Origin of the sequence: Exiguobacterium sp. UBA6309 (assembly GCF_002439205.1) — a bacterium.
GTDB lineage: Bacteria > Bacillota > Bacilli > Exiguobacteriales > Exiguobacteriaceae > Exiguobacterium_A.
The window spans coordinates 1-115,343 of the sequence record NZ_DJTL01000036.1; the positions used below are offsets into that span (position 1 = coordinate 1).

Genomic DNA, 115,343 nt, shown 5'->3' on the forward strand with positions numbered 1-115,343 from the left:
ACTGGTAAAATGGCTGACGCAATCCTCGAAGTTAAACAAGGCGAAGATAACGTAGCACCTGAAACTACTGAAGAAGTAGTAGCAGACGCTGAGTAATTCGTGATGCCAGGTGATAAAGGGAATCGACCTTTTATCACCTTTTTTTTGAAACTAAGGATGTTATAAGGAGGAATATCGAATGGCTATTACAGCAGCAATGGTTAAAGAACTTCGTGAAAAAACAGGTGCAGGTATGCTCGACTGCAAAAAAGCACTCGTTGAAACTGACGGTGACATGAACGCAGCAGTAGATTTCTTGCGTGAAAAAGGGATCGCTAAAGCAGCAGCAAAAGGCGATCGTATTGCAGCTGAAGGGTTGACTGCAGTTGCAGTTGATGGCAACAAAGCGGCACTCGTCGAAATCAACTCAGAAACAGACTTCGTTGCGAAAAACGAACGTTTCCAAACGCTCGTTCAAAACATCGCAAACGCTGTTCTCCGTAACGGTTCAGAAACAGCTGAAGCGGCTCTTGCTTCTGAATATGAAGCAGGTAAAACAATCGACACATACATCTCAGAAGAAGCTTCAACAATCGGAGAGAAAATCTCACTCCGTCGCGTAGCGCTCTTCACAAAAGCAGATGATGCAGTCTTCGGTTCTTACCTCCACATGGGGGGACGCATCGGTTCAGTCGTCGTCATCGAAGGTACGACAGACGAAACAGTTGCAAAAGACGTTGCAATGCACATTGCAGCAGCACGTCCACTTTACGTTGACCGTACTTCTGTCACAGAAGAAGAAAAAGCACGTGAAGAAAAAGTCCTCACTGAGCAAGCATTGAACGAAGGAAAACCAGCTAACATCGTTGAAAAAATGATCGTTGGTCGTATGAACAAGTTCTTCGAGGAAATCTGCCTTGTCGATCAAACGTTCGTCAAAGATCCAGACTTCAAAGTTGGTAAATATGTAGAATCTAAAGGCGGTAAAGTCGTGTCATTCGTACGCTTCGAAGTTGGAGAAGGTATGGAAAAACGCGAAGAGAACTTCGCTGAAGAAGTTATGAACCAACTTAAAAAATAAGAATCGGGATCATCCTGATGACAAGAGAAGGAACACGTATGCTTCAATCCACTTTCGTGTGGAAGTGGTTCGTGTTCCTTTTTTACGGAATTTAGCAAGGGGGACATAGTCATGCAACCGAAATATAACCGGATTGTGTTAAAATTGAGCGGAGAAGCGCTCGCAGGAGATCAAGGGTTTGGAATCAATCCTGTCATCGTCAAATCTATCTCGGAACAGATTCGCGAATTAGTTGAACTGAACGTTGAAGTAGCGGTCGTCGTCGGAGCTGGAAACATTTGGCGTGGCAAAACAGGTGCAGAACTTGGGATGGACCGGGCCAACGCCGATTATATGGGGATGTTAGCGACAGTCATGAACTCGCTTGCGCTTCAAGACAGCTTGGAAGATGTAGGTGTCGAGACACGCGTCCAAACATCTATCGAGATGCGCCAAGTAGCAGAACCGTACATCCGCCGCCGTGCGATGCGTCACCTTGAAAAAGGACGCGTCGTCATCTTTGCAGCAGGTACAGGGAACCCGTACTTCTCGACAGATACGACAGCTGCTCTTCGTGCAGCTGAAATCGAAGCAGAGGTCATCTTAATGGCGAAAAACAACGTCGATGGTGTGTACTCAGCTGACCCGAATGTTGATCCAGAAGCGAAGAAATTCGAGACGCTCTCTTACTTGGACGTCTTAAAAGATGGACTTCAAGTTATGGATTCTACAGCAACTTCACTTTGTATGGACAATGACATCCCGCTCATCGTCTTCTCGTTGATGGAAGAAGGTAACATCAAACGTGTCGTCATCGGTGACGAAATCGGGACAATCGTAAGGGGGAAATAATATGTCAAAAGAAATCTTAAAACAAGCCGAAGAACGGATGGAGAAAGCACATCTTTCACTTAAGAAAGAACTTGCGACGCTCCGCGCAGGTCGTGCAAACGTTGCGATTTTGGATCCCGTTCAAGTCGAATACTACGGTTCACCGACACCGCTCAATCAAGTAGCGAACGTCAACACACCAGAAGCACGTCTGATCTTGATCACTCCTTGGGATAAATCAATGGTCAGCGAAATCGAAAAAGCGATTCAACGTGCTGATCTTGGTCTTGCGCCGTCGTCTGATGGTACGGTCATCCGTCTTGCGATTCCACCATTAACGGAAGAGCGCCGGAAGGAACTCGTCAAACTCGTCAAGAAGTATACGGAAGAAGGTAAAGTTGCCCTCCGTAATATTCGTCGTGATACGAACGAGCAGTTAAAGAAACAAGAAAAAGATGGTGCATTGACAGAAGATGATCTGCGTGGATACACAGAAGATGTTCAGACGTTGACAGACAAGTTCGTTAAACAACTTGATCAGACGGCAACGGAAAAAGAACAAGAAATCATGGAAGTATGACGCGACGGATCGTCATGGGGGGGACTCTTTGTCACACGAAGAGTCCCTTTCTTCATAATTGAGAGAGGAGGAAGTGCGGATGTTTCAATGGTTGAATCAGACGAAAGAAACCGAAACCTATGATCGGGTACCAGAGCATGTCGCTATCATCATGGACGGAAACGGTAGATGGGCACAAAAACGCGGACTTCCGCGTATCATGGGACATCGCGAAGGTATGAAATCGATTCGTGAAGTCGTTCGGGTTGCAAATGAACTCGGCATTAAGAGTCTGACATTATATGCTTTCTCGACGGAGAATTGGACGCGTCCGGAAGAAGAAGTGAGTTTTCTCATGAAGCTGCCGGCGCAATTCTTAGAGTCGGATTTAAAAGAGTTAGACGCGCAAAATGTTAAAGTCGAGGTAGCAGGAGAAGTATCACGCCTCCCTCATTTTACACGTGAGGCAGTGGAACAAGCGAAACTGGATACGCAACATAATACAGGACTTCGTCTGATTTTCGCTCTGAATTATGGAGGACGCGATGAACTCGTTCAAGTCATGCAAAAACTGGGCGAACATGTTCAGGCAGGAACACTGTCACCGGATGCGATTACAACGGAGACGATTGAACGCGAGTTGATGACAGGATCCGTAACCGACGTCGATTTCGTCATTCGAACGAGTGGGGAACAACGGTTATCGAACTTTTTACTTTGGCAAGCGGCATATGCGGAGTTTTATTTCACAGACGTCTTGTGGCCAGAATTTCGCCGAAATGCTTTCTTAGCAGCAATTGAAGATTACAATCAACGGACACGCCGATTCGGTGGCGTCTGATTAAATGAGGAACTAGCTTATGAAAACTCGAATCATCACAGGGATATGGGCTGGTGCTATCTTTTTGGCACTTCTGTATCTCGGCGGACTTCCCTTTTTAGCATTTATGGCAATCTTAACGCTTCTCGGATATACCGAGCTCGTTCGGATGCGACAATGGAGCGGCTCACGCGTTCCTCGGATTCTGTTTGGTATTGGGACGTTATTGCCTTTCGTTGGTATTTATGAAGAAGCAGTCGATCAGACGCTTCCGATCGGACTTTCGCCAATCGCTTGGGCAATGATCATTTTATTGATCGGTCTCTTCTGGAACGTATTTTCAAAAAATGTCTTTACGTTCGATGATGTTGCGTTTTTACTGCTGACGGCCGTGTATGTCGGTGTCGGTTTTGCATCATTCGCCTATATCCGCTTACTCGAACACGGATTAACGTGGTCACTGTTGATTATCCTCTTGATCTGGTTCACGGATTCAGGCGCTTACTTCGTCGGGAAACGATTCGGTAAGAATAAACTGTGGCCGTCGATCAGTCCCAATAAAACGATCGAAGGGGCAGTCGGTGGCATACTGCTTGCCACCTTACTCGGTGTCGTATTTGAAGGTATCGAACCGACAGTCGGTTTTGGGAAAGTCATTGTCCTTGCCATCATCGTTGCCGTCGTTGGGCAACTTGGTGACTTGGTCCAGTCTGCTTACAAACGCCATTATGGTGTGAAAGATTCTGGAACGTTACTACCAGGTCATGGTGGTATTCTAGATCGGTTCGACAGCATGATGATCGTCTTTACGGTCCTCGTCGTACTTGATATCTTTGCTTGAGGAGGCACTTCATTATGAAGAAAATCAGTATCATCGGTGGTACAGGATCGATTGGTACGCAGACGCTCGATGTCATTGCGGCTAATACAGACCTTTTTGAATTGACGAGTTTTGCATTTGGTCGAAACACGACGGTCGCCATACCGTGGTTGAACCGTCTGCGACCGATGCTTGTCGGCGTCCAAGATGAGACGACACGTCAAGAACTCGAGCAACACTTGACTTATCAGCCAACGATCGTTGTCGGTGAAGAAAAATTGCTTGATGTCGTGACGCATCCCGAAGTCGATACGGTCATTACAGCGGTCGTAGGAGCTGTTGGCTTACGTCCAACGCTTGCTGCAATCGAGGCGGGTAAGACGATTGGTCTTGCGAATAAGGAGACACTCGTCACGGCAGGTCATCTTGTCATGAAGTTGGCACGTGAGAAAAACGTGACGATCTTACCAGTTGACAGTGAACATGCGGCGATTTTCCAATGCTTAAACGGGGAACGTCGTGAAGATGTGCGTCAAATCATCTTGACGGCTTCAGGTGGTAGCTTCCGCGACCAAACGCGGGATGAGTTAGCGAATGTTACGGTCGAACAAGCACTAGCGCATCCAAACTGGTCGATGGGAGCAAAAATCACGATTGATTCTGCGACAATGATGAACAAAGGGTTCGAAGTCATTGAAGCACATTGGTTATTTGATGTCGATTATGCAAATATCGATGTCGTCATTCACCGTGAATCCATCATCCACTCGATGGTCGAATTCAACGATGGTGCGGTCATGGCACAACTTGGTATGCCTGACATGCGAGAACCGATTCAGTACGCTCTTACATATCCGTCCCGCCTTGAAATTCAAGGGGGAGAACGGTTAAACTTAAAGGAAATCGGACGCCTACACTTTGCTGATGCTTCATTTGAGCGTTATCCGTTGTTGCGACTTGCTTTTGAAGCAGGTCAAGCCGGCGGATCGATGCCATCAGTACTCAATGCTGCGAACGAACAAGCGGTGGATCGCTTTTTAAAAGGAGACATTCGCTTTTTAGAAATCGAAGCGAGCGTTGAGGCGGCGCTTCAAGCTCATGAACTTATCGAGGAGCCTTCCTTGGATCAAATCCTTGAGGCTGATCGATGGGCGCGTGAGTTCGTATCGTCTCTTACATTCGCTAACTAAGGATGGGATAAGTAATGACGACCTTTATTTCAATCGTGCTGATGTTCGGTGTACTCGTCGCCGTCCATGAATGGGGTCATCTCGTGATGGCGAAACGGGCAGGTATTCTCTGTCGGGAATTCGCGATTGGATTTGGACCGAAAATCTTTTCAGTGTTTAAGAATGAGACGTTGTATACGGTACGTCTGTTGCCAATCGGCGGTTACGTCAAGATGGCGGGTGAAGAACCGGAACTCGTTGAAATCAAATCAGGTCAAACCGTCGGATTACAGTTAAAGGACGGCGTCATCGAGACGATTTATTTCGATGCGGATCAGCCACAAGTCGACCAAGTCGTTACTGTCGAACGGATTGACTTATTGCGTCAACTCGAACTCGTTGGATTGCAAGACGAGACATCGGTTCGCTACCCCGTTTCACCGACAGCATTTCTCGTTGAAGGTCAGACACGGACACAAATTGCACCGTACGATCGTACATTCGGTTCGAAATCCGTATGGAAGCGCGTCCTTGCGATCGCTGCAGGACCGTTCATGAACTTTGTCCTCGCGTTCGTTATCCTGTTCGGTCTTGCCTTATATAATGGCTCTCCAACGGGGGACAGCGTCATCGGAACAGTTCAAAAGGGTTCTCCGGCCGATCAAGCTGGACTTGTTGAAGGTGACCGGATTGTCTCGGTCAACGGTCAGGATACAGCCAAATGGACTGATTTACGTGCTGGATTCCAAGATCGTGCCGGTAAAGCGACAGAAGTGAAATACGAACGTGATGGGAAAGAAACGACAACACAAATCACGCCAAAAGTACAACAGCAAGGAGAACAGAAGGTCGGCATCATCGGCGTCACGAATGAGACAGAAAAATCATTCGGGACAGCACTCCAAACCGGAGTTTCAGAAACATGGCGGATGTCGACGCTCATTGTCGGAGCTGTTGGAGATCTCGTGACGGGTGTCGTCGGCGTCGATCAGTTATCAGGACCAGTTGGGATCGTCAAAATGACCGATCAGGTCGCAGATAGTGGGTTCTCGATGCTATTGACATGGACAGCATTGTTGTCCGTCAACTTAGCAGTCTTCAACTTATTGCCACTTCCAGCACTTGACGGAGGACGATTGTTGTTCCTCTTCCTTGAAGCCTTACGCGGTAAACCAGTTGATCCTCAAAAAGAAGGATTGGTTCACTTCGTCGGTTTCGCGCTTTTGATGCTACTCATGCTCGTCGTCACTTGGAACGACATTCAAAAATTCTTTTAATTAATCACTCAGTCAAAGGAGTTCGTGACTCATTATGAAACAATCAAAACTATTCATGCCAACGTTGCGTGAAGTACCATCTGATGCAGAAGCCATCAGTCACCAACTCTTGCTTCGTGCAGGATTCATGCGTCAAAATGCCGCTGGGATCTATTCGTATCTACCCCTCGCAAAACGAGTACTCGCAAACATCGAGACGATCATCCGCGAGGAATTAGAAGCGGCGGGTGCGCAAGAATTACTGATGCCAGCGATTCAACCAGCTGAACTATGGGAAGAAACAGGACGCTGGGATATCTATGGACCTGAATTAATGCGCTTGACGGATCGTCACGATCGCCGGTTCGCGCTCGGAGCGACACACGAGGAACTGATCACTTCGATCGTTCGTGATGAATTGAACTCGTACAAAAAGTTACCGGTCAATCTCTTCCAAATTCAAATGAAGTACCGTGACGAACGTCGTCCACGTTTCGGTTTATTACGTGGTCGTGAGTTCATCATGAAGGACGCTTATTCGTTCCATTCTTCACAAGAGAGCTTAGACGAAGAGTATCAAAACATGTTTGATACGTATTCGCGGATTTTCACACGTGTCGGTCTTGAGTTCCGTCCAGTCGTCGCTGACTCAGGTGCGATAGGTGGTAGTGGAACACATGAGTTCCATGCGTTAGCAGCAATCGGTGAAGATACGATCGTCTATTCGGATCAGTCGGACTATGCGGCAAACTTAGAGATGGCAGAGTCGATCGACGCCTATCCGAAGCAAGACAAAGCACCAGAAGCACTTGAAGAAGTGCATACGGCAGATGCGAAGACGATCGAAGCGGTCAGCGCACATTTGAATTTACCAGCAAACGAATCAATCAAGACCGTCATCTTCAAGACGGAGCAAGGGCTTGTCATGGCACTCGTCCGGGGCGATCACGAAGTCAACGATATCAAGTTGAAAAACTATCTCGGTGCACTCGACATCACGATGGCGAGCGACGAAGAGATTGAAGCAGCGCTTCACTCAACGCCTGGAACACTTGGACCAATCGGGGCAGATATGAAGGTCGTCGCGGACTACGCGATTCGTGCCTTGACGAACGCTGTCTGTGGTGCAAATAAAGCGGAAACGCATTATATCCATGTCGACCCAAGCCGTGATTTCGAAGCAGAATATACAGACTTGCGCTTCGCAGAAGAAGGTGACGCGTCACCAGACGGTAACGGTCAAGTCAAGTTCGCTCGCGGGATTGAAGTCGGTCAAGTCTTCAAACTCGGAACACGTTACTCAGAAGGAATGGGAGCGACGTTCCTCGACGAGGGCGGTAAAGCACAACCTCTCATCATGGGTTGTTACGGCATTGGTGTCTCGCGGACATTGTCGGCAGTCGTCGAACAACATTATGATGAGCGTGGAATCATTTGGCCAAAAGCAATCGCGCCATACGATGTTCATTTAATCGTCGTCAACGGTAAAAATGCAGAACAACTCGAACTCGGAGAGACACTATACCGTGAGTTGACGGCTGCAGGATTCAGCGTCTTGCTTGACGACCGGAAAGAACGAGCAGGTGTCAAGTTCGCCGATGCTGATTTGATCGGTCTACCGGTTCGCTTGAACGTCGGGAAAAAAGCGACAGAAGGAATCGTCGAATTAAAAGCCCGTCGTGGTGGCGATGCAGAAGAAGTTGGACAGGAACAAGTCGTTGAGGCTGTTCGTTCACTCTATGAAGGTTTAGAATAAAGAATGGAGACGGTCACTTTTCATAAAGTGACTGTTTTCTTGTCTCACACCCATTCGCCCCTTGGGCAATCCGCAAGAGGAGGAGGAGTTGCTGTCACGGTGTGAAGCGATCAGACAGCACAATTGCGAGTGGATACACAACAACGCATGTCACTGTTGCTCAGTGACTTGGAATTACCGAACGGTATCATTGAAGAATACTTTCACGAAGCAGTTCTCGAGAAGCTTCGCGTCAATAAAGCAAAGGCAACCTGGACATTTGAAATTCGCTTGCCACATGTTTTACCCCAAAACGTCTATCAACTCTTTACGAGTCGTTTGACAAGTCGGTATCAGCAATTTGCCGAAGTCAAAATCATATTACACGCAGATAGCCGTCCAGATGAACGGATGTATCATGATTACTGGCCATATGTCGTGCAGGATCTCGCAGATGTCTCATCGGCAATGCGGACACAACTCGGGCGTGTCTTACCGGAGTTTAAAGAACAGAAACTATTCATTCCGGTCCGAAGTGAACCGGAAGCAGGTTTCTTAAAGAGTAGCTTATGTGGGGAATTACAATTACTCTATAGTGCTTACGGATTCCCAAAATTCAACTGTGAACCGATTGTTCAGATCAACGAATCGAAACAAGAAGCGTTGCGAAATCAGGTGAAACAGGAAGACATGGAAGAAGCAAAACGGATGCTCGAGTTGCAATTCAAACGGGAACAATCGCGAGATGACGATGATGGCCCTGTCGAAATCCGGATCGGGAAACCAATTCAAGATGAGATCGTTCCGATCAAGACGATTCAAGATGAGGAACGACGGATTGCGATCCGTGGTCTTGTTTTCTCAGCTGAGAGTCGTGAACTACGAAGTGGGAAGACAATTTTTACGTTCAAGATGACAGATTATACGGACTCGCTCGTCGTCAAAATGTTTGCGCGTGACGAAACAGACGTCAAAATCCTCTCAGCCATCAAAAAAGGCATGTGGATTCAAGCAGCAGGTCGTGTCGAGTTCGATACGTTCCTGCGCGATCTCTGTATGATGATTGCCCAACTGTCAGAAGTGAAGATGGAAGCCCCTGCTGACCCTTGGGCAGGCGAGAAACGTGTCGAGTTACATGCGCACTCGCAAATGAGCCAGATGGACGCCGTCATGAACGTGACAAAATACGTCGAGCGTGCCGCAAAATGGGGTCACCCTGCTGTCGCGATCACGGATCACGCCGGTGCACAAAGTTTTCCGGATGCCTACTATGCCGGAAAGAAAAACGATATCAAGGTACTGTACGGAATTGAAGCAAACGTCGTCAATGACGGGGTGCAAGTCGCCTACCATCCGGTGGAGCGCAATTTGGATGACGCGACATTCGTCGTCTTTGATGTCGAGACAACTGGTTTATCGGCGATGTACAACAAGATCATCGAACTTGCAGCTGTTAAAATCCACGATGGTGATATCATCGATAAATTCGAAGCATTCGCGGATCCGAAGCATCTATTGTCGGCGACGACGATTGACTTGACAGGGATTACCGATGATATGGTCCGGGGAAAACCAGACCCGGAACAAGTCGTCAAGGAATTCATGGACTGGGTCGGCGACTCGATTCTCGTTGCCCACAATGCCTCGTTTGATATTGGATTCTTGAATGCGACACTCCGGTCTGGTGGTCACGATGAATCAGTCTTACCGGTCATTGATACGCTTGAGTTAGCCCGTGTCCTGATGCCGACACTTAAAAACCACCGGTTGAACACACTCGCGAAACGATTTGACATCGAATTGACGCAGCATCACCGCGCCATTTATGATGCGGAAGCGACAGGATATTTGATGGTCAAGTTGCTTCAAATGGCAGATGAGATGTTCAACATGAAGACACATGCCTCACTCAATCGAGAGATGGGAAAAGATATCTCGCGGGCACGACCATACCACGCGACGGTCTATGCGAAGAACCGGACGGGCTTGAAGAATCTGTACCAATTGATTTCGATTGCTCACACAAAACACGTGCACCGTGTCGTCCGCACACCACGCTCACAACTCATTGCACATCGGGATGGGTTGATCATCGGGTCAGCTTGTGATAACGGCGAGGTATTTGATGCCGCCTTGAATAAGTCGGACGAAGATTTAGCAAAAGTGATGCAGTTCTATGATTTCATCGAGATTCAACCACCAGCGATGTATGGTCATTTGATCGAACGGGAAATCGTTCAGAATGAACTTGAACTGCGCGAACTGATTAAAAAGATCATCCGTGTCGCGGAAGAACATGACATCTTACCAGTCGCGACTGGTAACGTACATTACCTCGATCAACATGACGCCACGTATCGAGAAATTTTGATCCGGACGCAAGGTGGAGCGAACATGCTGAACATGCGAAAACAATTGCCACCGGCGCATTTCCGGACGACGAAGGAAATGATGGACGACTTTAAGTTCCTCGGACCAGATGTGTCGGAACGTCTCGTCATCACGAACAGTCAAGCCGTCGCGGAACAGTTCGAGAACATCGATATCATTCCAAAAGATCTTTATACACCGAAGATCGAAGGGGCAGACGAAGAAGTTCGGAATCTGTCGTACGATATGGCGCACCGGATTTATGGCGACACGTTACCAGAGATCGTCGAAGCCCGACTCGAAAAAGAGTTGAAGTCGATTATCGGTCACGGATTCGCTGTCATCTATTTGATTTCCCATAAACTCGTAAAAAAATCACTCGACGACGGCTATTTGGTCGGTTCACGGGGATCGGTCGGATCAAGTCTCGTTGCGACGATGACCGAGATCACGGAAGTCAATCCATTGCCACCGCATTATGTCTGTCCGAATTGTAAGGAATCGGAGTTCTTCGATGACGGTTCGGTCGGTTCAGGATTCGATTTACCGGATAAGTCCTGTTCGAAATGTGATGTCCCGTTGTTCAAAGACGGTCATGATATTCCGTTCGAGACGTTCCTTGGATTTAAAGGGGATAAGGTACCGGATATCGATTTGAACTTCAGTGGGGAATACCAGCCGCAAGCACACGCCTATACGAAAGTCTTGTTCGGTGACGATTACGTCTACCGTGCCGGAACGATCGGAACAATCGCCGAGAAGACGGCGTATGGCTATGTCAAAGGGTATCAGTCGGAGAATGAGTTGACATATCGGAATGCGGAAGTCGATCGTCTTGTCAGTGGTGTCACCGGTGTTAAACGGACGACTGGGCAACACCCGGGAGGGATCATCGTCGTACCGGACTATATGGACATTTACGATATCAGTCCGATACAGTATCCCGCAGACGATATGGGTTCTGAATGGAAGACGACACACTTTGACTTCCACTCGATTCACGATAACTTGCTCAAACTCGATATCCTCGGTCACGATGATCCGACGATGATTCGGATGCTACAGGATCTATCAGGACGTGATCCGAAGACGATTCCGGTCGATGACCCGGAAGTTATGAAAATCTTCAGTTCGACGGAATCGATCGGTGTGACGCCGGAACAGATTGATTCAAAAACGGGAACGCTCGGTATTCCGGAGTTCGGGACGAAGTTTGTCCGCCAAATGTTAGAAGAGACGAAACCGACGACGTTCTCGGAACTTGTCCAGATTTCAGGACTCTCGCACGGAACGGATGTCTGGCTCGGAAACGCCAGCGAATTAATTTACAACGGAACGTGTGAACTAAAAGACGTCATCGGTTGTCGAGATGATATCATGGTCTACTTGATCTACGCTGGTCTTGAACCGTCACTCGCCTTTAAAATCATGGAGTCGGTCCGTAAAGGGAAAGGACTCTCGATTGACATGGAAGAGGCGATGATTGAGAACGATGTGCCGCTCTGGTATATCGATTCCTGCAAGAAAATCAAGTATATGTTCCCGAAAGCCCATGCTGCCGCCTACGTCTTGATGGCTGTCCGGATTGCTTATTATAAAGTCCATCATCCGATGTATTACTACGCTTCGTACTTTACGGTACGTGCGGGTGATTTTGACATCGGTGCGATGAATAAGGGCTCTGCTGCCGTTCGGAAAGTCTTGCAAGACATCAAGGACAAAGGATTCGAGGCGACGGCGAAGGATAAGGGATTGTACACGGTTCTTGAAATCGCACTTGAGATGATTGAACGCGGCTTTACGTTCCAAAAGGTCGATCTCTATCGCTCGAGTGCAACGGAATTCCTCATTGACGGGGATACGCTGTTACCACCGTTTAACGCCGTGACAGGTCTCGGGACGAATGCTGCGAAGCAAATCGTCGAAGCACGTAAAGGCGGCGAATTCCTCTCAAAGGAAGATCTCCAAAAACGCGCCAAGTTATCGAAATCCATCATCGAGACGCTCGATAACCTAGGCTGTCTCGAAGGGTTACCAGACGAGAATCAGCTCTCCTTGTTCGACTTGTAAGCCCTTAGGAACACTTGCTTTGAGCGCTTTCCTATGCTATATTGAGTGAGGAAATGTTTTTTATACTACGACTTGGAAGGAGTAGGGGGACCTGCTCCTTTCTTGTTTGTTTTTTGAAGGAGGATGAAGATGACGAACGTAACGGAAAAGGTCGAAGCGCTCGCAAAACCAATCGTCGAACGAGAGGGGATGGAGCTAGTCGACGTTGAATTCGTCAAAGAAGGGGCGGATTGGTTCCTACGTGTCTCCATCGACAAAGAGGGTGGCGTGGATCTTGAAGACTGCGTCAAAATCAATGAACAGTTATCGGAAGCATTGAATGACAATGATCCGATCGACGAGCCGTATTACCTCGACGTCGCTAGTCCAGGAGCGGAACGTCCACTGAAGAAAGACGAGGACTTCGAAAAGGCGATTGGGAAACATGTGTACATCAAAACGCACGATCCAGTAAAGAATGCGGTTGAGTTCGAAGGAACGTTGCTCGCGTACACACCTGAGATGCTTGAAATCGAAGTGCGTGTCAAAACAAGAAAATTGAAAATTGAGATACCGGTCGACAAGATTTCACTTGCGCGACTTGCGGTAATGTTCTGACGGAAAGGAAGAGAACGATGGGACCACAGTTACTCGAGGCGATCAATCAAATCGCGAAAGAGAAGGAAATTGACAAGAACATCATCATCGATGCGCTCGAACAGGCATTAATTTCAGCGTACCGACGCAACTTCGGAAAAGAGTCGGAGGCTGTAAAGGTCGAATTCGACCAGCAGACAGGAGACATCCGTGTCTTCGCGCTTAAGGAAGTCGTCGAACGATTGACACAACCAGAAGAGCAACTTTCGCTTGAAGAGGCGCACGAGATCGATCCGACATATGAACTCGGCGATTTCCATAAAGTCGAAGTGACGCCAGGCGACTTCGGTCGTGTTGCGGCACAAACAGCAAAACAAATCGTCACACAAAAAATGCGTGAAGCAGAACGCGAACGCATCTACAATCACTTCGCGGATCGTGAAGACGAGATCATGACAGGTATCGTCGAGCGTCAAGATGCACGCAACTTGTACGTCAACCTAGAAGGTATCGAAGCTGTCTTGACGACACACGAGCAAATGCCGAACGAGCGTTTCGGGATTCGTGATCGCATCAAGGTGTACGTCACGAAGGTTGATCCGATGGTCAAAGGATCAGGGGCATCGATTCTCGTATCACGGACACATCCAGGTCTCTTAAAACGTCTCTTCGAAATCGAAGTACCAGAGATTTCAAGTGGCGAAGTCGAAGTCAAGTCTGTGGCGCGTGAAGCGGGCGACCGTTCGAAAATCGCAGTCGCAGCGGACGACATCGATCCAGTCGGTGCATGTGTCGGACAAAAAGGGGCGCGTGTTCAACGCATCGTCAATGATTTGAACGGGGAAAAAATCGATATCGTCCGTTACTCGGATGATCCGAAAGAATATGTCGCGAACGCACTCAGCCCAGCTCAAGTCGTTGCGGTCTATGTCAACGAACCAGCGAAAGCGACAATCGTCGTCGTTCCAGATTTCCAACTGTCGCTTGCAATCGGGAAACGTGGTCAAAACGCGCGTCTCGCAGCGAAATTGACAGGATGGAAAATCGACATCAAGAGCGAGTCTGAAGCGGAAGCGATGGATCTCGAAGATGTCTTCGCGACGGAAGAGCCGGCAGTAGAAGCGGTCCAAGTCGAAGGCGAGGAATAATTCGTGCAAAAAAAGGTACCATTACGTAAGTGTGTCATCACACAAGAAATGAAACCGAAAAAAGAATTAATTCGTGTCGTCCGGACACCTGAACAAGAGGTCGTCATCGATTTAAATGGTAAGATGAATGGGCGAGGTGCCTATTTATCGAAAGATGCGGCAGTCATTGCGACGGCGAAGAAAAAACGGACGCTTGATCATCATTTAAAGGTCAAGACGACAGATGCCTTATACGATGAATTGCTTGAAATCGCGGGAGGTACAAATGAGTAAATGGGAATCCCTTCTCGGTCTCGCGAATCGAGCTAGAAAAGTGACGACGGGAGAAGAACTCGTACTGAAAGAAGTACGAGGAGGGCAAGCGAAGCTTGTTCTTTTAGCAGCAGATGCGGGGGCTGCCACGCGTAAGAAAGTCACAGATAAATGTACGAGTTATCAGGTTCCTTACCTAGAAGTCGCCGACCGTACGATTCTCGGTCAAGCATTAGGAAAGGATGCGCGTGTTGTCGTGTCAGTCAATGAAGCCGGATTTGCGAAAAAGCTAACTGAACTCCTCTCGAACGACTAATTGGAGGTGGATCCTTTGGGTAAACGTGTATACGAATTCGCCAAGGAACAAAATGTAACAAGTAAGCAGGTCATCACCCAGCTTGAAAAGCTGGAGAAACCAGTCAAGAATCATATGGCAGTATTAGATGAACAGACAGTACAGCAACTCGATCAAGTATTTAATCCCGAGAAATATCGGGCTCAAAAGACGGAGGCTCCAAAACAAGTGAAATCAGATAATAAACCGAACCGACCAGGAAGTACAAACAAACCAGCAGGTAACCAATCACGTAACAGCAAAGGCGGACGCCCAGAATTCGGCAACCGTAACAACCGTGGCGGCAAACGTCGTCCGAACCAAAAGAAAGCAGAACCGCGTAAACTTGAAGTAGCGGATCCGAACTCGAAGTCGAGTCAACGTAAAGCTGCTCGCCGTGCACAAGAAGAGGCGATGGCAAACGTCGTTCAATACTCTGACAACTTGACAGTCGGTGAACTCGCTGAAAAAATGGCGAAAAAACCGAATGAACTGATCATGAAATTGATGGGTCTCGGTGTCATGGCGAACATCAACCAAGATCTTGATGACGAGACAGTGGAACTTCTCGCGACAGAGTTCGGCTTTGAAGTCGAGAAGACAGTCCAAGTCGATGAGACGGACTTTGATCAGTACGAATTGAATCTCGACCAGTACGAATTGTCTGAGCGTCCACCGGTCGTTACGATCATGGGACACGTTGACCACGGTAAAACGACATTGCTTGATTCGATTCGTAACACGAAGGTCACTGCAGGCGAAGCTGGCGGGATCACACAGCACATCGGTGCTTACCAAGTTGAGATCGACGGCAAGAAAATTACGTTCCTTGATACACCAGGTCACGCGGCGTTCACGACGATGCGTGCACGTGGAGCAGATGTCACGGATATCGCGATCATCGTCGTTGCAGCGGATGACGGTGTCATGCCACAGACGGAAGAAGCGATCAGCCACGCGAAAGCAGCTGGCGTTCCAATCATCGTTGCTGTCAACAAGATGGATAAAGAAGGCGCAAACCCAGACCGTGTCAAACAAGAATTGACAGAGTTCGAACTCGTTGCAGAGGACTGGGGTGGCGATACGATCTTCGTACCCGTTTCAGCACTTAAAGGTGACGGCATCGATGAATTGCTCGAAATGATTCTTCTCGTTTCAGAAGTACAAGAATACAAATCAACACCAGAAATGAACGGTCGCGGAACAGTCATCGAGGCGAAACTCGATAAAGGACGCGGTCCAGTCGCGACGCTTCTCGTACAACACGGGACACTTCGTGTTGGGGATCCAATCGTCGTCGGTCACACGTTCGGTCGTATCCGGGCAATGGTCAACGATATCGGTCGTCGTGTCAAAGAAGTCGGACCATCGACGCCAATCGAAATTACAGGTTTGAACGATGTCCCGAAAGCGGGTGATCAATTCTTCGCGTTCGAAGATGAGAAAAAAGCACGCCAAATCGGTGAAGCACGTTACCAACGTGAAATCGAAGCACAACGTCGCGATTCAGCGAAAGTCAGCTTAGAAGATCTCTTCGACCGCATCAAAGAAGGCGAAGTCAAGGATCTCAACATCATCATCAAAGGTGATGTTCAAGGTTCAGTTGAAGCCTTAGCCGGTTCATTGAAGAAAATTGATGTCGAAGGTGTTAAAATTAACATCGTACATTCAGGTGTTGGTGCGATCACGGAAGGTGACGTCATCCTCGCCTCAGCAGCAAATGCGATCATCATCGGATTCAACGTTCGTCCGGATGGTAACGCAAAATCAATGGCAGATCAGGAGAAAGTCGAAATTCGTCTTCACCGGATCATCTATAACGCGATTGAAGAAATCGAGCAAGCGATGAAAGGTCTCCTTGATCCTGAATTCGTCGAGAAAATCATCGGTCAAGCTGAAGTCCGCGATGTCATCAAAGTATCGAAAGTCGGTACGATCGCAGGTGGATATGTCACGGAAGGTAAGTTGACGCGTGATGCAGGCGTCCGTGTCGTTCGTGACAGCATCGTCATCTACGAAGGAAAACTCGACACACTTCGCCGCTTCAAAGATGATGTCAAAGAAGTCGCTGCTGGTTACGAATGTGGTATTAAGATCGAACGTTATGATGACGTAAAAGTCGATGATGTCATCGAAGCGTTCATCATGGAAGAAGTCAAACGGAAGTAACAGAACGGAATCCATTCTTCCGAACTGGAGGGAACAAACATGAGTTTACGCTCGAATCGTGTCGCCGAACAGGTGCGTAAGGAAATTACGCAACTGCTCATCAAAGATGTCAAGGATCCACGCGTCAAGCCGATTACCGTCACAGGTGTCGAAGTGACAGGAGACTTGCAACAAGCGACGATCTTCTATTCGGTCCTCGGTGACGAAAAAGCACGTGAGGATGCGCGCATCGGTCTTGAAAAATCAAAAGGCTTCATGCGCAAGGAAATCGGATCGCGGATTCGTCTACGAAAAACACCTGAATTATTGTTCGAGGTCGATTCTTCTGTCGAATACGGATCACGCATTGATGAGTTGCTTCGGAATTTGAACAAAGATTAACATCTAAGGCAACCACGTGTGTGGTTGCCTTTTTTCAAGGAGGAAATAACGTGGAACCCATCGGAGTATTACCGTTAGATAAACCAGCGGGTATGACGAGTCATGATTGTGTCTTTCGTCTACGTCGCTTGTTTCAGACGAAAAAAGTCGGACATACAGGTACGCTTGATCCGGAAGTAACGGGTGTCTTACCGATTTGTCTCGGTCGAGCGACGAAGCTTGCCCGCTTCATCACGGATGAAGGAAAGCGCTACGCGGCGGAAGTGACGATTGGCTTTGCAACGACGACGGAAGATGCGCACGGGGAAACAGTTCGCGAAACAGCGGTTGAACCGGGAACTATTACCGAGGAAGCAATTGAGGACATCTTGACTCAATTGACAGGAGAGATCGAGCAGACGCCACCGTATTATTCAGCTGTTAAAGTGAATGGGAAAAAATTATATGAATATGCCCGAAAAGGCATTGAAGTCGAACGACCGACACGAATCGTCCGCATCGATCGATTAGAGCGGACATCGGCCCTTGTGTTCGAAGATGGTCTTTGTCGCTTCCGCCTCGATATTGCATGTGGAAAAGGGACGTATATCCGGACATTAGCAGTAGAAATCGGAGAACGACTTGGTTACGCGGCACACATGAGTGAACTACGCCGGACAGGCTCTGGTGCGATTGCTGAGACGGATACAGTGACTCTTGAGACACTCGAATCGTATGAGACAGTCGAAGAACGGATGCAACACGTCCTACCGATCGAACACGTCATCCAAAAATGGCCACGCTTGACGGTCGATGCGTCAACAGCGCAACGGGTCTTGAACGGAGCAAAGCTAACAAGCATTCCAGTCGAATTCGAGCTGTTTACTGTCTATAATGAAGAAGACGTACCTTTAGCGCTATATCGACGTCTTCCAGAAGAACAGGTAGCACGCGTCGAGGTCATGCTACAAATCGATTAAGATCGGAGAGAGCATCATGGACATCATACATTTAACATATCCGGAACAACCTCAAAAAGACCCTGCTGTCATCGCACTCGGCTTTTTTGACGGTGTACATCTCGGACATCAGCAAGTCATCGCAGCAGCACGGAAAGAGGCGGAGGCTCGTCGCCTGCCCTTGGCTATCATGACCTTTGATCCCCATCCGAAACAAGTGCTTGGTAAAGGGGATGAACCAGTCCACTACATCACACCGCTTGAACGTAAATTAGAGAAACTCGAGCAGCTTGGTGTAGATCGTGTTTATGTGATTGAGTTTACGATTCCTTTCTCGGAATTATCACCGCAAGCGTTCGTCGACGAATATCTGATTGCGTCTGGAGCAGAACACGTCGTTGCTGGATTCGATTATTCCTACGGTCGTTTCGGAGCCGGCAAAATGGCGACGCTTGATTTTCATAGTCGTGGCACATTTACGCATACCGTCGTAGCAGAATTCCAAGAAGAAGCTGAAAAGATCAGCTCAACCCGGATTCGTCGTTTACTTGCTGCAGGAGAAGTCGAACCGGCTGCATGTTTGCTTGGAGAACCTTACCAAATCAAAGGCACGATCATTCACGGTGACGCACGCGGTCGACAAATTGGCTTCCCGACAGCGAACATGCGCCCAGATTTTGCCTACGTCATTCCAAAACTCGGGGTGTATGCGACATTCGTTCGCCTAGCAGACGGTCGTCGGTTCAAGGCGATGACGAACGTCGGCAGACGCCCGACGTTCTATGAGACGGGAGAGGTCAGCATCGAGACGCATCTTCTTGACTTTGATGAGGATCTTTATGGTCAAGAATTGACGCTTGAATGGATTGCTTACTTACGCGATGAAAAAGCCTTCAACGGTATCGATCAATTGAAAGAACAATTGGCACGGGACCGCGAAGAAGCAAAGGTACAATTAAGCGTTTGACAGTACGGACAGGGTTCGTTATGATAGGTCAGTACGATCACGTACAGCCGATTCACTTGGCATCTGGTCTCACCATCCGATGCTCGGGAATACGGTCATTCATAAGATGGAGGTGGAGTGACAATGGCACTCACAAAAGAACGTAAAAACGAAATCATCGAAGCATATGCTACGAAACAAGGCGATACTGGTTCGCCGGAAGTACAAGTTGCTGTTTTAACTGAACAGATCACAACTTTGAACGATCACTTACGTACACACAAAAAGGATCACCACTCACGTCGTGGTCTCTTGAAAATGGTCGGTCGTCGCCGTAACTTGCTCACATACCTTCGTAACAAGGATGTTGCACGTTACCGTTCGTTGATCGAGCGTCTTGGTCTCCGTCGCTAATCCCGACGAGAACGAGGTAGGGAAGCAGGAGCATCGTCTCCTGTTTCTTTTTTTTGCCGATTCATGGACTTTTTGCGCAAGAACCTACATAATTAGATTTGAATGAAAAAACGGATAGCAGTGAGAGGAGATTTGTGCATGTCACAAACAAAACAGACGTTTTCGACCGAACTCGGTGGACGTCCATTAACGATTGAAATCGGTCAATTAGCAAAACAAGCGAACGGAGCAGCATTGATTCGTTACGGCGATACAGCCGTTCTTGCTACGGTCGTTGCATCAAAACAACCGAAGGACTTAGATTTCTTCCCATTAACAGTGAACTATGAAGAAAAATTATATGCGGCAGGGAAAATCCCAGGTGGATTCCTCAAACGTGAAGGACGTCCTGGAGAGAGTGCGATCTTGACTTCGCGTCTGATCGACCGTCCAATCCGTCCATTATTCCCGGACGGTTTCCGTCACGACGTTCAAGTGGCGACGACGGTTCTTTCGTCAGATGCTGACAATTCACCAGAAGTCGCTGCGATGATCGGGGCTTCGATTGCGCTTTCGATCTCGGATATTCCATTCGACGGTCCAATCGCAGGCGTGACGATCGGTCGCGTTGACGGAGAATTCGTCGTGAACCCGACTTCAGCGCAAATGGAAGTCAGCGACATCGACCTTCAAGTTGCCGGAACAAAACATGCCGTCAACATGGTTGAAGCAGGTGCGAAGGAAGTATCGGAACAAGCAATGCTTGAAGCGATCTTGCTCGGACACGATGTCATCAAGGAAATGATCGCGTTCCAAGAAGAAATCGTCGCACAAGTCGGTAAAGAGAAGTTCGAATATACGGTATCAAGCTTCGATGAGACAATCGTCAATCGCCTGAAAGCAGAAGCATTGGCAGAAGTCACACAAGCAGTTCAAGTCGAAGAAAAACAAGCACGTGACGTTGCCATCAACGAAGTCATCGCAAAATACATCGAGTTGTATGCAGCTGACGAGTCCGTCACAGCAGAACAATTGGCAGAAGTATCAGGCGTTCTCAACAAGTTCGTCAAAGACGAAGTCCGTCGCCTCATCACGGAAGACAAAGTTCGTCCAGATGGTCGTGGTCTTGCTGAGATCCGTCCACTTGATTCAGAAGTCGGTCTCTTACCACGTGCGCACGGTTCAGGTTTGTTCACACGCGGTCAGACACAAGTCTTGTCTGTTGCGACACTCGGTGTTGCAGCTGACGCTCAAATCATTGATGGACTTGGTCTGAAGGAAGAGAAACGTTTCATGCACCATTATAACTTCCCACCATTCTCAGTTGGGGAAGCACGTCCGATGCGTGCACCAGGTCGTCGTGAAATTGGTCACGGGGCACTCGGAGAACGCGCACTTTTACCAGTTCTACCGAATGAAGTTGATTTCCCGTACACGATTCGTCTCGTGTCAGAAGTCCTTGAGTCGAACGGTTCTTCATCACAGGCTTCCATCTGTGGTTCGATCCTTGCCATGATGGATGCGGGTGTTCCATTAAAAGCACCTGTCGCTGGTATCGCGATGGGCTTGATCATGGAAGGCGAAAATTACTCGATCTTGACAGATATCCAAGGGATGGAAGATCATCTCGGAGATATGGACTTTAAAGTCGCTGGAACTCACGAAGGTGTCACAGCTTTGCAAATGGATATGAAAATTGGCGGAATCACGCGTCAAATTCTTGAAGAAGCACTTGAACAAGCACGTCTTGGTCGTCTGCATATTCTTGAGCATATGCAATCTGTCATTGCTGAACCGCGTGTCGAATTGTCGCAATACGCGCCGAAAATCGTCACACTTAAAATCAATCCAGATAAAATCCGTGATGTCATCGGACCTGGTGGTAAAGTCATCAACGGTATCATTGATGAGACAGGCGTTAAGATCGACATCGATCAAGACGGAACAGTCTTTATCGCTTCGACGGATCAAGCTGGCATCGATCGTGCCCGTCAATTGATCGAAGATATCGTCCGTGAAGTCGTCGTCGGGGAAGAGTTCGATGGAACGGTCCGTCGCGTTGAGAAATTCGGTGCATTCGTTGAATTGTTCAAAGGAAAAGACGCACTCGTCCACATCTCGGAACTCGCACTTGACCGTGTTGGTCAAACGGAAGATGTCGTTAAACTTGGAGATAAGCTAAAAGTCCGTGTCACAGAAATCGATGACAAAGGACGCGTTAACGCGTCGCACAAAGTCCTGCTCGTCGAAGGATTAAGCGAAGAAGACCGTGCCGCATACGAAGAAAAGAAAAAGACAGAGCGTGAGAACCGCCCGCCACGCCGGGATCAGGGTTCACGCCCACCACGTGACGGACAACGTCCACCACGTCGTAACTAATGAATCCAAGGTGGCTCGACGGTGCAGAGAATGCAACGAGAGCCACCTTGTTTCCTATATTTGGAGGAATTACTATGATCGAACGGATACAACTAGAAAACGGGGTTCGACTAATCGTTGAACGGATGCCAGAAGCACGCAGCGTCGCGACCGGAATCTTCATTCAAGCAGGAAGTCGGACGGAACAGATCGAGGAGCATGGGATCAGTCATCTCATCGAGCATATGATGTTCAAAGGAACAAAACGCCATACGGCAAAAGAGATTGCAGTTTATTTTGACCGACTTGGTGGAAATATTAATGCGTTCACGAGTAAGGATCAAACGTGTTATTACGTCAAGACATTAGATGAACATGCAGGTGAAGCCTTTCACGTATTGGCGGATATGTTCCTCGAATCGACGTTTGACGCGGATGAACTGGAAAAAGAGAAAAAGGTCGTCATTGAAGAGATTAAAATGTACGATGACACACCAGATGATCTCGTCCATGAGTTATTAGCTGTTGCGGCTTACGGAGAGGATGTCATGGCTCGACCGATTCTTGGAACGGAAGAGAGTGTGCTTCGGATTGATCGAACGATGATCGGACGATATCTCGAAGAAGCATATGCTCCGGATCAAATCGTCATTTCCGTTGCCGGAAACGTCTCAAACGAGTTGATTACGCAGATTCAAGAGCGGATGTCGATCCTCGAATCACGATCGAAGACCCGTGAGACAGCGTCACCAAGGTTACAAAATGGTGTGATTCGTAAGGAAAAGGATACGGAACAGGCACATATTTGTTATAATTTCCGTGCGATTCCTTCTGCTGATCCACGATTGCCTGCCCTCGCCTTACTCAACAATGCATTCGGTGCGACGATGTCGAGTCGCTTGTTCCAATCTATCCGAGAGGAACGCGGTCTTGCTTATTCAGTCTTTTCCTATTACACGACGTTTGACGATCATGGCACGTTCACGATTTATGTCGGTACGTCTCCGGAATCAGTCGAAGAGGTCGAACAGGTTCTCGCTGCTGAGATTGATCGCTTGAAGCGGGACGGACTATCCGCTAAGGAACTCGAAGATGGCATTGAACAGCTAAAAGGTTCTCTGATTTTAGGAAACGAAGGCACATCGAGCCATATGAACCGAAATGCCCGAAATGAGTTGCATCTGCATCGTCACCCGTCACTCGAAGAAGTACTAGCGGATGTAGAACGAATTCGTCCATCGGACATCGAAGGGCTGATTGAGCACATCTTTTCGGAGGAACCGGCAAAGGCCTATATTCTTCCGGCAGACCAGGAAGAGGAAGCATGACAGCAGAACGGAATAGATGAAACATATGAAATGACGATGTCGAGAAAGAAGGAATACCGTTGAATTTAGCTGAACTGATTCAAGTCATACAGACGCAAAAAATCGAACGAATGGTAGAAGTGGACGTCACGTCCATCACGACCGATTCACGGGATGTTAAACCGGGAACATTGTTCGTCGCCATCAAAGGGTATACTGTTGATGGACACGACTATGCCAAACAGGCAGAAGCACAAGGAGCGGTCGCAATCGTTGCGGAACAACCGGTCAATGTGTCGATTCCTGTCATTCTCGTTCGTAGTACATCACGTGCCATTGCCGAATTGGCTGGCAAATTCTATGATTATCCTTCTGAAAAGATGCGGATGATTGGTATTACAGGAACGAACGGGAAAACGACGACGACGACGATTGTCCGTGATATATTAGCGCACCTTGGTCGGAAAACGGGTATCATCGGAACGGTCGAAGTCAAGATTGGTGACCGCGTTGTACCAAGTCGCAATACGACACCACAAAGCTCCGAATTACAAGCATTTTTGCATCAAATGCATAAAGAAGATGTCCAAGACGTCATCATGGAAGTCTCTTCGCATGGACTAGAGCTTGGTCGAGTAACGGGTGTCGATTACGACATTGCGGGATTCACGAATCTGACGCATGATCACCTCGATTTTCACAAAACGTTTGAGAACTATGCACGTGCCAAAGGATTGTTATTCGCACAGCTCGGACAACGGTTGTCGACAGAGAAAGTCGCGGTCTTGAATGCCGATGATCCGACGAGCGAACTGTACGAAATGATGACAGGTGCTCGTGTCATGACGTACGGTATCGACAACGCAGCTGACCTCCGAGCAACGGCGATTGAACAGTCACTTCAACAAACGACGTTCACGATGCTGTACAAAGAAGAACAAGTCGACGTCACGGCGAATTTCATCGGTCGCTTTAACGTCTACAATCTGTTGCTTGCGACAGGGATCCTCTTGTCTTGCGGATACGACCTAACGACGATTGCAGGAGCGATTTCAGCAATCCGTCCGGCAAAAGGTCGGATGCAACGCTTACCAATCGAAGGATATAACGTATATGTCGACTACGCGCATACTCCTGACGGCATTGAACAGTGTCTGAAAGCACTCGTTGACGTACCGAAGGAAAAGATCGTCTTCCTGATCGGGACAGGTGGAAACCGCGACGTGACGAAACGACCGAAGATGGGCGAACTGGCTTCGACCTACGCAGGAACCGTCGTCATCACGACGGATGATCCACGATATGAAGCATATGAGTCAATTACATCCGGCATCGCCAAAGGGATGACCCACGATCAGTTCGTTGAAATCGGTGATCGGGAAGAGGCCGTGCGTTACGCAGCACGGCTCGCACGACCAGATAATATCGTCATCTTAGCCGGTAAGGGCCATGAAAAATATCAAATCATTGGGGATGAGAAATTCCCGCTCGATGAGGAAATCATCGTCAAAGAGATGATACGGCAAATGGAGGAACAGAAGTGACTTATCAACCAATCGTTGTAACCATAGATCAATTTGAAACATTCGTAAAAACACATCCAAAAGGCGACTTACTTCAGCTTCCGGCATGGGGAGAAGTCAAAAGCGCGACAGGATGGACACATGAACGGATCGCAGTCGGAACGGCTTCCGGTGAGATTGCCGGAGTTGGTCTGCTCTTGTTTAAGAAAGTACCGAAGCTACCGTTCACGCTTTGTTATGCACCGCGCGGTTTCGTCGTCGATTATACGGATACGGACGCACTTCGTGCTCTTCGTGATGAAGCGATACGTGTCGCAAAACAACAGAAGGCGATTGCGATTAAATTCGATCCGAACGTCGAGCGGGAAGAATATCCAGGTCTGTTACAGGAGATGCAAGGACTTGGCTTCAAACATAATGGCTTCGGTGGCGGTTTTGACTACGCGCAACCACGCTTTACGATGGAGACGAGTCTTGTAGGGACAGAAAAAGAGATCTTCGACGGTTTTCATTCGAAGTTCCGCTACAACGTCCGTCTTGCTGAACGCAAAGGGATCGTATGCGAACAAGCGGATCGTGAAGGACTCAAGACATTTGCGAAGCTGATGGTCGAGACGGGCGAACGGGATGGTTTTTCAATCCGCGGTCTGGATTATTTCGAGAATCTGTATGATCATCTCCATCCAAAGGGTGATGCGGTCTTGTTTTTGACGAAACTTGATGTCGTACGTGCTCTTGAGAATACGGAAGCCTTATTACTTCAAGCCGATAAGGAACTCTCGAAGATTCACCGTCAGCTTGAGAAAGAGACGGCTGAGAAGAAGCTAAAAAGCTTAAACAATCGCTTGGAGCAGACGACAGCACAAATCGAAAAAGCAGAAAAGTCGAAAACGGAACTGATGACGATTGCTGCCAAACATCCAAACGGTGTCATCCTGTCTGGTGGTCTTTTGACGCTTGCTGGTCGTCGTTCCTATTACTTATATGGAGCCTCATCGAACGAGTACCGGGAATTCATGCCGAACCATTTGATGCAATGGACGATGATGCAATATGCGAAAGAACATGGTGCGCTCTCCTATGACTTCGGTGGAGTCAGTGGTTCAACAGACCCGGATGATCATTACGCGGGACTCTACGCCTTTAAATCTGGTTGGGGCAGCCGGATGATTGAAAAAATCGGTGAGTTCGATTATGTACTCAATCGTCCGCTCTATCTGTTGCTCGAGACGGGGTTACCGATTCTACAAAAACTTCGGAAGAAGCTTCGCCGCTGATGAAACGGGGAACAATCTTCGGTTGGATCGTATTTTTATTGACGATGTTTGCGATTGGATTGTTTCTTGCGGCATCCATGAACCGGATGCCGACGATTTTGATGGACCAACCGGAACTCGGGATTGATAGTTGCCCACGAGACGTAGCAGGGGAAAACCGTTTGATCAATGCAAGCGAGGCGAACCTGAAGCGTCTCCATCCAGCTGTCGAGGCAGGGGCAAAGGATCTGATCCGTGTGGCACATTCTTGCTACAATATCGATATCAAGATCACGCAAGGGTACCGCTCGATCCAGCAACAGAATGCGCTTTATGAACAAGGGCGTTCTGAGGCAGGTGAAGTCGTCACGAATGCACGAGGCGGTGAATCGATGCATAACTACGGACTTGCAATTGATTTCGTGCAACTCGTAAATGGACAGATTTCGTATGATCTTGAATATGATGGGAATCGGTCAGGGAAAAGTGATTGGCGTGAAGTCGCTGATATCGGGAAAGCACTCGGTTTCGAATGGGGAGGCGATTGGAAGCGATTCGTCGATTACCCTCATTTTGAGATGACGTTCGAGTATTCGCTCGACGAACTGAAGGCTGGTGAACGTCCAAGCCGTTCGGAAAAAGCGAAACGAACAGAAGAAGTCGAAGATTTGTTGAATACATGATTAACGTCATTCCTGGAGTAATGTGGCAGGAATGACGTTTTTTTTAGATTTCCTAGTCCGATTGTTGGCAGATTGTGAAAATTCGGCTAGAATAGTGATAGTGATAAGTGGACGGCTCACGAAAAGTGAATATGAATTATAGGAGGTCATGTCGTGTCAAAGAAGAAGACGGAAAAAGTAAGCGTCTTTGCTCTTGGTGGCGCCGGTGAGATCGGTAAGAACATGTACGTCGTCGAACTCGACGAGGACATCTTCGTCATCGATGCCGGGTTAATGTTCCCAGGAGATGAGATGCTTGGAATCGATAAAGTCATTCCAGACATCAGTTATTTAAAAGAAAACAAAGAGCGGATTCAAGGGATTTTCATTACCCATGGTCACGAGGATCATATCGGGGCACTCAGTTACGTCTTGCGTGACTTGAAGGTACCTGTTTACGGAACACGTTTGACGCTCGGTTTGATTGAACACAAATTAAAAGAAGCCGGTTTATTGAAAAAGGCAGATCTTCGTCCAATTGATGCCAAGACGAAATTAACCGTTGCTGGTCATTTTATTACGTTCTTCCGGGTCAACCACTCGATTCCGGATGCAGTTGGGGTTTGTATTCAAACGTCTCAAGGTGCCATCGTTCATACGGGGGATTTCAAGTTCGATTACACACCAGTCGATGGAAAACAGGCGGATTTCGGGAAAATTGCAGCGATTGGTCAACGGGGCGTACTGTGCTTGCTGTCTGACTCGACGAATGCAGAGCGACCAGGGATGTCTGGGTCAGAATCGATTGTCGGTTCTGAATTGAACGACGTCATCTATGAGGCACCGGGTCGTGTGATTGTAGCTTCATTCGCTTCGAACATTCATCGTCTACAACAAGTATTTGCAGCAGCAGAAGCGAACAATCGAAAAGTAGCGGTCGTCGGTCGTAGCATGGTCAACAACGTTGAAGTGGCACAGCGTTTGAATTACTTACGCTTCAAGCAGAAAACATTGATTGATCTATCTGACATCAATCGCCTCGATGATAACCAAGTCGTCATCTTGACGACAGGATCGCAAGGTGAGCCGATGGCAGCCTTGACACGAATGGCGCGTAACGCACATAAGCAAGTCAATATTCGCTTGAACGATACGGTCGTCGTTGCGGCTTCGCCGATTCCAGGTAACGAAAAGTCGGTTTCGAAAACGATCGATCTCTTATTCCGTGCTGGTGCGAATGTCATTTACAACCAACGGAAAGTACACGTGTCCGGTCACGGTCATGCAGAAGATCTGAAGCTAATGCTCAACTTGATCAAACCGAAATTCTTCCTACCGATTCACGGAGAATTCCGGATGCAAAAGGCACACAGTCGTCTCGCACAGACGGTTGGCGTCAATGCGAACAATATCTTCATCATCGAGAATGGGGATGTCGTTGAGTTCGAGAAGCGCAAAGCACGGATGTCGCGCAAAGTGAACGCTGGAAACGTCTTGATCGACGGAATCGGTGTGGGGGATGTCGGAAACATCGTTCTTCGTGATCGTCGCTTGTTATCGCAAGACGGTGTCGTCCTTTGTGTCATTACGATCAGCCGGAAAAACAAAACGATCGTCTCGGGACCGGAAATCATCTCACGCGGATTCGTCTACATGCGTGAATCAGAGGATATGATCAACGAAGCGAACCGAATCGTCGCGAAACAACTACAAGGTAAATTAAACGGAGAATTGGATTGGACGGAGATGAAGTCGTTGATTCGAGATAAACTGAGTGCTTATCTCTATGAACAGACGAAACGCCGCCCGATGATTCTTCCGATCATCATGGAGATTTAACAAACGAGCGGCTCAGATTGACCAATACCTGGTCCACTGAGCCGTTTTTTTATCAGGAGGGATGACGTATGGCGACGACGAAACGAAAACCTGTACGAAAAAAAACGCCGCCACGGAAACGACCGGCAGCGAAGAAACAACGTCAGCCGATTGCGTATCGTACATATGCGACCATCATCGCAATCGTCTCATTACTAGCTTTCGTTCTCGCTTTCGGGGAGTTCGGGAAAGTCGGACTGACGCTAGCCGATGGAGGAGAGCGGTTAATTGGTCAGTTCGGTTCCTTAATATATGGTGGAATCGGTGCTGTGCTACTTTTACTCCTCTCGAATGCGTCGCGTGCTCAGAAATGGGCATGGTCGATGTTACTGATGGGTTCAGTCGTCTGGATTGATCTATTGCTCGGAGCACCGCGTGGCATTCTCAATGGATGGCTCTATCAAAACGCAGCTTATTATATTTCGAGCGCGGGTGCCTTCTTGATTGGTCTGTTCTTCATCGGAACGGCCGTTCATATCCTACGCCCATCGTTTTATAGTGAGCTGTGGCTTGGGCTCCGGGAACGTGCAGAAGAGTTTCGCAATCGTGAACGGACACCACGTCCTCGTGTCGAAAAAGAGTTGAAAGCGAAACCGGTTCGTGAGAAAAAACCGAAGACGTTGCGACCAGCAACTGTCGAGGAACCGATCGAAACGGAACAGGAAGCAGAGGATCCTTCGGTCAACATTCAAGACGTTCCAATTATCGGCTTCACGGATCACGTTGAACCGCAAGCAGCGGAGACACAAGGACCACTGACGATGACGGAGACACCGGACGGATATCAATTGCCGTCGCTTGATTTATTAGCAGAGCCGACGTCCAAAGACTTATCGGGTGAGAATAAGCGACTAAAGGATAATGCGACGAAATTGATTGCGACCTTAAAATCGTTCGGGATCGGAGCGAAAGTGTTGAAGATTCATCTCGGACCAAGTGTCACGAAGTATGAGATTGAACCGAAACAAGGTATCAAGCTTAGTCGAATCACAGGACTCGCCGATGATTTAGCGCTTGCGTTAGCGGCGAAAGATATTCGAATCGAAGCACCAATTCCTGGTAAAGCGGCTGTCGGAATCGAGGTGCCAAACCGTGAAGTCGCCATGGTATCACTTCGAGAAGTGTTAGGAGCGGAGAGCGTTCAATCCGACAATGATCGTTTGCTCGTCGCACTCGGACGAAGCATTTCTGGTGAGACGGTGACAGCAAAGCTGAATAAGATGCCACACGTCTTAGTTGCCGGTTCGACCGGTTCCGGTAAATCGGTCTGCATTAACGGGATGATCGTCTCAATTTTGATGCGAGCTCGACCGGATGAAGTCCGCCTGATGATGATTGACCCGAAAATGGTCGAATTAAACGTCTACAACGGTATTCCTCATCTTTTGGCACCGGTCGTCACCGATCCGAAAAAGGCGGCGCAGGCGTTAAAACAGGTCGTCTCGGAAATGGAACGTCGTTATGAGATTTTCAGTCAAAACGGAGCGCGCAACATCGAAGGCTACAATGCACTAATCGATAAGATGAACGCAGAGGAAAAAGTGCATCAACGATTACCGTATATTGTCGTCATCGTTGATGAGTTAGCCGACTTGATGATGGTCGCGTCAAATGAAGTTGAAGATGCAATCATGCGACTTGCACAAATGGCGCGAGCAGCTGGGATTCACATGGTTATCGCGACCCAGCGACCAAGTGTTGATATCATCACTGGTGTCATCAAAGCGAATATTCCGTCACGTATCGCCTTCAGTGTGTCGAGTGCGACGGATTCACGGACGATCCTTGATACGGGAGGCGCTGATAAATTGCTTGGACGAGGGGATATGTTGTTGCTCGGTAACGGCATGAACAAACCCGTCCGTGTACAAGGTGCGTTCTTATCAGACGAAGAAGTCGAGAAGGTTGTCAATCATGTCATCAGTCAACAAAAAGCGCAGTATGTTGAAGCGATGATTCCAAAAGATGTACCTGAAGGTGAAACAGAGGTCGATGACTCACTCTATGATGAGGTCGTCCAGTTCATTCTGACCCAAGAGACGGCATCGACGTCGATGATTCAACGAAAGTATCGTATCGGCTACAACCGAGCTGCCCGGTTGATTGATGCTCTAGAAGAAAATGGTCTGATTGGTCCTTCTGAAGGATCAAAACCACGCCGCGTCATGGGACGTTAATCAAGAATCACGGTATCCACCGTGATTCTTTTTTATTAAAATAATGGATATATATGGATGATTGTATAATATGCTCAAAAAAATGACACAGGAGTCGTATATGAGATGAGAAAATTAGAAATGAAAGGAAGGAAAAAAGACAAAAATAAAATAAAATAAAATCGCTTTCATGAAAATAGTTGTCAGACGTCTGTTGATTTTCAATATTTTTTTTGGCATACTCAGACATATGAGTGACCGACCTTCAACATGAGGTCTGGGAGCGACTTTTTCACAAATAGATAATGAAAGCGCTCTCATAAATGCGGAGGAGATGGATGATATGAAGAAAAAACAGGTAATCGTATCGATGATGTCAGTAGCAACAGTTGGACTTGCAGCCTGCGGTGGTTCAGGTGAGAAAGCTGACCAAAAAGATCAGTTCTCTGTCGCTATGGTAGCGGATAAAGGTGGAATCGATGATAAATCGTTCAACCAATCAGCTTGGGAAGGTCTGCAAGCGTACGGTAAAGATAACAAACTCAAGCAAAATGAAGGGTTCTCTTATTTACAGTCTAAATCACAACAAGATTATCAACCGAACTTGTCACGTCTTGCACGTGGTGGAGAAGATCTCGTTTTCGGTATCGGGAATACATTCAATGAAGATGTTAAAACCGTAGCAGATCAATTCAAGGATACACGATTTGCAATCGTTGATAATGTCGTTGAAGGGAAAAACGTCACATCGATCACATTTAAGGAAAATGAAGGGGCGTACCTTGCAGGGATCGTTGCTGCTATGGAGACGAAAAAAGATCACATCGGTTTCGTCGGTGGCATGAAAATGGACGTCATCGAGCGGTTCCGAGCTGGTTTCGAAGCTGGAGCGAAATCCGTCAATCCAAAAATCAAAATCGATGTTCAGTACGCAGAGGACTTCGCAGCACCTGAAAAAGGTCAAGCCATCGCAGCCGGCATGTACGGTAAAGGAGCGGATATCATCTTCCCAGCAGCAGGCGGTACAGGAAATGGTGTCTTCACAGAAGCGAAGAACCGTAAGAAAAATGGAGAAGATGTATCGGTCATCGGTGTCGACCGTGATCAAAAAGAAGAAGGTATGCCGGAAGACGTGACGTTAACATCGGTCATCAAACGTGTCGACCGCGCAGTTGAAGATACAGCTAACGCAGCGAAAGATGGAAAACTCGAAGGTGGTAAAACGGTTCGTTATGGTCTGAAAGAAGACGGCGTTGATATCGTCCCATCTGAAAAAATCTCGAAGAAGACGATGACTGCGCTTGAGAAAGCAAAAGCGGCTGTCGTTTCAGGGAAAATCGAAGTACCTGAGCAATAAGCGTTGAAAAGATAAAGGGCATTCTTAGGTAGAATGCCCTATTTTCTTCCATTATTGATTACGTTATGAAAAGGGTTACAAAAGCGCCAGAAGTCAGACTTCTAACCTGTTACAAAATGATTGCAGGATTGTGTTAAGCATCATATACTTATCTTGGCTGGAGTTCTCATACGTCAGAAGTCTGAGCACTGGTTACAACTAGATAGAGGATGGAGATGCGTCATGTCGATTAAACTAGATCATCGTTTGCTTTATTTACGTGTGATTGAAAAAATCAAGTCAGACATCGATGACGGCGTTTACAAGGAAGGCGAGAAGCTCCCTTCAGAGTTTGAACTTTCAAAGCAACTTGGCGTCAGTCGAGCTACTCTTCGAGAGGCATTACGAATTCTTGAAGATGAGAACATTGTCATCCGTAAACACGGTGTCGGTACGTTTATCAATGCAAGACCACCGTTTACTTCTGGTATCGAGGAGTTATACAGCGTGACAGAGATGATCGCGCGCGCAGGCATGATTCCGACCTCAGAAGTACTATCATCCGAGATGGTCCAACCGACTGAGCGCGACCGAGAACGCTTTCAACTTGGTCCGGATGAATTGGTATATCGAATCGAACGAATCCGACTCGCAGGAGATGTTCCTGTCGTCTATTGTATCGATAAGATTCCAAGCCATTATATTAAAAATGAAGAGCAGTTCACCTCTTCGACATCATTGTTTGATGCTTTAGAAAAAGAACTCGGACGACGTGTCACACATGCTGTGACGCATATCGAGCCGCGTATTGATCCGAAAATCGCTGAACAATTACATACGGACCAACCTCTGCTCGCTTTGCGTCAGACGCATTATGATGAGCTCGACCGTTCCGTTCTTTTTTCAGCGAACTATTTCCGAGCAGATAAGTTCGATTTCCACGTCATCCGTAAACGTGTGTGAGCCATGGTTTTAGGATGAATACTGAAAGCGCTTCCCGTCAAAACCTACGTAACGCTCCTCATCGCCAGCCTCAGGTGCTAGACGTAGTCTTGAACTTTGTATGACCATATTCGAAAGGGGATTTTTCCAGATGAAAAAGAAGTCACTTCTCGCATTAGCAGCAACAGGTTTAGCAATGAGTTCCGTCCTTGCAGCATGTGGTGGCAACGACGATTCGAAAGATTCAGGTAACGGCAGCAAATCAGAAGGCTTTAAAGTAGGTATGGTTACAGATACAGGTGGCGTGGATGATAAATCATTCAACCAATCTGCTTGGGAAGGTATCCAAAAGTTCGGGAAAGACAATGACTTAAAAGAAGGTACTGGCTATAAATATCTCCAATCTGCAAAACAATCAGACTATCAACCGAACCTTCAGCAATTAGCACGTGCAAAATACGACTTAATTCTCGGGATTGGTTTCTTGATGGCTGAAGATATCGGTAAAGTAGCGGATCAGTTCAAAAAGAACAACTTCGCACTCGTTGACCAAGTCGTTGATAAACCAAACGTCGCTTCAATCGTCTTCAAAGAAAACGAAGGTTCGTTCCTCGTTGGTGTCGTTGCAGGTCTAACGACTAAAACGGATAAAGTTGGATTTGTCGGTGGTGTCAACTCGGACTTGATCAAAAAGTTCGAAAGCGGATTTAAAGCAGGTGTTAAAGCGGCTAACCCGAAAGCGGAAATCGAAATTCAATACGCAGAAGATTTCAACGCTGCAGAAAAAGGACAAGCAATCGCTTCAGGTATGTACGGTAAAAAAGTCGATGTCATCTATCACGCAGCTGGTGGTACTGGACAAGGGGTATTCACAGAAGCGAAAAACCGTAAAAAGAACGGTGAAGATGTTTGGGTTATCGGTGTAGACCGTGACCAAGTCGAAGAAGGTATGCCAGAGAACGTCACATTGACATCAATGGTCAAACGTGTGGATACAGCAGTAGAGCAAGTCGCGAAAGACACGAAGGACGGCAAATTCCCAGCAGGTAAAGTCGTTGAGTTCGGTCTAAAAGACGGCGGTGTCGATATCGCTCCTTCAAAAGACAACGTCTCAAAAGAAGCACTCGACAAAGTCGAAGAGTACAAAAAACAAATCATCGATGGTGACATTAAAGTTCCATCGACTGACGACGAGTATAAAGAGTACGAAGCGTCACTTAAATAATAATGAAAGCGGGGGTCGCTAGCATTGCGACTCCCCTTTTAAACTAAACATGGGAGTGGATTTTCTTGGAATACGTCATTGAGATGCTGAACATCAGAAAAGAGTTTGGCAATTTCGTCGCAAATGATAATATCACGCTCCAGCTTCGGAAAGGTGAGATTCACGCTTTACTTGGTGAAAACGGTGCCGGAAAATCGACGCTGATGAACGTCTTATTTGGTTTGTATCAGCCTGAGGCTGGAGAAATTCGTGTACGTGGTGAAAAAGTCAATATTACGAGTCCGAACGTCGCGAATGATCTTGGAATCGGCATGGTGCACCAACACTTCATGCTCGTTCAAAATTTCACTGTTACTGAAAACATCATTTTAGGTGCAGAGCCACGTACAGGGATTAAGATTGATCGTGCATCGGCGCGTGAAAAGGTACGCCAGATTTCTGAACAGTATGGTCTTGCTGTTGATCCTGATGCAAAAATCGAGGATATTTCAGTCGGAATGCAACAACGTGTTGAAATTTTGAAGACGTTGTACCGTGGGGCAGACATCTTGATCTTTGATGAACCATCTGCTGTTTTGACACCGCAAGAGATCAAAGAATTGATTCAAATCATGAATCGCTTGATTGCGGAAGGAAAGTCGATTATCCTCATTACGCATAAACTGAAAGAAATCATGGAAGTAGCTGATCGCTGTACGACGATTCGCCGTGGTAAATATATCGGCACGGTCGATATTGATGAGACGATGACACAGTCGCGTCTTGCTGAAATGATGGTAGGTCGTGAAGTCAACTTTAATGCGGAGTATTCCAAGGCAACTCCACAAGAACTCGTCCTCGATATCAAGAATCTAGTCGTCAAGGACGGTCGTGGCATCAAAGCAGTCGATGGATTGAATCTCGACATTCGTGCCGGAGAAATCGTTGGAATTGCAGGAATCGACGGAAACGGACAAACGGAATTGATTGAAGCCATTACAGGTCTTCGTAAAGCAGACAGTGGCGAAATCTTCCTCAACAACAAATCGATTAAAAACCTGAAGCCACGGAAAGTAACGGAATCAGGTGTCGGTCACATCCCGCAAGACCGACATAAACATGGACTTGTCCTTGATTATTCGATTGGACATAACATGGTCTTACAAACCTACTACAAACAACCGTACTCAAAAGCAGGCATCATGAACTATAAACAAGTCATGGAAAAAGCCAAAACGCTCATCGAGAAGTTCGACGTCCGAACTCCAAGTCCAGAGACGTTCGCTCGTGCCTTGTCTGGTGGTAACCAACAGAAGGCGATCATCGCGCGTGAAGTCGATCGGTCACCAGATTTGCTGATTGCGGCTCAGCCGACTCGTGGTCTTGATGTTGGGGCAATCGAGTTCATTCATGAACAATTGGTTCTTGAGCGCGAAAAAGGTCGTGCTGTCTTGTTGATTTCATTCGAACTCGAAGAAATTCTGCAAGTCTCTGACCGGATTGCCGTGTTATATGAAGGGAAAACAGTGGCCTTCTTGGATCCGAAAGAAACGAACGAAATTGAGCTTGGCTTCCTGATGGCCGGCGGTAAGAAAGAGGAGGTAGGTCATTCATGAAGTTAGAGCGTTTTTACGGCATCCTCATTCCGATTCTTTCCATCGTGCTTGGGATGGTCGTCGGGGCAATCGTCATGCTCATTGGTGGGTATGATCCGATTGCTGGGTTTGATCAATTATTCTATGGTATTTTTGGCGAACCGTACAGCATCGGCGAAACATTGCGTGCGGCGGCTCCATTGATCTTCGCGGGTCTTGCTGTCGCGTTTGCTTTTCGGACAGGACTTTTTAACATCGGTGTCGAAGGTCAAGTGCTCGTCGGCTGGATGGTTGCAGTCTGGATTGGAATCAAGTTTGATTTGCCGACAGTTGTTCATTTACCACTCGCTTTGATTGGAGCAGGTTTAGCAGGTGCGCTTTGGGCATCGATTCCTGGTATCTTAAAAGCGAAATTCCACGTACATGAAGTCATCACGTCGATCATGATGAACTATATCGCGTTATACGTCACGAACGATATTTTACGTCATGTCATCGGCATTACGAATGAGCGGACGGAGACAATCAAGGAATCAGCATCACTTGCGTCACCGTTCTTACAAGAGATCACGGATTTCTCACGTCTTCATAACGGAATTTTCATCGCAATCATCGCTGCACTCGTCTTCTGGTTTATTCTTTGGAAAACAACACTCGGTTATGAACTTCGAGCTGTTGGATTCAATAAGAATGCTGCTGAATATGCAGGGATGGGCGTTAACCGCAATATCATCTTATCGTTCGTCATCTCAGGTGTGTTCGCTGGTCTTGCTGGGGCGATGGAAGGTCTTGGGACGTTCCAAAACATGACGCTGAATGCGTCCTTCACTGGTGTTGGATTCGACGGGATCGCGGTTGCCTTGTTAGGTGCGAATAATCCGATCGGCGTCGTGCTCGCTGCATTACTATTTGCAGGACTCAATATCGGTGGTCTGTCGATGCAACAGATTGGTATTCCACCGGAACTGATCAAAATTATCATTGCGTTCATCATCATCTTCGTGGCTTCTGGATACGCGATTCGTCTCGTCATCGAGAAGTTCGCAGTTAAGAAAGAATCTAAAAAAGCGAAAGGAGCCGGTCAGTAATGGGCTTTCTTGAAGTACTTTATATCATCGTGCCAATCGCACTTGCCTATTCGGCTCCGTTGATCATTGCAGCACTTGGCGGCATTTTCAGTGAGCGTTCTGGCGTCGTTAACATCGCGTTAGAAGGTTTAATGGTCATGGGTGCCTTCACGGGTGTCGTCACGGCATTGACGCTATCAAAAATGGGCTTGGGTGCTGCGAGTCCTTGGCTTGCGATGCTCATTGCGATTGTCGTCGGAGCAGTTTTCTCGCTCTTCCTTGCGATTCCGGCAATCCTTTTCCGGGCTGATCAAACGGTTCTTGGAGTTGCGATCAACTTGCTTGCAGTCGGTCTTGCCATCTTCCTCGTCCGGGCGCTTTACGGAAAAGGACAAACGGATTCGATTCCAAACCGAATCTCAAAAGAGAACGTGCCATTCTTGTCCGATATTCCTGTGCTGAAGATGTTCTTCGCGAACGTCTACTACACATCGTATATCGCGATCATCCTTGCCTTCGTCGCGTGGTACATCATTTTCAAGACGCCATTTGGTCTTCGTTTACGTTCTGTCGGGGAACATCCGATGGCGGCAGATACAATGGGAATCAACGTCACGAAGATGCGTTTCATCGGTGTCATGATCTCTGGTGGTTTCGGTGGTCTTGCTGGTGCTGTTTATGCGACATCGATCTCACTGAACTTCAGTGTCACGACGATCCTCGGTCAAGGGTTCCTCGCGATTGCGGCGATGATCTTCGGAAAATGGAATCCACTCGGGGCTATGGGTGCTGCACTATTCTTCGGATTCGCTCAAGCGATTTCAATCATCGGTCAGCAATTGCCGTTACTCGATCAAATTCCGCAAGTGTATCTATTGATTGCACCGTATCTCTTGACGATCCTAGCACTCGCTGGTGTCGTTGGTCGGGCGGATGCACCAAAAGCTGTTGGTGTACCATATATCAAAGGAAAACGCTAAATTTTTTACCACTTAGAAACCGGATGTTGCCAAATGGCGACATCCGGTTTTTTTAATGAATGATAGATATATCGCGTGAATAAAAGACCAACAAAAAAAGATGTTTCGCAAGGAAACATCTTTTTTTATTCACTTATTCGAATTTTAACGCATCGCCTTCGAACGATTCATCTGCTACTTTGATTGAATCCGTCGGGCATCCTTCAAATGCATCAATCATATCGTCGAATAATGCTTCTGGAATTTCGGCAGTACCATTGTTATCATCAAGAATGACATATGCCAAACCCTCATCATCATAATCATAGATATCTGGTGCCGCTGCTCCACAAGCACCACAAGCGATGCAAGTATCTTTGTCGACAATCGTAAATTTAGCCATTGAACGGTCTCCTCTCTATACGAAAACATTATTGAAACACGCTGTTCTCATCTATATGTCATTGTATCGGACTCATCGTTGCATTTCAATGACGAAGCGTAAGTGATAACAGAAAATGTATATATCATCACATGCCCGCAAACAGTATGTCTAAAACGTAACGAAAAGAAAATGGATGAGGTATCATCTTCAAATCGATAAACACTATATATTAGAAAGGAGCGTGGCAGATGGAAATTTCATTACTAGAGCGCATTTTTCTAGAATCGATTCAGCGTCTTCGAGACGAACGCTCGGACCGGAGTCTTTATCATGTTTTTCAAGGGAAGAAGTCAGCAACTTCTCTGCAAGATGCTCATTTTTATGATTTAGAGTCGACGTTCGGTACCGTATTAGTCAGTAAACAGCGATTCGAGTCGGTTTTAACGGAACTCGCTCAGAAAAAGTGGATCGAACGGCAAGAGACACTTCGACTGACGAACGAAGGCGCTCGACTAGTAGGACAAACGGATGGAGTAATCATTGATCAACTTGGTGGTGAACTTCGGGGATATGCCGAAATGATGTGGAAACGGCTCAGTCTTCTCGTTCAAACGGTAATTTGTCTAGAAGCGCAACAACCATTCATTCCCGTGCAACAAGAGACGATCGTTCGGGAGTGGGTCAAGAGTGTTCTTCCGACCATCTCGAATCGAGCAGATTGGTTAGCGCAGATGTATCAAGAATTGACGCTCCTCCTTGAGCGCTTACCGGAACGAGATGCGACATTGATCAGTCATCGATTATCAGGTGTGCAAACGGGGTGGTCATATCCTCAATTGGCACGAATGATGAAGGTAGATGTCGAGACGGTCCAGTTCGAATTTATCATAGCTTGGCGAAGATGCATCAATGACTTAAAAAGTACACCGCTCATTCAACAAATCGGAGCCGGTCTCCATACTCCGAAGATGACGCAATCTGCTCAAACGACTTGGGAATTATTGCAACAAGGACTCACTGTTGAAGATGTTGCGGTCAGAAGACGTCTAAAAAATAGCACGATGGAAGACCATCTTGTTGAAATTGCAATGTATGCACCCACTTTTCCGTTAGATTATTTCGTTGATACGGCTCAACAGGAAGAAATTCGACATATCGCACAACAACTCAAAACTTATGCGCTCAAGCGAATCAAAAGCGCGATGCAATCAGACGTATCCTATTTTCAAATTCGATTGGTCTTAGCTCGTAGTAAATGGGAGGGAAGTTAATGGAAGCGTTATTGCATCGACATTTCGGTTATGAAGCGTTTCGACCTGGACAACGCCAAATCATCGAGTCCATCCTGAATGGAACAGATACGTTAGCAATTTTACCGACAGGTGGAGGAAAGTCTGTTTGTTATCAGTTTCCTTCGTATGTAAAAGGAGAGGGACTGACATTGATTTTGTCTCCGCTGCTCTCTTTGATTGAGGATCAAGTCATGCAAATCAAACGTCGGGGAGAACGTTCTGTCGCAAAATTAACATCTGTTGAGACGCGAGAAGAAAAAGAGCAAATCTTATCCGTACTCGAACATCTACGGTATCTCTACTTATCACCGGAACAACTTGCGTTACCACAAATACGGGCTCGTCTGAAACAGGTCGACATCGCGCTATTCGTCGTCGATGAAGCCCACTGTATCTCGCAGTGGGGACACGAGTTTCGACCTGAGTATGCAAGACTTGGTCAAATTCGCCGGGAACTAGGTTTTCCGCAGTGCCTCGCCTTAACCGCAACAGCGACTCAAGCTGTCGAACGAGATATCCGAATACAATTGCAGATGCGAGAACCGCATGTCATCCGTCGTTCCGTCAATCGACCGGAAATCCAATACATCGTGGATCGCGTCGATCGAGAAGAAAAAGACGCAGCACTCGACCGTTGGATGACACGTATCGTTCGTCCATGTGTCATCTATACGACAACGCGTAAAGAAGCGGAACGGATTGCAGGAATCATTGAAGGGGCAACCTACTATCATGCCGGATTAACGATGGAAGACCGTCAGCTTGTTCAACAACAGTTTCTTCATGATGAAATGGACTGTCTCGTTTGTACGAGCGCATTTGGAATGGGTGTTGATAAAGGAAACGTTCGTACAGTTATCCATCATACGATGCCGGCGACACTTGAAGCTTATATGCAGGAAATCGGACGTGCCGGTCGGGACGGAAAAGAGGCAACGGCGATCTTGCTTTATGCTCCTCAGGATGAACAATTACAAACCTTTCTGATTGAGACACAATATGCGCCTGTCCTTTGGATTGATCAGTTACAACAAGGGGTGAGAAGAGGTGAGTCCTACACGAAAATCGAGACTCGTCTACACCTCAATCCGGAAGATCCAGCATATCGGTTACTGAAATCACAACTTGAGAATGGCTGGTCGAAGGAACGTATCATGCAATGGCAGGTGGAACGAAAACAGCTCAAAGGACGAGAAGTCAGCCAGATGATGGACTATATTCACCGGAATGAATGTCGCCGTAAGATGTTATTGCATCATTTTGATGAACCGGCAATCGTTCAGCCACGTTGTTGTGATATTTGCGGTACGATCGAATGGCAGGATCCCGTGAAGAGTAAGGTGCTTCAACCGGTAAATTGGAAAAAGCGTTTAGAACAAGTCTTTTTTTCATCACTAGATTCGGTGTAAACTAGAAAATATCCTTATTTTTTTCAAGAAAAGGTGATGAACATTGAGTAAACAAGATCAACGGCGGTTACATCAGAACGAAGAGGAGCAACTCTTACCACCACGTTCCTCGCGAATCGAACACGTTCGAAATGAACGACTGAAGCAACCATTTCGAAAAAATCCGCTAGCAATCACGCTAACGGTACTCATGATCACGATCATCATCGCCTTCGTCTCCATCGGTTTCATGATGTAAAGGCACATTGTGAACGGAGATTTTTTTCCTTTCAGCGTATACTAGAAAGGAAGGGGAAGGAGGCACGATGCATGGATCGTGGGAAATACAATATCAAAGCAGTCGCTGCGTTGGTGGGACTCAACCCGACGACCATTCGTGCTTGGGAGCGGAGATATCAAGTGCTTGATCCGGATCGAAGTGAATCCGGGCATCGCATTTATAGTGATAGTGACGTTGCGAAATTGCGTTGGATCGTCGATAAACAAAAAGAAGGATTGTCGGTTTCAAAGGCAATTCAATTATATGAGATGCCTGTCAATCGAGCTGAAGTGCCCCATGATTACGGAGTCGAACTACGAGATCAGTTATTCCGTGCATTGACGAACTTCGAAGAACGACACGCGCATGACATCATGAATAAAGCGTTCTCGATGTTTAGTTTCGATAAAGTCATTCAAGATATCGTTGGTCCACTCTTACATGAAATCGGACTGAAATGGGAGTCAGGAGAGATTACAATTGCGCATGAACATTTTGCAACAGCTTTCTTAAGAGCCCGTCTTTCGACGTTATCACTACAGATGCCGATCAATCCGTTCTTGCCGCGAATCGTTTGTGTCTGTGCACCAGAAGAAGAACATGAGCTCGGACTACTCTTCTTCACACTCTACTTGCGGCAATCAGGTTTTGATGTGATTTTCCTCGGTTCTGGTATTCCGGTGCCGGACTTAGTAGCCGTGACACATCAATTGCAACCGAAAGCTGTCATCTTATCGTGCACGTTATCCGATCATTTACCATTGCTCGATGAAGCATTAGACTGTTTGATGGCTGATTTTCCGAATCTTGAAATTGGACTTGGAGGATACGCGGTCGATCAGCTTCCGGAACGATACGGACCACACTTACTTGGTGCGGACGATCAATCGTGGAAAAGTTGGTTAAGTCGACTCACTCCGGTATCTGGTGTATAGTATGGTTCATAGCGAACGGAGACACCTATGTTTCCGGTCTTGACTGGAGGAGTCTATATGAGGTTTGAACAAATGAAACAAGGACACCTTCGTGTCTTCATTACAAAGCAAGAGTTATCACTTCACGATGTCCGACCAGAAACGTTGGCCATTGGGAAGGGACAAGCTCTATTGCGCAATTTGTTAGAGGAAGCTGAATCGAATTTTGGTTTTCAGGCAGCAGGAACACTCGAATTTTTCGTCACATTCTTTCCTAATGACGGCATGCTCGTTGATGTGCGTCGTGAAGGTGATTTACCGGAAAAGATGAATGACGAATTTGATCAAGTCGAAATTCGCATGACGGTCGACATCGTCCATCATGTCTTGTATGCCTTGAATTCGCTCGAAGATGTCATTCAAGCGAGCCATGGGTTATTACGACATATGTCGTACACGGAGACAGGCGGTAGTCTTTATTTCTTCGAAGGCAACTATTATCTCTATTTCCAGGAACGAATGAATGACGCGCTCGAGCGTACGGTGACGACGATTTTGTCAGAATACGGGGAACCGAGCCCGAAAAGTCCGCTCGTCATGTCAGAGTACGGAAAAACGATTCAATCGAAACAAGCCATTGCCACGATTGCGGAACAATTCCACATTTAGAACATCAGGTGCGACATTGCCTCGTCAGGTAATGTCGCACCTTTTTATCTTCTACCAGAAGTGGCACCATTTTGTATTTTTTCGTGGTCAGAAGGATGGTATGATAATCATTGAACGTAAGAAGAAGGAGTGAAGTAGGATGAAAGTGGCAGTGTTATATGGTGGGACTTCAGGTGAACGGGAGGTTTCATTAAACAGTGGAAAATCAATCATGGAAGCGTTAAACAGTAAAGGACATGAAGTCACGGCTGTTGATTTCCATCCTGATCGAGCACATGAACTCTTCCAGCTGGATGTAGATGTGGCTGTCATCGCTCTTCATGGGAAAATTGGTGAAGATGGACGCGTGCAGGCGTTACTTGAACTTGCGAATATTCCATACACAGGTTCAGGTGTGTTAGCGTCAGCACTTGCGATGGATAAGGCACGTTCAAAAGTTCACTTTGATAAAGCGGGTATCACGATTGCACGTGATGTATTATTAGAACGTGAAGATGATGTCGAGGCGAAAATCGCAGAATGGAATGGTCAATTCCCTTGTGTCGTTAAACCAGCACAAGAAGGTTCATCGAATGGATTGACAATCGCACAAGACGAGACGATGTTACGTGAGGGGATTGCAAAAGCGTTCGAAGCCGATGATGCGGTTCTCGTCGAACAATTCATTAAAGGACGCGAAGTGACGGTTCCAGTCGTTGGTCATAAAGGTGCAGAAAAAGCATTACCGGTCATCGAGATCATTCCGAAGAATGCTTTTTATGATTACGAATCGAAATATGCAATCGGAGGTTCAGAGCATATCTGCCCTGCCGAACTAGATGAGACGACGACAGCAACACTTCAGGAGTGGGCCGTCAAAGCACATCAAGTACTGGGTTGTGCTGGGTATTCCCGGTCAGATTTCCTTGTTCCTGAGTCCGGAAATCCAGTTATTTTAGAGACGAATACATTGCCAGGTATGACGTCAACAAGTTTATTCCCGGACGGAGCACGAGCAGTTGGTATCGAATATCCGGAATTGGTCGAGTATTTCATGGAATTAGCGATTGAACGCCACGCCCAAATCAAGTAATCCAATCATTGATATCCTAGGAAAAGAAGTGAGAAAGCGCTTACAAATATGGGCGTAACCCCTTTCATTACGTTCGAGAAAAGAGTATACTTTATCCGAACAAGGAAACGGCATAGGGGATGCCACTTATGGGGAGGAACGTTGGAATGATCACTGACCAACAACATGCGAATCATCGCAAGAACGTACTGGAAGCAACACAGGAAATCGTCAAGGAAGCACTAGGGAAGTTAGGGTATCCAGACGAAATGTATGAATTACTTAAAGAACCACTCCGGATGTTGACAGTCCGGATTCCGGTGCGAATGGATGATGGTTCGACGAAAATCTTCACAGGATATCGTGCGCAACATAACGATGCTGTTGGACCGACAAAAGGGGGAATTCGTTTCCACCCAAACGTGACGGAAATCGAAGTCAAAGCATTATCCGTCTGGATGAGTCTGAAGGCTGGTATCGTTGATTTACCATATGGCGGCGGGAAAGGCGGGATCATTTGTGATCCACGTGAGATGAGCTTCCGCGAAATCGAACGTCTCAGCCGTGGATATGTCCGTGCCATCAGTCAAATCGTTGGACCGACAAAGGATATTCCAGCACCTGACGTCTTCACGAACTCACAAATCATGGCTTGGATGATGGATGAGTACAGCCGGATCGATGAATTTAACTCTCCTGGTTTCATCACAGGAAAACCGCTCGTTCTTGGTGGCTCACATGGTCGTGAAACAGCAACGGCGAAAGGTGTCGCAATCATGATCCGAGAAGCGGCAGCAAAAAAAGGCATTACACTTGAAGGAGCACGCGTCGTCGTTCAAGGGTTCGGGAACGCAGGTAGCTTCTTGTCGAAGTTCATGTATGACTTAGGTGCAAAAGTCATCGCCATCAGTGATGCTTACGGTGCACTTCATGATCCGAACGGACTCGACATCCCATATCTACTGGACCGTCGCGACTCATTCGGAACGGTTACGACATTGTTCAAAAATACGATCTCGAATAAAGAATTGCTTGAACTCGAATGTGATATTCTTGTTCCTGCGGCAATCGAGAATCAAATTACAGAAGACAATGCACATGATATCCGCGCAGCGATCATCGTAGAAGCAGCAAACGGTCCAACGACGAACGAAGCGACGAAAATTCTTGCAGAACGTGACATTTTGATCGTTCCGGATGTTCTTGCTTCGAGTGGTGGCGTAACGGTTTCTTACTTCGAATGGGTACAGAATAATCAGGGGTATTACTGGACGGAAGAGGAAGTCCACGAGAAACTCGAAAAGGTCCTCGTGAACTCATTCAACCAAGTCTATCAGACAGCACAGACGCGAAATGTCGATATGCGTCTCGCCGCTTATATGGTAGGTGTGCGGAAAATGGCAGAAGCATCCCGTTTCCGTGGTTGGGTCTAATTAAACGTTAAAAATACGTACCACCCGTTCCTCTAGATGAGGAGCGGGTGTTTTCCTATTGCAATTTCTTTCGTCTCTTGATGAGATTTGCTAAGATATAAAAAAAGCAACCGGAAGAGGAGATATTCGAATGTTAGATTGTATCGTAATCGGTGCAGGACCATGTGGTTTATCGGCAGCGATCGAAATGCAAGATCGAGGACTAGACGTCGAAGTACTCGAAAAAGGAAATATCGTTGAAGCGATCTATCGTTATCCGACGCATCAAACGTTCTTTTCAAGTAGTGAAAAATTAGAAATCGGTGGCGTGCCGTTCATCAATAAGGAATTAAAACCACGTCGTCTCGATGCACTCGTCTATTATCGAGAAGTCGTCAAACGAAAGCGGTTGACGATTCGTCCATTTGAGACGGTCGAGCACATTGAACGTCAAGCGGATCGCTTCATCATCCATTCAGAACGCTCTGGAGTGAAGAAACAGCGAGAAGCACGATCTGTTGTGCTTGCGACAGGTTATTATGGGTTACCGAACCGAATGGACGTCCCAGGAGAAACGTTACCCCACGTATCGCACTATTTTACGGAAGGGCATCCATACTTTGATCAGGATGTCGTCGTCATCGGTGGGAAGAATTCAAGTGTTGATGCAGCAATCGAGCTTGAAAAAGCAGGAGCACGCGTAACCGTACTTTATCGTGGACCCGAGTATAGTCCGTCGATCAAACCATGGGTCTTGCCGAATTTCGAATCACTCGTTCGTTCGGAAAAGGTCAAGATGGTGTTTGACGCGATGATCGAGGAAATCACGGACCAAGAAGTCGTTTACCGAGTGGAGGGAGACAAGCGGACTGTCCGAGCAGATTTCGTATTTGCGATGACGGGTTATACACCAGACGTCGGCTTGTTCGCTGATGCTGGTATCGCGATCGATCGCAAGACAGGTGTTCCGAGTCATGATGAAGAGACGATGGAGTCGAATGTTCCTGGAATTTATATTGCCGGCGTCGTTGCAGCAGGATACGATGCCAATAAGATATTCATTGAAAACGGACGTTTTCATGGCGCGAACATCGCGAATCATCTCGTCGAACGATTACGTGGTCTATCAATTCACGTCTAAAAAAACCTCTTGATTCGGACTGATGAGTTCCGAGTCAAGAGGTTTTTTCATTTATTCGACCCGGAATGACTCTTCGAGTTCTGATTGGGTCGCATTGATTTCGAGTTCAATCATTAATTTAAGTCGTGCTTTTTGTGAGTTCAGTCCATTTGAGAAAATGACACCGATCTCTTTTAACTGTTGACCGCCACCTGTATATCCATAAACATCTTGCACGATTCCATTGAAGCATCGACTAACGATGACGATCGGCATGACTGCGATCAATTCGGCAATGGCATCGACGATACTCGGTGGGACGTTTCCTTGACCGAGAACTTCAAGTACGAGTCCATCGTAACCGAGTTGTTTCACGGCTAGTAATAAATCTGGTTCCATTCCGGCATATACTTTCAAAACAGCAACACGTTTAGAGAGCGAGGTTACCATATGTATTTGCTTCAGAAGTGGCGTGTTGAATAGGTAAACGTGATCTTTCGTCACCATGCCAAGATTTCCGAAGTGAACCGATTTAAACGTATCGACGGATGACGTATGCGTTTTCGTGACGTTGAATGCCGAATGAATCTCACCATTAAAGACGACGAGAACACCTTTTTCACGCGCTGCTTCACTGACTGCGACACGGAGTGCCGTGATCAAATTAAACTCACCATCCGATCCGACTTCGTTCGATGAACGCATGGCTCCAGTCAAAACAATCGGAACAGGTGCACCAATTGTCAAATGTAAGAAATAAGCGGTCTCTTCAAGTGTATCCGTCCCATGGGTGATGACGACTCCATCGTAGTGTTCCTTAGCAAGTTCACTGTCGATGAAGTGTGCCAAACGTAGCATGATGTCGGGCGTCATATGTGGAGAAGGTAAATTTGAAAAATGACGCGTTGTGATGTTTGCGATATCCGTCGCTCGAGGTAGTGAAGCATCCAGTGGATTGATGTCATTCGGTAAGACGTGACCGGAGTGATCTTGCGCCATCGCAATCGTTCCACCCGTATGAATTAATAATAATGATTTCATTCTAAATGGTCTGTGTCAAAAGACAAAAGACCTTCACCTACTTTCTATAGCATATTCAATTAGTTCTTCCATATTGTAACCTTTTTCCCTCCCGAAACAACGAGGACGTTTTCTTTTTTCCAAGAAACCTTTATTCTTATGGAGAGGAAGAAAGGGGGAGAGGAAGCGTGATTCAAATCGTTTTCTCCGGAGTTGCCCCAGGCATCGCACTCCTAACTTATTTTTATCTACGTCACGAACATGAATCAGAGCCCGTTGGATATATCCTTCGAAGCTTCATTTTTGGAATTTTACTCGTTTTTCCCTTGATGTTCATCGACTACATCGTTCAAACGGAGTTTGGTGGGCGTGAAGAGGTGCAATTGGTTCGAACAGCAGTCACAGAAGAGTTTGCAAAATGGTTCGTCGTCTTTTATACCGTGTATATCCATCAACGGTTTAATGATTATTATGATGGGATCATCTATGCCGTAGCGTGCTCGCTTGGATTTGCTACCCTTGAGAATATCTTATATCTGATGGTGAATGGAACGGTCGAACACATGCTATTCCGAGCTTTACTACCGGTATCCGGTCATGCTTTGTTTGCTGTCATCATGGGTTTCTTCATGGGAATGGCGAAATTCTCGCCTCACCCGTATCGGTGGTTGTCCTTATCGATAACGATTCCGGTATTTGCACATATCTTATTTAATTTGTTAATATTGGAAAATGGTGGTATATCTGTTTTGCCAATCGTCTTCATGATCATTTTATGGACGATCGGATTATTTCAAGTACGAGGTGCCAACCGTTTGAATCGTCGATTCAAACGAAAAAAACAACATTCAGATGGCATCGAATAGAAAGTAGGAGCGAAGTAGGATGATGGAAATCGGGGATTTAGTAATGCTTTCGAATAGTGAAGATCGACAAGGACGGTCAAAAGTAACAGCCGTAACGAATCGATTGATTTGGATCGAGGCACCAAGTGAGGTCGCGACATTGAAAACGTTCATCTTGTCAGACCACGAAGAAGTTTCGTTTTACTTCTTTAAAGAAAAAGGTAAATTATTTGGATTTGATACGGTCGTCGTGGAACGACAAAATGATCCACTTCGTGGTCAGCGGTACGCCTTAAAGCGACCAAGTGATGATCAAATCGAGCGCATCCAACGACGTCAATTCGTTCGAGTACCACAAATGCTTGATGTCGCCGTTCATCCGCATAAAACGCAATTTGATCCGTTTACGACGGTGACGCTTGACTTATCGGCTGGTGGCATGATGATTTTGTCGGATCAGTTACCGATTCAAAAAGAGGAAGAGGTGGAGATGACATTCATTCTACCTACTGGTGACGGCATTTCGAGTACGTTAGATGTTATTGCTGAGCTCGTCCGTATCGATCGACGGGAAGAACGGTATGAACTCGCATTCCAATTTACAATGATTCCTGACAGAAGTCGTGAGCTAGTATTGCGTCACTGTTATCAAATGCAAATGAAAAGTTCAAGAAGGGGCATGAATCCATTCACCTGACCGCATTTTTTTGCTATGATAACGTTCGGAAGAATGAATCCCCATCAAATATGGGGAAGATGGAAGGATTGGATGGATGATGAAGAAGATTCAAATTGCATTAGATGGACCAGCAGGTGCTGGGAAAAGTACGATCGCAAAACAACTGGCGGCACGCCTTGACTATGTATATATCGATACAGGGGCGATGTATCGTGCCGTTACGCTCGCAGCACTCGAACAATCGCTTGATCTGAACAACGGAGAAGTGCTTGGCGAATTGATGAAATCGCTTGATATTCGTTTAACACCAGGCGAAAACGGGCAACGTGTCTTTATTGGTGATCGCGAAGTGACGGATGCGATCCGTTCCATCGAAATCACGAATAATGTATCGTTCGTCGCTCGTCAAAAAGAAGTTCGAGCAGCACTCGTCACGGCGCAACGAAAATTAGCAGATCAGGGTGGCATCGTCATGGACGGTCGTGACATCGGTACAGTCGTATTACCTGATGCTGAATTAAAAGTTTTCTTGACGGCAACTGTGGAAGAGCGTGCAGCTAGAAGGCACCGGGAGAACATCGCGCGTGGGATCGATAGCGATATCACAGTTCTTCAAGAAGAAATCGCGCTGCGGGACAAACGGGACAGTGAACGTGAAGTCTCTCCTCTACGCCAAGCAGACGACGCATTATATCTAGATACGACAGAGATGACGATTGATCAAGTCGTTGATCGCCTGATGGAACTAGCGGAAGGTGTTCTAAAATGAAACGTCAAGATACCGTTTATCGGATTGCGCGGTTTGTCGTCTGGGTCATAGCCAAAACAGTCTTCCGATTGAAGGTGACGGGGCAAGAGAATATTCCGAAAGACGGTTCCTTACTCATCTGTGCCAACCACAGTTCAAATTGGGATCCCGTCTTCCTCGTCAGTGCGATTCCACCGAAACGTTCGGTTCGTTATATGGCGAAGGAGGAGTTGTTTAAAGTCCCTGCCTTAAAGCAGCTGATGATTGCGGCAGGAACCTATCCTGTCGGTCGTGGTCAAGGGGACCGTCAAGCCTTGAAACGGACGATCGAGCTGTTAAATACGGATGAGACTGTTGGCATTTTCCCAGAAGGAACGCGTTCTGCTCCAGGAGAATTCACATCAGCACAACCCGGTGTAGGGTTCTTCGCCTTACGATCGAATGCTCAGATTTTACCGATTGCCATCATTGGATCGTATCGCCCTTTCAAACGAATGCGCGTCGCGATCGGAAAACCGGTCGATATTTCGGATTTACGTGATCAACGTGGTGCTGCGAAAGCGATTTCTGATCGAATCATGGACGAAATCAAATCCGTCTACTTCAATCACGCTTAATACCTTGACAAATAGTCAGAATTGTAAGAAGTTAGAAGCAGGATAAACGCATTGACACGTGTCAGGCGTTTCTTGTACTCATCGTGAGGAGGTTGTTTTGGAATGGTCGAAGAAATGAAAGATATGCCTGATTTTGAAATTCATCGGGACCAGGTAGTTACCGGAATGGTCGTGAAAATTGAAGACAAGCAAGCACTCATTGATATCGGATATAAAACAGAAGCCATCTTACCGATCAGCGAAGTATCGAGTCTTCATCTCGATGATATTCGTGGTGTGTTGAACGTCGGAGATGAACTACAAGTGAAGGTCAAGAAAATCACGGATGAAGAGGTCGTCGTCTCAAAACGAGAAATTGATGCACTTAAAGCTTGGGAGCAAGTTGAAGAGAAGTATAAATCAGGTGAGATCTTTGAAGTTGTCGTGAAAGACATCGTTAAAGGTGGTCTCGTCGTTGATATCGGTGTCCGTGGATTCATCCCAGCGTCGCTTGTCGAGCGGCATTACGTCGAGGACTTTTCGGATTACATCGGTCGTTCGATTGACGTCAAGGTCGTTGAACTCGATCAAGAGAAGAACCGTGTCATTCTCTCGCACAAAGCCGTCGTTGAAGGTGAATTGAACGCGAAGAAAAAAGAGACACTCGAAAATCTAGAAGTGGGGCAAGTTCTAGAAGGAACAGTCCAACGATTGACAGATTTCGGTGCTTTCGTTGATATCGGTGGCGTCGATGGTCTCGTTCATATCTCGGAAATGGCACACCATCGTGTCGAACGTCCTTCGGACATCGTCACGGAAGGTCAGAAAGTCGAAGTCAAAGTACTTGGCGTCGACCGTGATACAGAAAAGGTTAAATTGTCGATCAAGGAAACACAACCGGGTCCATGGCAACAGATGGAAGGGAAAATCGAAGCTGGGGATATTGTCAAAGGACGCGTACGTCGTCTTGTCCAGTTTGGTGCCTTCATTGAGCTTGCACCGCAGGTAGAAGGACTTTTGCATATTTCACAAATCGCGAACCGTCATATCGGATCGCCTTCAGAAGTACTTGAAGAAGGACAAGAAATTGAAGCGAAGGTACTCGAAGTGCGTCTTGATGAGCATAAGATCTCGCTCTCGACACGTGTTCTCGAAGAGGAAGAAGGGTCTTCCGAGGACTATTCGGATTACTCAAATCAATCAGAAGGATTTTCTGTCGCTGACTTGACAGAAGACGATTCAGAAACGAAAGAATAAAGGATGACACAAAGCGGACACAAGCGTGTCCGCTTTTTATATGCGGTTTGTTATGGTATATGAGAGTTTGATTTGATACAATAGAACGGCTATGAAGCGAGAGAAGAGAAAGAAGGTGTTGGGATGGCAATTCCAGTCGTGGCGATCGTAGGTCGCCCAAATATCGGAAAGTCGACGATTTTTAACCGGGTGATTGGAGATCGGGTTTCAATCGTAGAAGACAAGCCAGGCGTTACCCGCGACCGTATTTACGGAACTGGAGAATGGCTGAATCGTCATTTTCATTTGATTGATACAGGTGGAATCGAAGTTGGGGATGAGCCCCTACTTCAAATGATGCGTCATCAGGCGGAGCTCGCCATTGATGAAGCGGACGTCATCATTTTCATGGTGAACGGACGCGAAGGAATCACAGCAGCGGATGAGGAAGTCGCGAACATGTTGTTCCGTTCGAACAAACCAGTCGTCGTAGCTGTCAATAAAGTCGATAACTTTGAGATGCGTGATTTAATGTATGAATTCTACTCTCTTGGATTCGGGGACTTGTTCCCGATTTCTGGTACACATGGTCTTGGACTTGGTGATTTACTCGACCGTGTCCTTGAACTCGCGCCAGATAAAGAAGAGTTGGAATATGACGAAAGTACGATCAAGTTTGCTTTGATTGGTCGTCCAAACGTCGGGAAATCAAGTATGACGAACTCGATTCTTGGTGAAGAGCGTGTCATCGTCTCGAATATCGCTGGTACAACACGTGATGCAATCGATACACCATTTACGCGGGATGAACAAGAATACGTCATCATCGATACGGCAGGGATGCGAAAACGCGGGAAAGTCTATGAATCGACAGAACGCTTTAGTGTCATGCGTGCTCAAAAAGCAATCGAACGAGCAGATGTCGTCTGTGTTGTTCTTGATGGTGAAGAAGGTATCATCGAACAAGATAAAAAAGTAGCAGGATATGCCCATGAAGCAGGTCGCGCGGTCATCATTGTCGTCAATAAATGGGATGCTGTTGAAAAAGATGATAAGACGATGAAAAAGATGCAAGAAGAGATTCGGGAAGAATTCCGTTTCCTTGACTATGCACCAATCGTCTTCGTCTCAGCAAAAACAAAACGTCGTTTACAAACGTTATTACCAGTCATTCAGCAAGCAGCGCACAGTCATGCGCAACGGATTCAGACAAGTGTCTTGAACGATGTCATCGTCGATGCTGTCGCTATGAACCCTGCGCCGACAGATAAAGGAGTTCGTTTACGGATTAACTATGCGACTCAGGTCGCGTCGCGTCCGCCAACGTTCGTCTTGTTCGTCAATGATCCAGAATTGCTTCACTTCTCTTATAAACGATATCTCGAGAACCGGATTCGGGAGGCATTTGATTTCACAGGTACACCAATCCGGATTTTAGCTCGTCAAAAACAATAATGAGGTGATTCAGTATGACCAAAATCGCTGTCATCGGAGCAGGAAGCTGGGGAACAGCGCTCTCGCTCGTCTTAGCCGATAATGATCAGGAAGTCATTCTTTACGGTCGTGAACAAACAAATGTCGACCGTATCAATGAACATCATGAAAATGCGCAATTCTTGCCGGGCGTCGTGTTGCCACAATCCTTGAAGGCGACGACGGATCTCAAAGTGGCGGTCGAAGGCGCGACACATATTTTGATCGTGACACCGTCATCTGCGATTCGTGCGGTTTCTCGTCAATTAAATGAACTATTGACAGAACCAGTCGTCCTGATTCATGCATCAAAAGGAATCGAACCGAAGACACATCTTCGATTGTCTGAGTTGATCGAAGCAGAGGTCGACCCGGCGAAACGTAAAGCGGTTTGTGTCTTGACAGGTCCTTCACATGCTGAAGAGGTTGCGTTACGTAAACCGACGACGGTGACCGTTGCATCGGATGATTTAGAAGAGGCTGGTCGTGTGCAGGAATTGTTTACGAATGAAAACTTCCGTGTCTACCTCAATGCGGACATCATCGGGGCAGAACTCGGTGGAGCATTGAAGAATATCATTGCACTTGCTGCGGGTATGACAGATGGTCTCGGTTACGGGGACAATGCCAAGGCAGCCTTGATTACGCGTGGAATGGTCGAGATGGCTCGTCTTGGAACGATGCTTGGGGCAAACCCAATGACGTTCACCGGCTTGACAGGAATGGGTGACTTAATCGTCACTTGTACTTCTGTCCATAGCCGAAATTGGCGTGCGGGAAATGCCATCGGTCGAGGAGAAAAACTAGAGACAGTGCTTGAAAACATGGGAATGGTCGTAGAAGGTGTTCGTGCGACACAAGCTGCATATGATCTAGCAGAGTCGAAACAATGTGAACTCCCAATTACTTCTGCTTTATACCATGTTCTCTTTGACGGTCATACACCGGAAGAAGAAGTCAAAAAGTTGATGCAACGACCACAAAAAAATGAGATCGAGCATCTCTTCACGACGAAAGATTAACGGAGTGGGGTGGAAACCTTGAGTCCAGGATTATTAAAAATGTGGATTTCGTTCGCTGGCATCGGACTCTTTGCGATCAGTGTCTTGCTGGTCACGGTCAGTCGGACGAAGTTGAAAGGGATTTGGCAGATTCTCGTGTCAACCTTGGCATTCGTTTGTTTCATCGTTGCGTCGATCATCATGGTATTCATCGTCATGGCGGGACCGAGCGCATGAAAAAGTGGTTCGTACTACTCATGCTCATTCCGGTGACGTTATTATCAGGTTGTCTCTTTCCGGACAGCCAGAAACCGTCGAACCGCGTGCCGTATCCGCAACAATTACGTACCGTTCAGGATGCCGTCGATGCATACCAGAAAGACACAGGTGTTTTGCCGATCAAAACGATGGAGGCAGATACGCCACTCATGGAACGTTATCAAATCGAACTGGGCCGTCTGATACCTCGTTATATGAGTGATCCACCAACGAACAGTTTTGAAGGCGGGGGAACATTCATCTATTTGTTGGTCGACGTTGAGACGAAGCCGACTGTCAAATTGATGGATTTGCTTGTCGCGGAAGAACTACAGAAGCTTCAAGTCCGAATTGATGCGTATCGCAAGAAGAATGATAAGTACCCATTTAAAGGCTCCATCGGAAAAAATCAGTTTACCCTCGACTATAAAAAGTTATTCATCAAAAAAGAACCGACTGTCCCAAGTCCGTACTCAGATGAAAAGCTATCGATCTATGTCGATGGTCAAGGTCGTCTTTTCATCAACTATTTGCCAGAGTTGAAGAAAGCTGTACAAACTGCGAAGAAAAAGCCGAAAGTCGGTCAGGATATTCGGTATTTGCTTTATGAAGATCAACCTTTTGTTCCTGCCTATTCTCAAAGCTACACGATAAACGAAAAAGGCGAACCTGTGTTTTCAGAGAAATCGAGCGAAGAATCTGAAAATTGAACGTTATTTACACGAAAATGTTGTAATAGCAACGTTTATAGGGTATGATTACCCTCGAAGAAGTGATTGGGAGGGGGTGAAAGTAATGAACAAAACTGAACTCATTCAAGCAGTCGTCGAAAAATCAGGTCTTACAAAAAAAGACGTGACGAAAGTTGTTGAATCAACATTCGAATCGATCACTGAGACACTTCAGTCTGGAGAGAAAGTCCAATTGATTGGATTTGGTAACTTCGAAGTCCGTGAGCGTGCAGCCCGTAAAGGTCGCAACCCACGTACGAAAGAAGATATCGAGATTCCAGCAAGCAAAGTACCTGCCTTCAAACCAGGTAAAGCATTGAAAGATGCTGTGAAGTAATCCGGCTACATAGTCGCCCGAGATTTTCTCGGGCGGCTTTTTTGTGGACATTCAGAAGCGTGAAAGCCCGCCGATTATGGTATATTAAAAAAGAAGAACGTCCATCAACGAGATGGCACTGGAGATCGGGGGGTAAAAGCATGGAACAACATGAGCTGCGCGTGGATGAAATCATCACTGCACTCACCACTAAACAAACGACACGATTGGCTCGACATGTGGATTTCCCTTCCATCGATCGTGAACAGATCCGTTGGTTGATTGATGTCGCTCAACATGACAAGCTAGATTCAGAAGCACTCGTCAAAGCGATTCATTTCGCACAAGTCGCCTTACGTCTGCATGAACGCGTCAATAAAACATTACGCGGTTCGAAGGAAAGACAGCTTCTTGTATTAGCTGGAGATCTTTTCTCGAGCTACTTCTTCGAACAATTAGCGGGTTTGCCGAAAGAGGTTCTTGTCTCACTCGGACGGACCATTCAACGTGTCAATGAAGCGAAGTGTGCCTTACACGAAATGAACTATGAATCAACGGAAGAACGGGTTCTCTTATGGTTAACAGCAGAGTTCGGATTAATGCAAGGACTCGCGACAATCACCAAACGAGAATGGCTGACACGACAAGGACGGCAGATCATTCAACAACAGGCAGAGCAGCTAGATCTGGTCGCACAGAAATTACTGTTATCGCATCTCGAACAGATGGCGGTAGCATGAGATCTTGGAAAGGGTGAGCAGTGTGCAGACAAAAGATAAAGAAAAAAAAGTGTATGAAGTGTTCCAATCGATATCAACGAACTATGATCAAATGAATTCAGTCATCAGCTTCCGACTGCATAAATTGTGGAGACGCGAAACGATGCGCCGGATGCAAGTCTTCCCAGGTGCTAAATGTCTTGATCTTTGTTGTGGAACGGCAGACTGGACGATTCAACTGGCAAAAGCAGCCGGTCCGACTGGTGTCATCAAGGGACTTGATTTTTCAGAGAATATGTTAAAAGTCGGCGTGGAGAAAGTAGAAGCGCTCGATATGAAAAACATCGAATTGATTCACGGAAATGCGATGGATTTACCGTTTGGTGACAACTCATTTGATTTCGTGACAATTGGTTTCGGTTTACGGAACGTTCCTGATTACCTTCAGGTCATTAAAGAGATGCATCGCGTCTTAAAACCAGGTGGAACGGTCGTCTGTCTGGAAACGAGTCAACCGACGGCACCGATTTTCCGAGAAGCATATTCGCTATACTTTGGAAAAATCATGCCACAAGTAGGTCGTTTGCTTGCTAAATCGTATGATCAATACAACTGGTTACAAGAATCAACGGAAGTGTTCCTCGACCGTGTCGAACTGAAACAACTCTTCGAACAGGCAGGCTTCATGCAAGTGGAAGTCAAAGCATTCGCGGGTGGGGCTGCTGCGATGCACCTTGGGAAGAAGTGGTGAGATGTCACTGCATTCCATCTACCGTGATGTCACGAAGGAAGTTAATTTAGTCGATCGTTTTCTGATCAGTCATATCGCTTCGGAGGAACCAACGATTGATGCAGCAGGAAAACAACTGCTGAAAGCTGGTGGAAAACGGATTCGACCAGCGTTCGTATTGTTAGCCTCTAAATTCGGTGAGGCAGATCGCGATGAACTGATCCGTGTAGCAGCAAGTCTTGAGCTCGTCCATATGGCATCGCTTGTACACGATGATGTCATTGATGACGCTGAACTACGACGAGGAAAACCGACCGTTATGCAATACTTCGATGAAGAAGTGGCGCTTTATTCAGGCAATTATTTGTTTGGGGAAGCGATTCGGTTGATTGGAGAAGTCGGAAAACCAGAGCTGGTCCAAGTCATGGTCCATACGATGCGTGAAATTTGCGAGGGTGAGATTGAACAGATCTATGATCAATATGATTGGGAACAGTCGATTAAACGTTATATCAAACGAATTGAACGAAAAACAGCCATTCTCATTGAAGCAAGTTGCCATCTAGGTGCAATCGTTGCGAATTGTTCAGCGGCCGATACGAAAGCGTTACGACTGTTTGGACGAGATATCGGACTCGCTTTTCAGATTGCTGATGATTTGCTTGACTTCACAGCGAATCGAACGCAACTTGGTAAGCCAGTGGCAGAGGATCTACGTCATGGACATAAGACGTTACCCGTCTTTTATGGAGCGGAAGATGCTGCCTTTTACGAAAGTCTTTCGAAAATCGAGACGATGCCTACCCATGAAGAAGTTGCACCATTGCTAGCATTTCTTCAAACTTCAGGTGCCCTCGAACGAACACAACGAACGGTCGATCTTTACATTCGTCGTGCCATCAACCGGCTCGAACCCTTACCTAAATCTTCCGCTAAACGATCGCTCGAAGAAGTGGCGCGCTACGTTGGTAAACGAAAAGGATAAAGATTGTCAAAAATTTCTTGCTGTTCTTCTAAAAAGCCAGTAAACTGACTATGTAAGCGCTTTTCTAAAAGCATTTCATAGGGGGAACTAGAGATGGAACAGACATTTTTAATGGTCAAACCGGATGGCGTAAAACGTGGATTGATTGGGGAAATCATCGGACGGATCGAACGCAAAGGATTCATCATTCGTGAAATGAAAATGATGAACGTTACAGAAGAACTCGCAAAAGCACACTACGAGGAACATGCGGAGAAACCATTCTTTGGAGAGTTGGTCACTTTCCTGACGTCAGGTCCTGTCGTCGCTCTGCGTGTTGAAGGGGCAGACGTCGTTGCCGTTTCTCGTTTGATGATCGGAAAAACAAAACCACTTGAAGCAGCACCTGGAACGATCCGTGGTGATTTTGCGAACACGATGAGTGAGAACGTCATTCATGGTTCAGACAGTATCGAAAGTGCGGAGCGTGAGCTGGGTCTTTGGTTTCAAGGACAGCCAGTTAATGTCTAATACATGAATAGTAGGACAAGCGGGGAGGGATTCGATTCAATCGAATCCCTTTTGTCGTATTCTTGTAAAACGGACTGACCGGATTGGTTAATTGCTTTTTGGAATGCCTATAGCTTTATGCTACTATAGAAAATAAGTTGAACCGGTCAAAGAGATGACCATTTGATATCGAGAGTGAGCGAGGTGTGCCATTTGGAAGATTACGAACTTTTCATTCAAAGATTCAAGATCAAATCAGGGATTGATCTCGGTCAGTATAAAGAAGCACAGATGAAACGACGGTTGACGGCGTTACGTGACAAAAAAGGGTACAATACGTTTGCATCCTATATGCAGGCAATGGACAAAAGTACCTCGTTATACGAAGAATTTCTAGATCGGATGACGATTAATGTCAGTGAATTCTTCCGTAATCCGATACGTTGGCAACAATTGGAGCAAGACATCTTACCGGTCTTGGAATCACGTGCACATGGACGAATTCGAACGTGGAGTGCTGCCTGTTCGACGGGAGAGGAACCGTATTCCCTAGCGATGATCTTAAGTGAACGACTCGATTCGTCGGCTTTTACGATTCAAGCAACGGATTTGGATGAGCTTGTCCTTGAAAAAGCGAAGCTTGGTCGATACGGAGCTTCCGCATTGAATGAGGTCGTAGAAGCGCGGAAAAAGCAATATTTCATCGAGCAGGAGCAGACATTCGAAGTTGTTCCAGAAATCAAACGACTTGTTCGTTTCAGTAAACATAATTTGTTAGGCGACCGGTACGATACCGGTTTTGATTTAATCATCTGCCGTAATGTACTGATTTATTTTACGGAAGAAGCGAAAGCACATGTCTATCGTTCGTTCGTCGAGGCATTAAAACCAGGCGGTATTCTGTTCGTTGGAGGAACGGAACAAATTTTCCAACCAGAACGATTTGGATTAAAGATGAAACAAAGCTTCTTTTACGAAAAAATCGGTTGAACAGGAAGGGATGAAGCGAATGCGTTATATGACAGCAGGAGAATCACACGGAAAAGGATTGACCGTCATCATTGACGGGATGCCGGCAGGACTCACGATTGATTTCGAAGCCATTCAGCGTGAAATGACGCGTCGTCAAGGGGGATATGGACGAGGTCGACGGATGCAAATCGAACAAGATCAGATTGATGCACGTGGTGGGATTCGCCACGGATATACGACGGGATCACCGATCAGTTTGTTCATCGAGAATAAGGATCATACGCACTGGACACAAGTCATGCAGGCGGAACCGCTCGAAGAAGAGTTGGAGCGCCCACGGACATTAACGCGTCCACGTCCCGGACATGCGGATCTCGTTGGCGGATTGAAGTACGGTCATCGTGATTTACGCGATGTGCTGGAACGTTCTTCAGCACGTGAGACAGCAGCACGTGTTGCCGTCGGTGCTTTCGCTAAACAATTACTGAATGAACTCGGAATTGAAGTGTTCTCGCATGTACGATCAATCGGTGGGATTGATGCTCCTTGGAAAGATCCTGTGGAATATCAGGAAACGATTGATGCTTCACCTGTTCGCTGTGCCGACGAACTTGCAGGTCAACGAATGATGGAGGAAATTGATGCTGCCAAAAAAGAAGGCGATACACTCGGCGGTGAGATCGAAGTCGTCGTGACGGGCATGATGCCAGGCATTGGATCCTTTACCCAAAACGATCTAAAGCTCGACAGCCGAATCGCGCAAGCTGTCATCAGCGTCAATGCGATGAAATCCGTCGGTTTTGGTGACGGGTACGAACTCGGTCGTCGCAAGGGTAGTACCGTCCAAGATGAAATCATTCATGATGACGCTGGATATCATCGACGGACGAACCATCTAGGTGGAATCGAAGGCGGAATGTCGACAGGGATGCCGATCCGCGTCCAAGTAGCGATGAAGCCGATTCCGACTCTCTATCGTCCCCTGCAATCAGTCGATATTGAGACGAAGGAAGCCTTCACGGCACAAATCGAGCGAAGTGATGCCTGTGCCGTTCCTGCCGCATCTGTTGTCTTAGAAGCCGTCGTTGCGTTTGAGATTGCGGTCGCTATCCTTGAAATGTTCGGAACATCAACGATTGATCGTCTTCAGGCTGCCGTTGCCGCTTATACAGAGGAGGTTCGAACGTTTTGATCGAGCTTGATATCCGGTTAAAAACGTCATATCCAGTATTTGTCGGAAATGGGGCATTAGCACGTTTGTCGCATCTTTCGGCGCTGAACGAGGCGGATCGCATCTGGATCATTACGGATGAGACAGTTCGCGACTTGCACTTGCACACGTTGCAAGAGGCATTAGGGTCTATATCTCAATCAACAAACATTCATGTCAGCACTGTGCCAGCTGGGGAGCAGAGTAAATCGCTTGCGGTCTACGGTTCTTTATTGGAAGAGGGAATACGTCATGGAATGACACGACATAGTATCATCCTTGCGTTTGGTGGTGGCATGATAGGTGATTTAGCGGGATTCGTTGCAGCGACTTTTTTGCGCGGCATTCCGTTCATTCAAATTCCGACGACACTCTTAGCACATGATTCGAGTGTAGGTGGAAAGGTCGGTGTGAATTTATCGCTTGGAAAAAACTTGGTCGGGGCATTTTATCAACCGAGCGGTGTCGTGTATGATTTAACGCTTCTTCAGACATTACCAGATCGGGAATGGCGGAGCGGCTTCTTTGAATTGGTCAAACATGGATTCCTCGCACGACCATCGTTTGCAGATACGTTACTCGATGTCTCGTTGGATACTATCAAAGAGCTTGATCTTGAAGACTGGCTCGCACGAGGGATTAACGTTAAACGGGATATCGTCGAACAAGATGAGACGGAGCAAGGGATGCGTGCCTTCTTGAATTATGGGCATACATTCGGGCATGCCGTTGAATATGCGAGCCCGGGTCTGTCGCATGGCGAGGCAGTAGGGATCGGACTCGTCTTCGTCAAGTTTTTGGAAGGAAATGAGGAACAGGCGGAACAACTCGGACGATTGCTCCACCGTCTCGGAACCGGATTGCCGGACCGACAATCGTTCGAGACATATCTGGAACTGATGCGTCGTGACAAAAAGAATCACCAAACTACGATCCGATTCGTCCTTGAGAAAGAAGGACGTTTTGACTTAGAGGCATTCAGTGAAGAACGATTGCAACAAGCGTTCAATCAAACAATGAGGTGTTTAGAATGGGATTAAGAGGAACAGTACAAGTACCGGGCGATAAATCAATGACACACCGTGCTTTTCTGTTCGGTGGGATCGCTAAAGGAACGACACATGTCAGAAATGCACTCGAAGGAGCGGACTGTCTCGCTTCATTAGAAGCGATGCGAGCGCTTGGGGCACACGTCGAGCGAACAGCAGGAGAAATTCGCATCACCGGTACGGAAACGTTTCATGAAGCAACGATCGATTGCGGAAACTCGGGAACGACGATCCGTCTTTTAAGTGGGATTCTAGCAGGCGGTCAAGCAACGTATGTACTCGATGGAGATGCTTCCTTGCGCAGACGTCCGATGAAACGGATCACGGAACCACTTGCCTTGTTCGGAGCGAACATAACAGGTGAGACGGCGCCGCTTCACATTACGGGAACGCCACTTGTCGGAACGACGTATACGTTACCGGTCGCAAGCGCGCAAGTGAAAAGTGCCGTCTTACTCGCAGGTTTACATGCGACGGGCGAGACGACGGTCATCGAGCCGATTCTATCACGGGACCATACGGAACGGATGCTGCCGCAGTTTGGCGTTGACGTATCGATCGATGACTACGAAGATGGTCGACATATTCGTGTTCAAGGTCCTGTACATTTACAAGCGACGTCACTCGACATCCCGGGGGATCCATCGTCAGCAGCGTTTTGGTGGACGGCAGCAGCGATCGGGCAGGATAGTCGGATCACGACGACGCACGTCTTGATGAATCCGACACGGATCGGTTTTTTACAGACGTTGCGCCAGATGGGGGCAAGTGTCGAAATCGATCATCGCTCAGAAGATGGTGGAGAGGAGACGGCAGATGTGACCGTCGAGACGACATCGTTGCAAGCGACCACGGTCGAAGGTGAACAAATCCCTTCCTTGATCGATGAGATCCCGTTACTTGCATTGCTTGCGACGCAAGCAGAGGGACGAACGATCATTCGCGATGCGGAAGAGCTCCGTGTCAAGGAGACGGACCGGATCGAGACGGTCGTGACGGCGTTACGGCGTCTCGGGGCGAATATCGAGGCGACGGATGACGGTATGATTATCGAAGGACCGACACCTTTGCAAGCAGCGGAAGTTGACAGTGCAGGTGATCACCGACTCGCGATGATGTTGACGATCGCGGCGACAATCAACCCGGAAATTATAGTGCATGGACGCGAAGTAGTTGAAGTCAGCTACCCAACGTTCTATGATGATTTAAATAAACTTCAATCCGACCGATCTGAGTAAGAAATAGGCGGATGACAGAAAGTGGGGCGTTTGCCTTGAATGAACAAGTATTGAATGGCATCATCGAAGAACTAGAACACGGCCATACCTCGGAAGCCTTAGCGACACTAGAACAACTCGAAAAGACAGGGACGGATGAGGATCGCCTCGCGGTTGCCGATCTCTATATCGAACTTGGATTATCAGACCGAGCAGTTAATCTATTGGCACCGCTTTACGTCGAATACGCAGGTAACGCCGGAGTCGCCTTGTTACTGGCAGAATGTTATATCGATTTGGACCGGGAAGAGGAAGCGATTTCTGTCCTTGAGCAGGTCGACACAACGGACATGGAATATGGTCCCCGTTCTCTCGTATTACTCGCTGACCTCTATCAGTCACAAGGTCTTGACGAAGTGGCATTAGCGAAGCTGAAGGAAGCACGTAATCTCGCTCCTGAAGAACCATTACTGGCATACGGATTAGCCGAGCTCTACATGACGCTCGGTGCGTTTGATCAAGCGGTACCACTATTCGCTGAAATCGCAGAGCGTCCAGAGTTACGTGCTGAATTGCCGCTCGATGCCCTGTACGCGGAATCACTCGCGATGACAGGACAATTTGAGGATGCGATTCCACTGTATGAACGTGCTGTCGCAGAACGTTCCGACTTGCATACGCTGTTTGGTCTTGCGATGACGGCTCACCGTGTCGGTCAACACCAAAAAGCAGTCGAGACATTCCAACAATTGATTGCGCAGGATCCGGATTATACATCAGCGTATGTACCGTACGCGGAAAGCCAAGCCGAACTTGGGCTGACGAAAGAAGCACTGAACGTCATCAAGCAAGGGATGGAGCGCGATGATTATAATGACGAGTTACGGACGATGGAAGCCTTATTCCTTCTCAAACTCGGCGATCGCGCAGGAAGTGTTCAAGCGTTACGTGAAGCACTCGCTTTAAACCCGGAATCAATCGTCGCAGCGGAACGTTTGCTTTCGTTACTGGCAGAAGATGAGGATCATGAAGCAATGATTGAGACGATCTCAGCCATTGAAGAACATGTCACGGCTCCAATTCTGACATGGTACCGGGCGCGCGCTTTATATGCGTTAGAGGAATACACGCAAGCGATGGAGAACTATGCGATAGTCGAAGGCGCATTCACGGAAGACGCGCTTTTCTTGAAAGAGTATGGTTTTGCACTCGTCGAGGAAGGACGGCGTGAAGAGGGACAACGTCTCTTACGACGCGCTGCACAGTTGACACCAGAGGATAACGAACTCGTCGACTATGTTGAACGAATGGATGGATGACTTCACGGGAGAAGGGAGTAGGATTGAGATGATAGAGAGAAAGCAGCGATTCTTACGCCGCATCTTGACCTATTACACGTTAAAGCGACGGGAAGCAAAATGGATCATCGATTACTGGTTGCGTAACGAGGCAAAACTCGAGCAGGTACACTTCGTTCAAAATGCGACTTTCGCTCCGAAAGCCATTATCATGACGACATATGGATTCGATGCGGAACCGTTTCTTTTTAAAAAAGGGGACGTCACGACGCTAGATCCAGAAAAAGCGTATCATGACATTCGTTTGACATCGGAAGATATCTACATCGAGCTAAACTTCCAAGGCATGATGATGGACGATGAATACTTGTCTTTACTGGAAGAAAATCCATTTCGTCCGGAAGTCGCTGTTGAACCGCGTTTAGCAGATGAAGCGACTCATTTCATCGCTGTCACGGTCAATCGACAAGAAGAAGAACGGTTGGTCCGATTGATCGATGAAGCACTTGATGCACGCGATCAACATCGATTCCACTCCCTTTCCGAACAGTTACGTCTCGTTCGAAATCAACTCCCTTAATCAAAGAACTCTATTGCTTATAACAGGCGATAGAGTCTTTTTCGTATGTGAAGATTTGTGCAAAATATGAAGAAAAATAGGGTGGAATTTCATAAAACGTTCACATTAAGAGAGCAGGAGGAAATGTGGATATGATACATTAAATGTGACGAATTGTAAGTAAGAAAGAAAGGGGGAAATGACTTGCGTTTCAAACCATCCGACGTACAGCGGACACGAAGCGAGCAAGCGTATATCGACACGCTAATCGTGCCTTTGCTTCCGATCGGTTTCGATGAGGCGATGCATGCTTATGCGGAATGCGCAGACATGACATTGACGGTGGCGTCCGAAGTCGAACGCCAGCTATCTGGACGGGCGTTGCTCTTACCTGCCATGACCTACATCGATGTACCGTCGATCGAACAGTTGGAAGGATGGCGTCAAGCGGCTGCTTCCGGGCAATTCCGTTTCATCACCTTCATCACCGCTGATTTAAGGTGGAAGGAGACTGCCGCAGAAGAGATTATCTACGTGCCACGTCTAGCTCTTGAGACGATGAGTCGTGACCAACAAGGTCAGATGGTCGGGAATTTTGTTGGACAAGTTCTCGAACAGTTAGGAAACCGTTGGACCGCGCTATGAAGCGGTTGACGCAATGATTTTATTAAGATACTATTACCATGTGAGAAATTTGTGTGAAGTACTGTCGTCTTGGGGCACAGCGTACATCACAAGGGGGGATCGAGATGGCTCAAAACGGGTCTAACGTAACACGTCGTCAATTCTTGACGTATACATTGACAGGCGTCGGCGGTTTCATGGCTGCGACAATGGTCATGCCGATGGTCAACTTCGCAGTTGATCCAGTCCTGAAGAAATCAGGAGCAGGCGATAAAGTAAAAGTAATGAAGTTGTCGGATATCACGACAGAACCAAAACGGGTCGACTTCAAGAAACAAACGCAAGATGCGTGGTATGAGTTCGAAGAAACGTTGTCGGCTTGGGTGTTCAAAGATGATAAGGGAGAAATTTTGGCCCTTTCACCGATTTGTAAACACTTAGGTTGCCAAGTCAGCTTCGGCGCAGATCCAACGCACCCGGAGCAATTCTATTGCCCATGTCACTTCGGACGGTATACGAAGGATGGCACGAACGTACCTGGTACGCCTCCAACGAAACCACTCGATGAGTATGAAATGCAACAGAAAGATGGTTACCTCTACCTTGGTAAACCAGTCGAAAGAGGTGCGTAAGCGATGATGCAAAAAATCTATGATTGGATTGATGAGCGCGTTGATATTACGCCGCTCTGGCGAGACATCGCCGATCATGAAGTACCGGAGCACGTCAACCCGGCACATAACTTTTCAGCTTTCGTTTATTGTTTTGGCGGATTGACGTTCTTTACGATCGTCATCCAGATTCTTTCGGGGATGTTCTTGACGATGTATTATGTACCGGACATCATCAACGCACACGCGTCCGTCTACTATCTACAAAACGAAGTCGCACACGGACAAATCGTTCGTGGTATGCACCACTGGGGTGCGTCTGTCGTTATCGTAATGTTGTTCCTACATACATTACGTGTCTTCTTCACTGGTTCATACAAAAAACCACGTGAATTGAACTGGGTCGTCGGAGTTCTCTTGTTCTTCGTCGTCTTAGCTCTCGGTCTGACAGGATACCTATTGCCTTGGGACATGAAAGCGTTGTTCGCGACAAAAGTTACGATTCAGATTGCTGAAAGTATCCCGGTCATCGGTGGTATCGCGAAGACCCTCCTTGCGGGTGGAGAAATCGTCGGCGCAAGTACAATCGCTCGATTCTTTGCGATTCACGTCTTCTTCCTTCCTGCAGCATTGTTCGTCTTGCTCGGGGCCCACTTCTTGATGATCCGTAAACAAGGGATCTCTGGACCACTTTAAACCGACTATCATCTAGACAACAAAAAAGGGGGAGAACACGATGCATCGTGGTAAAGGAATGAAATTCGTCACCGATTCACGGGTGTCGATCAATAACCGGATGCCGAACAAGTCAAAAGACTATTCGGAATATCCAGGTCGAACGGAAGCGTTCTGGCCGAACTTCTTACTTCGCGAATGGATGGTTGGAGCGGTCTTCTTGATCGGCTTCATGACTCTGACAATCGTAGAAGCAGCACCACTTCAAAACATTGCCGATCCGACGAATACGTCGTACATTCCACTTCCGGACTGGTACTTCCTATTCCTCTATCAGCTCTTGAAATACCAATTCGCTGCAGGTCCATACATCTTGATGGGAACAGTCATCCTTCCAGGTCTTGCGTTCACAGCACTTCTCGTCGCGCCATGGCTCGACCAAGGTCTTGAACGCCGTCCTGCGAAACGGCCAGTCGCCGTCAGCATGATGCTCCTCGCAGTCGTCTCGATCGTCTTCTTGACATGGGAATCTGTTCAAACGACACACTGGGATACCATCCACAAGCAAGGTGAGTTGACGATGAACGAAGGACCAAAAATTGATACATCGGCAAAAGGATACGAAATTTATTCGAACCAGTCATGTGTCAACTGTCATGGTAAGAACCTCGAAGGTGGAGCAGCAGCTCCAGCGCTCGTCGGAACGAAAAAGACTGAAAAAGAGATTTATGATATCGCAGTCAAAGGTGTCGGTTCGATGCCGGCTGGTCAGTTCAAAGGCTCAGATGCCGATCATAAAGAACTTGCGAAATTCATCGCTTCATACGGTGAAGGCGGCGAAAACAATAAATAAGCCAAAAGCCGGGGGAGCAATCCTCCGGCTTTTGTCGATGATGAGGTGAAACGATTGCAAGGAATACTTACTTTACTCCGTCATAAAGCCGTGCTTTGGATCGTCGGATTGATCAACTTAGCAGGCACCCTATACGGCTACTACTGGTATGAACCACAACTCGCGACATCGAAGTGGTACTTCTATCCGTTCATTCCGGATAGCCCAACCGCATCGCTGTTCTTTACGATCATCGTTTTTCTATGGATTTTCGGACGACGTTCCCGCTTGTTTGAAGCGCTCGCATTCGTGACATTGATCAAATATGGTGTCTGGGCGGTCGTCATGAATGCCTTGATGTTGAACGAACTCGGCACATCAAACGCCTACTTAACAACGATGGCACTGATGCTGATGGTGTCGCACGGAGCGATGGCGTTTCAGGCGTTGTTATTCAGTCCTTTGATGACATTTCGCATCAAGGAACTTGTTCTCGTTGCGATTTGGGTCGTTCATAACGATGTCGTCGATTATGTCCTTGGGCAATGGCCCCGGTACCCGGCGCTTGCAGAGCACATCAAATGGATCGGATACGGTTCTTTCTGGTTGACTGGATTATGTCTTTTGATGGGATATCTGTTTGTCGCACGCGATTCAATTGACAATAAGGTCGCTTGAACATAAAATAGACCTATAAACAAAAAAGAAAGGAACGATGTCTCGTGGCAAACTATTTGATTTATCTCGCGATCATCATGATCGTCCCGATTTGGGCTCAGATGCGGGTGCGGAGCACCTATAAAAAATATCAAGATGTTCCGATTCAGAGTGGGGTGACAGGAGCACAGGTCGCTGACTTCATCATGAAGCAGAACGGGATTACGAACGTCCGGCTCGAGCCGATTGGTGGAACGATGTCCGATCATTATGATCCGACAAATAAAGTCGTCCGGCTTTCAGAAGACGTCTATTACGGTTCGACGGTCTCAGCCGTTTCGATTGCGGCACACGAAATTGGTCACGTCATCCAAGATGCGACGGATTATAACATGATGCGTGTCCGGCACCGCATTGCACCTGTCGCCTCAATCACGTCGAACTTATCGTTCCCTCTGTTGTTGATTGGTCTATTCGCTGGGTTCACTGGTCTTGCGATGCTAGGTGTCGTGCTGATGCTTGGAGCGGTCATCTTCCAACTCGTCACGTTACCGGTCGAGTTCGATGCTTCGAACCGAGCAATGGCGCAATTGACAGATCACGGAATCATCGACGCGGAAGAAGAACGTGGTTCACGCCGTGTCTTGAACGCAGCCGCTTGGACGTACGTCGCAGCAACACTTGTCGCCGTCGCCGAGTTTCTTCGTCTCGCACTGCTCGTCTTCAACCCGTCAAGTGATGACTAAAATGAAAAACACGGATTGCTCGTTTGAGCGATCCGTGTTTTTTTTACGTTTCTTTGATTGGGACTCGATTTTCGTCGAACGTGAATCCTTCTCCCGTTACTTCATAGACATCATGCAACGTGATGAAGGCGTGCTGGTCGACACTTTTAACGAGCGTCTTCAAGCGATTGATTTCATTGCGAGCGACGACGACGTACAATACTTCGAGATCCCGTCCAGAGTAACCGCCTTTTGCGATTAGGCGGGTCGTGCCACGATTCATCGTCGCATGAATACCGTCGGCAATCTCCGTCCGGTGATCACTGATGATCATCGCTGCTTTACCGGCATACGTGCCCTCTTGCATCCAATCGATGACGCGGGCACCGACGTAGACGGCAAGTAACGTATACATCGCTTGCTTGTAGTCGAGATACGTCAAGGATGCGACGATGACAAAGAAATCGAAGATCAAGAATGTTCGACCGATCGACCAACCGAAGTAGCGTTTCGTCAAACGCGCGATGATATCGACACCACCAGTCGTACCACCATTGTTGAAGATGATACCAAGACCAACGCCGATGAATACACCGGCAAAGAGCGCAGCAAGCACCATATCGTCACGCAGGTCGATGACGAGTGGTGAATATTTGGCAATCAATCCATACCAGAAGGAAAAACTGAATGTACCGATCAACGTGTAGACGAAGGTCGTCCGACCAAGAATTTTATAACTGACGAAAAAAAGTGGGACATTCAATACTAAGTTCGTGATCGATGGTGATAATCCGAACAGACCTTTTAGAATCAGCGTGATTCCGGTGAAACCGCCTTCTGCTAACTCATTTTGAACGTTAAAATGATAAATACCAAAAGCAAAGATGAACGATCCGACTAAAATCCAGAGGATGTTCTGGATCCGAATCGGGAATTGGAATGGAGGTGCCATTTCCGTATGCTCCTTTCAAATCAAGACTCTTTCTCTAGGGTAACGGCACGGTCGGAAAAAGACTAGCTTTTCCTATGAAAATCATTCGAAAAGTGATCAGTATGGTCATTCCGATTGATATTGCTTAGAATAGAGACGAATAGAAGACATAAAGAGAGTGTGGTTTTATCATGAAAAAAGCAATTGGGATTCTTTGTTATCCATCCGTCGGCGGGAGTGGGGTCGTCGCGACGGAGCTCGGTATGAAACTTGCGGACCGTGGACATGACGTCCACTTCATTACGTCGAGCATGCCGTTTCGCCTGACGGAATATCGACCAAACATCACGGTCCACTTGGTTGAAGTCAACCAGTATTCCGTTTTTAAATATCCACCATACGACATTACGTTAGCATCAAAAGTCGCAGAAATCATTGATTTATTCGATCTTGATGTCATCCATGCCCATTACGCCGTTCCGCACGCGGTCTGTGCAGATCTCGGACGAAACATGGCTAAGAAAAAAGGCGTCGCCGTCGTGACGACGTTACACGGAACGGACATCACCGTCATCGGGCAAGATTTAGAGATGCAACCGGCTATTCGATACGGCATCGAACGATCAGACGCGGTCACGGCCGTATCCGAGAGTCTAGCACTTGAGACGAATGCGACGCTCAATGCACACTACGACATCGATGTCATTGCGAACTCGATTGACGAGAGTGTCTATTATCCGATGCGGGATGAACGCTTGAAGCGGCATTACGGCATCGAAGCGGACGAAGTCGTCGTCATTCATATCTCGAACTTCCGACCGGTCAAACGAATCGATGATACGCTTGCGGCGTTCGCCATTGCAGCGAAAGACCGGAAGATGCGTCTGTTGCTCGTCGGGGATGGTCCAGAGATGGGACAAACGAGACGTCGCGCAAAGGAACTCGGCATTTACGACAAAGTGATCTTTGCCGGTAAACAGGAACACGTCGCGCAATTGCTCGCCATTAGTGATATTCATGTCCTGTTGTCAGAAAAAGAAGCGTTCGGGCTCGTCGTCCTTGAGGCGATGGCAATTGGGGTCCCGAGTGTCGTCTCGACAGCAGGTGGCTTACCGGAAGTCATACAGGACGGCGTCACCGGATATATCGTTCCGACTTACGACGTTAAGGTCGCTGCGGCGCGCATCGGTGAACTTGCGGATGATCCGTTGTTACGAGAACGGATGGCAGAAGAGGGTATTCGCGATACTCGTCGTCGTTTTGATTCGAATGAGATCGTCCGTCGTTATGAACAAGTCTATGAACGGGTGTGTGCGCGTCATGAACTTGCTTGAAGGGGCGCATCATATCATTCAGACGATCGAACAAGCGGGTGGTGAGGCTTATATCGTTGGTGGTGCCGTTCGCGACATGTTACTCGACCGGACACCAGGAGACTATGATTTAGCGAGTTCGATGTTACCGGAACAGATCATCGACTTATTCCCTGTCGTCATTCCGACTGGGCTCGAGCATGGAACCGTGACGGTCGTTCTCAACCACATACCGTACGAAATCACGACGTTCCGCTCGGAAGCAACGTATAGCGATCGTAGGCGACCGGATGCGGTGACGCTTGGCGTTAGTTTGGAAGAGGATTTGACCCGGCGTGATTTTACGATCAACGCGATGGCACTCAGACCATCCGGACGTGTGGATTTGTTCGGCGGAGCGCGCGACATCGAAGAGCGAATTATCCGGACGGTCGGCGAACCAGCTGAACGTTTTAATGAAGATGCGCTTCGGATGATGCGGGCGTTCCGCTTCATGAGCCAACTGGATTTCTCGCTTGACGAGGCAACTGAACGAGCAATCGTTAAACTCGCTCCGCATCTAGAGGCCGTTGCGATTGAGCGGATCGCAATCGAGTTCGAGAAACTCTTACTTGGTCCTGGAAAACAGCAGGCGTTACAGGCGATGCTCCGGACAGGAATCGAACGCTACCTCCCCGGTATGACTTCAGAAATCGTCAAAGGACTAGCGCAGCAGTCGTTTCAGGGTGTCTCAAAAGATGCCGTCTGGACACTCGTACTCGATGCCGGTCTTGCGAAAGATCAATTGACGCGCTGGAAACGATCGAAACATCAAGTGCAGCTCGCTGTGCGTTTAACACCTCTGTTACACCGACCGTTACAAGACTGGGATCGTTATCAGTTGTCGGACGAGGAACTGATGATCCTTCAGGAAATGACCGGAACGGATTATCCAGAGCGATCAGACTTACCGATTCGCAGTCGTAAAGAGCTCTCTGTCGACGGAAAAGACATGATTGGCCTCGGTCTTCAAAAACAACAGATCAAGGAAGCACTTTTGCATTTGGAATACAGTGTCGTCACGCGTGCTTGCCCAAACGACCGCGTGACATTACTGAAGGAGGTAGAGCGATGGCGCACTCAGTCCGAGAACAAATCTTGATCGCACTTCGTCAGCGGACGTGGTACTCCGGACAGGAATTAGCAGAGACATTAAATATTTCACGTACCGCCATTTGGAAACATATGCAAACCTTAAAGGAAGAAGGATACCAGATCATCTCGAATAAAAAACTAGGCTATCAATTAGTCGATGAAGGCGATTTGCTGACGCCGATTGCCATTGAACAATGGTTAACGACAGCGCGTCTTGGTCGCCACATCCTTCATTTCGAAGAACTGGACACGACGCAGCGGATTGCACATGAGCAAGCGCAACAGCAAGCGCAGGAAGGAACACTCGTCGTATGCGATCACCAGACGAATGGACGCGGACAGCTAGGGAGAACGTGGCATGAAGCGAAAAATGAAGGCATCGCAATGAGTCTACTCGTCCGACCGGATGTACCGATGCACCAAGCAGGTCAATTAACGCTCGTAGCAGGTATTGCACTTGCCCAGTCTCTCCAAACATTCAATGTTCCGGTTACGATTAAATGGCCGAACGATATCTTGATCAACGGTCGTAAGGTGGCAGGCATTTTGACGGAAATGCAGACCGAGGCGGACCGAATCAGTTCAGTCATCATTGGCATCGGGATCAATGTGCATCACGAGCAGTTTCCGGAAGGGATCAAAGATCGTGCTACCTCGCTCGTCCGAGAATCAGGAAGAACTTTCCGACGTGCGGAGGTCGTCGCGACTTTTTTGAATCGATTTGAACGACTATACACACAGTGGCTCGAGCTAGGGTTCGGATCTTTCGTCTCCGAGTGGGAAACACTCGCAGATCGCTTACATGAACGAGTGACGTTACGGACACGTCAGATGACCGCTTCCGGAACATTGCTTGGTATTGACGAGACGGGCACGATTCGGATTGAGACGGAAACGGGGGAGACCCGTTTCCATTCGGCAGAGCTGATTTACTGGGAAAAAGAATGAGGGTTTGAATCAGACGGTTTGCAGAGAGCTTTTCCCGTCATGTATAATAAAGCCACGGATGGTATCCGCTTGCCGGAACCATACCGAATTGACAGGTGCCAGTTTTAGCTGTTTCAACTGCCTTGATCTTAACGGACAGGGACAGAAGGACGATATTCAATTATTCCGCCTTCTTTTCCGCATGCATTTATTTTGGAGAAGAAGGCGTTTTCCTTTTGTCCTCCCTACACACGTAAGGAGAGAACACGATGCACACAATGAGTCCATTACTCAAAAAACAACAAGCTGGAGAGAAGCTCGTCATGTTGACGGCATATGATTATCCTTCAGCAAAACTATCAGAGGCAGCAGGAGTTGATATGTTGCTCGTCGGCGATTCCCTCGGGAACGTCATCCTCGGCTATGACTCAACGATTGCTGTCACGGTCGACGACATGGTTCATCATGCGCGCGCGGTACGCCGCGGCGCACCACAGACGTTCATGATCGTCGATATGCCGTTCGCAAGCTATCACGGTTCATTTGATCGCACGCTTGAATCAGCAGCGCGTATCTTCCAAGAATCGCAGGCAGATGCCTTGAAACTGGAAGGGGCAGGGGAGATTTTAAAAACGATTCGTCGTTTGACGGACGCTGGGATGCCTTGTGTCGCGCATCTCGGATTAACACCACAATCCGTCGGTGTCCTTGAAGGATTTAAAGTCCAGGGGAAATCACTAGAAGCAGCCGAACAACTGATTGCAGACAGTTTGGAAGCAGAGCGTGCCGGAGCGAAGATGCTCGTCCTCGAATGTGTACCGCATCCGCTCGCGAAACGCATTCAAGAGCTCCTCTCGATTCCGGTCATCGGCATCGGTGCTGGCGCAGACGTCGCCGGTCAAGTACTTGTTTATCATGACGTCTTGACGTATGGTGTCGGTCGTTTACCGAAGTTCGTTAAAGCGTACACGGACTGGAATACTTCAGGAACGGAAGCAATCGCTGCTTACGTCAAAGACGTCAAAGCCGGTGCTTTCCCTGAACTAGCACACTCGTTCCAGATGGACGAAGAACTGATTGGTGCGCTTTATGGAGGGACCAAAGAATGAAAATCATCCAGGACGTCCAGACGTTACGCGAACGTTTAGCGGGAGCCGGTTCAATCGGTTTTGTACCGACGATGGGATTCTTGCATGAAGGGCATGCCTCCTTGCTCAAACAAGCACGACAAGAGAACGATGTCGTCGTCTTGAGTATTTTCGTCAACCCGACACAATTCGGACCAAACGAAGATTTGGATCGTTATCCACGAGACGCGGAACGCGATCAGAAGATCGCGGAGGCAGAAGGGGTCGATTATCTGTTCTATCCGACGAACGAGACGATGTATCCGCTGGATATGGCCCGTGTTACGGTCCGCTCCGGTGATGATGTCTTATGCGGCGCATCACGACCAGGACATTTTGATGGTGTGTTGACGGTCGTCAGCAAACTATTGAACGTCGTCCGTCCAACCCGTGCATATTTCGGTTTAAAGGATGCACAACAGCTCGCATTGATTGAAGCGTATGTCGCTGATTATTTTGTTCCGGTTGAGATCGTCCGTTGTCCGATCATTCGCGAAGCGGATGGTCTAGCGAAATCGTCACGCAATGTCTATCTATCGGAAACAGAGCGGACGCAAGCACCGGGCATCCAGCAGGCGTTGCAACAAGCGAAACAAGCACTCGATCAAGGGGTGCCTGTTGAAACGGTTCTCGATCGGACGCGCGAAGCACTTCAATTCGAAGGGACGACGATCGATTACGTCGAAGCCGTCGACTATCCCTCACTAAGACCCGTTACGGAACAAACGACGACGATTCTCTTAGCTGTCGCCGTGCAGTTTGCATCGGCACGCTTGATCGATAATTTACTATATACGAGAGGAGCATGACGATGTTACGCACATTCATGCACGCTAAACTACACAAGGCCCGGGTCACCGAGGCAAACTTACACTATGTTGGTTCGATTACGATCGATGAAGATTTACTCGATGCTGTCGGGATTCTTGAAAATGAAAAAGTCCAAGTGACGAACAATCAGAACGGTGCACGGATTGAAACGTATGCGATTAAAGGTGCTCGTGGTTCAGGTGTCATCTGTTTGAACGGTGCGGCAGCTCGCCATTTCCAAGTCGGAGATGAGGTCATCATCATGGCGTACGCGCAACTATCCACGGAAGAAATCGCGACACATGTTCCAAAAGTGGCTGTTCTAAATGAACAGAACGACATCAAACAAATGTTGTCTCAAGAAATCGCCCACACGATCTTATGAAATTTTAGAGACCCGATCATGTCAGCGGGTCTCTTTTTTTGTTAAGATGAAGAATGAAATGCCATCCGGTCATGGAGAGGATGGATAAAAGGTGGAGGATCAGTGTTGAAGAAAAAGTACGTCGTAGTCGACCTGGAAACGACAGGTCATTCCATAAAGGCTGGCGATGAAATGATTGAGATCGGCATGGCGGTCATTGAAGATGGACAGTTGACAGAACAATTGTCTGCCTTCGTGCGTCCGACCCAACCGATTCCTCCGTTCATTTCCCAGTTGACGGGCATCACGGATGAGGATGTCAAAGAGGCCGAGACATTCGATGTCATTGCACCACGTGTCTTATCATTGCTCGATGGTGGTGTCTTCGTCGCACATAATGTGCAGTTCGATTTAAACTTCTTAAACGATGCGTTAGAAGAGGAAGGATACTTGCCGTACACAGGTCCTGTCATCGATACGGTCGAACTCGCACGAATCTTACTTCCGACAGCAGAAAGCCACGCGCTGTCGCATCTGTCAGAGTCATTACAACTTGCCCATCAAGAGGCGCACCGGGCAGGGAGTGACGCTTCGGCGACGGCTGAATTGTTGCTTGAACTACTCAAACGACTACATACGTTGCCGCTTGAGACATTGAAGCACTTAAGACGTTTATCACCACGCCTGTTCAGTGCCATCGAAGAGGAAATCGACCATGCGATTCGTTTAGTCGGCATCGAGGAGGATTCACAGTTTGATCGTTTCCGTAAAATCGCTTTGAAAAAGCGCCAGACGATGGAGCGGTTGGCACATCCACCCGTTCTTGAACCGTTCGGACCATTCGTTGATGAATTGAATGCCGTGACGTTCCCTCGTCTATTCGAAGGATATGAAGAGCGACGTGGGCAGCTCGAGATGATGCGTCATGTCTATCAATCGCTCGATCAAGAAACGCCGTTACTTGTCGAAGCGGGAACGGGAACCGGGAAATCGCTCGGTTACTTAGTCCCGGCAGCGCACTACGCGCTCGAACATGAAGTGCCAATTGTCGTCAGTACACACACGATTCAATTACAGGAGCAACTGTTCGCGCGTGATTTACCGCTACTGCGTCAATTGTTCGATACGCCGGTCCAGATTGCATTGCTTAAAGGACGAAGTAACTATATCGATTTACGGAAATTCGAGTTTTTCTTGAATGATCAAGAGGATGTCTATAACTTCACGCTCGCAAAAGCGATTCTTCTCGTCTGGTTGACGGAGACGGAAACAGGAGATTTAGAGGAAGTCAGCTTACCGGGTGGTGCAGCGCAAGGCAATATCGGAATCAAGCAATTGATTCAATCCGATAGTCAATCGCAGCTTGGACGGTTTGATCCCTGGTACAGTCGGGACTTCTTCCAGCATGCAATTCGCCAAGCGAAAGATGCGACGATTATCGTCACGAACCATGCGTTGTTGTTTAGTGATCTGCAGTTCGAAGCAGGGGTCTTACCGAAAGGAAGCCCGTTGATTCTCGACGAGGCACACCAAATCGAAGAAGTCGCGAGCCATCATTTTGGTCTCGTTTTTGATGGTCATACGTTTGATCGTCTGTTCCGCCAACTCGGGTATTCATCTGACAAAAAATTATTGCACCGTTTGCTTGATCTGTCGGAAGAATGGGATATCGCCGAGATGGTTGAAGCCCATAGTGAGACGGTCGATGAAGCACTGACGACGTTGCTCGAAGAAGCAGACGGCCTACTGATGATCGTTCAAGCATATGGGCTCGAACTGGCTTCCCGTAAAGCACGACGGGAAGGAATGGTCAGCATTCGCTTTAAGCGACTCGATCGTTCGATGCGTGCCGTCCAAGAGAGTGCCAAGCGGGTTGAGTTGGTGTTGCGGCGTTTGCGTCAAGCAATTCGTGCGATTCATAAACTGTTCCATGAACATCGGGAGCAAATGAGTTATCGGGAGCGTTCGCTCGTCGCGGATTTAAAAGCGATCACGGCACAAATCGAAGAAGCAGAGCTCGCGATCTTCGAGACGATGCTTGCTCCGCACGATGACACGGTATCTTGGATCGAGACGTCCGTTAAGAACCGGAAGCTAACACGCGTCTACACACAACCAATCGACATTTCAGAGCGACTGCGTCGCGAGGTCTTTTCGAAACGGACGTGTATCCTGACGTCGGCGACGTTGACTGTCTCGAACAAGTTCCAGTTCATTGAGAACCGTTTAGGGCTCGATGCGTTCGAGACACGTCGTTTCGTCGTTCCGTCACCGTTCGGATATGCCGAAAACGTTCGACTGATGATTCCGACGGACCTTCCGCTTCTACAGGATGTGCCACTGCCGGAATTCGCGGAGACGATTGCGGAAGCCATCTTACAAATCGCAGAGGTGACGGAGGGACGGATGCTTGTCTTATTTACCTCGAACGACTTGCTACGACTGACGCATGAGGCGACGAAGCCGTTGCTGCCAGACCGGTTTACATTACTCTCGCAAGGGGTCACGCAAGGTTCACGGCAACGACTGATGAAACAGTTCAAGCAACTCGATGCCTGTATCTTGTTCGGGACGGCTAGTTTTTGGGAAGGGGTCGATATCCCGGGAGATGATCTCAGTTGTCTCGTCATCGTCCGCCTACCATTCGCGCCACCGGATCAACCAATCGTCCAAGCACGCTCGGAACGGATTGAAAAACTCGGAAAATCATCATTTTTCGAATACAGCCTACCGCAAGCAATCATTCGCTTTAAACAAGGGTTTGGTCGCTTGATCCGGACGACGAACGATCGTGGCGTCGTCTTCGTGCTCGATCGCCGGATCGAGACGACGCGTTATGGAAAACGATTTGTCACGAGTCTGCCGAAAGTGCCTGTTTTATCAAAACCACTCGACGAACTGACGGCAGAACTAGAATTGTTCTTGAATGATGGCGATTGAGTCTATTCAGATAAACCCTATCGCATTATAATAGATAGAGAAAAATGAGGGAGGACATACAGATGGATTCAAAAATTGAAACACTTGCGACCGTCAAAGTGAATCGCCATGACGATACGTATAAAATCGTCGACTTATTGAACCGGACGCTGAAAACGGAAGATTTAATGTTCGGTCTTGCTCTCGATGAAAAAGATAAGGAGCAGATGGTCTTCACCATCTACCGCACATGAAGTGGAAAGTCACGCTTGGTCTGCTGAGCGCACTCATCATCTTGGCTGTTCTTGGAACAGCCGTTTATCAGGTGACGATCGCTGAGGCAAAAGACCGGGAACAGAGCGTCGCCGAGCAAGCAGAGGCACGTCTGAAAAAAGAACTCAAGCCAACGGACGTCCGGTTCGAATCTATCTTTAACGGGAAACGCCAATATGTCGTTTTTACGATGAAGCAGAGTGGACAGGCGGTACGGGCGTTCGTTCCGAAAAAAGGAGCGATTGAGACACGACCGGTTGCCGATGGTTTTGCCATCAAGACCGTTATCGCGGATCATCCGGAACTCGGAGATATCGTGTCTGCTAAGTACGGTTTTGAGGACCGGGCTGTCATCGAAATCGTTTCAAAGACGAAGACAGGCTATGATTATTCGTATTATACGTACCAAGAAGGTTCTTTCATCAAACGATTACGAATCAAGTAAAGGGAGTGGGCGACATGTTATCGAAACGCGTACGACAATTGACACCATCTACGACTCTAGCCATCACTGCGAAAGCTAAGGCACTACGTGAAGAAGGTCAAGACATCATCGGTTTAGGTGCGGGAGAGCCCGACTTCAATACACCGGAATTCATCATTCAAGCAGCATTCGAGGCAGCAGAAGCGGGCGATACGAAGTATACGCCGTCTGGCGGAACGGTTGCCTTGAAGGATGCAATCATTGAAAAGACACGCCGTGACTTATGGATGCCATACGAACGCTCAGAAGTCATGGTCGCTTCAGGAGCAAAGCATGCACTCTCGACATTGTTCCAAGCGATTCTCGACCCAGGAGATGAAGTCATCGTCCCAGCACCATACTGGGTCAGTTATCCAGAGCAAATTAAACTCAGTGACGGCGTACCGGTCATTCTCGAGACGGACGAATCGTCTCGCTTCAAAGTGACACGGGAATTGCTCGAGCAACATATTACCCCAAAAACGAAAGCACTCGTCTTGAACTCACCATCGAATCCGACAGGAATGGTCTATTCGAAAGAAGAGCTCGAGATGGTAGCAGATGTTGCAATCAAGCACGATCTACTCGTCATCAGTGACGAGATTTATGAAAAGTTGCTCTATAACGGTGCGACACATATCTCGATCGCGTCCTTACCAGAAATGCGCGAACGGACGGTCATCATCAATGGTGTCTCGAAGTCCCATGCGATGACAGGCTGGCGGATCGGGTATGCAATCGGACCGAAGGAGATCATCGCTGCGATGACGAACTTAGCGAGCCATTCAACGTCGAATCCGACATCGATTGCGCAAGCAGCATCGGTTGCTGCGTATGCTGAAGGTGATGCACCGGTCGAAGCGATGCGTGTCATCTTTGAAGAACGACTTGAAAAAATCTATGCACGACTCATCGAGATTGAAGGATTAACGTGTCTGAAGCCGGAAGGGGCATTCTACTTGTTCCCACATGCAAAGCAAGCTGCTGAGATGTGTGGATTCGATAATGTCGATGACTGGTGTACAGCTGTTTTATCTGAAGCGAAGGTTGCCTTGATTCCAGGTTCAGGATTTGGTGCACCGGACTATGTCCGCCTATCTTATGCGACGGACCCGGCACGTGTCTTAGAGGCACTCAACCGGATTGAAGGATTCATCACGGCCCATACAGCCGTTTAATAGAGAGAGGATGTTGACTGTTGAAAACAATGATTCGGGATATAAATAAATATGTAGGAGAAGAAGTGACGATTGGGTGTTGGTTAGCAAACAAACGCTCGAGTGGTAAAATCGCCTTCCTCCAACTTCGGGATGGCTCGGGATTCATGCAGGGTGTCGTCGTTAAAGAAACGGTCGGCGAAGACTTATTTAAACAAGCAAAAGGCTTAACACAGGAATCATCACTTTGGGTGACAGGTGTCATCAAATCAGATGGCGGTCGGACAGCGATCGGTCATGAAATGGAAATTTCAAAAATCGAAGTCATCCATGAAGCGATCGATTATCCGATTACACCCAAAGCACACGGAACGGATTTCTTGATGGATAACCGTCACCTCTGGTTACGTTCAAAGCGTCAGCATGCGGTCATGGTCGTTCGGAATGAATTGATTCGTGCGACGTACGAATTCTTCAACCAAGAAGGATTCATCAAAGTGGATCCGCCAATCTTAACAGGTAGTGCGCCAGAAGGAACGACAGAATTGTTCCACACGAAATATTTCGATGAAGATGCTTATCTTTCACAATCTGGCCAGCTTTATATGGAAGCGGCAGCGATGGCACTTGGAAAGGTCTTCTCGTTCGGTCCGACGTTCCGTGCTGAAAAATCAAAAACACGTCGTCACTTGATCGAATTCTGGATGATGGAGCCGGAGATGGCGTTCCACGATCACGAGATGAACCTCGAAGTCCAAGAAAACTACGTCTCGCACCTCGTGCAATCGGCACTCAAAAATTGCCGTGCTGAACTCGAATTGCTTGGACGTGACTTGACGGTCCTTGAAAACATTAACGCACCGTTCCCACGCGTCAAGTATACAGAAGCAATCGACATGCTCAAGGAGCAAGGATTCGACGATATCGAATTCGGCGATGACTTTGGTGCACCACACGAGACAGCGATCGCCAACAGCTTTGCGCGCCCTGTCTTCATCACGCACTGGCCAAAAGCGATCAAACCGTTCTACATGAAAGAAGATCCGGAAAACCCAGATTTCGTTTTATGTGATGATTTGATTGCCCCTGAAGGATACGGGGAAATCGTCGGTGGTTCACAACGTGAAGAAGATCATGACAAACTTCTCGCGGAGATGAAGAAACATGGTCTTGATGAGACGGGTGCCTATAAATGGTATCTTGAAACACGTCAATACGGTTCTGTTCCACACAGTGGCTTCGGTCTTGGTTTAGAGCGGACAGTTGCTTGGATTACAGGCGTCGAGCACGTTCGGGAAACGATTCCGTTCCCACGTCTGCTGAACCGTCTCTATCCTTAAGCAGAGTAAGGAAAAACATCGACCCATCGTCTCGACGGGTCGATTTCTTGTTTAGACTAGAGAATCGAGGAAATACGATGAATCATAATTTAGTGCAATTATTCGAGGAAGGGACGGTCGTCTTACCGAAACGATTGTTCACCGAAGCAAAACGATTAGGTATCAGTTTTGTCGAGTTCACGTTAATTGGTCAACTGTTTGCCTGTCGGGCAGAAGGCATGGAGATGCCGTCTCCGGAAGAGTTAAGTAATCGACTTGGATTATCAGAGACGGAAACGATCGAGACGACTCTCGGTCTATTGCAAAAAGGATTACTAGCGATGGAGAATGTTAACGGATCAGAACGTTATTCGCTTGTGCCACTTTACGAAAAACTGATGGCACCACCGGAACAGGAAGCACCAAACTTTGATACAATCAACCCGTCTGTCTTCCAACAGTTCGAACGGGAACTGGGCATGATGTCCCCATTTCAGATGGAGCAAATCATTCAGTGGTTGACGATCGAAAATATTTCGGAAGAGCTCGTGCTCGCTGCACTTCGAGAAGCGGTCTATCATAACGTTCGCAAGATGACTTATATCAATCAAATTTTACGAACATGGGAACGCGAAGGCATCAAGACACTTGAGGATCTTGCCGGGCGAGGAGGCTGAGTAGATGTTACGGAAAGCAGAAATCGATCGGATTGAAGCGACGTTAGAAGAGATGTTTCCGGATGCATTTTGCGAGTTGATTCACCGCAATCCGTTTGAACTGGTCGTTGCGGTCGCACTGAGTGCGCAAGCGACCGACGTACTCGTCAATCAGGTGACACCTGGATTATTTGCTGCTTATCCGGATCCTGCTTCACTTGCTGCGGCACCGGTCGAGGAAATCGAGGACAAGATCAAACGACTTGGATTATACCGGAATAAAGCCAAAAACATCAAGGCACTGGCAGCACAACTCCTTGCGCAACACGACGGTGAAGTCCCGACGGAACGAGCCGAACTTGAAGCATTACCTGGTGTCGGGCGTAAAACGGCAAATGTCGTCTTGTCTGTCGCCTTCGATGTCCCGGCATTTGCGGTTGATACACATGTCGAGCGCGTCTCGAAACGTCTCGGAATCTGTCGGTGGAAGGATAATGTCACACAGGTTGAAGCGACACTCATGCGCCGTTTCAAACGAGAACGTTGGTCAAAACTCCATCATCAATTCATCTTCTTTGGACGTTATCACTGTAAGGCACAACGTCCGAACTGTGAAGCTTGCCCGTTACTCGACATGTGTCGAGAAGGTAAAAAGCGGACAAAAGGATTAGCGACACCATAAAAAAGTGGATCCCTATCGGATCCACTTTTTTTGAGTCATCAACCATTCCAAGGGGTATCGGACCATTCACGACGCTTTTTCGTGATCGGTACTTTTTTGAAACCCCAGTTTCGGAAATCTTGGTCCGGGCTATCGCGGCGAATGTAAATTTTATCTTTGATGGCTTTAAAAATCCGGTTTTCGTCCCCATAATGGACAAACCGTGGTTTTACCTCGATGACACCACGACGGACGCGGGACAAAGGTAAGCAGACCAAATCCGCAATCTCAAGACCAGATTGGTAGAGGTCGCTGTCTTTTTCAGCAAAGATGAAGCCCTTGATTTTTTGACGGCTTTTTTCAACGTCGAGATGGACCGTTCCTGAATTGAAGATATCGAAGAATGCCTTTTGAATCAGCAAGTTCTGATAATCATCACGACTTTCAAGCACAACACGTGCACTCGTCGCTTCTGTCTCATCAAGGAAGGAATAGAACGATTTCATTAGATGAGCGAAGGCAACGACATACGGATCCTTCGGTGTCGAGAAGAAGTCTTGCAGCTTCTGTTTATCGACTTCGACACTGACGATCGTACAATCGATATCGACTAAAAATTCCGGTAAGGCAATCCAGAAGTGACGCAACATATCGATCGTGATCCCGTCTTCTTTTCCATATGGATGTTCGGCTTTTAAAATTTCTTTGAGATGAAGCGGAATATGTGGATCCTCAAAGACTTTTGCCTTGAAGTCCATCAAACGTTGACGAAGCGGACTCGGTTCGCCCGTCTCATCCGAATCGATGGCATATTTATATTCCATCAAGACACCTGTTAGATTGAATTGTGTATTCCCCTTAGGTGTTCCCGTCTCGTCAACGAACATGATGTATTTCTTCGGGGCAGGGGTTGAGTTCTTAGGAAATCCTTTGACATCAACGCCTTTGACGTTCGATTGTACCCGTTTGTTCAAATGAATCTCCTCCAATTGCACGATAATTACACAGTCTTAAGAAAGAAATGCTCTTGATGCCACTTTACACGCTAGGCAACTGAAAAGCTATAGCCTGGCAAGTGAAACCGGTGAAACATTCCCTTATAGATTAGGTGTTCGACTCAAGGAAGATAATTCCTGTTTTTAATTATTATTCTTCGCCATTCATCAATCGATCGATATAGCGGACGGATTTAATCGTTTCATTGAAACGTTTCAGACTCGTCTTCGGCTGAAAGGCTTGGACAGAAATCTGCTTCAGTTGATCCACAGCACTTTCGACCATGCTCGGACGTAAGTAAGGACTATCTTGGGCATTCGTTTGCCACTGCGCAATCAGTTGATCTGCTCGTTCGACGAACGGTACGACGTCTCGATTGAAGTCATATTCGGTTCCGGCACGTCCTTCTTGATATATACGTTCAATCTCTTGTAATAACGGTTCAATTGTCATTGGTTTTTAACTACTCCTCTCGGCCGATACGGTACAATCACATATCATGGTACAATAAACGCGATAGGAGGGGAATCGTTTTGAATTACCCGAATGGGAAAAAATTTCAAAAGCCACTCGAGTCGCACGGAACCCGAATCAAGAAGGCACGATCAACCGATTCAACCTTTTCAAATCGTGGGATGACGCTCGAAAAATTATTGAATGAAAGTAATACGTTTTATCTGACTCATAATCGGGCAATCATTCACAAGAAACCCACTCCGTTACAAATCGTTCAAGTGGATTATCCAAAGCGGTCTGCAGCTGTCGTCAAAGAAGCTTATTTTAGGCAACCATCGACGACCGATTATAATGGTGTCTACCGCGGGAAATATATTGATTTCGAAGCGAAGGAGACGACAAATAAAACGTCCTTCCCGATAAAAAATTTTCACCCCCATCAAATCGCACACATGCGTCAATGTGTCGAACATGGAGGAATTTGTTTTGTCATCATTCGATTCAGTCTGTATAATGTGCAATATGTGCTTTCAGTCGAGCACGTGTTCCCCTGGTGGGATCAACTCGAAAGCGGACGGAAATCCATTCCGCTGACGATCATCGAACAAGACGGTATCAAAGTCGAGACTGGCGCGTACCCTGCTATCGATTATTTAAAGGCAGTGGACGAACTATATTTCAATTCAGACACTTTTTGATTGAAGGAGAAGGATAGCATATGGAAAGAAGTCGTGTCGCACGTCGTGAAGAGACGAAGTCATCTGAGAAAAAGATGAAACGGACGAAACGTCCCCAAAAGAAAAAATCAGGTGGAGGATCCGGTGGGAAAGGTCCACTCTGGAAAAAGTTATTGTTGATTGCTACCGGATTATTCATCTTGATGATGTTGATCGGAGGCGGATTTGCGGCTTATGCGATTGCTACGGCACCTGAGCTTGATGAAGCAGAGCTTCGTGATGCTTTACCGTTAAAAATTTATGCAAGTAATAAAGAGGAAATCACAAAAGGCGGAACGAGCCGAGAATATGTGTCGATCGATGAAGTACCAGAAGTCGTCAAGGACGCATTCATCTCGATCGAGGACCGTCGCTTTTATCAGCATAACGGGATTGATTTCCGCCGTCTCGGAGGTGCCATCATCGCGAACGTCACCGATGGATTTGGTTCTGAAGGCGCTTCGACGATCACACAACAGGTCGTCAAACAATCATTCCTCAGCTTTGATAAAACAATCACACGGAAAGTCCAAGAGCAATGGCTTGCGATCCGCTTAGAGCAGGATTATACGAAAGATCAGATTTTAGAGATGTACTTGAATAAAAACTACTATGGTCAAAACTCATTTGGCATCCAGACCGCTTCAAAAGCCTATTTCAATAAATCAGTTGATAAGTTGAATTATGCGGAAGCTGCAATGCTCGCGGGATTACCGCAACGTCCGACAGCTTATGATCCAATCAAAGGAGATCCGAAGCTAACGAAATGGCGTCAGACACAAGTCCTCAATGCGATGCAAACGACAGGCGTCATTACAAAAGCGCAACGAGATAAAGCGGTCAAACAACCAATTTCGAAATTAATCAATCCGGCGCCGAAGTCAACGAAAGATGAATCATATGATAGTGTCATCTTCGACATGGTATCAAAAGAGTTAGAAGATGATTTTGGTCTAGAAGGAAAAGATATCTATGGTCAAGGGTTAAAGATCTATACGTCGATTGATAAGCCGATGCATGACTATATGAACGAAGCGATCAAAAAAGATCAAATCGTTCAATTACCGGAATATGCTGAAACGGCTGCTACGGCAATTAATACGCAAACCGGAGAAATTCTTGCAGTCGTCGATGGTAAAAATCCAGGTAAAGGAACAGCGCGACGAAACTATGCAAATGAACCCCATCAACCGGGATCATCCGCAAAACCATTCTTCGCATACGGTCCGGCCATCGAAAATGACAAATGGTCGACTGCGAAACAATTGACGGATAAGCCGACAGAAGTCAACGGAAAAGAGATTGGAAACTATTATGATGGATATCGTGGTACGAATACGATTCGTCATTGGTTGAAAATCTCGGCTAACACACCTGCCATTCAAACGTTCCAAGAAATTGGTGGGGATGCAGTCGAAGCATTCGCTGAAAAGTCTGGCTTGAAAATGAAAGACGATGAGTCGATTTCACCAGCTTATGCAATTGGTGGGATGAAGCATGGTTTTAATACGACTCAGATGGCAGGAGCTTATGCAACACTGGGTAATGGGGGCGATTACATCAAACCACACGTCATTAAATCGATTGAGTACAGTGACGGATCTAAAATCAAGTCACCAATCAAATCGAAAAAGGCGATGGAAGACTACACAGCTTATATGTTGACGGATATGCTTCGTGATGTCTTGAAACCAGGTGGTACGTTCCCAAGTGCTGGGTTGTCGTTTGATGCAGCCGGTAAGACAGGGACAACCAATGCTTATAAAGATGTCTGGTTTGCAGGATATACATCTGATGTCTCGATCAGTGTCTGGACAGGAACAACGAAATCAGGAAACAACAATGGATCCGGACTCAGTGGTCCATATAACAGTACGATGGCACAGCAAATCTGGAAAGATTTCATTACAAAAACACGCGATCGAACGCCAGCGCCATTTGAACAACCAAGTTCTGTCCTCAGTATCGGAAACGAATTATACGTGAAAGGGACGAAGGAACCTGTCGTTGAAAAAAAGACGGTACCCGCTCCGACTGGATTACAAGCATCTTACGATGAAGACGAAAAGAGCGGTGAACTGACTTGGAACTACAATGACGCTGCGCTTCGTGCCAATGGGTATGATAATGTATCGTTTGAAGTGAAGATGACAGATGCTGATGGTAAATCATCGACAGTCGGAACGAGTACGACGAATCGAATCAGTATCAGTGGGTTAAAGCCAGGTCGCTCGATATTCCAAGTCGTAGCGAAAGCGTCAGGAGAAAAATCGGGACCAGTCTCGACGACGGTAACGGTCACCGATCCTGAAGAAGAAAAACCGTCAACGGACGAGCCAACGACGGATGAACCAACGACGGATGAACCAACGACGGATGAACCGTCAACGGACGAGCCAACGACGGATGAACCGTCAACGGACGAGCCAACGACGGACGAACCGTCAACGGACGAGCCAACGACGGACGAGCCAACGACGGATGAACCGTCAACGGACGAACCGTCAACGGACGAGCCAACGACAGACGAACCAACGACGGATGAACCGTCAACAGATACACCGAATTCAAATGATGGTGCGAATGCACAAAACAATTCGAACGGTTCAACGGAACGAAACAACTCGAATGATAATGGAAATAATGGTCGTGGAAACGACGCTACGAATTCTACAACACCATAAGCACGACTTGTAAAGAAAGACAAGACCAAAGACGAGTAGATCGTTCTTTGGTCTTGCTTCTTTTTTTGTATAATGAAAAGTGGAAGGAAGTGAAGGCATGCAAGCGAAACAAACGCTCGTTGCATTTCTTGAAGAATTGAAACAGGACCGTTCATTCATGGAGCGGATTACGTATATGAAAACGATGGAAGCGACAGCCGGACGCTATGTCGATTTTCCAGAACAGTTACCGGAACGCTTGCGCCAAGCTCTCCGGACACGTGGCATCACTCAGTTATACCGTCACCAAGGATTGGCGTATGAACGCGTACAAGCAGGCGAGTCGACGGTCATCGTCACACCAACCGCCTCGGGAAAGACTTATTGTTTTAATTTACCGGTCTTATCACACTTGCTCGAACATCCAAACGCACGAGCGTTGTATCTGTACCCGACAAAAGCGCTGGCACAAGATCAAAATAGTGAGTTACTCGAACTGATCGATCAATTAGAGGCTCCAATCCGTTGTTTCACATATGACGGAGATACGTCACCGACGATTCGAACAAAAGTACGAAAAGCCGGGAACATCGTCATTACGAATCCAGATATGCTACATTCCGGAATCTTACCACATCATACAAAATGGATCGAACTATTTGAGAACTTAAAATATATCGTTATCGATGAGCTTCATACGTATCGCGGTGTCTTTGGCAGTCATGTCGCGAATGTCATTCGTCGCTTACGACGGATTTGTCGGTATTATGGCAGTAATCCCGTCTTCATCATGACAAGTGCAACGATTGCAAATCCAAAGGAACTAGCCGAACGATTAACGGAGAAAACAGTCGGACTAATTGATGAGAATGGTGCGCCGACAGGACGTAAACATTTTCTCGTCTATCAACCACCGATCGTCAACGCACAACTCGGTATTCGACGCTCGGCGACACTTGAGACAAAACAATTAGCGATGCGCTTCATCAAGAACAAATTTCAGACAATCGTCTTTGCACGGTCTCGCGTCCGCGTCGAAGTCTTACTGACGTATCTGAGAAGTATCTATCCGCACGAGCTTGGTCCTCGATCCATCGAAGGGTATCGGGGTGGTTATTTACCAAGTGAACGTCGCGATATCGAACGACGGTTACGCCAAGGAGAAATCACAGGTATCGTCTCGACAAATGCTCTTGAACTCGGTGTCGACATCGGTCAACTGCAAGTGTGTATCATGAACGGCTATCCAGGTACGATTGCTTCACTTTGGCAACAAGCAGGACGAGCGGGGCGTCGGCAAGATGATGCACTAATCATTCTTGTCGCCTCATCTGGTATGCTCGATCAATATGTTGCGGAACGACCAGAGTTATTCTTGAATCAATCCCCGGAAGCAGCGCGACTTGATCCAGATAATTTGATCATTGCCGTCGATCACGTCAAATGTGCGGCGTTTGAACTGCCTTTTACGAAAGGCGAATCATTTGGAACGCTTGATACGGAAGACATCCTCGAGTACTTAGTCGAAGAGCGTGTCCTGCATGAGCGAGGCGATCGTTTTTATTGGATGAATGACGCGTTTCCAGCACACGGGATATCGCTACGGTCGAGTGATCAAGAGAATGTCATCATTGTCGATCAGACCGAGGTACCGAATCGAGTCATCGGCGAGATGGATACCTTTAGTGCAATGACGTTGTTACATGACGAAGCCATTTATTTGCATGGGGCCGATCAATACCAAGTCGAGTACTTGGATTTTGAGGAGAAAAAAGCATTCGTCCGTGCAGTAGACGTTGATTATTATACAGATGCTAATTTTTCAGTCGACCTTTCCGTTCTCGAAGAAGATGAACAGTATGCAGTGGGAGAATACAGTGTTGCGCGTGGAGATGTCAGTGTTCGGGGGATGGCGACGATGTTCAAGAAGATCAAGTTCGGAACACATGAGAACATCGGGTCTGGTCCGATTCACTTACCAGAACGAGAGATTCATACGACAGGTGTCTGGTTCACCTTACCCGATCATGCACGCTCCTCGACGGAGCTTGAACAAGTGTTGGAAGGTGTCGCGAATAGTTTACGACGTGTTGCTCCGCTTTATTTGATGTGTGACGCTAGTGATGTCTTCGTCGTGCCGCAAGTCAAGGCGACACACACGCAGCAACCGACCGTCTATCTATATGATCGTTATCCTGGAGGCGTTGGTCTCGCAGAATCAATCTACAAACAACGTGGTGTCATGCTACGCGCAGCGCGTGATTCGATTGTCACATGTCCTTGCCAGGACGGTTGTCCTGCTTGTATCGGCATGGTAGGCGTAGCAGACGAGAAAGAACGAACGATTCAGTTGTTAGCAGAAATGGAGAAGGAATTATCATGAAAAATCGTCTTAGACGAATGCTGAAATCTACATCAGACGTCTCATCGGAGAATATAGAGCCTTCTGTCCTCGAAGTGGAAACGCTAAAGCCAACAAGCGGATGGACTGAAGAGCAACAAGCCTGGATTGATCGTGGGGCGGATATCTTAACATTCGAACAAGAGTGGATTGTAAGGATCGACAAACGCTATGCTTTGACGGACCGGCATGGAGACCGGAGTTTTGCTGAAGTGTATGAGTCTTTACAGCTTCCTCATCCACCACTTGCGCTGGATGTCCCACTTGAGCAGGTCATCTTCTTTGATACGGAGACGACAGGATTGCGGGGAACCGGAACGACGATTTTTTTACTCGGGTTTGCGCGCTTTGAGCAGGGAGGATTGTTGATGCGACAATATTTCTTGCCGCATCCGCACTTTGAGGCTGCCTTTTACCATCACTTCCTGCATGATATCGGGGATGATGTCCGATTCGTGACCTATAATGGAAAAAGCTTTGATTGGCCGCAAATCAAGACACGACACGTTTTCGTTCGAGAACGTGTTCCACGATTACCGAAAGTCGGTCATCTTGATTTACTCCATGTTGCGCGGCGCATTTTTAAAGGAATGTATGACTCGTATCGATTGACAGCGATGGAAGAGCGGATTGGGTTCGAGCGGGAAGGTGACCTACCTGGTTTTTTGGCACCAATGCATTATTTCCAATATGTCGAACATCAGCAACCGGAAATCATGATGGGCGTCTTACAACATCATCTAGATGACTGTCTAACGCTCGTTGGACTGTATGATGCGTGTAACCGTCTTGTCACGCATCGGGCGGAAGCACCTTCTCCTATTCAAGAGAACATCGCGATTTGGTTAGCGGATCTTGGAATCCATGAAGAATCCCATGCTCATTTTCAGCAGGTTAAAGAATTATCATCAGAAGGATGGCTACGCCAAGGGTATTTGCATAAAAAAATGAAGAACCATGAACAAGCTAGAGACTGCTTTTTAAAAAGCGATAGTTACTTGGGGTATCTCGAACTTGCGAAGTGGGCAGAGCACATTGCAAAAAATCCTGTGCTTGCTTATGATTATACGGAACGAGCACGACAACACGTCGAACGGCATCATTGGTTAATCACTAAAAAAGAACGAATATTAGCTGAACTGGATCATCGAGAACGTCGGTTAAAAAGGAAGTGTAACTCGTGAAAGTAGTCGCCATCACAGGATACAAACCAAATGAACTAGGCATCTTTGATCAAAAACACCCGGGTATCCGGGTCTTAAAGGCAGCATACCGAGAGCGGATGATTCGCTTGATTGAAGACCGTGGAACAGAGTGGTTCATTACGAATGCCTCGCCTGGATGCGAAATCTGGGCATGCGAGGTCGTTCTTGAATTAAAAGAAGAGTATCCAGATATTCATCTTGGTATCCTCTTGCCGTTTTTAGAACAGGAAGCGCGCTGGAAAGAACCAGTCCAAGCACAGTATCTTTCGATTCTTGAACAAGCTGACTTTGTCGAAGCAATCAGTCAGAAACCGTATACGGATCCATCGCAGTTGCGCAATAAAACTGAATTCATGATCCAAAAAAGCCAAGGATTGTTGTCGGTTTTTGATGAAGAGCATGGAGGATCAGCGAAATTTTTAGTAGAGCGTGCTAGAATGGAAATGGAACAATCCGATTATCAGTTATTTTTGATTACACAAGATGATTTATCTTGGCTCGAACAAGAATTACAATACAATGATCAGTGGGAGTGAAGAGGATGTATAAGCCATTGTTGACAGCGGACGATATTTACAAAAAGGAATTCAAGACCGGCCTCCGTGGCTATGTCATCGAGGATGTCGATGGGTACTTGGATCAAATCATTAAAGACTATGAAGGATTCGAACGTGAAATCGAGCGTCTGAAGAAAGAGAATGAGGCGTTGAAACAAGCACCGGCTCAACCAGAAAAACGGGAAGAGCGTCGTGTCGAACACGTTGAACCGCAAGTGTCGAGCTCGTCCAATTATGACATGTTACGTCGTATTTCGAATCTTGAGAAGGCGGTTTTCGGTCGCCCTCATCAAGACTAATGAAAAAAGACATTTCTGCCAATCGTCAGAAATGTCTTTTTTGATTTCCTTCTTTTTGAAAGAATCGTCATGTATACGAAAACGGTGTTAAGATAACTACTAATACATATTACAAAGGATGATGAATCATGTTACAAGTCATGACTGCTTCTGTTCCGGCACCACCACGCCGTCGCTTTTTTGCAAGTAAGCAAGTGAATACGATGACGCATGAAACAGATGCGCTCTGCAATGAAATCCGTCATGTATGTCGTTTTGATTGGATGTTATTTGAACGTATACGTCTAACTGAAACGATTATCATTCCCTTTGCTTTGATTGGTCCAAAAGGGTTGTTTCTTGTGTTGCAAAACGATGCAGTCGTTAAATGGATGACGGAAGAATCCTGTCATGTCATCGATCCTATGCATGGGAAAAAGGTGTTTTCACCCCATCCGATTAATCAATCGAAACGAATTGTCCAAATGGTTCGAAAAACGCTAAAAAAACAAGGGATCGTCATACCGATTCATGGCATCACACTTTTTCCGAATGCACCACAGATGCGGACGGAACGAATTAAATTTCCGACGGGTCATACATTCAAAGATGTGCGAGCGTTCATTGTTTCAAAGAAATCCTCTCCTGTTCAAGAGCAAGAACGAAAACAAGTCGCGTTTTATCTCGCGCAGCAACAGGAATGAATAAAGGCAGTGAAGCGAACGCTTCACTGCCTTTCATTTAAATTTATCGTCTTGGTCGAGACGCAAGGATGTTCTCGGCTTGATCCAGGTCTTCTTTTAAGACATACACCGCTACGCGATCGTCTAAATCTTTACTGAAGCGTCGGAATAAAAACGAAGTCTTGACGCCACGTTCGACTCGAATGTCTAGATCAGCTGCCTCTAGTCGAGCAGCATCCTTCAATAAATCTTCTCCTTTTTCACCGAATGCTTCTCCGAGAAGCGACCATCGGAGATTTTCCTTCGCTCGTCTACTGACGATGACAAGAAATGCCACAATCAGAAGAATGATCAAAATCGTTCGAATCAGTTGTATATCCATATCTGCCTTCACCTCATCTTCTATCATACCGAGTTAGCGCGCATAAAGTAAACGTTCAACATAACGGGCGAACGATTTACTTTTTAAACCTTGCTGGCGATACGCGATATAACCGTCAGGGCGAATCAAATATAGTCCGGATTGCTTAATGCCGAAGCGTCGTGCGAGTTCGCCACCTTGATCGACGACACCATCCTCTTTAAGGGATTGATGGATGGGTACTGTCTCAAATAGATCTGGATAGGTATAGGCGAGTTCCTTAAATGGCTCAAGAAGATCGTCAGTTGCGTTTTTTGGTAAGAACAACAGTAATAAGAAATTTCGATCCGCGCGACGTAACAAGAGTTCATTTTTTTTCGTCCGCGGATGTACGACTTCACTGTAAGGCATCGGTTCACCCGGCTTAGGTGTCAATGGACTGAAGTGTCCTTGCGTGACAAAGGTCAGGCTTGCTGGGTAGTGACTGTTGAGTTGAGCAATTCGATTTGTCACGAAATGATGTAAGGGTGCGATTTTGAGACTATTTCGAATGACTTTTTCTTGTAGAGGCAACAAAAACGGAATGTTGATCTGCAAGAGTTCGGTTGCTAAATTCGTTGATCGTAAGATACCTTGTGCCGCTTCGCGGCGTTCGACACTGTAAGAATCAAGCAACGGAAAACTCGCTTTGAACTGATGCACACACCAAAGTTTCCAAGCAAGGTTCATCGCATCAGCAATCCCTGTATTCATTCCTTGACCACCGACAGGGGAATTGATGTGTGCCGCATCCCCAATCAAATAAATTCGATGGTGACCAAATTTCTCGATAATTCGATTATGGACACGGAACATGGAGTACCAATGGACTTTTTTTAGCTCGAACGGTACTTTGGCTCGATTTTGTAAAAAATCATCAATCGCTTTATGATCAGTTGGAACAGGTCCGCTCGTTAGATTGCCTGTAATGCGGAATAAATTTGACTGAAGTGGGAAAGACTCGATGACTCCATGATCAGAGAAGAAAATGTGGACCTCTTCGGAAGAGAGCGGCCAGTCGACTTCGATATCGGCCAATGCCCACGACTCTTTGAACGATTTTCCGCTAAATGGAAGTCCAAGTTCTCGACGAACAAAGCTATTCGCGCCATCAGCTCCGATGATAAAGGAAGCATCTACCGTCTCTGTCTCTCCTTTATGTTGTAAGGTAGCAGTAACGAACGTTGGGAATTGAGCGAATCCTGTTAATTCCGTATCTCGTTCAACGATATGTCCGTAAGTGGCGAGTCGTGCTTCGAGAATCCGTTCCGTCTCACTTTGAGGCAAGAGCGTAACAAACGGAAAAGGTGTATTTAAATCAGTAAAATCAAGCTTTGCCTGCCATGCACCATTAACATAGAGGTTTCCTTGATTGATTTTGATCGCATTTTCCATTAAATCTTCTGCCACGCCAAGTCTTGCGAACAATTCAAGGGAACGTGCTTGAATGCCGATGGCTTTGGAGACGACAGATGGTCCACTTGCACGTTCGACGATGCGGAAGGATAATCCATAGCGCGAGAGTGCGAGTGCGAGTGTTAAACCGGTTGGTCCGGCACCAATAATGAGGACATCTAATTTTTTATTCACGGATAACCCCCCTTAATTTACATCTTAGCCAAAACTCGTTACCATTAAACTATTGATGACACGCTCGACGTGTGAAAGGATGAAACTTGTGAACGAACAACTTTTTACGACAGAACGATTAATTGCGAATTTTAAGGAATATATCCGTCAGAACGAGGCTCATCTGACAAAGCGCAATGCTTTAAACGCCTACTACAAGACGGTAGCGGGATCGATTTTATCGGACCGGATCGCTAAAAATGCGGATCTGATCGTTCGTATGCGCCATCTTGAAGAAGCGTATCATCATGTTGCACAAGAAGGGCGATGAAGCAGGTGAACTTAGCCGATATCCGAAAACACTATGTAGATTCAGAAGAACGTTTACCTCGACATGCAGCAGCCGTACTCGTTCCTTTGGTTGAACAGGATGGCGAAGTCTATCTGTTATTTCAAGTACGAGCCAAAACCCTACGTTCGCAACCAGGCGAAATCGCTTTTCCGGGTGGTCGGATCGATATCGGTGAATTACCGAAAGCAGCAGCCATCCGTGAAACGGTTGAAGAATTAAATGTCAGTGCTTCCGAGATTGAAGTGATTGGAACGCTCGAACCACTCGTGACACCGAACCGGTCAATTATTTATCCGTATCTTGGTATTCTACATGCAACGGATTTTAATCCTTCACCGGCAGAAGTCGATCATGTCTTTCTCGTATCCTTGACAGAATTGATGACTTCTAAACCAATCAAAGGGGATATGGAGTGGCGGATACGCCCTGGTAAGGAAGTGCCGACCGAACGAATGGCGAATCGAGAAGCATATCTCGATCGTACGTATACGGTCACGGAGCATTTCTATGAGCACGGGGATTATCTAATTTGGGGATTAACCGCTAAAATCTTACGCCAGTTCTTAGCTCAATTGACGCGTGACTAGCTTTTTTGGTCGTTATTTTATATGATTAACTGTAATTGAACGTGTCAGGAGATGAGTCAAATGGAAGAAACAGAAGAGTTATTCGATTATATCGTTGGCGATATGGTAAAAACGAAAGAAGGCTGGGTGGCGGAAGTAACGGCAGTATTGACAAATACGGTCGTTGGTGATGTATCCCACACGAAAAACTTTGAGGCACTCGGCTTAGAGTTTGAAAAACAAGTTTTATTAAAGTCAGAGATTGAATTGCTAGAGCGCAAAACAAAATAATACATGAAAGCATACCAAGCTACTATGGTGTGCTTTTTTTATGTTCATTCAAAAAAATGAATAATAATGAAATATGATATTGGCTGGAGTGTAGATAGGTCAATCGAAATGACTGAAAACATCGAAAAGATACATTTATTACAAAAGAGTAACAAAAGATGAATCGTAACGGAACGGTTACAAAATATAAAAGCGTTGCTACACAACGAATGAGAGCGTTTTTTGTAAGCGTGTAACCATTTCGTTACTTTTTGACAGATATATTTCAAATCATGGTGTTCGCTTTTCAAACGGTTTGTCGCCGTGATACGTTGTGCGGGTCGTAAAACGGCGAGAAAGGTTGGCACCAACATGAAACGAACATCATTCCTATTATCCCTCTGTTTAGTGGGATTCATATTTATTCTTTTGCCGCATCATGAAGCTTCAGCGGCACAAATCGGGATTGGAACAGAGAAGACTATCGTACAAAATCCGTTAGAGATGAAACGTCAAGCTGCTCAAAAAAAGCGGGAACAAGCTGAGGCAGAAAAGCGAGCTCGATTACAAGCCGTAGCCAAACAAAAAGCAGAAGCGGAGCAGAAAGCAAATGCAAATGCTAAAAAGAGAGCACGACAAGCTGCGAAGCAAAGCCGGAAGCAAGTGAAGACGAATCGTTCATCAAAACGTACGGTAACATTTGAAACGACAGCGTATACGACAAATCCAGAAAACAATGGAAGCCGCTTGTATAATGGTCGCGCCTTAACGGCATCGGGTTATGACGTCACGAATACGATTACATACGAAGGACGTCGCATCGTTGCTGTCGATCCATCGGTCGTACCGCTTGGAACAAAAGTTCATGTAGAAGGTTTTGGTGACGCAATCGCACTCGATACAGGTGGTGCGATTCGTGGAAGAATCATGGACCTTCTAGTAGGATCAAAACAAGAAGCACTAGAATGGGGACGTCGTCAAGTCACGGTGACGTTCGAATAAGAGGCGTATATGGGTAGGCGATGGATAGTTTCCATCGTCTTTTTTGTTTTGATGAAGAATATAATAACGATCTGTTCGATGTTGGATTTAGAAAACAGGGGAAAGAGTGGACGGAATAGGTTTTAGAATGTCCAAGAAAGGGGAATTTTACAAAGATAATAAACAGGGGAAACGAGGGATGAGGAGTGATTGAGTTCAAAGATGTCGGCAAAACGTATGCGGATGGAACAAAAGCGGTGCAACACGTTAACTTCACCGTTGATCAGGGTGAGATTTTTTGTTTGATTGGTCCATCGGGTTGCGGAAAAACAACAACGATGAAGATGGTCAATCGATTGATCGATCACACAGAGGGTCAAATTTGGATCGACGGTGAGCCGATCATGTCAATCAACGAACATGAACTGCGGCGGCGAATCGGTTACGTCTTACAACAGATTGCCCTCTTTCCACATATGACGATCGAAGAAAATGTCAGTGTCGTGCCAGAATTATTAAAGTGGGACAAAGAAAAGGTGGCGCGTCGAGTCGATGAATTATTCCGTCTGACAGGTTTAAACATATCGCTTAAGAAGAAATATCCGAGTGAACTTTCGGGGGGGCAACAACAACGTGTCGGTGTCATGCGTGCGCTCGCAGCAGAGCAAGACGTCATCTTGATGGATGAACCTTTCTCCGCCCTTGATCCAATTTCACGTGAACAATTACAAAATGATTTGTTGCATCTAAACGAAGAGCTTGGAAAAACAATTTTATTCGTTACGCACGATATGAACGAGGCATTAAAACTGGGCAGTCGCATTTGTCTGATGAATGCTGGGGAGATTGCTTTCATCGGAACAAAGGAAGAAGTACTAGCGAGTAATGATCCATTTGTTCAAGAGTTCATGCGTCAAGTCAGGGGGAAAGTCGAATGAACGGCTTGATTGAAACGTATCAAGATCGGAAAAGTGAATTGCTTCAAGCGTTAATTGAGCATATTCAACTATCGGTCATTTCGTTACTTATCGCATGTTTCATCGCCATTCCGCTTGGGATCTACTTATCACGGAATAAACGTCTGAGTGAGTGGTCGATTGGTGTGACTTCCGTCATTCAAACGATTCCATCATTAGCGCTACTTGGTCTGATGATTCCACTTGTCGGAATTGGTACAGTCCCGTCTATCATTGCACTTGTTCTCTATTCTTTATTACCAATCGTTCGTAATACCTACACAGGTCTCGCCGAAGTCGATCCTTCAATTAAAGAGGCGGCACGCGCATGTGGGATGACCCCGATGCAAAGTCTATGGAAAGTCGAACTTCCGTTAGCTTTGCCTGTCATGATGGCCGGAATTCGAACGGCGATGGTATTGATCATTGGTACGGCAACGATTGCTGCCTTGATTGGTGCCGGTGGACTAGGGTCAATCATTCTCCTTGGAATTGACCGTAATGATAACTATCTCCTTTTGCTTGGTGCGATTCCAGCAGCTCTCCTTGCTCTTCTATTTGACGGTTTACTACGCCAAACGGAAGTCGCAACTCGTAAGCGGCAGACGGCACGTCTCGTGACGGCAGTCGTCTTAATGGTCGCAATCGTCATCGCACCTTTCGCATTCGGCCGTAGCGAACGACCAGATCTCGTCGTTGCCGGAAAACTGGGCGTGGAACCGGAAATTTTAATGAATATGTATAAAATCGTCATCGAAGATGAAACGGATTTAAAGGTTCAAGTCAAACCAAACTTCGGGAAGACGACATTCGTTTATAAAGCACTCGAGTCAGGAGACATTGATGCTTATCCAGAATTCACAGGAACGGTGCTCGCTAGTTTGACGAATGAAAAACCAAAATCAAACGATGCAAAAGAAGTATACGAACAGGCGAAAACCGGTCTAAAAAAACAAGATTTGACCTTATTGCCACCAATGAACTATAACAACACCTATGCTGTAGCCGTTCCGAAGAAATTAGCGGAACGCTACGACTTAAAGACGATTTCTGATTTAAAACAGGTCGCGAATCAACTGACGGCTGGATTTACATTAGAATTCAAGGATCGCCAAGATGGTTATAAAGGAATCCAAGATAAATATGATGTCAATTTCAAGAAGGTCGTCACGATGGAACCGAAATTGCGTTATAAAGCGATTGAATCTGGTGAAATCGATGTCATTGATGCGTACTCGACCGATCCAGAGATTGCAAAATACGACATGCTTGTTTTAAAAGACGATCAGCAATTATTCCCACCGTACGAAGGAGCACCTTTACTTCGTCAAGAGACAATCGATGAGTATCCAGAGGTAAAACAAGCGCTTGAGCAATTATCGGGTAAGATTTCCGATGAAGAGATGTCGAAAATGAACGAAGCTGTCGCGTATGGTGGAAAAACTGCAAATGCGGTCGCCCGCGATTACTTGAAGAAGGAAGGCATCATCCAATGAAACTATTACTGATCAGTAACCCGACAGCCGGTACGAATGGTACAGGATTACTCGGAGAAGTCATCGAACCGTTAAGTATGTTGTTCGACGAGATCGTCATTCGAAATACAAAACAAGCAGGAGATGCGATGCATTTTGCGGAAGAATCATCCGCGTTTGACGCTGTCGTCGTCATCGGTGGAGATGGGACGGTCTTTGAGACGATCAATGGTGTAGCGAAATTAGAAAATCGCCCGATACTTGGCATTATTCCTGGAGGTACGTGTAATGATTTCGCACGAACACTTGGCTTACCGATGGCGCCACGGCTTGCAGCAGAAGCAATTGCTATGCAACATGTCGTTCAAGTCGACCTTGGGCAAGTCGGAGATAGCTATTTCTTGAACTTTCTCGGTGTCGGTCTCGTCGCCGAAGCGTCGATTGGGATCGATACAGAAGAAAAAGCGCGTCTTGGGAAGATGGGCTATTATTTATCGACGATTCGCTCGAGTTTAGAAGCAAAACCATTCGAATATGAATTAATTTTAGATGAAGGTCGTCAAATGACAGGTGAAGCAGTATTGATTCTGGCAGCAAATGGAGAATCACTGGGTGGAATCGAGACGAATTTGTCGGATGGAGCTTATAATGATGGAAAACTAGATTTGGTAATTGTTGATGAGGTAAATTTGACGACAATCCGGGACGTCATCCTTCAAAAAATTGGTCTCGCCAATGATCCATCTTTTACCCATATCTTGACGAGCGGATTTCAATTAAAGACAAAAGAAGCAAAAGTCATTGATACAGATGGTGAAAAAGCCATCCATACACCAATTACCGTCAAAGTGTTACCGGAATACCTTCGAATGTATGGTGGCACTGATTAATACAATTTGAGTCGAGAGAAGGTCGAGATAATATTCGACCTTCTTTTTTTATTTTCATGCAATGCGTATATGCGGTTATGCTTTGACGCTTTAAAGAAAATATTTGATAAAGGATGACTTTCATGATTTCTTTCTGTACAATGAAAAAGTATTTTGAAAAGGAGGTGGAGCACCATGAAAGGAAACGCATGGGCTTCAAAAGTTGGATTTATTTTAGCAGCAGCGGGATCCGCCATTGGTCTGGGGGCCATTTGGAAATTCCCGTATACGACTGGAACAAACGGAGGGGGCGCCTTTTTACTTTTATTCCTCGTGTTTACCTTGCTACTTGGATTGCCTGTCTTGATTGCTGAGTTTTTAATCGGTCGAACGAGTGGGAAAACGGCACTTCAAGCGTTCTCGGCGCTTGGTCATAAGAAGTTCACGTTCATTGGTGTCCTGGGTGTCATCGCCTGTTTCTTGTTGCTCTCTTTCTACAGCGTCATCGGAGGCTGGGTCTTAATTTATACCATTCTTGGTTTTACAGGTCGGTTAACGACAATGGATAGTGGAGCACTCGGTGAATTGTTCGGAACGATTTCAGCCTCACCGCTTTATGTCATCTCGGGGCAATTGATTTTTCTCGCTCTGACATGTTGGATCGTTTTACGTGGTGTTCAATCTGGTATTGAAAAAATGAGTAAGATCATGATGCCATTATTATTCGTGTGTTTCATCATTCTTGTCTTACGATCGTTAACGCTTGATGGTGCGATGGAAGGCGTCAAGTTTTTCGTTCAGCCTGATTTCTCGGTGCTCAACCGAACTTCTGTCCTGAGTGCCCTTGGGCAAGCGTTCTTTTCCTTATCGCTCGGTGTATCAGCGATGCTGACGTATGCATCCTATATGAAGGAACGTGGAGAAATTAACCGTTCGGCAGCATGGATTGTTGCGATGAATGTAGCCGTCTCATTATTAGCAGGATTTGCGATTTTCCCAGCCGTTTTTGCTTCAGGTCTTGACCCGGCAGAAGGTCCAGCGTTACTTTTTATCGTCTTGCCGACCGTCTTCAGCCAAATTCAATTTGGTTCGTTGTTCTTGATACTATTCTTCTTGTTGTTCGCTTTCGCGTCGATCACTTCATCGATTGCGATGCTTGAGGTCGTCGTTGCTTCCTTGACGGATCGAAAAGAAAACGCGACGATGCGCGATAAAAAGCGGACGACTTGGCTTGCGACACTCGCAATCGCCATCGTCGGCATTCCATCTGCACTCTCGTTTGGAATTCTAGGTGATGCACAATTCATGGGGAAAACGTTCTTTGACAGTGTTGATTTCCTCGTCTCAAACATTCTAATGCCGATTGGTGCATTATTGATTTCAATTTTTGCCGGTTACAAACTCGACCGAACTCTTATCGAGCAGGAGCTAATAACAAGTCCATTCATGAAAAAAATCGTTCCTGTGTGGCGGGTAAGCGTATGCTACTTGAGTCCGATTGCGATTTTGATCATTCTCATCTGGCCAATTTTTGGATGATATATAAATAAAACTCTCGGAAGGTAGTCGACAACGTATGTCGACTACCTTCTTTATCGTAAGATTTGATATAAAAAAGGTGAACAGTTCGTTCTTCGGTCTGATGTCATTACTGCAAAAGTATGTTGAAATATAAATATACGAGGCGTAATATTTCGGGAAAACGGGAAACTTTTTGTTAAACGTTACGTAATGTTAAAATAAAGACACGTAGACCTGATAAAAGAATCAGCAAGAAGGAAGAGGGGATGATATGAAGTCTTCATGGTGGATATTTGGCTCCATCGGTATGATGTTCGTATTTTTACAATTGGCTGATACGTTCAACTTTTCGGGAATCTTCATCGCACTTGGGTTATGGTTCATTTGGAGTGGTTACCGGACTAAACCAGGACGACGATATCGGACTGAACGAAAATCGACCGAAATCAAGCGGAAAAATGTCAAAAAGAAACTACTACTCGATGACGAAGATGAGTTTGTGGGCAGTGTCATCTTAAAACCCGAGCAGGCAACACGACGCTTTGAGGAGACGGATGATTTAGAACTTCAAGTCTTGCAACGGACGATTGAGGAAGGATTTGTGAAAATCCAGACGTATGATCAAATCGTTCCCTCCATACGAGATGGTGAAATTAGAAGTGAGATGCGAATGGTTTCACGTGAAGCCCATGTATTGTTCGAAGAGTTATATGAAAGTCCACGAGACGTCAAAAAAGTCCGGGACTTCTTTACATTCTACCTAGATTCCTTATTATCGATTTCAGAAAAATACGCCGATCTGGAACGCCGAGGTGCCCAAGTTCAAGTTGATACGAAAAATCAACTGATTTCGAATTTGAAAATGATTGGTCAAAAATTAAAACAACAACAAACCTTATTGCTCGAAGGGGATACCGTTGATTTAGAACGGGAACTCTTGACGATTGAAAAGGTTCTAGCACAAGAGACCGAACAACAAAAACAGGAGGAGAGTTACCGACATGACCCATTCTGATAAAGAAACGTGGCAACAATGGCCTGATGAGCAAGATCAACCAACGATCTCCGATCCGTCGGTCGATCTAAATATAGCGGAGACACCTCCTAAAATGCCGGCACGCCCTGTCGAAGAGATGATTCCTTCGGATGTTCCAGCAGAACAGCGACAAAAGATCGAACGTTTGCTACAAGTAATCGATCTTCAAAAGACGGATGCCGTCATGCAATTTGGAGCACCCGTCCAGCGTGAACTCTCTCAATTCTCCGATCAAGTCTTAAGTGAAGTAAAAATGAAGGACGGCGGGGAGGCAGGAAAACTGCTGAGTGATTTAATGCAACGTGTACGTCAAATGGATCCAGACACACTTCAAGAAAAAAAGAGTTTCTGGTCGAATGTTCCGGTTATTGGGCGAGCAAAGAAAAAAGCAGAAACGTATTTCTTGCAGTATGAGAAAATGAGTGCTTATCTCGAGGAAGTCGTACACAATCTTGATCGATCGAAATTTGGATTGATGAAAGACATCACTTTACTCGACCAAATGTATCAAAAAAATAAACGTTATTTTGAAGAATTGAACGTCTATATTGCGGCTGGCGAGACGAAAATCGCTCATGTGCGTCAGCATGAAATCGAACCGCTACGGACAGAAGTCGAGGTATCTCGGGATCAGACGAAGTTACAGGAATTAAATGACTTGATTCAATTGACGGACCGTTTCGAAAAGAAAATCCATGATTTAAAATTATCACGAACGATCAGTTTGCAAATGGCGCCGCAAATTCGCGTCATTCAACAAAATAACCAAATTTTAGCGGAAAAAATCGAATCGGCAGTCGTCAATACGATTCCGCTCTGGAAAAACCAAGTCGTCTTATCCTTAAGTTTATCACGTCAAAAAGCAGCACTCGAAATGCAAAAGGATGTCACCAACACGACGAATCAGCTACTTGAGCAAAATTCGAAGTTACTGAAAGAATCGTCGATTGAAATTGCGGAAGAAAACGAAAAAGGAATTGTTTCTGTCGAATCATTAAAAGTGGCACACCAAAACTTGATTGAGACACTTGATGAGACATTACGCATTCAACAAGAAGGAAAACAAAAACGCCGCGACGCTGAGCATGAATTAGAACGAATGGAAAACGAATTGAAACAAAAAGTCATCGAAGTTGCCTCAAAAAGTAGAGAATTACCGAATCGACCATACTAAGGAACACGAATTTTCGTGTTCCTTTCCTTCATGAAAGGAAGGATTTTAAATGAATATAGAAGAGAAGCAATTGAAGTGGGACACAACATGGTTATTATTTGCGCGGATGATGGCAGATCGTCATTCAAAATGCGCCTCAAAATCCGTTGCTTGTGTCATCGTCAAAGACGAAAAGCCGATTTCGATCGGGATAAACGGAACACCCAGTCAGCATGTGAATTGTAATGAAATTTACTTAAAGCAAGAGGGTATTCTCTATACATCAAGATCCGACCATCCGATTACTGAAGAGTCGATTGAACGAAACGGGATTCTCTTTTATCGTTGTGAAAATCAAGAGGAACATCATGAATGGTCGAAGCAGCATGAGATTCATGCTGAAATCAATGCACTCGGTAAGCTAGCTGCCGATTCGACGAGTGCGCGTCATGCGACAGCATACGTCACACATAGTCCGTGTCATGCGTGTAGTTTAGCGCTTATTGCCTCTAAAATTGATCGTGTCGTCTATTCGACAGGATATGAATATGGGGACGGATTGAACCTGATGCGACAAAGTGGAATCGAAGTCATCCACTTGCCACTCGCAAACGAATATTTTCTTGAAAAAATTTAACGGAAAAGGGTTGTAAACGCTTCCATAGCATTGTATGATGAAATCAAGCATTGCCATGGTAATTATTCACTCTTCCATTCGGACTGATTTTCAATCGAAAATCGGTCCACTTTTTTTAGAAAAGAATTGACAAGACTTGAATAGTTTGGCATGATGACTATAGAATATGACGAAGCGGAACGCCGCATTTTCATACAAAACCAATCAAGGAGCTGGAATGCCAGGTCGTTGAATGAAAAATCCTGACTCATACGAGTCAGGATTTTTTTGTTATGGATGAACAAGCATGGTTTCCTTGAGACGCTTAGCACGGATTTTACATTTTGTAGCGACTGCACCCGCGAGGATTGTCATAAACCGTTGACAAAGAATGTCTGGTTGCGACTGATGTAAAAACAGTTGATGCAATAGTCGATTGAAAGCGGCATCAAGTGTAGAAAGATGTCGTTTGATAGCGGTCGGTGACATATGTTGAATTTCTTCTGCTAAATAACCTGCATCACATTGGAAAGCAGAGAGGATCAACAATTCCGTCTGCATATCAGCCAAGGATAGTCCTTCTTCTTTAACATAATGACATGCCTGACGTAACTCATGAAGTAACAACTCTTCCAGTGCATGCGACGTATGCGATTGGTACGGATCGTACGATTGAACAGCTTGCCGAATCTGGTCGCGTGTCACGATTTTGGATGGATCCAATTGATCGTGTGTGACGACAGCTTCGCTGTATAAATGAGTAAGTGGTCGAATCATCGTTTCTCCTCCTTTAAGCATAAAAATTGACTTCCACGTTCATCATAGTTCATTTAGAAAACGCTTACAATATATGTTTGATAGTAGTCGTGATGAAATCGTCTCTGCTATGATATGGATGAAGAAAAAGGAGTGAGATGAAGTGATACAATTATTCAAGGCGCTTCCAGAAGTGACGATGCCTTCTAATGAAAATGACGCTTTTTCTATCAATCAATCAAATCAACCGATTGGACTTTCGCTAGATACACTTGTTCCTGGTGAGCGAATCGAAGAAGTACTACTCGTTGCCTCGGGTGAAATTCGCACAGGTCAAACCGGACGAGAGTGGTTACAGTTTACATTCAACTCGCCTGCTGGATCTTGTAAAGGAAAACAATGGATCAATCAAGGAACAGCAGAAGAAGCACTCCGTCCATATCTCGAGACACGAATTGTTCGAGTCGAAGCAAAAGTAGAAGAGTATCCGCCGCAATCCGGTAATAAATCATTGACGGTTCAACGCGTCACACCGATTTATGATGCTTCACCTACGCAGTTCTTGCCACAGCTACCGTCAGAGGAGTCGCTTGAAACGTATCGTGATCAGTTACTTGGATTGATCGATCAACTAGATACGCCTTACCGAGAAATCGCGCTATCGATTTTGCGACAGTACTGGGCGGACTTTTCAACGCGACCGGCTGCCTTATTTCATCACCATGCCTATATCGGTGGATTATTAAAACATACTGCCTGTATGATGACGATTGGTCAAGGAATCTGTGATAGTGAACAACCGTATTTGACATTGCTGAAATGTATCCAAGAAGCAGAGGCCGATCACAAAAATGAACTATTCCAAGCACCTGAACGAGAGATGCGTCAATTTTCTTGGGATGACAGCTTTGATGCGCTTTATCAAGCAGCAAAAGGAATTGCTCTGTTAGATCAACGACCGAATCCGAATGAATTGTTGCTCGGTATTTTATTGCACGATATCGGTAAACTGTGGGAATATACACATGCAGGTGCATCGACAGATCGTTTTTCGAGACTGTTACACGTAACCGAAGAAGAAGAAGAACTAGCAGGTATTGCGCTAGATCCAGATGGTGTTCTTATAGGACATATGCCATACGGATGCTTCGTGCTCGAACAAACGCTTCGAGAAGAGAATATTCGGTTACCACGAGCGGTCTATCACCGTCTCATGCATATGGTATTATCGCACCATGGAAAACGCGAGTGGGGATCAAGTGTTACGCCGCAAACGGCGGATGCCTGGTATCTTCATGCGATTGATCTGCTCGATGCACGAAAAGAAAAATGGCGTCAGCAACAAGGACGCTAAGGAGTGAAATCATGCAAGACAAAATACGTACGACCGTCATTACTGGTTTTTTAGGTGCCGGTAAGACCACGTTACTCAACCATCTTGTTTCTCAACCGACAGAGAAGTTTGCGTTGCTTGTCAATGAAGTAGGTTCTGTTCACATTGATGAAGCATTGATTGAGCGAAGTGATGAAGAGATGATCGAATTGACAAATGGTTGCATCTGTTGTTCTATTCGAGGCGATTTACGGGATGCATTGCTACGGATTGCCAAACGTCGCCGTGATGGGGAACTATCATTTGATCGATTATTGATCGAAACGACTGGTGTCGCTGATCCAGGACCGATTCTTCAGACATTTTATTTTGAACCAGCCGTTGAACAGTCTTATCAGATTTCAAGTGTCGTCACAGTCATCGATGCGTATCACTTAGAACGACAATTGACGTTCCAAGAAAATGTGAAACAAATCGGATTTGCTGATGTACTTGTATTAAATAAGATGGATTTAATTAAAGCATCAGAACGCGAACCGTTGATTGCTTTGCTGCGCGAACGAAATCCATCTGCAGCCATCATTGAAACGGAACAGGGACAATTGGAATCAAATCGACTATTTGAAACATTCCATTTTCCAAAAGAAGAACAAGTGCGACTCAGCCAACAAACAGATCAGATTCATCAATCCGTCGAAGATTTTACGGCACTAACGATTGTTGAGGAACGACCATTGAATCGAAATCGATTCGGTATGGTCCTACGTGAGGTGTTAGAAGCCTACGCGGAAGATCTCTATCGTTATAAGGGGATCATCCATTTTGCAGATACAGAACGAAAAGTAATCTTACAAGGGACAGGGATGATTTACGGAACAGCAATCCGAGAACCATTTAGCGAACAACCAAAGACGACGCTCGTCTTCATTGGAAAAGGGCTAGATGAGCAAGCGATACGAAAAGGAATCGAGGCGGCAATTGAACATGGTTGAACTTTATTTTGACGGAACGGTCCGTCCCTCAAACGACGAAGCAGCGGTTGGACTGTTTAGCAAAAGCTCCGAGGGCGAAGTCACAGAAAAAATGTATCAAATTCAAGCAATTAATAATCATGAAGCAGAATTCATCGCATTTGCAAAAGCCGTCGAGTGGGCGCACGAACTAATTATTCAAGGAGAAAGCGTCATTTCGTTTCGGACGGATTCAGAAGCGGTTGCATTAGCGGTCGAACGTGAATTCGTCAAGAATAAACGAACGCAGACGATCTTTGATCCTGCTTTTGAACGCTATCAACTCTTACCACTCGCCTTCGTGAAGTGGATTCCGCGGTCTGAGAATAAAGCAGATCGCGTCGCACGCGAGGCATTACGATTATACGAAGCATAATTGAAGGCAAACACCCCTATCCTTATGAAAGGGGTGTTTGTTCATGTTCGATGCGTTCAATCAGGATTTGATCGACGCGACGTCCGTCTAAGTCAACGACTTCAAATCGGTATGATTCAATCACGACAGCACTTCCACGCGTTGGTACATCACCTAACATATACAGGATTAAACCTGCAACTGTATGATAGGCGTTTAACTGTTCACCGGGTAAGTCATCTGTATAGCCGAGCGTTCGTTTTAAATCATCGATGTGCAATAATCCGTCCGCTAGGAACGAACCGTCTTTCCGCATGACGAGTTCCGGTTCTTCCTCGACGCTTGAAATCTCGCCGACGAATGCTTCGAGAATATCGAACAAGGTGATCATGCCAAGAAAACCACCGTACTCGTCTAAAACGAATGCAATCGATACAGTTTCCTTCCGCATCCGTTCAAGTAAAACGGTTGCTTTCAGTTGGCGGGGAACAATCAGTGGAGATTGAATCAATCGTTCAAGTTCTTTGACAGGATGTTCCGTTGATAGTATTTCTTTTGCATCGATGAATCCGACAAAATGATCCAAATCCCCGTGACCGACCGGTAAGTTTCGGTGTCGCGCTTGTCGGAGCTCTTGTAGGATCGTGTCGGGTTCATCAGCTAAGTCAATCCACTCCGTAACCGTTCTGGGCTCCATCAGTTCATACGCATATAAATCATGAAAATCAAAGACACGAGAAACTTGCTCAGCTTCTGAACGATTAAATGTTCCCTCTTTCGTGCCACGAATTAGTAATTGCCGGACTTCGTCTTCCGTCTCGTCTTTCGTCTGCAATCGATCGAGACCAATCAAGCGGAAGATGGAACTCGTCGATTTACTCAAAACCCAAATGAATGGTCGAAGAACGATCGAGAAGAAGCGCATCGGTGGGGCGAGCCACATCGTAACTCGTTCTGGACTGACAAGAGCAACACGTTTAGGAACGAGTTCACCGATGACGAGCGAAATATAGGTGATGATTGTCACGACAAGAATATAACCGATTGTACTGGCATAAGGAGCGATCCATCCGAATTGAGCGAGCCAATTGATGACAGGACCAGAGAGCGCGGCACCACCGAATGCACCATTGACGATTCCAATTAACGTGATGCCGACTTGAACAGTCGATAACAGGTCAGTCGGTCGATCCAGCAACTCTAATGCGACATGGGCTGATTTTTTACCATCATCCATTGCTTTTTCTAATTTCGATCGTTTGGAAGAGAGCAAAGCGAGTTCGGTCATCGCAAATATACCGTTCGCCAGAATCAATAATAAAACAATTATTAAATTTATTAACCACATGAAATCTTCACTCCTTTTCGATAATAAACTATTCCCCAAAACTGTCTCCCTCATTCCCATTCTGCGAGCTTTCCGGTAAACTAGAAGAGAAGTAATCAAAAGGGGGAATTTGTTTATGGAATACCGTGTAGAACGTGACACGATGGGGGAAATTCGTGTACCGGAAGCGCAGGAGTGGGGCGCACAAACACAACGTAGTCTAGAAAACTTTAAGATCGGAACGGAAAAAATGCCGATTGAAGTCATTCGTGCATTTGCAGTCCTGAAAAAAGGAGCGGCGCTTGCGAACCGCGACTTAGGTGTGCTTGAGACAGAAAAAGCTGGTGCCATTGCTGAAGTATGTGACGAAATCATCGCGGGGAAATTCGATGATGAGTTTCCGCTTGTCGTTTGGCAAACGGGTTCAGGTACTCAGTCTAATATGAACGTCAACGAAGTGATCGCTCGGGTCGCGACACGCAAATTAAAGGAACAAGGCAGTGAAACGACGATTCATCCGAATGATGATGTCAATAAATCACAAAGTTCAAATGATACATATCCAACAGCGATGCATTTAGCGGCAAAAACAGTCTTATTGGAATCACTTTTCCCAGCTATCGATGCTCTACATGCGACACTTGATGAAAAAGCAAAGGCTTTTGTGGATATCGTTAAAATCGGACGAACACACTTGCAAGATGCTACACCAATCACACTTGGTCAAGAAATCAGCGGCTGGGTCCGGATGCTTGCGCTTTCGAAGCAAATGATCGAACGGACGCTTGACCCATTAACGGAACTAGCAATCGGCGGTACGGCTGTTGGTACGGGGATTAATGCACATCCTGAGTTTGGTGATTTGGCAGCGAAGAAGATGAGTGAAGAGACGGGTTATGAATTCACGAGTGCGGAAAACAAATTCCACGCTTTAACAAGCCACGATCAACTCGTCTTCACACATGGTGCTGTCAAAGCACTAGCGATGGACGCGATGAAGATTGCAAATGACGTCCGCTGGCTTGCATCTGGTCCACGAGCAGGAATCGGTGAAATCACGATTCCAGAAAATGAACCAGGGAGCTCAATCATGCCAGGAAAAGTCAATCCGACTCAAAGTGAGGCATTGACGATGGTCGCTGCGCAAGTCCTCGGAAATGACGCAACGATTGGTTTTGCTGCAAGTCAAGGTAACTTTGAACTAAACGTCTTCAAGCCGGTCATCATGTATAACTTTATTCAATCCGTTCGTTTACTTACAGACGCCTTGCATTCGTTCAATGACCATTGTGCGGTCGGCATTGAACCTGAGCAGTCCGTCATCGCTGAGAACGTCGAACGGTCACTGATGCTCGTAACAGCGCTCAATCCGCATATCGGATATGAGAATGCGGCAAAAATTGCGAAAGCGGCGCATCAGTCAGGATCGACATTAAAAGAAGCGGCACTTGCGACAGGATTGCTAACAGAAGAACAATATGATCAATGGATTGTACCAGCAGACATGGTTCGTCCGAACTTAAAAGCATGAGTTGAAAAAGCGGGGGATATTCCCTCGCTTTCTCTTTATCCGAGAAATGTTATTCGGATCTATAGAAAGAGAGGGAATTGCATGGAGCAAAATCGAAAGCGGGCAGAAAAACAATTACAGCAAACGATCAATATGGTAGAGACATTACTTCGGATGCCGGCTGTACCACGATCAGAATTGCTTGCATTGGCGAGCTGGATGGAAGGACTCGGCAGAGAGGAACTCTTTAAGGGACTCGCCGATCAAGTAAGCCATGAAAAAATTACTTGGGAACGAGTAGACGTTGTCATTGATCAGTCAAGCGTCAAAGAATTATTGCAACCTATCGTCGATCAGTTATCAGAGCGCTCACGTGCTAACCGGGTCCGAAAGGAATTAGTCGTCACTGTGACAAAACGTTTTCTTGAAAATATCGAATGGAAAAAGTCACTGGAACAAGCGCGCTATATGTCACGTTTTTTTAGCTCGGTAGAAGATACCTTATCAATGTCACACGACATTACGATGGACGCCGTCATCATCGATTATGCATGTATCACTGATTCAGTGGAAGTGTTCAAAAAGCTCATGAAGCAGATGGAATCCGCATTCGTTCCGATCATCATCGTCGGTCCGAGCCAATCAGAAGTCCGACAAAGTAGTTATGAGATGGGGGCCGATGATTATTGGGATGAAACTGTGAGGAATGAAGAACGTCATGTCCGCCTTGCGCGACTTTTACGAAAACTGAGAGTTGTATCGTCAACAATTTTGGTCGATGAATTGACAGGGGCTTATAATCGGAAATACCTTCAGAATGCATTTGATCGTCGCACAGCACGTTTAGAACGTGAACAACGAACATTTGGATTAGCGATTTTTGATCTTGATCACTTCAAACGAATCAATGACTTACATGGACATCCGACAGGAGACTTAGTCCTATCCGAACTAGCGACCGTCGTTCAACAAGCGGCTCGTCTCGACGATGAGTTCATTCGTTTCGGTGGTGAGGAATTCATTTTACTGTTTTCAGCAGAAACATTGCCTCAAGCAATCGCTAATATGAATAAAATACGTGAACGTATCGAACGACATGTTTTTGCGAATGGATTAAAAATTACTGTTTCGATTGGTCTATCCTTTTCATTTGATATACATACGACTCTTGCTCAAGCGACGGCGGAGGCAGATGAAGCGTTATATCAAGCAAAACGTAATGGACGTAACCAAGTGGTGTCCTATTCGACAGCGATATCGATCGAAAAAATACCAGTCTATATCCGTGTCGAGGAAGGATTCCTTAAACAGGTACATACGCTTGATATGCCGGATCATCCGAAATACCATATTGAGGTGATTCCGCTAGATGATCAACGGACGTCGCCAATACAATTGGCGATTCTTTCACTCGATCAGTTAGCAAGCGAGAACTTTGTACGATTAGAGGAGTGGAGACAACAACGGGAATCGATCATTGATGCTTTGGTCGTGACAAATCAAGAAAACGATCGTTTAGCTAATGCGCTATCATGCGGTGCGACGGACTATATCATGACCTCACAGTTCGATTCTGATATGGAGGAATGGATTGCTGAATGGATCATGCAAATTCCTTAAAAAAACAGCCACATTCGTCCGTCATACGGAGCAATGTGGCTGTTTTTTAGTTACTGATCATATCGACGAATGATGAACGGATAATCGTTTCCCTCGACCGCATCATAATGTGTTTCGGAAGTAATCTGAAATGAAGATGGGATTTCGGGATAATGTACATCTCCAGAAAGAACCGTATCAATTTCAGTGACATACAGGCGGCGAGCAAGAGGAAGCGTTTGAGCAAACAACTCTCCACCACCAATCAAAAAGACTTCTTCTTCTGAATCGACGTATGGTTGTAAAGCAGATAGATCATGCCATACCGTTACACCTTCGGCTGCAAACGTCTGATCGCGCGTAATGACGATGTTCTCTCGACCGGGCAACGGTCGTCCGATAGATTCGAACGTCTTTCGTCCCATGATGATCGGTTTGCCAATCGTCGTACGCTTGAAGTGAGCTAAATCAGCTGGAAGGTGCCAAGGCATCGCATTGTCACGACCGATGACATGATTTTTTGTATACGCTACGATATGTGTGATCATACGGCTACCACACCTTTAATGTGCGGATCAGGATCATAGCCTTCAATGATGATGTCTTCGAAGCGGAAGTCTTCGATACGATCGACTGTTCGAGCGAAGCGCAGCGTCGGTAATTTTTTTGGGGTACGCGTCAACTGAAGATTAACTTGTTCAATATGATTTGAATAGATATGAGCGTCACCGAGCGTATGAACGAAGTCACCAACCTCAAGTCCACACACATGAGCAATCATATGTGTCAGTAACGCATAAGATGCAATATTAAATGGTACGCCTAGGAAAACATCAGCTGAACGTTGATACAATTGGCATGATAGTTTTCCGTCAGCGACATAAAATTGGAACAAGAGATGACAAGGTGGTAAAGCCATCTCATCGACTTGTCCAGGATTCCAAGCACTGACGATCAAACGACGAGAATCCGGATTCGTTTTGATCTGTTCAATGACTTGTGCCAGCTGATCGACCGTCGTGCCATCTGGACGTGGAAAAGAGCGCCATTGTGCCCCGTAAACAGGACCTAGATCTCCGTTCTCATCGGCCCATTCGTTCCAAATCCGCACACCATTTTCCTGTAGATAACGAATATTCGTATCACCCGAGATGAACCAAATCAACTCATGAATGATCGACTTCATATGTAACTTTTTCGTCGTAATGAGAGGAAAACCATCTTGAAGGGAGAAGCGCATTTGGTGACCAAACACGCTGAGTGTTCCCGTTCCCGTCCGGTCTTCCTTTTTTGTTCCGTGTTCCAAAATGTGTTCGCAAAGTGCATGATATTGTTCCATCGGATGACATCTCCTTTTCGAAAAATCCAAATTTCATTGTACCATAAATTAAGATTTTGAGGATGTCGGTAAATGTCTTGCGAATAGATAACGAAATAAGCCAAAGAGCGGAATCACGTCTTGCCACTCTAATGATTGTGCATTCCGAACACGAATGCGCCGGAGCAGATAGACTTGCAGAGTGTAGAATAATAACAAATCGACGGTCATCGTTCGAACGAATTGATTGGTCTCAAAGTAGATGCGGAATATACTCCAATCAGATCGAGCAAGAGCAATCCAAAGCAATAATGTCGTCACGACGCTAAGTAAGGCGACGACGGTAGGAATCCACCCGCGACGACGAAAAGGAAGAAACGTTTTCCTTGGAATAGCGAGGGCGACATAAGGCATCAACACGAAGGCACCTAAGAAGAACGATCCAATACTTGCGACGAGCGGTCCTGGGCGCATGAATCGTTTCTCATCTAGAAATAGTAAAAAGAAAGCGAACGGATAAATACCGAGTAAGGCAAATAAACTTAACGCGGATGTATCAAATTGACTTTGGTCGAAACATAAAAACGAAATCAAGAAACCTTCTGGAAAGACACGATTATTTCCAAATAATAAGATGAAGACAATAGCAATCGCCCAGACCAAGAAGAGCAAATATCGACGATACATTTGTCCACACTCCTCTCTCATACCTTTCTTTTCCATCATCTTGGATGTAGTAAACTCTTGTATTTCATATTTCATGATATCAAATATGTTAAGGTTCTTGCTTGAGCACCTCTCATGGACATGTTAAGATGACGTTGTGATAATTGAAAGCGCTTTTACAAATTGATGCAATCGTTTGCTCAATATGTAGCACGTTACGTACATAAAAGAGGAGAGTGTTGAGGATGGAACGTAAATGGTGGCATGATAGTGTCGTTTATCAAATTTACCCACGTAGTTATAATGATTCGAATGGGGACGGGATCGGTGATTTGAACGGAATCATCGAAAAGTTGGATTATTTGAAGACGCTTGGTATCGACGTCATTTGGCTAAGTCCTGTCTATGATTCACCGAACGATGATAATGGCTATGATATCCGTGATTATGAAGCCATCATGAAGGAATTCGGGACGATGGATGATTTTGATCGTCTTCTAGATGAGGCACATGCACGAGATATCAAAATCGTCATGGACCTTGTCATCAATCATTCGTCAGATGAACATCAGTGGTTCGCGGAATCGCGTCAAAGCAAGGACAATCCATATCGGGATTATTATATGTGGCGCCCGGCAAATCCAGACGGTTCTCTACCAAACAACTGGGGGTCGATTTTCTCTGGACCTGCCTGGGAATATGATGAAACAACGAATGAATACTATCTTCACTTATTCTCGAAGAAGCAGCCTGACTTGAACTGGGAAAATGAGCAGATGCGTCACGATGTGTACGGGATGATTCGTCGCTGGTTGGATCGAGGGATTGATGGTTTCCGAATGGACGTCATCAACTTGATTTCGAAGACACCTGGCTTACCA

The 115,343-nt window shown here is 46.5% G+C and carries 115 protein-coding genes and 1 pseudogene (1 of these 116 running past the window's edge); 103 read left to right on the plus strand and 13 right to left on the minus strand.

What is annotated here, in order from left to right:
• The 32 genes and pseudogenes from B3M90_RS12055 to B3M90_RS12210 form a co-directional block, all read left to right on the plus strand.
• Positions 1-96, plus strand: a pseudogene (locus B3M90_RS12055) (30S ribosomal protein S2); the annotation flags it as partial.
• An 82-nt stretch (positions 97-178) separates the two neighbouring features.
• Positions 179-1,060 (plus strand): translation elongation factor Ts, encoded by an 882-nt coding sequence (gene tsf, locus B3M90_RS12060; protein WP_056062207.1) that lies wholly within the window; start codon positions 179-181, stop codon positions 1,058-1,060.
• Positions 1,061-1,171: 111 nt separating this feature from the next.
• Positions 1,172-1,891, plus strand: a complete 720-nt coding sequence (pyrH, locus tag B3M90_RS12065) for a UMP kinase (RefSeq protein WP_029342047.1) — start codon at positions 1,172-1,174, stop codon at positions 1,889-1,891.
• A gap of 1 nt (position 1,892) precedes the next feature.
• A complete protein-coding gene (gene frr / locus B3M90_RS12070) occupies positions 1,893-2,450 on the plus strand; it encodes a ribosome recycling factor (RefSeq protein WP_023468691.1) in 558 nt (185 codons plus the stop codon).
• A gap of 79 nt (positions 2,451-2,529) precedes the next feature.
• Positions 2,530-3,270 (plus strand): isoprenyl transferase, encoded by a 741-nt coding sequence (locus tag B3M90_RS12075; protein ID WP_290784277.1) that lies wholly within the window; start codon positions 2,530-2,532, stop codon positions 3,268-3,270.
• Positions 3,271-3,289: 19 nt separating this feature from the next.
• The gene (locus B3M90_RS12080; RefSeq protein WP_214854489.1) at positions 3,290-4,090 is read left to right on the plus strand and encodes a phosphatidate cytidylyltransferase; all 801 of its coding nucleotides are present in this window, start codon (positions 3,290-3,292) and stop codon (positions 4,088-4,090) included.
• Between the two features lie 14 nt (positions 4,091-4,104).
• A complete protein-coding gene (locus tag B3M90_RS12085) occupies positions 4,105-5,259 on the plus strand; it encodes a 1-deoxy-D-xylulose-5-phosphate reductoisomerase (protein WP_214854486.1) in 1,155 nt (384 codons plus the stop codon).
• Positions 5,260-5,273: 14 nt separating this feature from the next.
• On the plus strand, positions 5,274-6,515 hold the full coding sequence (gene rseP / locus B3M90_RS12090) for an RIP metalloprotease RseP (RefSeq protein ID WP_056062204.1): 1,242 nt from the start codon (positions 5,274-5,276) through the stop codon (positions 6,513-6,515).
• Between the two features lie 34 nt (positions 6,516-6,549).
• Entirely contained in the window at positions 6,550-8,250 is a 1,701-nt protein-coding gene (locus tag B3M90_RS12095; protein WP_035407061.1) for a proline--tRNA ligase, read from the plus strand.
• Positions 8,251-8,397: 147 nt separating this feature from the next.
• Complete coding sequence (locus B3M90_RS12100; RefSeq protein WP_214854740.1) at positions 8,398-12,669, plus strand: PolC-type DNA polymerase III; 4,272 nt, start codon at positions 8,398-8,400, stop codon at positions 12,667-12,669.
• A 129-nt stretch (positions 12,670-12,798) separates the two neighbouring features.
• Positions 12,799-13,266 (plus strand): ribosome maturation factor RimP, encoded by a 468-nt coding sequence (gene rimP, locus B3M90_RS12105; RefSeq protein WP_023468684.1) that lies wholly within the window; start codon positions 12,799-12,801, stop codon positions 13,264-13,266.
• Between the two features lie 17 nt (positions 13,267-13,283).
• On the plus strand, positions 13,284-14,393 hold the full coding sequence (gene nusA / locus B3M90_RS12110; protein WP_023468683.1) for a transcription termination factor NusA: 1,110 nt from the start codon (positions 13,284-13,286) through the stop codon (positions 14,391-14,393).
• Between the two features lie 3 nt (positions 14,394-14,396).
• Positions 14,397-14,666, plus strand: a complete 270-nt coding sequence (gene rnpM / locus B3M90_RS12115) for an RNase P modulator RnpM (protein ID WP_023468682.1) — start codon at positions 14,397-14,399, stop codon at positions 14,664-14,666.
• A complete protein-coding gene (locus B3M90_RS12120; RefSeq protein WP_023468681.1) occupies positions 14,659-14,961 on the plus strand; it encodes a YlxQ family RNA-binding protein in 303 nt (100 codons plus the stop codon). Before rnpM ends, B3M90_RS12120 begins: the two co-directional genes overlap by 8 nt.
• 15 nt (positions 14,962-14,976) lie before the next feature.
• A complete protein-coding gene (gene infB, locus B3M90_RS12125; protein ID WP_251137860.1) occupies positions 14,977-17,148 on the plus strand; it encodes a translation initiation factor IF-2 in 2,172 nt (723 codons plus the stop codon).
• A gap of 39 nt (positions 17,149-17,187) precedes the next feature.
• On the plus strand, positions 17,188-17,529 hold the full coding sequence (gene rbfA / locus B3M90_RS12130) for a 30S ribosome-binding factor RbfA (protein WP_023468679.1): 342 nt from the start codon (positions 17,188-17,190) through the stop codon (positions 17,527-17,529).
• A gap of 50 nt (positions 17,530-17,579) precedes the next feature.
• Positions 17,580-18,488 (plus strand): tRNA pseudouridine(55) synthase TruB, encoded by a 909-nt coding sequence (truB, locus tag B3M90_RS12135; RefSeq protein WP_214854482.1) that lies wholly within the window; start codon positions 17,580-17,582, stop codon positions 18,486-18,488.
• Positions 18,489-18,504: 16 nt separating this feature from the next.
• Positions 18,505-19,434 carry a bifunctional riboflavin kinase/FAD synthetase gene (locus B3M90_RS12140; protein WP_214854479.1) on the plus strand — a complete coding sequence of 310 codons (930 nt, stop codon included), beginning with the start codon at positions 18,505-18,507 and terminating at the stop codon, positions 19,432-19,434.
• Positions 19,435-19,557: 123 nt separating this feature from the next.
• The gene (gene rpsO / locus B3M90_RS12145; RefSeq protein ID WP_023468676.1) at positions 19,558-19,827 is read left to right on the plus strand and encodes a 30S ribosomal protein S15; all 270 of its coding nucleotides are present in this window, start codon (positions 19,558-19,560) and stop codon (positions 19,825-19,827) included.
• Positions 19,828-19,965: 138 nt separating this feature from the next.
• Complete coding sequence (gene pnp / locus B3M90_RS12150; protein WP_214854476.1) at positions 19,966-22,185, plus strand: polyribonucleotide nucleotidyltransferase; 2,220 nt, start codon at positions 19,966-19,968, stop codon at positions 22,183-22,185.
• Between the two features lie 74 nt (positions 22,186-22,259).
• Positions 22,260-23,492 carry a M16 family metallopeptidase gene (locus B3M90_RS12155; protein ID WP_214854473.1) on the plus strand — a complete coding sequence of 411 codons (1,233 nt, stop codon included), beginning with the start codon at positions 22,260-22,262 and terminating at the stop codon, positions 23,490-23,492.
• Positions 23,493-23,551: 59 nt separating this feature from the next.
• A complete protein-coding gene (locus tag B3M90_RS12160) occupies positions 23,552-25,015 on the plus strand; it encodes a UDP-N-acetylmuramoyl-L-alanyl-D-glutamate--2,6-diaminopimelate ligase (RefSeq protein WP_214854471.1) in 1,464 nt (487 codons plus the stop codon).
• Complete coding sequence (locus B3M90_RS12165) at positions 25,012-26,271, plus strand: lipid II:glycine glycyltransferase FemX (protein WP_029342035.1); 1,260 nt, start codon at positions 25,012-25,014, stop codon at positions 26,269-26,271. Before B3M90_RS12160 ends, B3M90_RS12165 begins: the two co-directional genes overlap by 4 nt.
• A complete protein-coding gene (locus B3M90_RS12170) occupies positions 26,271-26,933 on the plus strand; it encodes a M15 family metallopeptidase (protein WP_251137859.1) in 663 nt (220 codons plus the stop codon). The genes B3M90_RS12165 and B3M90_RS12170 overlap by 1 nt, the downstream gene beginning before the upstream one ends.
• A gap of 153 nt (positions 26,934-27,086) precedes the next feature.
• Positions 27,087-28,751 carry a ribonuclease J gene (locus B3M90_RS12175; protein ID WP_023468670.1) on the plus strand — a complete coding sequence of 555 codons (1,665 nt, stop codon included), beginning with the start codon at positions 27,087-27,089 and terminating at the stop codon, positions 28,749-28,751.
• Positions 28,752-28,819: 68 nt separating this feature from the next.
• Positions 28,820-30,967 carry a DNA translocase FtsK gene (locus tag B3M90_RS12180; RefSeq protein ID WP_214854468.1) on the plus strand — a complete coding sequence of 716 codons (2,148 nt, stop codon included), beginning with the start codon at positions 28,820-28,822 and terminating at the stop codon, positions 30,965-30,967.
• Between the two features lie 322 nt (positions 30,968-31,289).
• The gene (locus B3M90_RS12185; RefSeq protein ID WP_290759169.1) at positions 31,290-32,303 is read left to right on the plus strand and encodes a BMP family lipoprotein; all 1,014 of its coding nucleotides are present in this window, start codon (positions 31,290-31,292) and stop codon (positions 32,301-32,303) included.
• 222 nt (positions 32,304-32,525) lie between these two features.
• The gene (locus tag B3M90_RS12190) at positions 32,526-33,245 is read left to right on the plus strand and encodes a GntR family transcriptional regulator (protein ID WP_035407101.1); all 720 of its coding nucleotides are present in this window, start codon (positions 32,526-32,528) and stop codon (positions 33,243-33,245) included.
• A gap of 130 nt (positions 33,246-33,375) precedes the next feature.
• Positions 33,376-34,449 carry a BMP family lipoprotein gene (locus B3M90_RS12195; RefSeq protein ID WP_214854462.1) on the plus strand — a complete coding sequence of 358 codons (1,074 nt, stop codon included), beginning with the start codon at positions 33,376-33,378 and terminating at the stop codon, positions 34,447-34,449.
• Between the two features lie 65 nt (positions 34,450-34,514).
• A complete protein-coding gene (locus tag B3M90_RS12200) occupies positions 34,515-36,044 on the plus strand; it encodes an ABC transporter ATP-binding protein (RefSeq protein ID WP_035407107.1) in 1,530 nt (509 codons plus the stop codon).
• Positions 36,041-37,111 (plus strand): ABC transporter permease, encoded by a 1,071-nt coding sequence (locus B3M90_RS12205; protein ID WP_035407110.1) that lies wholly within the window; start codon positions 36,041-36,043, stop codon positions 37,109-37,111. Before B3M90_RS12200 ends, B3M90_RS12205 begins: the two co-directional genes overlap by 4 nt.
• A complete protein-coding gene (locus B3M90_RS12210; RefSeq protein ID WP_035407114.1) occupies positions 37,111-38,070 on the plus strand; it encodes an ABC transporter permease in 960 nt (319 codons plus the stop codon). Before B3M90_RS12205 ends, B3M90_RS12210 begins: the two co-directional genes overlap by 1 nt.
• A gap of 133 nt (positions 38,071-38,203) precedes the next feature.
• Here the strand turns inward: B3M90_RS12210 and B3M90_RS12215 are convergent, their stop codons facing one another.
• The gene (locus tag B3M90_RS12215) at positions 38,204-38,452 is read right to left on the minus strand and encodes a ferredoxin (RefSeq protein ID WP_029342027.1); all 249 of its coding nucleotides are present in this window, start codon (positions 38,450-38,452) and stop codon (positions 38,204-38,206) included.
• A gap of 230 nt (positions 38,453-38,682) precedes the next feature.
• Between B3M90_RS12215 and B3M90_RS12220 the strand changes: the two genes are divergently transcribed.
• From B3M90_RS12220 to B3M90_RS12255, 8 genes are all read left to right on the plus strand, one after another.
• Positions 38,683-39,705 (plus strand): helix-turn-helix domain-containing protein, encoded by a 1,023-nt coding sequence (locus B3M90_RS12220; RefSeq protein WP_290784286.1) that lies wholly within the window; start codon positions 38,683-38,685, stop codon positions 39,703-39,705.
• Complete coding sequence (locus B3M90_RS12225) at positions 39,705-41,135, plus strand: RecQ family ATP-dependent DNA helicase (protein WP_290759161.1); 1,431 nt, start codon at positions 39,705-39,707, stop codon at positions 41,133-41,135. The genes B3M90_RS12220 and B3M90_RS12225 overlap by 1 nt, the downstream gene beginning before the upstream one ends.
• A 43-nt stretch (positions 41,136-41,178) precedes the next feature.
• Positions 41,179-41,373, plus strand: a complete 195-nt coding sequence (locus B3M90_RS12230; protein WP_035407120.1) for a hypothetical protein — start codon at positions 41,179-41,181, stop codon at positions 41,371-41,373.
• Positions 41,374-41,444: 71 nt separating this feature from the next.
• Positions 41,445-42,329, plus strand: a complete 885-nt coding sequence (locus B3M90_RS12235; RefSeq protein ID WP_035407123.1) for a MerR family transcriptional regulator — start codon at positions 41,445-41,447, stop codon at positions 42,327-42,329.
• A 57-nt stretch (positions 42,330-42,386) separates the two neighbouring features.
• Positions 42,387-42,977: an adaptor protein MecA gene (locus B3M90_RS12240; protein WP_290784288.1), complete on the plus strand. Its 591-nt coding sequence runs from the start codon at positions 42,387-42,389 to the stop codon at positions 42,975-42,977.
• Between the two features lie 139 nt (positions 42,978-43,116).
• Positions 43,117-44,049: a D-alanine--D-alanine ligase gene (locus B3M90_RS12245; RefSeq protein ID WP_214854453.1), complete on the plus strand. Its 933-nt coding sequence runs from the start codon at positions 43,117-43,119 to the stop codon at positions 44,047-44,049.
• Positions 44,050-44,195: 146 nt separating this feature from the next.
• Positions 44,196-45,461, plus strand: a complete 1,266-nt coding sequence (locus B3M90_RS12250; protein ID WP_290784289.1) for a Glu/Leu/Phe/Val family dehydrogenase — start codon at positions 44,196-44,198, stop codon at positions 45,459-45,461.
• A gap of 130 nt (positions 45,462-45,591) precedes the next feature.
• Complete coding sequence (locus B3M90_RS12255; protein WP_290759154.1) at positions 45,592-46,581, plus strand: YpdA family putative bacillithiol disulfide reductase; 990 nt, start codon at positions 45,592-45,594, stop codon at positions 46,579-46,581.
• Positions 46,582-46,632: 51 nt separating this feature from the next.
• Here the strand turns inward: B3M90_RS12255 and B3M90_RS12260 are convergent, their stop codons facing one another.
• The gene (locus B3M90_RS12260) at positions 46,633-47,601 is read right to left on the minus strand and encodes an asparaginase (protein WP_290759151.1); all 969 of its coding nucleotides are present in this window, start codon (positions 47,599-47,601) and stop codon (positions 46,633-46,635) included.
• 167 nt (positions 47,602-47,768) lie between these two features.
• Between B3M90_RS12260 and prsW the strand changes: the two genes are divergently transcribed.
• From prsW to B3M90_RS12390, 26 genes are all read left to right on the plus strand, one after another.
• Entirely contained in the window at positions 47,769-48,446 is a 678-nt protein-coding gene (gene prsW / locus B3M90_RS12265; RefSeq protein WP_035407140.1) for a glutamic-type intramembrane protease PrsW, read from the plus strand.
• A gap of 19 nt (positions 48,447-48,465) precedes the next feature.
• Positions 48,466-49,122, plus strand: a complete 657-nt coding sequence (locus tag B3M90_RS12270; protein WP_035407143.1) for a flagellar brake protein — start codon at positions 48,466-48,468, stop codon at positions 49,120-49,122.
• A 76-nt stretch (positions 49,123-49,198) separates the two neighbouring features.
• Positions 49,199-49,873, plus strand: a complete 675-nt coding sequence (gene cmk / locus B3M90_RS12275; protein WP_290759148.1) for a (d)CMP kinase — start codon at positions 49,199-49,201, stop codon at positions 49,871-49,873.
• On the plus strand, positions 49,870-50,469 hold the full coding sequence (locus B3M90_RS12280; RefSeq protein WP_035407149.1) for a lysophospholipid acyltransferase family protein: 600 nt from the start codon (positions 49,870-49,872) through the stop codon (positions 50,467-50,469). The genes cmk and B3M90_RS12280 overlap by 4 nt, the downstream gene beginning before the upstream one ends.
• Positions 50,470-50,571: 102 nt before the next feature.
• The gene (rpsA, locus tag B3M90_RS12285; RefSeq protein WP_056062180.1) at positions 50,572-51,705 is read left to right on the plus strand and encodes a 30S ribosomal protein S1; all 1,134 of its coding nucleotides are present in this window, start codon (positions 50,572-50,574) and stop codon (positions 51,703-51,705) included.
• 123 nt (positions 51,706-51,828) lie between these two features.
• Positions 51,829-53,139, plus strand: coding sequence for a ribosome biogenesis GTPase Der (der, locus tag B3M90_RS12290; protein ID WP_029342014.1), 1,311 nt, complete (start codon positions 51,829-51,831; stop codon positions 53,137-53,139).
• 14 nt (positions 53,140-53,153) lie between these two features.
• Positions 53,154-54,179: an NAD(P)H-dependent glycerol-3-phosphate dehydrogenase gene (locus B3M90_RS12295; protein WP_035407152.1), complete on the plus strand. Its 1,026-nt coding sequence runs from the start codon at positions 53,154-53,156 to the stop codon at positions 54,177-54,179.
• Between the two features lie 39 nt (positions 54,180-54,218).
• Entirely contained in the window at positions 54,219-54,395 is a 177-nt protein-coding gene (locus tag B3M90_RS12300) for a DUF2768 domain-containing protein (RefSeq protein ID WP_023468644.1), read from the plus strand.
• Positions 54,392-55,126, plus strand: coding sequence for a hypothetical protein (locus B3M90_RS12305; protein ID WP_035407154.1), 735 nt, complete (start codon positions 54,392-54,394; stop codon positions 55,124-55,126). Before B3M90_RS12300 ends, B3M90_RS12305 begins: the two co-directional genes overlap by 4 nt.
• A gap of 85 nt (positions 55,127-55,211) precedes the next feature.
• Positions 55,212-55,484 (plus strand): HU family DNA-binding protein, encoded by a 273-nt coding sequence (locus B3M90_RS12310; RefSeq protein WP_012370671.1) that lies wholly within the window; start codon positions 55,212-55,214, stop codon positions 55,482-55,484.
• A 140-nt stretch (positions 55,485-55,624) separates the two neighbouring features.
• Positions 55,625-56,203, plus strand: a complete 579-nt coding sequence (locus B3M90_RS12315) for a heptaprenyl diphosphate synthase component 1 (protein WP_290784292.1) — start codon at positions 55,625-55,627, stop codon at positions 56,201-56,203.
• Between the two features lie 22 nt (positions 56,204-56,225).
• Entirely contained in the window at positions 56,226-56,933 is a 708-nt protein-coding gene (locus B3M90_RS12320) for a demethylmenaquinone methyltransferase (RefSeq protein ID WP_035407160.1), read from the plus strand.
• Between the two features lies 1 nt (position 56,934).
• Complete coding sequence (locus tag B3M90_RS12325) at positions 56,935-57,897, plus strand: polyprenyl synthetase family protein (RefSeq protein WP_035407163.1); 963 nt, start codon at positions 56,935-56,937, stop codon at positions 57,895-57,897.
• A gap of 93 nt (positions 57,898-57,990) precedes the next feature.
• A complete protein-coding gene (gene ndk / locus B3M90_RS12330; RefSeq protein ID WP_214854435.1) occupies positions 57,991-58,407 on the plus strand; it encodes a nucleoside-diphosphate kinase in 417 nt (138 codons plus the stop codon).
• 192 nt (positions 58,408-58,599) lie between these two features.
• The gene (locus tag B3M90_RS12335) at positions 58,600-59,376 is read left to right on the plus strand and encodes a CheR family methyltransferase (RefSeq protein WP_290784358.1); all 777 of its coding nucleotides are present in this window, start codon (positions 58,600-58,602) and stop codon (positions 59,374-59,376) included.
• A 19-nt stretch (positions 59,377-59,395) separates the two neighbouring features.
• The gene (gene aroC, locus B3M90_RS12340; protein ID WP_290759139.1) at positions 59,396-60,550 is read left to right on the plus strand and encodes a chorismate synthase; all 1,155 of its coding nucleotides are present in this window, start codon (positions 59,396-59,398) and stop codon (positions 60,548-60,550) included.
• The gene (gene aroB, locus B3M90_RS12345) at positions 60,547-61,608 is read left to right on the plus strand and encodes a 3-dehydroquinate synthase (RefSeq protein WP_214854429.1); all 1,062 of its coding nucleotides are present in this window, start codon (positions 60,547-60,549) and stop codon (positions 61,606-61,608) included. The genes aroC and aroB overlap by 4 nt, the downstream gene beginning before the upstream one ends.
• Positions 61,599-62,855: a 3-phosphoshikimate 1-carboxyvinyltransferase gene (gene aroA / locus B3M90_RS12350; protein WP_214854426.1), complete on the plus strand. Its 1,257-nt coding sequence runs from the start codon at positions 61,599-61,601 to the stop codon at positions 62,853-62,855. The genes aroB and aroA overlap by 10 nt, the downstream gene beginning before the upstream one ends.
• Before the next feature lie 11 nt (positions 62,856-62,866).
• Positions 62,867-64,153, plus strand: coding sequence for a tetratricopeptide repeat protein (locus tag B3M90_RS12355; RefSeq protein ID WP_231496842.1), 1,287 nt, complete (start codon positions 62,867-62,869; stop codon positions 64,151-64,153).
• Between the two features lie 28 nt (positions 64,154-64,181).
• Complete coding sequence (locus tag B3M90_RS12360; RefSeq protein ID WP_035407179.1) at positions 64,182-64,712, plus strand: ReoY family proteolytic degradation factor; 531 nt, start codon at positions 64,182-64,184, stop codon at positions 64,710-64,712.
• Positions 64,713-64,895: 183 nt separating this feature from the next.
• Complete coding sequence (locus B3M90_RS12365; RefSeq protein ID WP_035407181.1) at positions 64,896-65,336, plus strand: DUF2487 family protein; 441 nt, start codon at positions 64,896-64,898, stop codon at positions 65,334-65,336.
• 104 nt (positions 65,337-65,440) lie between these two features.
• Positions 65,441-65,947: a ubiquinol-cytochrome c reductase iron-sulfur subunit gene (locus B3M90_RS12370; RefSeq protein WP_035396830.1), complete on the plus strand. Its 507-nt coding sequence runs from the start codon at positions 65,441-65,443 to the stop codon at positions 65,945-65,947.
• Positions 65,948-65,950: 3 nt separating this feature from the next.
• Positions 65,951-66,622 (plus strand): menaquinol-cytochrome c reductase cytochrome b subunit, encoded by a 672-nt coding sequence (qcrB, locus tag B3M90_RS12375; RefSeq protein ID WP_214854423.1) that lies wholly within the window; start codon positions 65,951-65,953, stop codon positions 66,620-66,622.
• Between the two features lie 40 nt (positions 66,623-66,662).
• On the plus strand, positions 66,663-67,454 hold the full coding sequence (locus B3M90_RS12380; RefSeq protein WP_035407183.1) for a menaquinol-cytochrome c reductase cytochrome b/c subunit: 792 nt from the start codon (positions 66,663-66,665) through the stop codon (positions 67,452-67,454).
• 45 nt (positions 67,455-67,499) lie between these two features.
• Entirely contained in the window at positions 67,500-68,111 is a 612-nt protein-coding gene (locus tag B3M90_RS12385) for a DUF1405 domain-containing protein (protein ID WP_290784295.1), read from the plus strand.
• A gap of 44 nt (positions 68,112-68,155) precedes the next feature.
• Positions 68,156-68,836, plus strand: coding sequence for a zinc metallopeptidase (locus tag B3M90_RS12390; RefSeq protein ID WP_214854420.1), 681 nt, complete (start codon positions 68,156-68,158; stop codon positions 68,834-68,836).
• A 43-nt stretch (positions 68,837-68,879) separates the two neighbouring features.
• Here the strand turns inward: B3M90_RS12390 and B3M90_RS12395 are convergent, their stop codons facing one another.
• A complete protein-coding gene (locus B3M90_RS12395) occupies positions 68,880-69,767 on the minus strand; it encodes a YitT family protein (protein WP_035396836.1) in 888 nt (295 codons plus the stop codon).
• A 170-nt stretch (positions 69,768-69,937) separates the two neighbouring features.
• Between B3M90_RS12395 and bshA the strand changes: the two genes are divergently transcribed.
• Genes bshA through B3M90_RS12410 form a run of 3 tightly spaced genes read left to right on the plus strand, consistent with a single transcriptional unit; the run spans position 69,938 to position 73,141 of the window.
• Positions 69,938-71,080 (plus strand): N-acetyl-alpha-D-glucosaminyl L-malate synthase BshA, encoded by a 1,143-nt coding sequence (bshA, locus tag B3M90_RS12400; RefSeq protein WP_214854417.1) that lies wholly within the window; start codon positions 69,938-69,940, stop codon positions 71,078-71,080.
• The gene (locus B3M90_RS12405) at positions 71,067-72,200 is read left to right on the plus strand and encodes a CCA tRNA nucleotidyltransferase (RefSeq protein WP_251137855.1); all 1,134 of its coding nucleotides are present in this window, start codon (positions 71,067-71,069) and stop codon (positions 72,198-72,200) included. The genes bshA and B3M90_RS12405 overlap by 14 nt, the downstream gene beginning before the upstream one ends.
• Complete coding sequence (locus B3M90_RS12410) at positions 72,170-73,141, plus strand: biotin--[acetyl-CoA-carboxylase] ligase (RefSeq protein WP_214854414.1); 972 nt, start codon at positions 72,170-72,172, stop codon at positions 73,139-73,141. Before B3M90_RS12405 ends, B3M90_RS12410 begins: the two co-directional genes overlap by 31 nt.
• Positions 73,142-73,178: 37 nt before the next feature.
• On the opposite strand, the gene B3M90_RS12415 is transcribed toward B3M90_RS12410, so the two are convergent.
• Complete coding sequence (locus tag B3M90_RS12415; RefSeq protein ID WP_256429275.1) at positions 73,179-73,301, minus strand: hypothetical protein; 123 nt, start codon at positions 73,299-73,301, stop codon at positions 73,179-73,181.
• Positions 73,302-73,389: 88 nt separating this feature from the next.
• Between B3M90_RS12415 and panB the strand changes: the two genes are divergently transcribed.
• The 10 genes from panB (at position 73,390) to nth (ending at position 82,890) form a co-directional block, all read left to right on the plus strand.
• On the plus strand, positions 73,390-74,229 hold the full coding sequence (panB, locus tag B3M90_RS12420) for a 3-methyl-2-oxobutanoate hydroxymethyltransferase (protein WP_290784297.1): 840 nt from the start codon (positions 73,390-73,392) through the stop codon (positions 74,227-74,229).
• Positions 74,226-75,056 (plus strand): pantoate--beta-alanine ligase, encoded by an 831-nt coding sequence (gene panC / locus B3M90_RS12425; protein ID WP_214854408.1) that lies wholly within the window; start codon positions 74,226-74,228, stop codon positions 75,054-75,056. Before panB ends, panC begins: the two co-directional genes overlap by 4 nt.
• 2 nt (positions 75,057-75,058) lie before the next feature.
• The gene (gene panD / locus B3M90_RS12430; RefSeq protein ID WP_029341994.1) at positions 75,059-75,442 is read left to right on the plus strand and encodes an aspartate 1-decarboxylase; all 384 of its coding nucleotides are present in this window, start codon (positions 75,059-75,061) and stop codon (positions 75,440-75,442) included.
• Positions 75,443-75,544: 102 nt separating this feature from the next.
• Entirely contained in the window at positions 75,545-78,361 is a 2,817-nt protein-coding gene (gene dinG, locus B3M90_RS12435; protein WP_290784299.1) for an ATP-dependent DNA helicase DinG, read from the plus strand.
• Between the two features lie 62 nt (positions 78,362-78,423).
• Positions 78,424-78,594 (plus strand): YpmA family protein, encoded by a 171-nt coding sequence (locus B3M90_RS12440; protein WP_012370646.1) that lies wholly within the window; start codon positions 78,424-78,426, stop codon positions 78,592-78,594.
• Positions 78,591-79,058 (plus strand): hypothetical protein, encoded by a 468-nt coding sequence (locus B3M90_RS12445; protein WP_290759105.1) that lies wholly within the window; start codon positions 78,591-78,593, stop codon positions 79,056-79,058. The genes B3M90_RS12440 and B3M90_RS12445 overlap by 4 nt, the downstream gene beginning before the upstream one ends.
• Positions 79,059-79,072: 14 nt before the next feature.
• Entirely contained in the window at positions 79,073-80,254 is a 1,182-nt protein-coding gene (locus tag B3M90_RS12450) for a pyridoxal phosphate-dependent aminotransferase (protein ID WP_290784301.1), read from the plus strand.
• Between the two features lie 29 nt (positions 80,255-80,283).
• Positions 80,284-81,573, plus strand: a complete 1,290-nt coding sequence (asnS, locus tag B3M90_RS12455; protein WP_414655231.1) for an asparagine--tRNA ligase — start codon at positions 80,284-80,286, stop codon at positions 81,571-81,573.
• 77 nt (positions 81,574-81,650) lie between these two features.
• On the plus strand, positions 81,651-82,229 hold the full coding sequence (locus tag B3M90_RS12460) for a DnaD domain-containing protein (RefSeq protein ID WP_023468616.1): 579 nt from the start codon (positions 81,651-81,653) through the stop codon (positions 82,227-82,229).
• A gap of 4 nt (positions 82,230-82,233) precedes the next feature.
• On the plus strand, positions 82,234-82,890 hold the full coding sequence (gene nth / locus B3M90_RS12465; protein ID WP_214854393.1) for an endonuclease III: 657 nt from the start codon (positions 82,234-82,236) through the stop codon (positions 82,888-82,890).
• A gap of 38 nt (positions 82,891-82,928) precedes the next feature.
• On the opposite strand, the gene B3M90_RS12470 is transcribed toward nth, so the two are convergent.
• Together B3M90_RS12470 and B3M90_RS12475 are read right to left on the minus strand one after the other, a co-directional pair.
• Positions 82,929-83,843, minus strand: coding sequence for a DUF3800 domain-containing protein (locus B3M90_RS12470; RefSeq protein ID WP_023468614.1), 915 nt, complete (start codon positions 83,841-83,843; stop codon positions 82,929-82,931).
• A gap of 172 nt (positions 83,844-84,015) precedes the next feature.
• The gene (locus B3M90_RS12475; RefSeq protein WP_023468613.1) at positions 84,016-84,318 is read right to left on the minus strand and encodes a DUF1798 family protein; all 303 of its coding nucleotides are present in this window, start codon (positions 84,316-84,318) and stop codon (positions 84,016-84,018) included.
• Between the two features lie 74 nt (positions 84,319-84,392).
• On the opposite strand from B3M90_RS12475, the gene recU reads away from it, so the two are divergent.
• The 7 genes from recU (at position 84,393) to B3M90_RS12510 (ending at position 92,845) form a co-directional block, all read left to right on the plus strand.
• Positions 84,393-85,019, plus strand: coding sequence for a Holliday junction resolvase RecU (recU, locus tag B3M90_RS12480; RefSeq protein WP_290784360.1), 627 nt, complete (start codon positions 84,393-84,395; stop codon positions 85,017-85,019).
• A gap of 20 nt (positions 85,020-85,039) precedes the next feature.
• Complete coding sequence (locus tag B3M90_RS12485) at positions 85,040-87,721, plus strand: PBP1A family penicillin-binding protein (protein WP_290784305.1); 2,682 nt, start codon at positions 85,040-85,042, stop codon at positions 87,719-87,721.
• 97 nt (positions 87,722-87,818) lie between these two features.
• Positions 87,819-90,083 (plus strand): DEAD/DEAH box helicase, encoded by a 2,265-nt coding sequence (locus tag B3M90_RS12490; protein WP_214854387.1) that lies wholly within the window; start codon positions 87,819-87,821, stop codon positions 90,081-90,083.
• Positions 90,084-90,100: 17 nt separating this feature from the next.
• Positions 90,101-91,285, plus strand: coding sequence for a ribonuclease H-like domain-containing protein (locus B3M90_RS12495; RefSeq protein ID WP_290784309.1), 1,185 nt, complete (start codon positions 90,101-90,103; stop codon positions 91,283-91,285).
• The gene (locus B3M90_RS12500) at positions 91,282-91,842 is read left to right on the plus strand and encodes an SLOG family protein (RefSeq protein WP_035407264.1); all 561 of its coding nucleotides are present in this window, start codon (positions 91,282-91,284) and stop codon (positions 91,840-91,842) included. Before B3M90_RS12495 ends, B3M90_RS12500 begins: the two co-directional genes overlap by 4 nt.
• A gap of 5 nt (positions 91,843-91,847) precedes the next feature.
• The gene (gpsB, locus tag B3M90_RS12505) at positions 91,848-92,162 is read left to right on the plus strand and encodes a cell division regulator GpsB (protein ID WP_035407267.1); all 315 of its coding nucleotides are present in this window, start codon (positions 91,848-91,850) and stop codon (positions 92,160-92,162) included.
• A 128-nt stretch (positions 92,163-92,290) separates the two neighbouring features.
• Positions 92,291-92,845: a nuclease-related domain-containing protein gene (locus B3M90_RS12510; protein ID WP_214854380.1), complete on the plus strand. Its 555-nt coding sequence runs from the start codon at positions 92,291-92,293 to the stop codon at positions 92,843-92,845.
• 43 nt (positions 92,846-92,888) lie between these two features.
• Here B3M90_RS12510 and B3M90_RS12515 read toward each other — a convergent pair whose 3' ends face one another.
• Positions 92,889-93,206: a hypothetical protein gene (locus B3M90_RS12515; RefSeq protein WP_056062146.1), complete on the minus strand. Its 318-nt coding sequence runs from the start codon at positions 93,204-93,206 to the stop codon at positions 92,889-92,891.
• 33 nt (positions 93,207-93,239) lie between these two features.
• Positions 93,240-94,814 (minus strand): FAD-dependent monooxygenase, encoded by a 1,575-nt coding sequence (locus tag B3M90_RS12520; RefSeq protein ID WP_214854377.1) that lies wholly within the window; start codon positions 94,812-94,814, stop codon positions 93,240-93,242.
• A 79-nt stretch (positions 94,815-94,893) separates the two neighbouring features.
• On the opposite strand from B3M90_RS12520, the gene yvfG reads away from it, so the two are divergent.
• The 11 genes from yvfG (at position 94,894) to B3M90_RS12575 (ending at position 104,609) form a co-directional block, all read left to right on the plus strand.
• Positions 94,894-95,124 (plus strand): protein YvfG, encoded by a 231-nt coding sequence (yvfG, locus tag B3M90_RS12525; RefSeq protein WP_231496844.1) that lies wholly within the window; start codon positions 94,894-94,896, stop codon positions 95,122-95,124.
• Positions 95,121-95,732, plus strand: a complete 612-nt coding sequence (locus B3M90_RS12530) for an NUDIX hydrolase (RefSeq protein ID WP_035407281.1) — start codon at positions 95,121-95,123, stop codon at positions 95,730-95,732. Before yvfG ends, B3M90_RS12530 begins: the two co-directional genes overlap by 4 nt.
• Before the next feature lie 60 nt (positions 95,733-95,792).
• Positions 95,793-96,002, plus strand: a complete 210-nt coding sequence (locus B3M90_RS12535; RefSeq protein ID WP_023468601.1) for a hypothetical protein — start codon at positions 95,793-95,795, stop codon at positions 96,000-96,002.
• 387 nt (positions 96,003-96,389) lie between these two features.
• A complete protein-coding gene (locus B3M90_RS12540) occupies positions 96,390-96,983 on the plus strand; it encodes a 3D domain-containing protein (protein WP_290784311.1) in 594 nt (197 codons plus the stop codon).
• A 185-nt stretch (positions 96,984-97,168) separates the two neighbouring features.
• Entirely contained in the window at positions 97,169-97,900 is a 732-nt protein-coding gene (locus tag B3M90_RS12545; protein WP_214854362.1) for an ABC transporter ATP-binding protein, read from the plus strand.
• A complete protein-coding gene (locus tag B3M90_RS12550) occupies positions 97,897-99,414 on the plus strand; it encodes an ABC transporter permease/substrate-binding protein (protein ID WP_214854359.1) in 1,518 nt (505 codons plus the stop codon). Before B3M90_RS12545 ends, B3M90_RS12550 begins: the two co-directional genes overlap by 4 nt.
• Complete coding sequence (locus tag B3M90_RS12555; protein ID WP_214854356.1) at positions 99,411-100,283, plus strand: diacylglycerol/lipid kinase family protein; 873 nt, start codon at positions 99,411-99,413, stop codon at positions 100,281-100,283. The genes B3M90_RS12550 and B3M90_RS12555 overlap by 4 nt, the downstream gene beginning before the upstream one ends.
• 174 nt (positions 100,284-100,457) lie before the next feature.
• Entirely contained in the window at positions 100,458-101,801 is a 1,344-nt protein-coding gene (locus B3M90_RS12560; RefSeq protein ID WP_290759070.1) for a sodium-dependent transporter, read from the plus strand.
• A 253-nt stretch (positions 101,802-102,054) separates the two neighbouring features.
• On the plus strand, positions 102,055-102,798 hold the full coding sequence (locus tag B3M90_RS12565) for a 5-bromo-4-chloroindolyl phosphate hydrolysis family protein (RefSeq protein WP_290759067.1): 744 nt from the start codon (positions 102,055-102,057) through the stop codon (positions 102,796-102,798).
• Positions 102,785-103,993, plus strand: a complete 1,209-nt coding sequence (locus B3M90_RS12570; protein ID WP_214854348.1) for a toxic anion resistance protein — start codon at positions 102,785-102,787, stop codon at positions 103,991-103,993. Before B3M90_RS12565 ends, B3M90_RS12570 begins: the two co-directional genes overlap by 14 nt.
• Positions 103,994-104,042: 49 nt before the next feature.
• Positions 104,043-104,609 (plus strand): deoxycytidylate deaminase, encoded by a 567-nt coding sequence (locus B3M90_RS12575; RefSeq protein WP_056062130.1) that lies wholly within the window; start codon positions 104,043-104,045, stop codon positions 104,607-104,609.
• Between the two features lie 270 nt (positions 104,610-104,879).
• On the opposite strand, the gene B3M90_RS12580 is transcribed toward B3M90_RS12575, so the two are convergent.
• Positions 104,880-105,365 (minus strand): hypothetical protein, encoded by a 486-nt coding sequence (locus tag B3M90_RS12580; RefSeq protein WP_290784314.1) that lies wholly within the window; start codon positions 105,363-105,365, stop codon positions 104,880-104,882.
• A 142-nt stretch (positions 105,366-105,507) separates the two neighbouring features.
• Here B3M90_RS12580 and B3M90_RS12585 point away from each other — a divergent pair, with 142 nt between their 5' ends.
• From B3M90_RS12585 to B3M90_RS12595, 3 genes are read left to right on the plus strand one after another with little or no spacing between them, the layout of a single operon-like run.
• Positions 105,508-106,698, plus strand: a complete 1,191-nt coding sequence (locus tag B3M90_RS12585; protein ID WP_290784316.1) for an HD domain-containing protein — start codon at positions 105,508-105,510, stop codon at positions 106,696-106,698.
• An 11-nt stretch (positions 106,699-106,709) separates the two neighbouring features.
• Positions 106,710-107,669 carry a CobW family GTP-binding protein gene (locus B3M90_RS12590; RefSeq protein WP_290759056.1) on the plus strand — a complete coding sequence of 320 codons (960 nt, stop codon included), beginning with the start codon at positions 106,710-106,712 and terminating at the stop codon, positions 107,667-107,669.
• Complete coding sequence (locus tag B3M90_RS12595) at positions 107,662-108,063, plus strand: reverse transcriptase-like protein (RefSeq protein ID WP_290759053.1); 402 nt, start codon at positions 107,662-107,664, stop codon at positions 108,061-108,063. The genes B3M90_RS12590 and B3M90_RS12595 overlap by 8 nt, the downstream gene beginning before the upstream one ends.
• A 22-nt stretch (positions 108,064-108,085) precedes the next feature.
• Here B3M90_RS12595 and B3M90_RS12600 read toward each other — a convergent pair whose 3' ends face one another.
• Positions 108,086-109,390 carry a hemolysin family protein gene (locus tag B3M90_RS12600; protein WP_290784318.1) on the minus strand — a complete coding sequence of 435 codons (1,305 nt, stop codon included), beginning with the start codon at positions 109,388-109,390 and terminating at the stop codon, positions 108,086-108,088.
• A 115-nt stretch (positions 109,391-109,505) separates the two neighbouring features.
• Between B3M90_RS12600 and fumC the strand changes: the two genes are divergently transcribed.
• The gene (gene fumC, locus B3M90_RS12605; protein WP_290784320.1) at positions 109,506-110,900 is read left to right on the plus strand and encodes a class II fumarate hydratase; all 1,395 of its coding nucleotides are present in this window, start codon (positions 109,506-109,508) and stop codon (positions 110,898-110,900) included.
• Positions 110,901-110,981: 81 nt separating this feature from the next.
• Positions 110,982-112,499: a diguanylate cyclase gene (locus tag B3M90_RS12610; RefSeq protein WP_290784321.1), complete on the plus strand. Its 1,518-nt coding sequence runs from the start codon at positions 110,982-110,984 to the stop codon at positions 112,497-112,499.
• Positions 112,500-112,549: 50 nt separating this feature from the next.
• On the opposite strand, the gene B3M90_RS12615 is transcribed toward B3M90_RS12610, so the two are convergent.
• From B3M90_RS12615 to B3M90_RS12625, 3 genes are read right to left on the minus strand one after another with little or no spacing between them, the layout of a single operon-like run.
• Entirely contained in the window at positions 112,550-113,026 is a 477-nt protein-coding gene (locus B3M90_RS12615) for a dihydrofolate reductase (RefSeq protein WP_064299692.1), read from the minus strand.
• A complete protein-coding gene (locus B3M90_RS12620) occupies positions 113,023-113,817 on the minus strand; it encodes a thymidylate synthase (protein ID WP_055968468.1) in 795 nt (264 codons plus the stop codon). The genes B3M90_RS12615 and B3M90_RS12620 overlap by 4 nt, the downstream gene beginning before the upstream one ends.
• Before the next feature lie 48 nt (positions 113,818-113,865).
• Complete coding sequence (locus B3M90_RS12625; RefSeq protein WP_214854324.1) at positions 113,866-114,483, minus strand: hypothetical protein; 618 nt, start codon at positions 114,481-114,483, stop codon at positions 113,866-113,868.
• Between the two features lie 224 nt (positions 114,484-114,707).
• Here B3M90_RS12625 and B3M90_RS12630 point away from each other — a divergent pair, with 224 nt between their 5' ends.
• Positions 114,708-115,343, plus strand: partial view of a glycoside hydrolase family 13 protein gene (locus tag B3M90_RS12630; protein WP_214854321.1) — the beginning only. 1,035 nt of this gene lie beyond the right edge of the window; the window shows 636 of its 1,671 coding nt (coding positions 1-636); its start codon is at positions 114,708-114,710; its stop codon lies beyond the right edge, outside the window.

Excerpts from the sequence above, each read along its gene's own strand:
- tsf (WP_056062207.1), top strand. The coding sequence starts at position 179 with ATGGCTATTACAGCAGCAATGGTTAAAGAACTTCGTGAAAAAACAGGT.
- pyrH (WP_029342047.1), top strand. The coding sequence starts at position 1,172 with ATGCAACCGAAATATAACCGGATTGTGTTAAAATTGAGCGGAGAAGCG.
- frr (WP_023468691.1), top strand. The coding sequence starts at position 1,893 with ATGTCAAAAGAAATCTTAAAACAAGCCGAAGAACGGATGGAGAAAGCA.
- B3M90_RS12075 (WP_290784277.1), top strand. The coding sequence starts at position 2,530 with ATGTTTCAATGGTTGAATCAGACGAAAGAAACCGAAACCTATGATCGG.
- B3M90_RS12080 (WP_214854489.1), top strand. The coding sequence starts at position 3,290 with ATGAAAACTCGAATCATCACAGGGATATGGGCTGGTGCTATCTTTTTG.
- B3M90_RS12085 (WP_214854486.1), top strand. The coding sequence starts at position 4,105 with ATGAAGAAAATCAGTATCATCGGTGGTACAGGATCGATTGGTACGCAG.
- rseP (WP_056062204.1), top strand. The coding sequence starts at position 5,274 with ATGACGACCTTTATTTCAATCGTGCTGATGTTCGGTGTACTCGTCGCC.
- B3M90_RS12095 (WP_035407061.1), top strand. The coding sequence starts at position 6,550 with ATGAAACAATCAAAACTATTCATGCCAACGTTGCGTGAAGTACCATCT.
- B3M90_RS12100 (WP_214854740.1), top strand. The coding sequence starts at position 8,398 with ATGTCACTGTTGCTCAGTGACTTGGAATTACCGAACGGTATCATTGAA.
- rimP (WP_023468684.1), top strand. The coding sequence starts at position 12,799 with ATGACGAACGTAACGGAAAAGGTCGAAGCGCTCGCAAAACCAATCGTC.
- nusA (WP_023468683.1), top strand. The coding sequence starts at position 13,284 with ATGGGACCACAGTTACTCGAGGCGATCAATCAAATCGCGAAAGAGAAG.
- B3M90_RS12120 (WP_023468681.1), top strand. The coding sequence starts at position 14,659 with ATGAGTAAATGGGAATCCCTTCTCGGTCTCGCGAATCGAGCTAGAAAA.
- rbfA (WP_023468679.1), top strand. The coding sequence starts at position 17,188 with ATGAGTTTACGCTCGAATCGTGTCGCCGAACAGGTGCGTAAGGAAATT.
- B3M90_RS12140 (WP_214854479.1), top strand. The coding sequence starts at position 18,505 with ATGGACATCATACATTTAACATATCCGGAACAACCTCAAAAAGACCCT.
- rpsO (WP_023468676.1), top strand. The coding sequence starts at position 19,558 with ATGGCACTCACAAAAGAACGTAAAAACGAAATCATCGAAGCATATGCT.
- pnp (WP_214854476.1), top strand. The coding sequence starts at position 19,966 with ATGTCACAAACAAAACAGACGTTTTCGACCGAACTCGGTGGACGTCCA.
- B3M90_RS12155 (WP_214854473.1), top strand. The coding sequence starts at position 22,260 with ATGATCGAACGGATACAACTAGAAAACGGGGTTCGACTAATCGTTGAA.
- B3M90_RS12170 (WP_251137859.1), top strand. The coding sequence starts at position 26,271 with ATGAAACGGGGAACAATCTTCGGTTGGATCGTATTTTTATTGACGATG.
- B3M90_RS12180 (WP_214854468.1), top strand. The coding sequence starts at position 28,820 with ATGGCGACGACGAAACGAAAACCTGTACGAAAAAAAACGCCGCCACGG.
- B3M90_RS12185 (WP_290759169.1), top strand. The coding sequence starts at position 31,290 with ATGAAGAAAAAACAGGTAATCGTATCGATGATGTCAGTAGCAACAGTT.
- B3M90_RS12190 (WP_035407101.1), top strand. The coding sequence starts at position 32,526 with ATGTCGATTAAACTAGATCATCGTTTGCTTTATTTACGTGTGATTGAA.
- B3M90_RS12195 (WP_214854462.1), top strand. The coding sequence starts at position 33,376 with ATGAAAAAGAAGTCACTTCTCGCATTAGCAGCAACAGGTTTAGCAATG.
- B3M90_RS12205 (WP_035407110.1), top strand. The coding sequence starts at position 36,041 with ATGAAGTTAGAGCGTTTTTACGGCATCCTCATTCCGATTCTTTCCATC.
- B3M90_RS12210 (WP_035407114.1), top strand. The coding sequence starts at position 37,111 with ATGGGCTTTCTTGAAGTACTTTATATCATCGTGCCAATCGCACTTGCC.
- B3M90_RS12215 (WP_029342027.1), bottom strand. The coding sequence starts at position 38,452 with ATGGCTAAATTTACGATTGTCGACAAAGATACTTGCATCGCTTGTGGT.
- B3M90_RS12220 (WP_290784286.1), top strand. The coding sequence starts at position 38,683 with ATGGAAATTTCATTACTAGAGCGCATTTTTCTAGAATCGATTCAGCGT.
- B3M90_RS12225 (WP_290759161.1), top strand. The coding sequence starts at position 39,705 with ATGGAAGCGTTATTGCATCGACATTTCGGTTATGAAGCGTTTCGACCT.
- B3M90_RS12235 (WP_035407123.1), top strand. The coding sequence starts at position 41,445 with ATGGATCGTGGGAAATACAATATCAAAGCAGTCGCTGCGTTGGTGGGA.
- B3M90_RS12240 (WP_290784288.1), top strand. The coding sequence starts at position 42,387 with ATGAGGTTTGAACAAATGAAACAAGGACACCTTCGTGTCTTCATTACA.
- B3M90_RS12245 (WP_214854453.1), top strand. The coding sequence starts at position 43,117 with ATGAAAGTGGCAGTGTTATATGGTGGGACTTCAGGTGAACGGGAGGTT.
- B3M90_RS12250 (WP_290784289.1), top strand. The coding sequence starts at position 44,196 with ATGATCACTGACCAACAACATGCGAATCATCGCAAGAACGTACTGGAA.
- B3M90_RS12255 (WP_290759154.1), top strand. The coding sequence starts at position 45,592 with ATGTTAGATTGTATCGTAATCGGTGCAGGACCATGTGGTTTATCGGCA.
- B3M90_RS12260 (WP_290759151.1), bottom strand. The coding sequence starts at position 47,601 with ATGAAATCATTATTATTAATTCATACGGGTGGAACGATTGCGATGGCG.
- B3M90_RS12270 (WP_035407143.1), top strand. The coding sequence starts at position 48,466 with ATGATGGAAATCGGGGATTTAGTAATGCTTTCGAATAGTGAAGATCGA.
- cmk (WP_290759148.1), top strand. The coding sequence starts at position 49,199 with ATGATGAAGAAGATTCAAATTGCATTAGATGGACCAGCAGGTGCTGGG.
- B3M90_RS12280 (WP_035407149.1), top strand. The coding sequence starts at position 49,870 with ATGAAACGTCAAGATACCGTTTATCGGATTGCGCGGTTTGTCGTCTGG.
- rpsA (WP_056062180.1), top strand. The coding sequence starts at position 50,572 with ATGGTCGAAGAAATGAAAGATATGCCTGATTTTGAAATTCATCGGGAC.
- der (WP_029342014.1), top strand. The coding sequence starts at position 51,829 with ATGGCAATTCCAGTCGTGGCGATCGTAGGTCGCCCAAATATCGGAAAG.
- B3M90_RS12295 (WP_035407152.1), top strand. The coding sequence starts at position 53,154 with ATGACCAAAATCGCTGTCATCGGAGCAGGAAGCTGGGGAACAGCGCTC.
- B3M90_RS12300 (WP_023468644.1), top strand. The coding sequence starts at position 54,219 with ATGTGGATTTCGTTCGCTGGCATCGGACTCTTTGCGATCAGTGTCTTG.
- B3M90_RS12305 (WP_035407154.1), top strand. The coding sequence starts at position 54,392 with ATGAAAAAGTGGTTCGTACTACTCATGCTCATTCCGGTGACGTTATTA.
- B3M90_RS12310 (WP_012370671.1), top strand. The coding sequence starts at position 55,212 with ATGAACAAAACTGAACTCATTCAAGCAGTCGTCGAAAAATCAGGTCTT.
- B3M90_RS12315 (WP_290784292.1), top strand. The coding sequence starts at position 55,625 with ATGGAACAACATGAGCTGCGCGTGGATGAAATCATCACTGCACTCACC.
- B3M90_RS12325 (WP_035407163.1), top strand. The coding sequence starts at position 56,935 with ATGTCACTGCATTCCATCTACCGTGATGTCACGAAGGAAGTTAATTTA.
- ndk (WP_214854435.1), top strand. The coding sequence starts at position 57,991 with ATGGAACAGACATTTTTAATGGTCAAACCGGATGGCGTAAAACGTGGA.
- aroC (WP_290759139.1), top strand. The coding sequence starts at position 59,396 with ATGCGTTATATGACAGCAGGAGAATCACACGGAAAAGGATTGACCGTC.
- aroA (WP_214854426.1), top strand. The coding sequence starts at position 61,599 with ATGGGATTAAGAGGAACAGTACAAGTACCGGGCGATAAATCAATGACA.
- B3M90_RS12355 (WP_231496842.1), top strand. The coding sequence starts at position 62,867 with ATGACAGAAAGTGGGGCGTTTGCCTTGAATGAACAAGTATTGAATGGC.
- B3M90_RS12360 (WP_035407179.1), top strand. The coding sequence starts at position 64,182 with ATGATAGAGAGAAAGCAGCGATTCTTACGCCGCATCTTGACCTATTAC.
- B3M90_RS12370 (WP_035396830.1), top strand. The coding sequence starts at position 65,441 with ATGGCTCAAAACGGGTCTAACGTAACACGTCGTCAATTCTTGACGTAT.
- qcrB (WP_214854423.1), top strand. The coding sequence starts at position 65,951 with ATGATGCAAAAAATCTATGATTGGATTGATGAGCGCGTTGATATTACG.
- B3M90_RS12380 (WP_035407183.1), top strand. The coding sequence starts at position 66,663 with ATGCATCGTGGTAAAGGAATGAAATTCGTCACCGATTCACGGGTGTCG.
- B3M90_RS12395 (WP_035396836.1), bottom strand. The coding sequence starts at position 69,767 with ATGGCACCTCCATTCCAATTCCCGATTCGGATCCAGAACATCCTCTGG.
- bshA (WP_214854417.1), top strand. The coding sequence starts at position 69,938 with ATGAAAAAAGCAATTGGGATTCTTTGTTATCCATCCGTCGGCGGGAGT.
- B3M90_RS12405 (WP_251137855.1), top strand. The coding sequence starts at position 71,067 with ATGAACTTGCTTGAAGGGGCGCATCATATCATTCAGACGATCGAACAA.
- B3M90_RS12410 (WP_214854414.1), top strand. The coding sequence starts at position 72,170 with ATGGCGCACTCAGTCCGAGAACAAATCTTGATCGCACTTCGTCAGCGG.
- panB (WP_290784297.1), top strand. The coding sequence starts at position 73,390 with ATGCACACAATGAGTCCATTACTCAAAAAACAACAAGCTGGAGAGAAG.
- panC (WP_214854408.1), top strand. The coding sequence starts at position 74,226 with ATGAAAATCATCCAGGACGTCCAGACGTTACGCGAACGTTTAGCGGGA.
- panD (WP_029341994.1), top strand. The coding sequence starts at position 75,059 with ATGTTACGCACATTCATGCACGCTAAACTACACAAGGCCCGGGTCACC.
- B3M90_RS12440 (WP_012370646.1), top strand. The coding sequence starts at position 78,424 with ATGGATTCAAAAATTGAAACACTTGCGACCGTCAAAGTGAATCGCCAT.
- B3M90_RS12445 (WP_290759105.1), top strand. The coding sequence starts at position 78,591 with ATGAAGTGGAAAGTCACGCTTGGTCTGCTGAGCGCACTCATCATCTTG.
- B3M90_RS12450 (WP_290784301.1), top strand. The coding sequence starts at position 79,073 with ATGTTATCGAAACGCGTACGACAATTGACACCATCTACGACTCTAGCC.
- asnS (WP_414655231.1), top strand. The coding sequence starts at position 80,284 with ATGATTCGGGATATAAATAAATATGTAGGAGAAGAAGTGACGATTGGG.
- B3M90_RS12460 (WP_023468616.1), top strand. The coding sequence starts at position 81,651 with ATGAATCATAATTTAGTGCAATTATTCGAGGAAGGGACGGTCGTCTTA.
- nth (WP_214854393.1), top strand. The coding sequence starts at position 82,234 with ATGTTACGGAAAGCAGAAATCGATCGGATTGAAGCGACGTTAGAAGAG.
- B3M90_RS12475 (WP_023468613.1), bottom strand. The coding sequence starts at position 84,318 with ATGACAATTGAACCGTTATTACAAGAGATTGAACGTATATATCAAGAA.
- B3M90_RS12485 (WP_290784305.1), top strand. The coding sequence starts at position 85,040 with ATGGAAAGAAGTCGTGTCGCACGTCGTGAAGAGACGAAGTCATCTGAG.
- B3M90_RS12490 (WP_214854387.1), top strand. The coding sequence starts at position 87,819 with ATGCAAGCGAAACAAACGCTCGTTGCATTTCTTGAAGAATTGAAACAG.
- B3M90_RS12495 (WP_290784309.1), top strand. The coding sequence starts at position 90,101 with ATGCTGAAATCTACATCAGACGTCTCATCGGAGAATATAGAGCCTTCT.
- gpsB (WP_035407267.1), top strand. The coding sequence starts at position 91,848 with ATGTATAAGCCATTGTTGACAGCGGACGATATTTACAAAAAGGAATTC.
- B3M90_RS12510 (WP_214854380.1), top strand. The coding sequence starts at position 92,291 with ATGTTACAAGTCATGACTGCTTCTGTTCCGGCACCACCACGCCGTCGC.
- B3M90_RS12515 (WP_056062146.1), bottom strand. The coding sequence starts at position 93,206 with ATGGATATACAACTGATTCGAACGATTTTGATCATTCTTCTGATTGTG.
- yvfG (WP_231496844.1), top strand. The coding sequence starts at position 94,894 with ATGAAACTTGTGAACGAACAACTTTTTACGACAGAACGATTAATTGCG.
- B3M90_RS12530 (WP_035407281.1), top strand. The coding sequence starts at position 95,121 with ATGAAGCAGGTGAACTTAGCCGATATCCGAAAACACTATGTAGATTCA.
- B3M90_RS12535 (WP_023468601.1), top strand. The coding sequence starts at position 95,793 with ATGGAAGAAACAGAAGAGTTATTCGATTATATCGTTGGCGATATGGTA.
- B3M90_RS12550 (WP_214854359.1), top strand. The coding sequence starts at position 97,897 with ATGAACGGCTTGATTGAAACGTATCAAGATCGGAAAAGTGAATTGCTT.
- B3M90_RS12555 (WP_214854356.1), top strand. The coding sequence starts at position 99,411 with ATGAAACTATTACTGATCAGTAACCCGACAGCCGGTACGAATGGTACA.
- B3M90_RS12560 (WP_290759070.1), top strand. The coding sequence starts at position 100,458 with ATGAAAGGAAACGCATGGGCTTCAAAAGTTGGATTTATTTTAGCAGCA.
- B3M90_RS12565 (WP_290759067.1), top strand. The coding sequence starts at position 102,055 with ATGAAGTCTTCATGGTGGATATTTGGCTCCATCGGTATGATGTTCGTA.
- B3M90_RS12570 (WP_214854348.1), top strand. The coding sequence starts at position 102,785 with ATGACCCATTCTGATAAAGAAACGTGGCAACAATGGCCTGATGAGCAA.
- B3M90_RS12575 (WP_056062130.1), top strand. The coding sequence starts at position 104,043 with ATGAATATAGAAGAGAAGCAATTGAAGTGGGACACAACATGGTTATTA.
- B3M90_RS12580 (WP_290784314.1), bottom strand. The coding sequence starts at position 105,365 with ATGATTCGACCACTTACTCATTTATACAGCGAAGCTGTCGTCACACAC.
- B3M90_RS12590 (WP_290759056.1), top strand. The coding sequence starts at position 106,710 with ATGCAAGACAAAATACGTACGACCGTCATTACTGGTTTTTTAGGTGCC.
- B3M90_RS12595 (WP_290759053.1), top strand. The coding sequence starts at position 107,662 with ATGGTTGAACTTTATTTTGACGGAACGGTCCGTCCCTCAAACGACGAA.
- B3M90_RS12600 (WP_290784318.1), bottom strand. The coding sequence starts at position 109,390 with ATGTGGTTAATAAATTTAATAATTGTTTTATTATTGATTCTGGCGAAC.
- fumC (WP_290784320.1), top strand. The coding sequence starts at position 109,506 with ATGGAATACCGTGTAGAACGTGACACGATGGGGGAAATTCGTGTACCG.
- B3M90_RS12610 (WP_290784321.1), top strand. The coding sequence starts at position 110,982 with ATGGAGCAAAATCGAAAGCGGGCAGAAAAACAATTACAGCAAACGATC.
- B3M90_RS12615 (WP_064299692.1), bottom strand. The coding sequence starts at position 113,026 with ATGATCACACATATCGTAGCGTATACAAAAAATCATGTCATCGGTCGT.
- B3M90_RS12620 (WP_055968468.1), bottom strand. The coding sequence starts at position 113,817 with ATGGAACAATATCATGCACTTTGCGAACACATTTTGGAACACGGAACA.
- B3M90_RS12625 (WP_214854324.1), bottom strand. The coding sequence starts at position 114,483 with ATGTATCGTCGATATTTGCTCTTCTTGGTCTGGGCGATTGCTATTGTC.